90 protein-coding genes and 8 pseudogenes (2 of these 98 only partly in view) are annotated in these 115,343 nt (G+C 54.7%); 32 read left to right on the top strand and 66 right to left on the bottom strand.

Annotated features, from left to right (window positions below):
- Window positions 1-150 carry the start of a cell division protein ZipA gene (gene zipA / locus J1G48_RS06475; RefSeq protein WP_000983126.1) on the bottom strand. The gene continues 837 nt to the left of window position 1, outside the view, so only the first 150 of its 987 coding nucleotides appear in the window; the start codon lies at window positions 148-150; its stop codon lies off the left edge, out of view.
- 231 nt (window positions 151-381) lie between these two features.
- Here zipA and cysZ point away from each other — a divergent pair, with 231 nt between their 5' ends.
- From cysZ to crr, 5 genes are all read left to right on the top strand, one after another.
- A complete protein-coding gene (gene cysZ / locus J1G48_RS06470; protein ID WP_000255008.1) occupies window positions 382-1,143 on the top strand; it encodes a sulfate transporter CysZ in 762 nt (253 codons plus the stop codon).
- Window positions 1,144-1,306: 163 nt separating this feature from the next.
- Window positions 1,307-2,278: a cysteine synthase A gene (gene cysK, locus J1G48_RS06465; protein ID WP_000036902.1), complete on the top strand. Its 972-nt coding sequence runs from the start codon at window positions 1,307-1,309 to the stop codon at window positions 2,276-2,278.
- Between the two features lie 383 nt (window positions 2,279-2,661).
- A complete protein-coding gene (ptsH, locus tag J1G48_RS06460; protein ID WP_000487600.1) occupies window positions 2,662-2,919 on the top strand; it encodes a phosphocarrier protein Hpr in 258 nt (85 codons plus the stop codon).
- 48 nt (window positions 2,920-2,967) lie between these two features.
- Window positions 2,968-4,695 (top strand): phosphoenolpyruvate-protein phosphotransferase PtsI, encoded by a 1,728-nt coding sequence (gene ptsI / locus J1G48_RS06455; RefSeq protein ID WP_000623120.1) that lies wholly within the window; start codon window positions 2,968-2,970, stop codon window positions 4,693-4,695.
- 40 nt (window positions 4,696-4,735) lie between these two features.
- On the top strand, window positions 4,736-5,245 hold the full coding sequence (crr, locus tag J1G48_RS06450; protein ID WP_000522253.1) for a PTS glucose transporter subunit IIA: 510 nt from the start codon (window positions 4,736-4,738) through the stop codon (window positions 5,243-5,245).
- Between the two features lie 163 nt (window positions 5,246-5,408).
- Here the strand turns inward: crr and J1G48_RS06445 are convergent, their stop codons facing one another.
- Both J1G48_RS06445 and pdxK read right to left on the bottom strand, forming a co-directional pair.
- Window positions 5,409-5,648 carry a hypothetical protein gene (locus J1G48_RS06445; RefSeq protein ID WP_000844542.1) on the bottom strand — a complete coding sequence of 80 codons (240 nt, stop codon included), beginning with the start codon at window positions 5,646-5,648 and terminating at the stop codon, window positions 5,409-5,411.
- On the bottom strand, window positions 5,645-6,511 hold the full coding sequence (gene pdxK, locus J1G48_RS06440; protein ID WP_000529613.1) for a pyridoxine/pyridoxal/pyridoxamine kinase: 867 nt from the start codon (window positions 6,509-6,511) through the stop codon (window positions 5,645-5,647). Before pdxK ends, J1G48_RS06445 begins: the two co-directional genes overlap by 4 nt.
- Window positions 6,512-6,593: 82 nt before the next feature.
- On the opposite strand from pdxK, the gene ptsJ reads away from it, so the two are divergent.
- Genes ptsJ through J1G48_RS06425 form a run of 3 tightly spaced genes read left to right on the top strand, consistent with a single transcriptional unit; the run spans window position 6,594 to window position 9,062 of the window.
- Complete coding sequence (ptsJ, locus tag J1G48_RS06435; RefSeq protein ID WP_000565114.1) at window positions 6,594-7,886, top strand: transcriptional regulator PtsJ; 1,293 nt, start codon at window positions 6,594-6,596, stop codon at window positions 7,884-7,886.
- Window positions 7,887-7,900: 14 nt separating this feature from the next.
- Complete coding sequence (locus J1G48_RS06430) at window positions 7,901-8,620, top strand: GMP synthase (protein WP_001263753.1); 720 nt, start codon at window positions 7,901-7,903, stop codon at window positions 8,618-8,620.
- Window positions 8,621-8,678: 58 nt separating this feature from the next.
- Window positions 8,679-9,062: a YfeK family protein gene (locus J1G48_RS06425; protein ID WP_000710732.1), complete on the top strand. Its 384-nt coding sequence runs from the start codon at window positions 8,679-8,681 to the stop codon at window positions 9,060-9,062.
- Between the two features lie 99 nt (window positions 9,063-9,161).
- On the opposite strand, the gene J1G48_RS06420 is transcribed toward J1G48_RS06425, so the two are convergent.
- The 11 genes from J1G48_RS06420 to J1G48_RS06370 all read right to left on the bottom strand — a co-directional run bounded on the left by J1G48_RS06420 (window position 9,162) and on the right by J1G48_RS06370 (window position 18,491).
- Window positions 9,162-9,770 (bottom strand): tetratricopeptide repeat protein, encoded by a 609-nt coding sequence (locus J1G48_RS06420; RefSeq protein WP_000666525.1) that lies wholly within the window; start codon window positions 9,768-9,770, stop codon window positions 9,162-9,164.
- 251 nt (window positions 9,771-10,021) lie between these two features.
- Window positions 10,022-10,933, bottom strand: a complete 912-nt coding sequence (cysM, locus tag J1G48_RS06415) for a cysteine synthase CysM (protein WP_001093886.1) — start codon at window positions 10,931-10,933, stop codon at window positions 10,022-10,024.
- Between the two features lie 67 nt (window positions 10,934-11,000).
- Window positions 11,001-12,098: a sulfate/thiosulfate ABC transporter ATP-binding protein CysA gene (gene cysA / locus J1G48_RS06410; RefSeq protein ID WP_000021063.1), complete on the bottom strand. Its 1,098-nt coding sequence runs from the start codon at window positions 12,096-12,098 to the stop codon at window positions 11,001-11,003.
- Window positions 12,088-12,963 carry a sulfate/thiosulfate ABC transporter permease CysW gene (cysW, locus tag J1G48_RS06405; protein WP_000852705.1) on the bottom strand — a complete coding sequence of 292 codons (876 nt, stop codon included), beginning with the start codon at window positions 12,961-12,963 and terminating at the stop codon, window positions 12,088-12,090. The genes cysA and cysW overlap by 11 nt, the downstream gene beginning before the upstream one ends.
- Entirely contained in the window at window positions 12,963-13,796 is an 834-nt protein-coding gene (gene cysT / locus J1G48_RS06400; protein ID WP_000881744.1) for a sulfate/thiosulfate ABC transporter permease CysT, read from the bottom strand. Before cysT ends, cysW begins: the two co-directional genes overlap by 1 nt.
- Window positions 13,796-14,812 (bottom strand): thiosulfate/sulfate ABC transporter substrate-binding protein CysP, encoded by a 1,017-nt coding sequence (gene cysP, locus J1G48_RS06395; RefSeq protein WP_000290272.1) that lies wholly within the window; start codon window positions 14,810-14,812, stop codon window positions 13,796-13,798. Before cysP ends, cysT begins: the two co-directional genes overlap by 1 nt.
- 157 nt (window positions 14,813-14,969) lie before the next feature.
- Window positions 14,970-15,761, bottom strand: coding sequence for an SDR family oxidoreductase UcpA (ucpA, locus tag J1G48_RS06390; RefSeq protein ID WP_000517460.1), 792 nt, complete (start codon window positions 15,759-15,761; stop codon window positions 14,970-14,972).
- 237 nt (window positions 15,762-15,998) lie between these two features.
- Window positions 15,999-16,898 (bottom strand): porphyrinogen peroxidase, encoded by a 900-nt coding sequence (gene yfeX / locus J1G48_RS06385; RefSeq protein ID WP_000084583.1) that lies wholly within the window; start codon window positions 16,896-16,898, stop codon window positions 15,999-16,001.
- Window positions 16,899-16,992: 94 nt separating this feature from the next.
- On the bottom strand, window positions 16,993-17,568 hold the full coding sequence (locus J1G48_RS06380) for an RpoE-regulated lipoprotein (RefSeq protein ID WP_000838971.1): 576 nt from the start codon (window positions 17,566-17,568) through the stop codon (window positions 16,993-16,995).
- A gap of 61 nt (window positions 17,569-17,629) precedes the next feature.
- A complete protein-coding gene (locus tag J1G48_RS06375) occupies window positions 17,630-18,079 on the bottom strand; it encodes a DUF2919 domain-containing protein (protein WP_000842940.1) in 450 nt (149 codons plus the stop codon).
- Window positions 18,066-18,491, bottom strand: coding sequence for a GNAT family acetyltransferase (locus J1G48_RS06370; RefSeq protein ID WP_000406008.1), 426 nt, complete (start codon window positions 18,489-18,491; stop codon window positions 18,066-18,068). The genes J1G48_RS06375 and J1G48_RS06370 overlap by 14 nt, the downstream gene beginning before the upstream one ends.
- 212 nt (window positions 18,492-18,703) lie before the next feature.
- Between J1G48_RS06370 and amiA the strand changes: the two genes are divergently transcribed.
- From amiA to J1G48_RS06350, 4 genes and pseudogenes are all read left to right on the top strand, one after another.
- Entirely contained in the window at window positions 18,704-19,573 is an 870-nt protein-coding gene (gene amiA / locus J1G48_RS06365) for an N-acetylmuramoyl-L-alanine amidase AmiA (protein ID WP_000102880.1), read from the top strand.
- A 2-nt stretch (window positions 19,574-19,575) separates the two neighbouring features.
- Complete coding sequence (hemF, locus tag J1G48_RS06360) at window positions 19,576-20,475, top strand: oxygen-dependent coproporphyrinogen oxidase (RefSeq protein WP_000801333.1); 900 nt, start codon at window positions 19,576-19,578, stop codon at window positions 20,473-20,475.
- A gap of 20 nt (window positions 20,476-20,495) precedes the next feature.
- The gene (locus tag J1G48_RS06355) at window positions 20,496-20,825 is read left to right on the top strand and encodes a hypothetical protein (protein WP_001194343.1); all 330 of its coding nucleotides are present in this window, start codon (window positions 20,496-20,498) and stop codon (window positions 20,823-20,825) included.
- Window positions 20,826-20,879: 54 nt separating this feature from the next.
- Window positions 20,880-21,107: pseudogene (locus J1G48_RS06350) on the top strand (DUF1963 domain-containing protein); the annotation flags it as partial.
- Between the two features lie 166 nt (window positions 21,108-21,273).
- On the opposite strand, the gene eutR reads toward J1G48_RS06350, so the two are convergent.
- The 18 genes from eutR to maeB form a co-directional block, all read right to left on the bottom strand.
- Window positions 21,274-22,326, bottom strand: a complete 1,053-nt coding sequence (eutR, locus tag J1G48_RS06345) for an HTH-type transcriptional regulator EutR (RefSeq protein ID WP_000753665.1) — start codon at window positions 22,324-22,326, stop codon at window positions 21,274-21,276.
- Between the two features lie 47 nt (window positions 22,327-22,373).
- On the bottom strand, window positions 22,374-22,868 hold the full coding sequence (gene eutK, locus J1G48_RS06340; protein ID WP_000606265.1) for an ethanolamine utilization microcompartment protein EutK: 495 nt from the start codon (window positions 22,866-22,868) through the stop codon (window positions 22,374-22,376).
- Between the two features lie 12 nt (window positions 22,869-22,880).
- Window positions 22,881-23,540, bottom strand: a complete 660-nt coding sequence (eutL, locus tag J1G48_RS06335) for an ethanolamine utilization microcompartment protein EutL (RefSeq protein WP_001111056.1) — start codon at window positions 23,538-23,540, stop codon at window positions 22,881-22,883.
- Between the two features lie 9 nt (window positions 23,541-23,549).
- Entirely contained in the window at window positions 23,550-24,446 is an 897-nt protein-coding gene (eutC, locus tag J1G48_RS06330) for an ethanolamine ammonia-lyase subunit EutC (protein WP_000372354.1), read from the bottom strand.
- An 18-nt stretch (window positions 24,447-24,464) separates the two neighbouring features.
- A complete protein-coding gene (eutB, locus tag J1G48_RS06325; protein ID WP_000769990.1) occupies window positions 24,465-25,826 on the bottom strand; it encodes an ethanolamine ammonia-lyase subunit alpha in 1,362 nt (453 codons plus the stop codon).
- 11 nt (window positions 25,827-25,837) lie between these two features.
- Window positions 25,838-27,241, bottom strand: coding sequence for an ethanolamine ammonia-lyase reactivating factor EutA (gene eutA / locus J1G48_RS06320; RefSeq protein ID WP_001097530.1), 1,404 nt, complete (start codon window positions 27,239-27,241; stop codon window positions 25,838-25,840).
- Window positions 27,238-28,464, bottom strand: a complete 1,227-nt coding sequence (gene eutH / locus J1G48_RS06315; RefSeq protein ID WP_000512344.1) for an ethanolamine utilization protein EutH — start codon at window positions 28,462-28,464, stop codon at window positions 27,238-27,240. Before eutH ends, eutA begins: the two co-directional genes overlap by 4 nt.
- Before the next feature lie 119 nt (window positions 28,465-28,583).
- Entirely contained in the window at window positions 28,584-29,771 is a 1,188-nt protein-coding gene (gene eutG / locus J1G48_RS06310; protein WP_001147510.1) for an ethanolamine utilization ethanol dehydrogenase EutG, read from the bottom strand.
- Window positions 29,761-30,600, bottom strand: coding sequence for an ethanolamine utilization protein EutJ (gene eutJ, locus J1G48_RS06305; RefSeq protein ID WP_000929667.1), 840 nt, complete (start codon window positions 30,598-30,600; stop codon window positions 29,761-29,763). The genes eutG and eutJ overlap by 11 nt, the downstream gene beginning before the upstream one ends.
- A 10-nt stretch (window positions 30,601-30,610) precedes the next feature.
- Window positions 30,611-32,014 (bottom strand): aldehyde dehydrogenase family protein, encoded by a 1,404-nt coding sequence (locus J1G48_RS06300; protein ID WP_001075640.1) that lies wholly within the window; start codon window positions 32,012-32,014, stop codon window positions 30,611-30,613.
- An 11-nt stretch (window positions 32,015-32,025) separates the two neighbouring features.
- Window positions 32,026-32,313, bottom strand: a complete 288-nt coding sequence (gene eutN, locus J1G48_RS06295; protein WP_001522340.1) for an ethanolamine utilization microcompartment protein EutN — start codon at window positions 32,311-32,313, stop codon at window positions 32,026-32,028.
- A gap of 112 nt (window positions 32,314-32,425) precedes the next feature.
- Window positions 32,426-32,716 carry an ethanolamine utilization microcompartment protein EutM gene (gene eutM, locus J1G48_RS06290; RefSeq protein ID WP_000387716.1) on the bottom strand — a complete coding sequence of 97 codons (291 nt, stop codon included), beginning with the start codon at window positions 32,714-32,716 and terminating at the stop codon, window positions 32,426-32,428.
- 40 nt (window positions 32,717-32,756) lie between these two features.
- Window positions 32,757-33,773, bottom strand: coding sequence for a phosphate acetyltransferase (gene pta / locus J1G48_RS06285; RefSeq protein WP_000582935.1), 1,017 nt, complete (start codon window positions 33,771-33,773; stop codon window positions 32,757-32,759).
- Window positions 33,770-34,573, bottom strand: coding sequence for an ethanolamine utilization cob(I)yrinic acid a,c-diamide adenosyltransferase EutT (eutT, locus tag J1G48_RS06280; RefSeq protein WP_000997654.1), 804 nt, complete (start codon window positions 34,571-34,573; stop codon window positions 33,770-33,772). Before eutT ends, pta begins: the two co-directional genes overlap by 4 nt.
- Window positions 34,570-35,259, bottom strand: a complete 690-nt coding sequence (eutQ, locus tag J1G48_RS06275) for an ethanolamine utilization acetate kinase EutQ (RefSeq protein WP_000733864.1) — start codon at window positions 35,257-35,259, stop codon at window positions 34,570-34,572. The genes eutT and eutQ overlap by 4 nt, the downstream gene beginning before the upstream one ends.
- Window positions 35,237-35,716 carry an ethanolamine utilization acetate kinase EutP gene (eutP, locus tag J1G48_RS06270; protein WP_000820751.1) on the bottom strand — a complete coding sequence of 160 codons (480 nt, stop codon included), beginning with the start codon at window positions 35,714-35,716 and terminating at the stop codon, window positions 35,237-35,239. The genes eutQ and eutP overlap by 23 nt, the downstream gene beginning before the upstream one ends.
- 12 nt (window positions 35,717-35,728) lie before the next feature.
- On the bottom strand, window positions 35,729-36,064 hold the full coding sequence (gene eutS, locus J1G48_RS06265) for an ethanolamine utilization microcompartment protein EutS (RefSeq protein ID WP_001031445.1): 336 nt from the start codon (window positions 36,062-36,064) through the stop codon (window positions 35,729-35,731).
- A 416-nt stretch (window positions 36,065-36,480) separates the two neighbouring features.
- Window positions 36,481-38,760, bottom strand: a complete 2,280-nt coding sequence (maeB, locus tag J1G48_RS06260; RefSeq protein WP_000344299.1) for an NADP-dependent oxaloacetate-decarboxylating malate dehydrogenase — start codon at window positions 38,758-38,760, stop codon at window positions 36,481-36,483.
- 271 nt (window positions 38,761-39,031) lie between these two features.
- Between maeB and tal the strand changes: the two genes are divergently transcribed.
- Window positions 39,032-39,982, top strand: coding sequence for a transaldolase (gene tal / locus J1G48_RS06255; protein ID WP_001072447.1), 951 nt, complete (start codon window positions 39,032-39,034; stop codon window positions 39,980-39,982).
- A 19-nt stretch (window positions 39,983-40,001) separates the two neighbouring features.
- Entirely contained in the window at window positions 40,002-42,002 is a 2,001-nt protein-coding gene (gene tkt, locus J1G48_RS06250; RefSeq protein ID WP_000087335.1) for a transketolase, read from the top strand.
- Window positions 42,003-42,064: 62 nt separating this feature from the next.
- Here the strand turns inward: tkt and J1G48_RS06245 are convergent, their stop codons facing one another.
- The 3 genes from J1G48_RS06245 to nudK form a co-directional block, all read right to left on the bottom strand.
- A complete protein-coding gene (locus tag J1G48_RS06245; RefSeq protein WP_000700635.1) occupies window positions 42,065-42,295 on the bottom strand; it encodes a hypothetical protein in 231 nt (76 codons plus the stop codon).
- A gap of 127 nt (window positions 42,296-42,422) precedes the next feature.
- Entirely contained in the window at window positions 42,423-43,466 is a 1,044-nt protein-coding gene (locus J1G48_RS06240) for a DUF1176 domain-containing protein (protein ID WP_001270671.1), read from the bottom strand.
- 124 nt (window positions 43,467-43,590) lie between these two features.
- On the bottom strand, window positions 43,591-44,166 hold the full coding sequence (gene nudK, locus J1G48_RS06235; RefSeq protein WP_000084037.1) for a GDP-mannose pyrophosphatase NudK: 576 nt from the start codon (window positions 44,164-44,166) through the stop codon (window positions 43,591-43,593).
- 203 nt (window positions 44,167-44,369) lie between these two features.
- Between nudK and pbp4b the strand changes: the two genes are divergently transcribed.
- On the top strand, window positions 44,370-45,668 hold the full coding sequence (gene pbp4b, locus J1G48_RS06230; protein WP_000673284.1) for a penicillin binding protein PBP4B: 1,299 nt from the start codon (window positions 44,370-44,372) through the stop codon (window positions 45,666-45,668).
- A 448-nt stretch (window positions 45,669-46,116) separates the two neighbouring features.
- On the opposite strand, the gene aegA is transcribed toward pbp4b, so the two are convergent.
- On the bottom strand, window positions 46,117-48,078 hold the full coding sequence (aegA, locus tag J1G48_RS06225; protein ID WP_001078928.1) for a formate-dependent uric acid utilization protein AegA: 1,962 nt from the start codon (window positions 48,076-48,078) through the stop codon (window positions 46,117-46,119).
- A gap of 185 nt (window positions 48,079-48,263) precedes the next feature.
- On the opposite strand from aegA, the gene narQ reads away from it, so the two are divergent.
- Together narQ and acrD are read left to right on the top strand one after the other, a co-directional pair.
- Window positions 48,264-49,964 (top strand): nitrate/nitrite two-component system sensor histidine kinase NarQ, encoded by a 1,701-nt coding sequence (gene narQ, locus J1G48_RS06220; RefSeq protein ID WP_000216812.1) that lies wholly within the window; start codon window positions 48,264-48,266, stop codon window positions 49,962-49,964.
- A 184-nt stretch (window positions 49,965-50,148) separates the two neighbouring features.
- Window positions 50,149-53,262, top strand: coding sequence for a multidrug efflux RND transporter permease AcrD (gene acrD, locus J1G48_RS06215; RefSeq protein WP_001263083.1), 3,114 nt, complete (start codon window positions 50,149-50,151; stop codon window positions 53,260-53,262).
- Between the two features lie 101 nt (window positions 53,263-53,363).
- Here acrD and ypfM read toward each other — a convergent pair whose 3' ends face one another.
- Window positions 53,364-53,423 carry a protein YpfM gene (gene ypfM, locus J1G48_RS06210; RefSeq protein ID WP_001386977.1) on the bottom strand — a complete coding sequence of 20 codons (60 nt, stop codon included), beginning with the start codon at window positions 53,421-53,423 and terminating at the stop codon, window positions 53,364-53,366.
- A gap of 412 nt (window positions 53,424-53,835) precedes the next feature.
- Here ypfM and J1G48_RS06205 point away from each other — a divergent pair, with 412 nt between their 5' ends.
- Genes J1G48_RS06205 through J1G48_RS06195 form a run of 3 tightly spaced genes read left to right on the top strand, consistent with a single transcriptional unit; the run spans window position 53,836 to window position 55,551 of the window.
- On the top strand, window positions 53,836-54,192 hold the full coding sequence (locus J1G48_RS06205) for an ArsC family reductase (protein WP_000631923.1): 357 nt from the start codon (window positions 53,836-53,838) through the stop codon (window positions 54,190-54,192).
- Window positions 54,193-54,195: 3 nt separating this feature from the next.
- Window positions 54,196-55,323: a succinyl-diaminopimelate desuccinylase gene (gene dapE, locus J1G48_RS06200; RefSeq protein ID WP_001277825.1), complete on the top strand. Its 1,128-nt coding sequence runs from the start codon at window positions 54,196-54,198 to the stop codon at window positions 55,321-55,323.
- A gap of 27 nt (window positions 55,324-55,350) precedes the next feature.
- The gene (locus J1G48_RS06195; RefSeq protein WP_000383842.1) at window positions 55,351-55,551 is read left to right on the top strand and encodes a YpfN family protein; all 201 of its coding nucleotides are present in this window, start codon (window positions 55,351-55,353) and stop codon (window positions 55,549-55,551) included.
- Window positions 55,552-55,577: 26 nt separating this feature from the next.
- Here J1G48_RS06195 and tmcA read toward each other — a convergent pair whose 3' ends face one another.
- The 5 genes from tmcA to dapA form a co-directional block, all read right to left on the bottom strand.
- The gene (gene tmcA, locus J1G48_RS06190; protein WP_001279812.1) at window positions 55,578-57,596 is read right to left on the bottom strand and encodes a tRNA cytosine(34) acetyltransferase TmcA; all 2,019 of its coding nucleotides are present in this window, start codon (window positions 57,594-57,596) and stop codon (window positions 55,578-55,580) included.
- 15 nt (window positions 57,597-57,611) lie between these two features.
- Window positions 57,612-58,475, bottom strand: coding sequence for a neutral zinc metallopeptidase (locus tag J1G48_RS06185; protein WP_001267523.1), 864 nt, complete (start codon window positions 58,473-58,475; stop codon window positions 57,612-57,614).
- A 130-nt stretch (window positions 58,476-58,605) separates the two neighbouring features.
- Window positions 58,606-59,319, bottom strand: coding sequence for a phosphoribosylaminoimidazolesuccinocarboxamide synthase (gene purC / locus J1G48_RS06180; protein WP_001171630.1), 714 nt, complete (start codon window positions 59,317-59,319; stop codon window positions 58,606-58,608).
- Window positions 59,320-59,493: 174 nt separating this feature from the next.
- Window positions 59,494-60,528 (bottom strand): outer membrane protein assembly factor BamC, encoded by a 1,035-nt coding sequence (bamC, locus tag J1G48_RS06175; protein WP_000331869.1) that lies wholly within the window; start codon window positions 60,526-60,528, stop codon window positions 59,494-59,496.
- A gap of 16 nt (window positions 60,529-60,544) precedes the next feature.
- Complete coding sequence (gene dapA, locus J1G48_RS06170; protein ID WP_000494019.1) at window positions 60,545-61,423, bottom strand: 4-hydroxy-tetrahydrodipicolinate synthase; 879 nt, start codon at window positions 61,421-61,423, stop codon at window positions 60,545-60,547.
- A gap of 145 nt (window positions 61,424-61,568) precedes the next feature.
- Between dapA and J1G48_RS06165 the strand changes: the two genes are divergently transcribed.
- Window positions 61,569-62,141 (top strand): glycine cleavage system transcriptional repressor, encoded by a 573-nt coding sequence (locus tag J1G48_RS06165; protein WP_000189061.1) that lies wholly within the window; start codon window positions 61,569-61,571, stop codon window positions 62,139-62,141.
- Window positions 62,141-62,611 carry a thioredoxin-dependent thiol peroxidase gene (gene bcp / locus J1G48_RS06160; RefSeq protein WP_001068686.1) on the top strand — a complete coding sequence of 157 codons (471 nt, stop codon included), beginning with the start codon at window positions 62,141-62,143 and terminating at the stop codon, window positions 62,609-62,611. The genes J1G48_RS06165 and bcp overlap by 1 nt, the downstream gene beginning before the upstream one ends.
- Window positions 62,612-62,657: 46 nt before the next feature.
- Here bcp and J1G48_RS06155 read toward each other — a convergent pair whose 3' ends face one another.
- From J1G48_RS06155 to J1G48_RS06140, 4 genes are all read right to left on the bottom strand, one after another.
- Window positions 62,658-63,797 carry a glycerate kinase gene (locus J1G48_RS06155; RefSeq protein ID WP_000706370.1) on the bottom strand — a complete coding sequence of 380 codons (1,140 nt, stop codon included), beginning with the start codon at window positions 63,795-63,797 and terminating at the stop codon, window positions 62,658-62,660.
- Between the two features lie 5 nt (window positions 63,798-63,802).
- On the bottom strand, window positions 63,803-65,071 hold the full coding sequence (locus tag J1G48_RS06150) for an SLC13 family permease (RefSeq protein WP_000200854.1): 1,269 nt from the start codon (window positions 65,069-65,071) through the stop codon (window positions 63,803-63,805).
- Between the two features lie 67 nt (window positions 65,072-65,138).
- A complete protein-coding gene (locus tag J1G48_RS06145) occupies window positions 65,139-66,326 on the bottom strand; it encodes a sugar diacid recognition domain-containing protein (protein WP_001574769.1) in 1,188 nt (395 codons plus the stop codon).
- A 275-nt stretch (window positions 66,327-66,601) separates the two neighbouring features.
- Entirely contained in the window at window positions 66,602-67,669 is a 1,068-nt protein-coding gene (locus J1G48_RS06140) for an AI-2E family transporter (protein ID WP_000892056.1), read from the bottom strand.
- Window positions 67,670-67,876: 207 nt separating this feature from the next.
- Here J1G48_RS06140 and bepA point away from each other — a divergent pair, with 207 nt between their 5' ends.
- Together bepA and arsC are read left to right on the top strand one after the other, a co-directional pair.
- Window positions 67,877-69,340: a beta-barrel assembly-enhancing protease gene (gene bepA, locus J1G48_RS06135; RefSeq protein WP_000489630.1), complete on the top strand. Its 1,464-nt coding sequence runs from the start codon at window positions 67,877-67,879 to the stop codon at window positions 69,338-69,340.
- A 39-nt stretch (window positions 69,341-69,379) separates the two neighbouring features.
- A complete protein-coding gene (gene arsC, locus J1G48_RS06130; protein WP_000132650.1) occupies window positions 69,380-69,739 on the top strand; it encodes an arsenate reductase (glutaredoxin) in 360 nt (119 codons plus the stop codon).
- 26 nt (window positions 69,740-69,765) lie between these two features.
- Here arsC and J1G48_RS06125 read toward each other — a convergent pair whose 3' ends face one another.
- From J1G48_RS06125 to upp, 3 genes are all read right to left on the bottom strand, one after another.
- Window positions 69,766-70,467 (bottom strand): DnaA inactivator Hda, encoded by a 702-nt coding sequence (locus J1G48_RS06125; protein ID WP_061835882.1) that lies wholly within the window; start codon window positions 70,465-70,467, stop codon window positions 69,766-69,768.
- 94 nt (window positions 70,468-70,561) lie between these two features.
- A complete protein-coding gene (uraA, locus tag J1G48_RS06120) occupies window positions 70,562-71,851 on the bottom strand; it encodes a uracil permease (RefSeq protein ID WP_000198339.1) in 1,290 nt (429 codons plus the stop codon).
- Window positions 71,852-71,938: 87 nt separating this feature from the next.
- Window positions 71,939-72,565: a uracil phosphoribosyltransferase gene (gene upp / locus J1G48_RS06115; protein WP_000706208.1), complete on the bottom strand. Its 627-nt coding sequence runs from the start codon at window positions 72,563-72,565 to the stop codon at window positions 71,939-71,941.
- 412 nt (window positions 72,566-72,977) lie between these two features.
- On the opposite strand from upp, the gene purM reads away from it, so the two are divergent.
- The 4 genes from purM (at window position 72,978) to ppx (ending at window position 78,454) form a co-directional block, all read left to right on the top strand.
- Window positions 72,978-74,015, top strand: a complete 1,038-nt coding sequence (purM, locus tag J1G48_RS06110; protein ID WP_000130476.1) for a phosphoribosylformylglycinamidine cyclo-ligase — start codon at window positions 72,978-72,980, stop codon at window positions 74,013-74,015.
- A complete protein-coding gene (purN, locus tag J1G48_RS06105) occupies window positions 74,015-74,653 on the top strand; it encodes a phosphoribosylglycinamide formyltransferase (protein ID WP_001028590.1) in 639 nt (212 codons plus the stop codon). The genes purM and purN overlap by 1 nt, the downstream gene beginning before the upstream one ends.
- A gap of 188 nt (window positions 74,654-74,841) precedes the next feature.
- Window positions 74,842-76,908 (top strand): polyphosphate kinase 1, encoded by a 2,067-nt coding sequence (gene ppk1, locus J1G48_RS06100; RefSeq protein ID WP_000529555.1) that lies wholly within the window; start codon window positions 74,842-74,844, stop codon window positions 76,906-76,908.
- A gap of 4 nt (window positions 76,909-76,912) precedes the next feature.
- On the top strand, window positions 76,913-78,454 hold the full coding sequence (ppx, locus tag J1G48_RS06095; RefSeq protein ID WP_001123326.1) for an exopolyphosphatase: 1,542 nt from the start codon (window positions 76,913-76,915) through the stop codon (window positions 78,452-78,454).
- Window positions 78,455-78,489: 35 nt separating this feature from the next.
- Here ppx and J1G48_RS06090 read toward each other — a convergent pair whose 3' ends face one another.
- Together J1G48_RS06090 and J1G48_RS06085 are read right to left on the bottom strand one after the other, a co-directional pair.
- Window positions 78,490-80,703 (bottom strand): sensor domain-containing phosphodiesterase, encoded by a 2,214-nt coding sequence (locus tag J1G48_RS06090; protein WP_000773647.1) that lies wholly within the window; start codon window positions 80,701-80,703, stop codon window positions 78,490-78,492.
- A gap of 96 nt (window positions 80,704-80,799) precedes the next feature.
- Window positions 80,800-80,937, bottom strand: a complete 138-nt coding sequence (locus tag J1G48_RS06085; RefSeq protein WP_001540598.1) for a hypothetical protein — start codon at window positions 80,935-80,937, stop codon at window positions 80,800-80,802.
- 178 nt (window positions 80,938-81,115) lie between these two features.
- On the opposite strand from J1G48_RS06085, the gene J1G48_RS06080 reads away from it, so the two are divergent.
- Window positions 81,116-81,307 (top strand): YfgG family protein, encoded by a 192-nt coding sequence (locus tag J1G48_RS06080; RefSeq protein ID WP_000075924.1) that lies wholly within the window; start codon window positions 81,116-81,118, stop codon window positions 81,305-81,307.
- Between the two features lie 77 nt (window positions 81,308-81,384).
- Here the strand turns inward: J1G48_RS06080 and J1G48_RS23230 are convergent.
- Window positions 81,385-81,528: pseudogene (locus tag J1G48_RS23230) on the bottom strand (hypothetical protein); the annotation flags it as partial.
- Window positions 81,529-81,807: 279 nt separating this feature from the next.
- On the opposite strand from J1G48_RS23230, the pseudogene J1G48_RS23555 reads away from it, so the two are divergent.
- A pseudogene (locus J1G48_RS23555) lies at window positions 81,808-82,016 on the top strand (hypothetical protein); the annotation flags it as partial.
- On the top strand, window positions 82,001-82,330 hold the full coding sequence (locus J1G48_RS06070; protein WP_001576299.1) for a DUF1493 family protein: 330 nt from the start codon (window positions 82,001-82,003) through the stop codon (window positions 82,328-82,330). The pseudogene J1G48_RS23555 and the gene J1G48_RS06070, both read left to right, overlap by 16 nt.
- Window positions 82,331-82,409: 79 nt before the next feature.
- Here J1G48_RS06070 and J1G48_RS06065 read toward each other — a convergent pair.
- The 3 genes and pseudogenes from J1G48_RS06065 to guaB all read right to left on the bottom strand — a co-directional run.
- Window positions 82,410-82,718, bottom strand: a pseudogene (locus J1G48_RS06065) (DDE-type integrase/transposase/recombinase); the annotation flags it as partial.
- 141 nt (window positions 82,719-82,859) lie between these two features.
- Entirely contained in the window at window positions 82,860-84,437 is a 1,578-nt protein-coding gene (gene guaA, locus J1G48_RS06060; protein ID WP_000138293.1) for a glutamine-hydrolyzing GMP synthase, read from the bottom strand.
- Between the two features lie 69 nt (window positions 84,438-84,506).
- Window positions 84,507-85,973, bottom strand: coding sequence for an IMP dehydrogenase (gene guaB, locus J1G48_RS06055; RefSeq protein WP_000944174.1), 1,467 nt, complete (start codon window positions 85,971-85,973; stop codon window positions 84,507-84,509).
- A gap of 160 nt (window positions 85,974-86,133) precedes the next feature.
- Here guaB and xseA point away from each other — a divergent pair, with 160 nt between their 5' ends.
- On the top strand, window positions 86,134-87,483 hold the full coding sequence (gene xseA, locus J1G48_RS06050; RefSeq protein WP_000953167.1) for an exodeoxyribonuclease VII large subunit: 1,350 nt from the start codon (window positions 86,134-86,136) through the stop codon (window positions 87,481-87,483).
- A 161-nt stretch (window positions 87,484-87,644) separates the two neighbouring features.
- Here the strand turns inward: xseA and shdA are convergent.
- The 11 genes and pseudogenes from shdA to hisS all read right to left on the bottom strand — a co-directional run.
- Window positions 87,645-93,743: pseudogene (shdA, locus tag J1G48_RS06045) on the bottom strand (fibronectin-binding autotransporter adhesin ShdA).
- Window positions 93,744-94,302: 559 nt separating this feature from the next.
- A pseudogene (locus tag J1G48_RS06040) lies at window positions 94,303-94,389 on the bottom strand (IS1 family transposase); the annotation flags it as partial.
- 14 nt (window positions 94,390-94,403) lie between these two features.
- Window positions 94,404-101,711: pseudogene (ratB, locus tag J1G48_RS06035) on the bottom strand (DUF823/DUF824 repeat adhesin RatB).
- A 165-nt stretch (window positions 101,712-101,876) separates the two neighbouring features.
- Window positions 101,877-107,474 carry a DUF823/DUF824 repeat adhesin RatA gene (ratA, locus tag J1G48_RS06030; RefSeq protein WP_000375794.1) on the bottom strand — a complete coding sequence of 1,866 codons (5,598 nt, stop codon included), beginning with the start codon at window positions 107,472-107,474 and terminating at the stop codon, window positions 101,877-101,879.
- A 119-nt stretch (window positions 107,475-107,593) separates the two neighbouring features.
- Window positions 107,594-108,553: a SinI family autotransporter-associated protein gene (locus J1G48_RS06025; protein ID WP_001149064.1), complete on the bottom strand. Its 960-nt coding sequence runs from the start codon at window positions 108,551-108,553 to the stop codon at window positions 107,594-107,596.
- Window positions 108,554-108,610: 57 nt separating this feature from the next.
- Window positions 108,611-110,655 (bottom strand): annotated as a pseudogene (gene sinH, locus J1G48_RS06020) (intimin-like inverse autotransporter SinH).
- 345 nt (window positions 110,656-111,000) lie between these two features.
- Window positions 111,001-111,222 carry a zinc ribbon domain-containing protein gene (locus J1G48_RS06015; RefSeq protein ID WP_000406466.1) on the bottom strand — a complete coding sequence of 74 codons (222 nt, stop codon included), beginning with the start codon at window positions 111,220-111,222 and terminating at the stop codon, window positions 111,001-111,003.
- Window positions 111,223-111,310: 88 nt separating this feature from the next.
- Window positions 111,311-112,783, bottom strand: a complete 1,473-nt coding sequence (gene der / locus J1G48_RS06010) for a ribosome biogenesis GTPase Der (RefSeq protein ID WP_000249415.1) — start codon at window positions 112,781-112,783, stop codon at window positions 111,311-111,313.
- Between the two features lie 118 nt (window positions 112,784-112,901).
- Entirely contained in the window at window positions 112,902-114,080 is a 1,179-nt protein-coding gene (gene bamB / locus J1G48_RS06005; RefSeq protein WP_001177072.1) for an outer membrane protein assembly factor BamB, read from the bottom strand.
- 10 nt (window positions 114,081-114,090) lie between these two features.
- The gene (locus J1G48_RS06000; protein ID WP_000409190.1) at window positions 114,091-114,711 is read right to left on the bottom strand and encodes a YfgM family protein; all 621 of its coding nucleotides are present in this window, start codon (window positions 114,709-114,711) and stop codon (window positions 114,091-114,093) included.
- A 13-nt stretch (window positions 114,712-114,724) separates the two neighbouring features.
- Window positions 114,725-115,343: the 3' portion of a histidine--tRNA ligase gene (hisS, locus tag J1G48_RS05995; RefSeq protein ID WP_001107146.1), read on the bottom strand. Its footprint extends 656 nt past the window's final position; 619 of the gene's 1,275 nt are visible here — the last part of the coding sequence; its start codon lies beyond the right edge, outside the window — the gene reads right to left on this strand; the stop codon is at window positions 114,725-114,727.

The raw sequence follows: 115,343 nt of genomic DNA, 5'->3' as shown, positions 1-115,343 counted from the left end.
GTCGTCGCGTTTCGATTTCATGCGTTTTAGTGGACGATCGCGGAACATAGAAGATCGTTCTTTACGGCTGGTCCAGAAACCATGTACCAGTAAAGCGATTATGGCGATCGCGCCAACAATGATTAATATCAGACGCAAATCCTGCATCATTATATTCTCTGTTGTTCTAACACCTTGCCACCACGGCAAACATTTACTCACTAAGAGTATTTGCCGATTACGTCAAGTGCAAGTGTACTGTTGGCTTTCGCAGCATAAAGATGAAGGAAAATGTGCTTTTTGCTGTTTTTTCGAACATTTCCGAACTATCCACCGTCTGATAACCGGGTAAGATATCCCACGTTTACCCAGGGCTTTAAGAAAAAGGAGTATGTCCTGAATATGGTTTCATCATCCACAACCGTACCACGTAGCGGCGTCTATTATTTCTCGCAAGGATGGAAGTTAGTCACCCTACCGGGAATCCGCCGCTTTGTTATTTTACCTTTGCTGGTCAACATTGTGCTGATGGGCGGCGCATTTTGGTGGCTGTTTACCCAGCTTGACGCCTGGATACCTTCGTTGATGAGTCATGTGCCGGACTGGCTGCAATGGCTGAGCTATCTGCTGTGGCCGATTGCGGTTATCTCTGTTCTGCTGGTCTTTGGCTATTTTTTCTCTACCCTCGCCAACTGGATCGCCGCGCCGTTTAACGGCCTTTTAGCCGAACAGCTTGAGGCGCGGTTAACCGGCGCCACGCCGCCAGATACCGGCATACTCGGCATCATGAAAGATGTACCGCGCATTATGAAACGTGAATGGCAAAAGCTGGCGTGGTATCTGCCGCGCGCTATTGTGCTGCTGGTTCTCTATTTTATTCCTGGCATTGGCCAAACCATCGCGCCGGTGCTGTGGTTTTTGTTCAGCGCCTGGATGCTGGCGATCCAGTATTGCGACTACCCGTTTGATAACCACAAAGTGCCGTTTAAAACGATGCGCGCCGCGTTGCGCACGCAGAAGGTGGCGAATATGCAATTTGGCGCGCTCACCAGCCTCTTTACGATGATTCCGGTGCTTAACCTTTTCATTATGCCTGTCGCCGTCTGTGGCGCGACGGCAATGTGGGTTGATTGCTGGCGTGCTAAGCACGCGTTATGGAAATAACGTAAAAATGTATAAATAAGAGATGGCTTATGCTGTCTCTTATTCCATACTGATAACCATTATTTCCCATCAGCATATAGATATGCGAAATCCTTACTTCCCCATATCTGGCTGGAAGGTATGCTGGGAAGGTATCCCAATTTCATACAGTTAAGGACAGGCCATGAGTAAGATTTATGAAGATAACTCGCTGACTATCGGTCATACGCCGCTGGTTCGACTGAACCGTATCGGTAATGGACGCATTCTGGCGAAGGTGGAGTCGCGCAACCCGAGCTTCAGCGTCAAGTGCCGTATCGGCGCCAATATGATTTGGGATGCCGAAAAGCGTGGCGTACTGAAACCTGGCGTGGAACTGGTGGAGCCGACCAGCGGCAACACCGGTATTGCGCTGGCGTATGTCGCCGCCGCGCGCGGTTACAAACTCACCCTGGCCATGCCGGAAACCATGAGCATTGAACGCCGCAAGCTACTCAAAGCATTAGGCGCGAATCTGGTGCTGACCGAAGGGGCGAAAGGGATGAAAGGCGCTATTCAGAAAGCCGAAGAAATTGTCGCCAGCGATCCGCAAAAATATCTCCTGCTCCAGCAGTTCAGCAACCCTGCCAACCCGGAAATCCATGAAAAAACCACCGGCCCGGAAATCTGGGAAGACACCGATGGTCAGGTGGATGTGTTTATCTCCGGCGTCGGCACTGGCGGTACGTTAACCGGCGTCACGCGTTATATCAAAGGGACGAAGGGTAAAACCGATCTTATCACCGTTGCGGTAGAACCCACTGACTCCCCGGTTATTGCCCAGGCGCTGGCTGGTGAAGAGATCAAACCAGGCCCGCATAAAATTCAGGGCATCGGCGCAGGCTTCATCCCGGGCAACCTGGATCTGAAACTGATTGATAAAGTGGTTGGCATCACCAATGAAGAAGCCATTTCTACCGCGCGCCGTCTGATGGAAGAGGAAGGTATTCTGGCAGGAATTTCTTCCGGTGCCGCGGTTGCTGCAGCGCTTAAGCTGCAGGAAGATGAAAGCTTTACCAATAAGAATATTGTGGTTATCCTACCTTCATCAGGTGAGCGTTATCTGAGCACCGCGTTGTTCGCCGATCTCTTTACTGAGAAAGAACTGCAACAGTGATGCCAGCATGTTAAAAACGCGTAAAAAAGCACCTTTTTGGGTGCTTTTTTGTGGCCTGCTTCAAACTTTCACCTCACCTGGCATTGATTCACCCTGCCGGAACTGGTATTTAACCAGACTAATTATTTTGATGCGCGAAATTAATCGTTACAGGAAAAGCGTTAGCTGAATCGATTTTATGATTTGGTTCAAATCTTCCTTTCGCGGCATAATGTTTAATGACGAGCGAAACGTCAGCGGCCATAAGTTGCCAGCAACGGATTGCGTAGAACACCTTTTGTGTCGCGTCCCGTTTACGCCGGCGCTAACAATACAGGCTAAAGTTGAGCCGCCAGGCTAGACTTTAGTTCCACAACACTAAACCTATAAGTTGGGGAAATACAATGTTCCAGCAAGAAGTTACCATTACCGCTCCGAACGGTCTGCACACCCGCCCTGCTGCTCAGTTTGTTAAAGAAGCAAAAGGCTTCACTTCTGAGATTACTGTGACTTCCAACGGCAAAAGCGCCAGCGCGAAAAGCCTGTTTAAACTGCAGACTCTGGGCCTGACTCAAGGCACCGTCGTCACCATCTCCGCAGAAGGTGAAGATGAGCAGAAAGCGGTTGAACATCTGGTCAAACTGATGGCGGAACTCGAGTAAGTTTTTTTCCGGGTTCTTTTAAAAATCAGTCACAAGTAAGGTAGGGTTATGATTTCAGGCATTTTAGCATCCCCGGGTATCGCTTTCGGCAAAGCACTGCTGCTGAAAGAAGACGAAATCGTCATTGACCGGAAAAAAATTTCTGCCGACAAGGTTGATCAGGAAGTTGAACGTTTTCTGAGCGGTCGTGCCAAGGCATCTGCGCAACTGGAAGCGATCAAGACAAAAGCTGGTGAAACGTTCGGTGAAGAAAAAGAAGCCATCTTTGAAGGGCATATTATGCTGCTCGAAGATGAGGAGCTGGAGCAGGAAATCATAGCCCTGATTAAAGATAAGCACATGACGGCTGACGCAGCCGCACATGAAGTTATCGAAGGTCAGGCCACTGCCCTGGAAGAACTGGATGATGAATACCTGAAAGAGCGCGCGGCTGACGTACGTGATATCGGTAAGCGCCTGCTGCGCAACATCCTGGGTCTGGCCATTATCGATCTGAGCGCGATTCAGGAAGAAGTTATCCTGGTTGCCTCTGACTTGACGCCGTCAGAAACCGCGCAGCTGAACCTGCAGAAAGTGCTGGGCTTCATCACCGACGCGGGCGGACGCACGTCTCATACCTCCATCATGGCGCGTTCTCTGGAACTGCCAGCGATCGTAGGTACCGGTAGCGTCACCGCTCAGGTGAAAAACGGCGACTATCTGATTCTGGATGCCGTAAACAACCAGGTTTACGTCAACCCGACCAACGATGTTATTGAGCAACTGCGCGCCGTCCAGGAGCAGGTTGCGACCGAGAAAGCGGAACTCGCAAAACTGAAAGATCTGCCGGCAATCACGCTGGATGGACATCAGGTTGAAGTTTGCGCCAACATCGGTACCGTTCGTGACGTTGAAGGCGCTGAGCGTAACGGCGCGGAAGGCGTTGGTCTGTATCGTACTGAATTCCTGTTCATGGATCGCGACGCGCTGCCGACGGAAGAAGAGCAGTTTGCCGCCTATAAAGCGGTCGCTGAAGCGTGCGGCTCGCAGGCGGTTATCGTCCGTACCATGGACATTGGCGGCGACAAAGAGCTGCCGTACATGAACTTCCCGAAAGAAGAGAACCCGTTCCTGGGCTGGCGCGCCGTGCGTATCGCCATGGATCGCAAAGAGATCCTGCGTGACCAGGTTCGCGCGATTCTGCGTGCCTCCGCTTTCGGTAAATTGCGCATTATGTTCCCGATGATCATCTCTGTTGAAGAAGTTCGCGCGCTGCGCAAAGAGATTGAAATCTACAAACAGGAACTGCGTGACGAAGGTAAAGCATTTGACGAAAGCATTGAGATTGGCGTGATGGTGGAAACACCGGCTGCGGCGACAATTGCGCGTCATTTAGCCAAAGAAGTTGATTTCTTTAGTATCGGCACCAATGATTTAACGCAGTACACCCTGGCAGTTGACCGTGGTAATGATATGATTTCACACCTTTACCAGCCAATGTCACCGTCCGTACTGAACTTGATCAAGCAAGTTATTGATGCTTCTCATGCAGAAGGTAAATGGACTGGCATGTGTGGTGAGCTTGCAGGCGACGAACGTGCTACACTTCTGTTGCTGGGGATGGGTCTGGACGAATTCTCTATGAGCGCCATTTCTATCCCGCGCATTAAGAAGATTATCCGTAACACGAACTTCGAAGATGCGAAGGTGTTAGCAGAGCAGGCTCTTGCTCAACCGACAACGGACGAGTTAATGACGCTGGTTAACAAGTTCATTGAAGAAAAAACAATCTGCTAATCCACGAGATGCGGCCCAATTTACTGCTTAGGAGAAGATCATGGGTTTGTTCGATAAACTAAAATCTCTGGTTTCTGATGATAAGAAAGACACCGGAACTATTGAGATTGTTGCCCCGCTCTCTGGCGAGATCGTCAACATCGAAGACGTGCCGGATGTAGTTTTTGCTGAAAAAATCGTTGGTGATGGCATCGCTATCAAACCAACCGGTAACAAAATGGTCGCCCCTGTTGACGGTACCATCGGCAAAATCTTTGAAACCAACCATGCGTTCTCTATCGAATCCGATAGCGGCATTGAGCTGTTCGTTCACTTCGGTATCGACACCGTTGAGCTGAAAGGCGAAGGCTTCAAGCGTATTGCTGAAGAAGGTCAGCGCGTGAAAGTTGGCGATCCGGTCATCGAGTTCGATCTGCCGTTGCTGGAAGAAAAAGCCAAGTCTACCCTGACTCCGGTTGTTATCTCCAACATGGATGAAATCAAAGAACTGATCAAACTGTCCGGTAGCGTGACCGTGGGTGAAACTCCGGTTATCCGCATTAAGAAGTAATTCTTGCCGCAGTGAAGAATGGCGCCTTTGGGCGCCATTTTTTTTGCCTGTAGGCCGAATAAGGCGCTTGCGCCGCCATCCGGCGATGGTGTGGCGCACTGCCTGATGGCGCTACGCTTATCAGGCCTACAAGGTTGCGAACATTTCAGCGCCAATCCACGGGTTACAACTGCGAGGTCACCGGGCGAAAGCACTTCTCGCGCATCAGGATCTTCATCCCCTCCGGGCCACTCTCCAGCATCCTGCGTTCGGAATCGGACACTTGCAACTCGCACTGATAGCCGCCAGTGATGCCAAACATCGCCCGCGCCACGCAGATATCTTCCAGCGCGTCCAGCCCGCTCGTTTCAAAATGCCCCACGATACGTCCCTGCTGGCGAACCACCAGCCGATAACTCTTCATCGCGCCTCCCCTGCCGGCGGCAGAATTAACTCATCACAGCCACACTGCTGTGTCCAGGTCATCACCTCCAGCACGCGCTGCGCCGCATCTTTTGCCGCGGTCGTCAGTTTTTTCCCCTGCACAATACCGCTGACCAGCTCGGCGCAGAAGAGATCTCCCGTCCCTTTTAACTCCGTCGCCACCCGCGGATGGGCAAAGACCTCCACGACCTGCGCAGTAACGACCGCAACCGTTATGGTCTCCAGAGACTCGCCCGGCGCGCTGGTGATAACCACCCATTTCAACGTATCGGAAAGCAGCGATTGCGCCGCCGCCACCGCCTCTTCCAGCGTGCGGCACGGTTTACCACTCAGCATCTCCAGCTCAAATACGTTCGGCGTTAGCCCCTGCGCCTGCGGCAACAAATGCGTGCGATAAGCCTGCGGAATTTCCGCCTGCACATACATTCCACTGTCGGTATCGCCAATGACCGGATCAACAAGAATACACACCTCCGGATGCGAAGCCCGGATCGCCATTAGCCACTTCGAAAGCAAGACAATTTGGTCTGCGCTGCCCATGTAACCGGTGGTAATCGCTTTTAATTCACGTAGCGCATCGCGCTCATTCAACGCCGTAAGGTAGCCTGCAAACCACTCGGCGGGAATAATGCCGCCATAAAAGGTTTTATAGTGCGGCGTATTGCTGAATAGCACCGTCGGGACCGCCGTCACGCGTAGTCCCTGCGCTTTAATGGCCGGAACAGCGATACTGTTGCCTACGCTGCCGTACACGACCTGTGACTGGACGGCGACGATATCGGTCTGTAATGCCCGATGGTTGTCGTCGAAGAGCACTGACTGAATATCACTCTCTTGTCCCATAGAATTTTCCTCTCGCTGGACAGCAGGCTACCGCCTCATTATCATTGTCATATGCTAAAATTCATTTTGTCATAGGTCAATAATGATCGACGGAAAAACCGCTAACGAAATTTTTGACAGTATCCGTCAACACATTATCGCCGGCACGTTACGGGCGGAGGATTCGCTCCCGCCGGTACGGGAGCTGGCAAGCGAATTAAAGGTGAACCGCAATACCGTCGCAGCGGCGTATAAACGGCTGATAACGGCGGGACTGGCGCAAAGTTTAGGCCGCAATGGGACGGTGATTAAAGGCAGTCCGTCTCCCGTAGCGCTGGAAGGCGGCGATCCGCATACGCCTCTGCACGACCTTTCCGGCGGCAATCCCGATCCGCAGCGTCTGCCTGACCTTAGCCGTTATTTTGCCCGTCTCAGCCGCACGCCGCATCTCTACGGCGATGCGCCCGTTTCCCCTGAACTACACGCCTGGGCGGCGCGCTGGCTACGGGATGCCACCCCCGTCGCAGGCGAAATTGATATCACCAGCGGAGCTATCGACGCCATTGAAAGACTGCTTTGCGCGCATCTGCTGCCGGGCGACAGCGTCGCGGTGGAAGATCCCTGTTTTTTAAGCAGTATCAATATGCTGCGCTATGCCGGTTTTAGCGCCAGCCCGGTCAGTGTGGATAGCGAAGGAATGCAGCCTGAAAAGCTGGAACAGGCGCTAAACCAGGGCGCGCGGGCAGTGATCTTAACGCCGCGCGCGCACAACCCTACCGGCTGTAGCCTGAGCGCTCGCCGTGCCGCTGCGCTGCAAAATATACTGGCGCGTTACCCTCAGGTAGTGGTCATTATCGACGATCACTTCGCCCTGCTTTCTTCGTCGCCCTGGCAGCCGGTTATTGCGCAGACAACGCAACACTGGGCGGTGATACGCTCCGTTTCCAAAACCCTCGGCCCCGATTTACGTCTTGCTATTGTCGCCAGCGACAGCGCGACCTCGGCAAAACTTCGGCTGCGGCTAAATGCCGGTAGTCAGTGGGTCAGCCATCTGTTACAGGATCTGGTCTACGCCTGCCTGACCGACCCTGAGTATCAGCACAGGCTGGCGCAAACGCGGCTGTTTTACGCCACCCGGCAACAAAAACTGGCCCGCGCCCTACAGCAATATGGCATCGCCATTTCTCCCGGCGACGGCGTGAATGCCTGGCTCCCGCTGGACACCCATAGCCAGGCTACCGCGTTTACGCTGGCAAAATCCGGCTGGCTGGTACGTGAGGGAGAAGCCTTTGGCGTAAGCGCGCCGTCTCACGGTCTACGTATCACGCTGTCGACATTAAATGACAGCGAGATCAACACGCTGGCGGCTGATATCCATCAGGCGCTAAATCGCTAACAGGAGAAAATAACGTGCGAGTTCATTTTGTTGTCCATGAGTCGTTTGAATCCGCTGGCGCTTATCTGAAATGGGCTGAAGATCGCGGTTATACCATTTCATGGTCGCGCGTCTATGCCGGAGAAGCGCTACCGCCCAATGCCGATGAGTTCGATATGCTCGTGGTATTTGGCGGTCCGCAGTCGCCGCGCACCACCCGCGAAGAGTGCCCGTACTTTGACTCTCGCGCCGAACAGCACTTAATTAATCAGGCGATTACGGCCCGGCGAATGGTTATCGGCATTTGTCTTGGTTCGCAGCTCATTGGCGAGGCGCTGGGCGCCGCGGTGTGCCAAAGTCCGGAAAAAGAGATTGGCCACTACCCTATTACGCTCACTGAAGCCGGTCTGCGGCATCCGCTTATCGCCCACTTTGGCTCACCGTTAACCGTCGGCCACTGGCACAACGATATGCCAGGACTCACCGATCAGGCGACCGTGCTGGCCGAAAGCGAAGGCTGTCCACGTCAGATAGTGCAGTACGGTAATTTTGTCTACGGTTTCCAGTGCCATATGGAATTTACCGTCGAGGCGGTTGAAGGATTAATCCAACATTCGCAGCAGGAGCTGGCCGACGCGCAAGGGAAGCGTTTTATCCGCTCGGTTGCCGAAATGCGCGCATGGAATTACCAGCAAATGAATGAAAAGCTGTGGCGTTTTCTGGATGAACTCACGCTGGCGCACTCACAAAAATAACCCCACCAGGAGTGCAACTTATTACCCGGCTAACGGTCTGAGGTGCAGTGATTATCGCATGAAAAAGGATTTTACCATGAAGAAAATTGTCTGCGCCGTCGTTGCGCTCCTGCTGACCCTACCCGCCTGGGCGAAGCTAAACGCCCACGAAGAAGCGCGCATTAACGCCATGCTGAATGCGCTGGCGCAGAAAAAGGATCTGACCTTCGTTCGTAACGGTGATGCGCATAACTGCGAGGAAGCCGTATCGCACCTGCGCTTAAAACTGGGTAACACGCGCAATCGTATCGACACCGCCGAACAGTTTATCGATAAAGTCGCGTCGTCGTCGTCCATCACCGGAAAGCCCTATATCGTTAAAATTCCCGGTAAAAGCGATGAAAACGCGCAGCCTTATTTACATGCGCTTATTGCGGAAACGGATAAAACGGTTGCGCCGTAAGGGAAGTAAACCGCAGCAATGAAGCTGGCGGTGCGCAATGGGTTATTCTCATGCAACAGACCTGCCAGGCAGATCTGTTGCTTAAAAAGTAGAGCAGGATTAACGCTTATAAGTACTCAAATCAATTGTCTGCTCGTTACACCGCCCTTCTTTCGTGTCGTATTTTTGCAGGTATTCCTTCGCCAGTTTCTCCGCCTGTTTTCGTTCATCGGAACTCATACTGTTCTCAAAACGTCCCCTGTCTATCAATCCCCATTTAGAACCTCGCGTCGCTGCTACCGTGAGCCATGCCCACGCCTGAACATATTCGTGTCGATAAGCATAAGTCGCACCAATATTTTGCTGGGCGGTACACTGACCCTTTTTAGCGGCATCCGTAAAATAGGCAAATGATTTTTCCATTATCCACTCTACTGAACGGTGCTCATCCTCGGGGGCAACATGTCCATGCTCATATAACACGCCCAGATTATTTGTCGCTTTTGCGCTCCCTTGAGCTGCAGCTTTTTGATACCAAAAAACGGCTTTCTCCACATCACGCTCCACACCATCGCCAATATGATATTTACGGCCCAGTTGAAACTGCGCATTCATATCCCCTCGATCTGCCTGTTGCTGTAACTCATCCAACGAGGTTTCTGCATAGGCAAGAGGGGCAATGGCGTAAAACAAACCGACAAAAATCAGTGTCCGGAAAGCAAATTTCATGAAATTAATTCCTTTAATTACGTAGCGTCATCATCCTTTTTGACGTGTTTTTATACCTAAAGATAGCTTTCTGTGTGTCTGATTCCGCACCATCGACAATGTGATATTTCCGGCCCAGTTGAAATTGTGCGGTCATATCCCTTTTGCAGTCACTTATCCAATGAGTTTCAGTTTGAACAGAGGAGACATGGTGCAACTAGCAGGAAAAACTGCGCTATTCCTGGTCAATTTCATAGCATTGGCGATCATATCTAAATCCCTGCCCCCTGGCTGAAATGCTCTTCACCAAACACGCCGGTCGAAAGGTAACGGTCGCCGCGATCGCAGATGATCGCCACCACTATCGCGCCGGGCGTGGCTCGTGCGACGCGTAACGCGCCCGCTACCGCGCCGCCGGAACTCACGCCGCAGAAAATGCCTTCACGAACGGCCAGTTCACGCATGGTGTTTTCGGCATCATTCTGATGAATATCCAGCACCTCATCTACCAGCGAGGCGTTAAAAATGCCCGGCATATATTCCGCAGGCCAGCGGCGAATGCCCGGAATACTGCTGCCCTCTTCCGGCTGTAGGCCAACGATGGTGACCGGTTTTTCCTGCTCGCGCAGAAAACGCGACACGCCGGTAATGGTGCCGGTCGTGCCCATGCTGGAGACAAAATGGGTGATGCGACCTGACGTTTGCCGCCAGATTTCCGGGCCGGTGGTCGTGTAGTGGGCGTAGGGATTATCAGGATTATTAAACTGATCGAGCAGTTTGCCCTCGCCTCGCTCAGACATAGCGAGCGCTAAATCGCGCGCCCCTTCCATTCCCTGCTCTTTAGTGACCAGAATCAGTTCCGCGCCATAGGCCCGCATTGCCGCCCGACGCTCCTGGCTCATGTTGTCTGGCATCAACAGCTTCATGCGATAACCTTTCAGCGCGGCGATCATCGCCAGCGCAATGCCAGTGTTGCCGCTGGTCGCTTCAATCAGGACATCGCCCGGTTTAATTTCCCCGCGCTTTTCCGCCTCGACAATCATCGATAGCGCCGCGCGATCTTTCACCGATCCTGCCGGATTATTGCCTTCCAGCTTGACCCAGATTTCACTGCCGTTATCCGGCCCCAGACGTTGTAATTTGACCAGCGGCGTATTGCCGATGGTTTGTTCTAATGTATTCACGTTTTCAGCTCGTAAAAAAGCCCGGTATGCGTAGCGCCACCGGGCGATAACTATACAAATTAACCTATCAGGCCGATTGCGCCAGAGCAAGTTCCTCTTCACGCGTTTCAATACGCTGGTCGCCGTTATACAGACGCGCTTTTTGCAGTCCAACAAACAAACGCTCGCCGCGAACCGGAACATCCTCACCCGCCATCACCACCGTCAGCGGATCGTGATACCACCCCAGCGGCTGCACCACTAGCTGTGTATAGTGACCTTTCGGGCTGGCCTCAATGACCTGTACTGGTAGCGGAGAATCCAGGCTGGTGCGGCGGCTAATATCCACCTCCCACGGACGCAGGAACAGATCGACCGGCCCCTGGTACGCGGGCGTATAACCCAGCGGCCAGCGATGCGCGCCAACGTGAAACTGCCCGCCGCGGACGGTGCCTGTCAGGCGGTTCACCTCGCCCATAAACTCCAGTACGAAGCGGGTTGCCGGTTCACGCCACACCCGATCCGGCGCATCAGCCTGTTCGATATTGCCCTGACTCATCACCACCACCCGATCCGCCACTTCCGTCGCTTCTTCCTGATCGTGGGTGACAAAGACGCTGGTGAATTTCAGTTCTTCATGTAGCTGGCGCAACCAGCGACGTAACTCTTTACGTACCTGGGCATCCAGCGCGCCAAAGGGTTCATCCAGCAGTAGAATTTGCGGTTCTACGGCAAGCGCGCGCGCCAGCGCCACACGCTGTTTTTGTCCGCCGGAAAGCTGGGCGGGGAAGCGATCCGCGAGGTGCGCCAGTTGCACCATCTCCAGTAATTGCATCACTTTCGTTTTAATCGCCGCCGCAGTTGGACGGTCGCGTCGCGGCAGCACCGTCAGGCCAAAAGCAATGTTGTCAAACACCGTCATATGGCGAAACAGCGCATAGTGCTGAAACACAAAACCGACTTTACGCTCACGCGCGTGCAGGCGGCTAACGTCCGTACCGTGGAAACGAATATGGCCGCTGGACTGATGCTCCAGCCCGGCAATAATGCGCAGCAGCGTCGTTTTGCCGGAACCTGACGGCCCCAACAAGGCAACCATCTGGCCGGAAGGAATATCCAGCGAGATATCATTTAGTACCTGAGTACGACCAAACGATTTCTTAATTCTGGCGATCTCAATGCTCATGATTTTCCTCCTGTTGCGCGCGTTTTTCCTGATTCTCCAGACGCCATTGCAACATGCTCTTCAAAAACAGGGTAATAATCGCCATTAGCGTCAACAATGCGGCGGCGGTAAAGGAGCCGACGGTGTTGTAGTCCTGCTCCAGTAATTCAATCTGTAACGGTAGCGATAACGTTTCGCCGCGAATCGAGCCGGACACCACCGACACCGCGCCAAACTCGCCAATCGCGCGGGCGTTGGTTAATACCACGCCGTAGAGTAGCGCCCAGCGAATATTCGGCAACGTCACGCGGCGAAACATTTGCCAGCCGGATGCGCCCAGCAAAATAGCCGCCTCATCTTCCTGACTGCCCTGGCTGAGCATTACTGGCACCAGTTCGCGCACCACAAACGGACAAGTGACAAAAATAGTGACCAGTACCATCCCCGGCCAGGAGAACATCATTTGTAAATTATGCTCATCCAGCCAGCCGCCCAACGGGCCGTTGGAACCATAAAACAGCAGATAAACCAGACCGGCCACCACCGGCGAGACGGCAAAGGGAATATCCAGCAGGGTCAGCAGTAGCTGACGTCCGGGGAAGTTAAAGCGCGTCACCAGCCACGCCAGCAGAATGCCGAACACCAGATTCACCGGCACTGCGATCAAGGCAATCAACACCGTCAGCCAGATGGCGTGCAGCATGTCCGGATCGGCCAGATTTTGCAGTACCGGCATTAACCCTTTGCTGAACGCCTGCACGAAGATGTAAATCATCGGCACCAGCAGGATAAACGCCGAAACCAGCATCCCGACGCCAATCAAAAACCATTTTCCCCAGTTAATGCGGGGGACGTCGTATCGCTTCAATTGAGTCACTTCCGCCATTAATGACCTACCACACGTCGACCAAAGCGACTTTGCAGAGTGTTAATTGAGAACAGCAGCAGCAAGGATGCCGCAAGGATCACCGAGGCAATGGCGCTGGCGGCGGGGTAATCAAACTCCTGCAAACGCACAAAAATCATCAGCGAGGTCACTTCTGTTTTCCAGGCGATATTTCCGGCGATAAAAATCACCGCGCCAAACTCGCCCAGGCTACGGGTAAAAGAGAGCGCCACGCCGGCAATCAGCGCAGGCGACAGCTCAGGCAGCACGACTTTGCGAAAACTTTGCAGCCGGGTGGCCCCCAGCGTTTGTGCCGCTTCTTCATATTCCGGCCCCAACTCTTCCAGTACCGGCTGGACGGTGCGCACCACAAATGGAATGCTGGTAAAGGCCATCGCCACCGCAATACCGAGCCAGGTATAGGTCATTTTGATATCAAACTGCGCAAGAAACTGACCGTAGAAACCGTTCACTGAGAACAGCGAGGCCAGCGTTAACCCCGCCACCGCTGTCGGCAGCGCAAACGGCAGATCCATCAGCGCATCCAGCAACGTGCGCCCTGGAAAACGGTAGCGGGTTAAAATCCACGCCATCAGCAGGCCAAACACGCCGTTAAAAATCGACGCTACAAATGCCGCCAGTAGCGTCACTTTATAGGCAGCCACCACCTGTGGGTTGGTCACGACATCCCAGTATTGCGCCCAGCTCATCTGTGAGAGCTGCATCACCAGCGCGCTCAACGGCAACAGTAGGATCAGGCAGACAAACAGCAAACTGGTGCCGAGGCTTAACGTAAAGCCGGGCAGCACGCGTCGGGAAGAAACGGCAAGCATTACTTACGCCCCGCCGCCAATAGTTTGTCCAGCTCGCCGCCGCTGGCAAAGTGCGTTTTCATCACTTCCGGCCAGGAACCAAACTTGTCTTCCACGCGGAACAGTTCGGTCTGCGGGAATTTATCTGCTTGCTTGCCCATGATTTCCGGGTTATTCACGCGGTAGTAGAAATCGGTAATGATGGTCTGCGCCTGCGGGCTATACAGCCAGTTCAGGTAAGCTTTGGCGGCTTTTTCTGTGCCGTTGGCCTGCACGTTTTTATCCACCCAGGCGACCGGGAATTCAGCAAGAATGTTCGTTTTCGGGATCACCACTTCAAATCCCTGGGCTTCATATTGTTTGCGGATGTTGTTCACTTCCGATTCAAAACTAATCAGCACATCGCCCAGACCACGCTCGGCAAAGGTAGTCGTAGCGCCGCGGCCGCCGGTATCAAACACTTCGACGTTTTTCAGGAACTGGGTCATAAACTGTTCGGTTTTGGCTTTATCGCCGCCGTCCGCGTTATCCGCCGCGCCCCATGCCGCCAGATACGTGTAACGGGCGTTGCCGGAGGTTTTCGGGTTAGGGAAAATCAGCTTCACGTCGGAACGTACAAGATCGCTCCAGTCGTGAATATTTTTCGGGTTCCCCTTGCGCACCAGGAAGCCCATCGTGGAATAGAATGGCGAACTGTTGTTCGGCAGACGGCTTTGCCAGTCGGCAGGGATCAGTTTGCCTTTATCATGGAGAATCTGTACGTCGGTCACCTGATTGTAGGTGACGACGTCTGCCTTCAGTCCCTGCAAAATCGCCAGCGCCTGTTTTGATGACCCGGCATGAGACTGCTTAATCGTCAGCTTATCGCCGCCGTTATCCTTCGCCCATTGTTGCTCAAACGGCGGGTTAAGGGCGGCAAACAGCTCGCGGGAGACATCGTATGAGCTGTTCAGCAGCTCCGTTGCCTGCGCCTGCCCTGCCAGTAACAGCATTGCTGCCAGCGTCAGGGGTCTCTTTTTCAGTAAATTAACGGCCATTGCGCACCCTTATAAATTTAATGACTTTCTTATGGTCATCATATTTATAACCAGCGCTAAAGGAGTAACGGTTTTATATACCGTTTGATGATTTGAAAGTTGAAAAGGGAATAAGAGAATCCCTCCCCACGCGGCGTGAGGAGGAGACCGGCATCAATCAGACGCCTACGCTTACGCTTTCAGGCAGGGTACTGCCGCCATCAATGACGTTTTGCGTTCCGGTAAGATAGCTGGACTCATCGGAAGCCAGAAATGCCGCCAGTTCCCCTACTTCCAGTGGATCGGCAAGGCGGCGTAGCGGAATGGCTTTTGCCATTTCCGTTAATACCGACTCCGGATCGTCAGGATTAGACTGACGGGCAATGCTTTCCGCCATCGGCGTTCTTACATAACCGGGGCAAATGGCATTCACGCGAATACCGGACTGCGCATACTCTACCGCCAGCGATTTGGTTAAACCGACAATGGCGGCTTTTGACAGCGCATAGGCCGTTTCACCCGGGTCCGCCACCATATCTCCCGTGACGGAAGACATCATCACAATGCGGCCATCTTTACGTTTAATCATCTCCGGCAGGACGGCTTTGGTGACGTTCCAGACACCTTTAATATTAATATCAATGTGGAAATCGCGATCTTCTTCACTCATATCGAGGAAGTTGCCCAGACGGCACACGCCAGCGTTATTCACCAAAATATCAATTCTACCTTCAGTCTCTTTGGCGCGCGCAACCGCCGCCTGCACCGAAGCAAAATCTCTGACGTCAGCCTTAACGGCAGTACAGCGATGCCCGCGCCCGCCCAGCTCATCCGCCAGTTTTTCAATCTCATCGGAGATATCCAGCAAGATTAAGTTCGCGCCGTGGCGTGCGAATACGCGAGCGATCCCTTCGCCAATGCCCTGCGATGCGCCCGTAATCAATGCTGTCTTGCCCGTGAGTTTACCCATTTTCAATGTCTCCTTTTGAATATGGAGTCTTACACTCCATTAACACTGAAAATACAGTAATAACAAATAAGTGCTGAGGAATAGCTCACTAATTCAGGTAAATATTAGGTAAAAAAATCCCCGCGGAGGCGGGGATGGGCATTTTTATGCTGTTCTGCCTGATGACGCTGCGCTTATCAGGCCTACCAATCGTAGGTCGAATAAAGCGTTTGCGCTGCCATCCGACAGGGTTTTACCTTATAGCGCTAACAGGCGATCCAGCGACGGCGCAAAATAGTAGCCGCCAGTCACCGGTTTGGTGAAGCGCAGCATTGCGTCGCGTTTACCGTCGGTATCGCCGAACATACTCAGAAGCTGCTGTTCGATATTGTGCAGGCGTGCGCAGTAAGCGCAGAAATAGAGACCATGAGTACCGCTGGCGGTGCCGTATGGCAGGCTCTGACGCACAATCTTCAGCCCTTTGCCATCTTCTTTCAGATCGACGCGGCTCAGGTGAGATGTTGCCGGACGCGCATCGCCGTCAATCTCTTCATTGGCTTCTTTGGTACGCCCGATCATCATCTCCTGATCGTGAATACTCATCCGGTTAAGTTGCTTGAGATTGTGTTCCCAACGCTGCACGAACACATAACTGCCGCCGGCATCCACGCCATCTTTGATCACCGCCACTTCACGACGCGTCTCTTCGCCTGCCGGGTTCTCTGTCCCGTCGACAAAGCCGCTCAGATCGCGTTCTTCCACCCAACGGAAGCCGTGAACTTCTTCTTTCACGTCGATACAGTCGCCGAAGGCTTCCATCGCCGCCTGAGCAACAGAAAAATTCACATCGTGGCGCAGGGAAAGGATATGGATCAGCACGTCATACTGCGTGGCCGGCGCCAGCCCTTTACCATAAGGAATAAAATCTTTCAGTTCTTCCGCCCCGACGCCGCCACTCAGGGCACGCCAGGTATTGTTGCCAAACGCCACAACGGCCCCAAGATGGGCGTCCGGAAATTTGACTTCGAAGGTCGCCAGTTTATCGGCAAATGTTCTGCTGGCCGCGCGCAGGGCGTCCAGGTCGCCTTTTACATTGGCTTCAATCCAAATTGCCGCACGGCAATGTTCCGGCAAAATGCCACTTTGAACCTGAGACATGATTCCTCCTGAAAATGAGAATGCCACGCAGTCGTGGCATTAATGGAGGCTATTTTACCTTGTTTTTAAGCGAAGCGGTTTGTTCAGGCGCAAATTAACGACGCCAGATAATTTTGCGCACGTCCCAGTTTTTTAAGACGTCATCAGGAGGCATTAAGCCTTCCGGTCCGCTCCACTCGCCGGAGAAAACATAGCTAATATGCTGACTTCCCTCGGCTTTACACTCGACGCTGGTATGGCTATCGCTGGAAACCGGCTCGCAGTGACCAAACGCTTTGCTGTAAAGGTCGCTAAACGGCGTACCGATTTTGCCCCCCGCGGCGGTTGGGATATCGCTGTCCAGCACATCAATACGGCTCACGGTTCCCTGCTCGCCGTTGATCACCATCGCGACGCTGTCGCCCTTCATCGCTTCGAAAAAGCGCACCACGTTGCCGTTATCGGTTTTCATACCGCTACGCAGGCGATAATCGCCATCTAATGCCTCTGCAATAGCCGGCTCTTCCAGCGGCGTGGCGGCGGTCAGCGCTCCCACGCCTTGCTCAGTGACTTCTGTCGAGGAACCAAACCAGTTCCATGGATTTGCGGCAGACCAGTTGACCGAGGAGAGCGTTGAGCAGCCGGTCAGCGCCAGCGGCAGTGCGAGTAAAGTCAAACGCAGCGATTTCATCTCACTTCCTTTCTTTTATTAATTAACGTTGGTTGGAGTGCGGGTTCGCCAAAAAGTGCCGTTATTCTTTCTCAAGGGAAAAACAGGCACGCAAACGTTGATTGGTTAACAGCCAGATCAGCGCGACGATGTCCGCCAGCAGCAGCGCCAGCCCGACGCCGTTGACCGGGTCGCCACCCAGCCACATCACCGGCAGCCAGCACAACGACACCAGTTGAGCAAGGATCAGGAGTCCGCGCAGCCAGCGCCACACACCAGGAACCGCTTCACGCCGCCCGCTGAGTAAAAATGCCACTACCGCCGGAACGCCGGGCAACAGCCCCAGCCAAAAATTGTCATGGTCGGGATAAAAAAAGTTTAACAAAGTATTACCCTGTCCACGGGATGAACCGGCAATGACAAAGAGTACCCAGGCGCGCGCCTGAAGTAACAGTACGCACCAGAACAGAAACGGCAGGCGTAAACGTCCGTGTACATCATAATCGGCTGGATGAAACTCAGTACTCTTCATCTTCAATCAGGCGTTTACCCAAACTTAGGGCGTCAGAATGCTCATACCCCAGACGTTCATACATGCCCAGCACAACGTCGTTATCATCGCGCACCATAATTTGGATTTTCGGACACCCGCGGGCGATGAGTTTTTTTTCCAGCCGGTTAAGCAACGCATTCGCAATGCCGCGCCCGCGGAACTCCGGGTGAACGCCCAGGTAATACGCCGAGCCGCGATGCCCGTCATAACCGCCCATTACCGTACCGACGACTTCGCCGCTAACTTCCGCAACGAGGAACAAGCTGACATCGTGATTCACCTTGCGTTCAATATCCATTTCAGGATCGTTCCATGGACGCAGCAGGTCGCAACGCTCCCAGAGGGTAATCACCTCTTCGAAATCTTCCTGGCGAAAAACGCGTATTTCCATGGTATTCGTTGCCTTTTCGGGTGGAAAAACCAAGATTATGGCGCAAACATCTGATTCAGCCAATATCTGACGCGATGTAGCGGAAAAAATGGCATAATGGCGATGTGTCACGTATTGAAATGAAAAGTAAAACAATTCTCATCACCAACCGTCGTAACGGATTACGCGATACGATATAACATCTTGAACTTAATTTTCACAACTCAGGCCGTATGAGCACTTTTAAACTCCTAAAAACTCTCACATCGCGCCGCCAGGTACTCAAAACAGGTCTGGCGGCCCTGACGCTGTCAGGTATGTCGCACGCAATAGCCAAAGAAGAAACGCTAAAAACCAGTAATGGTCACAGCAAACCCAAAACCAAAAAAACCGGCAGTAAACGGCTGGTGATGCTCGACCCCGGACACGGCGGCATCGATACCGGCGCGATTGGCCGCAACGGTTCTCAGGAAAAACACGTCGTACTGGCAATTGCCAAAAACGTGCGCGCTATTTTGCGAAATCACGGAATCGATGCGCGTTTAACCCGGACAGGGGATACCTTTATTCCGCTGTACGATCGGGTGGAAATCGCCCATAAGCACGGTGCGGATCTGTTTATGTCTATTCATGCCGATGGTTTTACTAACCCGAAAGCAGCGGGCGCTTCCGTTTTTGCGCTTTCCAACCGCGGGGCCAGTAGCGCCATGGCGAAGTATCTCTCCGAGCGTGAAAACCGCGCGGACGAAGTGGCGGGTAAAAAAGCCACTGACCGGGATCATCTATTACAACAAGTTTTGTTTGATCTGGTGCAAACCGATACGATTAAAAACAGTCTGACGCTGGGTTCGCATATTCTCAAGAAAATCAAACCTATACATAAATTACACAGCCGCACTACCGAACAAGCGGCTTTCGTGGTGCTAAAATCACCGTCAATTCCGTCGGTGCTGGTCGAAACCTCGTTTATTACCAATCCGGAAGAAGAACGCCTGCTGGGCACGACGGCGTTTCGCCAGAAAATCGCTACGGCGATCGCCAACGGCATCATCAGTTATTTTCACTGGTTTGATAATCAGAAAGCACACACGAAGAAACGGTAATCATGAAACCCGATGCACATCACGTAAAACAGTTTCTGCTACGCCTGCAGGATGATATTTGCCAAAAGTTATCCGCTGTGGATGGCGCAAACTTTGTCGAAGATAGCTGGCGACGCGAAGCGGGCGGCGGCGGACGCAGCCGGGTATTACGCAACGGCGGGATTTTCGAACAGGCGGGCGTTAATTTCTCTCACGTTCACGGCGATGCAATGCCCGCGTCCGCCACCGCGCATCGGCCAGAACTCGCCGGGCGTAGCTTTGAAGCGATGGGCGTATCGCTGGTGGTGCATCCGCACAATCCGTATATTCCCACCAGCCATGCTAACGTGCGCTTTTTTATTGCCGAAAAACCGGGCGCCGATCCGGTATGGTGGTTTGGCGGCGGGCTCGATTTAACGCCCTACTACGGCTTTGAAGAGGATGCCGTTCACTGGCACCGCACCGCCCGCGACCTGTGCCAGCCGTTTGGTGACAATGTGTATCCGCGTTATAAAAAGTGGTGCGATGACTACTTTTTCCTCAAGCATCGTAACGAGCAGCGCGGTATCGGCGGCCTGTTTTTTGACGATTTGAATACGCCGGATTTCGACCACTGTTTTGCTTTTATGCAGGCGGTCGGTAACGGCTACACCGAGGCGTATTTACCGATTGTCGAACGACGCAAAGCGATGGTCTGGGGAGAGCGGGAGCGTAATTTTCAACTTTATCGCCGCGGTCGCTACGTGGAGTTCAATCTGGTATGGGACAGAGGCACCCTGTTTGGTCTGCAAACCGGCGGGCGCACTGAATCTATCCTGATGTCGATGCCGCCGCTGGTGCGCTGGGAGTACGACTGGCAGCCGGAAGCGGGTAGCCCGGAAGCGGCGCTGAGCGAGTTTATTCAGGTACGCGACTGGATTTAACTTATTTATAAAGTAAAACAATGCAAACAAATACACGGAAAGTAGTAACCAGTGACGCCAAATGGCATCCCCATCTGGGTATAAGTTTTATTGGCTGCCTGCTTGCCATTACGCTAGAAATATATTTTGAAGAAAGAATATTCATCCCTCATAGCGGAGGGGTGAGCTTCGGTCTGATCGTGCTTCTGGTTATCAATATGGTGACCATCCCTGTGGTCATGGCCCTGATAGCATTACTCTGCTTTATTATTCATATTCCGCGTAAAAGCGTTAACTGTATCTTGCTATGCCTACTGGCATGTATTTTGACGATAGCCGGTTTGTTTATCGCCTATCCGGTTGGTCGTTGAATAAAAGCAGGCTCGTAGAAATAAACGAGTTCATTGTAGATAAAGAATTCGGTAATTCGCATTCTGACCTGGTAGTGTTGTACGGCATATAACACCGTTTTCGCCACGGCCGTTCCTAATTCACCCACGACCTTCTCACAGCTCGGCGGCCACCCGGCCTGGGTTCAGGATGCGGAATATCCAACGTGCCCAACGTGCGCGCAAACGATGATGTTCCTCGCACAAATAAGTTATGAAGATATTGAGAAATATGCCGATGGGATGCTTTACGGGTTTATCTGCGGAGACAAAATTGCGCGCGCTTCCCCGGAGGCGGCGCTGGCGCGCCTTGTCCGGGCTACCAACCACAGACAGCAGCGTATCCGTAGGCCCGGTAAGGCGCCAGCCGCCACCGGGCAATTCCCGACACGCGCACGTTATCAGCAACCGGAGAGCCTACCCATCAATATCAAGCCCATTGCCGCATCCGTTGATGCAGCGTCAACGACGGTTTTTCGGCAAATAATTGCTGATAATCGGTGGCAAATTGCCCCAAATGCCAGAATCCCCACTGCATCGCGGCATCTTTCACCGTGGCGCTCTGCGACCACGGGCTAATCAGTTCCCGGCGTACCGCGTTTAAGCGAATACGTTTCAGCCACGCATTGGGGCCAATGCCCAAAATGGCGTGAAACGCATTTTGCAGCGTGCGACGGCTTACGTGTAGCTGGTTACATAAGTCGAGCACCGTCAGCGGCTCCGACATATTTTCCAGCACATATTCCCGCGCCCGCGACAGTAGCCTACGATATCCCTGATGGCTGATGCTTTCGGCGCTATGAATCGGCTTCGCCTCTTCCAGCATCGTGCCCATCGCCAGCAACAAATTATCACTCAAGACCTTACGCACCGCAGGTTGATGCAGGGTTTCAGGACTCTCGCTAAAGGTGGCCAGCGCCTGCTGCACAAAGCCCCACAGCGCCGCTTTATGCTGCTCTTTTACCTCCAGCGCTAACTGGTTACGTAGCATATGCAGCACCCTTTCCGGGTTATGCAAAAACGTGGCCTGACGGGAAATAACATCTTCCGAGATAACGACGCCCAGAATGGTGTAATCATCCGGCGTACTCAGTTCAAACTCGGTGCCTCCCGGTCGGGTGGCAATCTCGGCGCTGCCGAGCCCCTGCGCGCCGATAAATCCCTGTTCGCCGCGCGTCGCCGGAATACCAAACCAGAAAGAGTTTGGCCAAACCAGACACGACTGACGCAGCGCCAGGCCGGTGTATTCACGGAACACCTGAATCTCATCAAGCAGGATTTCCGTGAACTCGCCATGAAATTTACCCGGGTGTAACTGATCGTAGATCTGCTGCCAGGCGGTGATAGTCAGAGCATGTTCATAGACATCCGTCGTCCGTCGCTGATGAACATTGTCCACCTCGACTCTGGGCGTAAGTTTAACGTCTTCGGGTAACGCTTCATGATAAAGATGGTGCAAATTCGCTGTACGGGTCTTTTTCATGATCTTCTATGCCGGACGCCCGCCAGGACGCCCGGCCCTCCGACAGATTAATTTTTGATGCGATAGCGACTACTGCGTTTACGCAACGCTCCGTCAGAAAAGAGTTGTTCCAGCACGTTTCTGGCCTGCTCCAGCGGCCAGCCAAAATGCGCGGCAACCTCTCCCGCCGTCATTCCCTGGCGTACTGATGCCAGCAGCGCCAGTAACGCCTCAGCGAACTCAGGCGTTGCGGGTGCCTGGGGCGCTTTCTCAGTCGGCGTTGTCGCACGCGCAAACCCGCCAATCAGCCACTGGGTGTCCTCTTCCGGACGACCAATTTCTTTGCGACTAATCACACGGCCTGTGCGCTGCGCGGCGGCGCTTCCGGCATCCAGCGCCGCACGACACGCCGCCAGATCGCCCTCCACCACCAGCGTGAGCCTGCCAGGGTCGAGCACTTGATGACTGAGCAAACGCACGTTGGCCGCTTTCAGCATGGCATCCGCCGCATCGACGGCGGCGACCATTCCGTCCACTTCCAGTAATCCCAGGGCATTGATCATTGGCAGCCTCCGTTACGCACGCTGGACAGGGTTACGGGCAATATCCAGCACGGCGTCGGTAAAGGCGTTGCAGGCGGCTTTACACGCGGCCTGGCTTCCCGTTAAGAACGCGGCCGAATAGTTGGTTTCCGACGGCGGCGGCACGTAAGTCACCAGTTGAACGTCAGCGGATTTCATCGCCGCGTCAATGCCGAATGTCGCTTCCAGCGGCGGCGCCACCAGATAGGCCATCGGATCGCCCAGCGCGATACCTGCGGTAGACGAGAGGTACGAGCCGGTACGCGAAACCACATGCGCCAGGAATGCGGTATTTTCCGCATCGTTCGCCCACTGGAACGCCGCGCCGTTTTCAATGCTGGCGACCATTGCATCCAGACCGGCGCGCACTTCCGCCGGGTTCGGTCCGCCCAGCATAATCAACACCTCACCAGCGGTAGGCGACGGCCCGTGAGCCGCCCCGGCATAGAGGGAGCGGCCATAGACTACTTCCACCATCGCCTGTTTGGTCGCTTCGTCAGCGGCAATATAGGTCACATCATCAGAATCTGCCGTGATGAGTCCGAGGCTACGTATATGTGGCGGTAATTTAAGTTCCCGCGCAAAGCCGTCATTCACGGAGGCAATCACGCGCATGGCAGTCACTGAAGGTCGAATCAAATCTAATGCAGGCATGATGTCTCCTTAACGGGTCATGTTGATGCCGGACGCTTTCTGCTCCAGCATCCGTTTGGCCAAATCCACAATCACGGCGGCGGCTTCTACTGGCGGCGTCCCCCCCTGATGAATGTTTGAAATACAGGTTCTGTCGGCCTCGACGGTGGTCGCCACGCGCGGGGAATAGACCGCGTAGCAGGAGAGGCTTTCCGACTGCCCCAGCCCCGGACGTTCGCCCACCAGCAGGATGACGACCTTCGCGCCGAGAATTTCGCCAATCTGATCTTCAATCTTCACACGGCCATAGCGCACAAAGAACGGCGTGCCGACGTTCAGCCCGGCCTGCTTCAGACCAGCAAGCAGCGGCGGCAGGATCTCTTCATAGTTGGCGGTGATCGCATCCGTAGAGAGGCCATCGGAGACCACTACCTGCACATCCGGGTTCATCACGCACTGCGACTTCAGCGCGTCAATGGCTTCCGGGCTCAGACGACGCCCCATATCCGGGCGCGTCAGGTACAGGTTTTTGTCGCTGATCTCCGAACGCACTTCCAGCAGCCCTTGCGCTTTTACCCACTCTTCCGGCACTTCTTTGAGCACGGTATCTTTCGAACGGGAGTGATCCGCCAGGAAGCGCAACAGCGCCTGGGTGCGCGGACGCGGCCCGGCACGCCCCGTACAGACGCGTGCCGCAGTACTGCGACGCAGTTCGGTCAGCACGTCCGCACGATGCGGATTCTCGACGCCAATCCAGGCTTTTGCCTCTGCGGAACCTAAATCCAGCGCGCAGCTTTCGGTCACCGTCGGCGCGGCGCACTGCGGCTTTGCGCCTTCCTGCGTTGACGGCGCGACGGGCTGCGGTACGTCCTGTCCCATTGACGCCATCACGCTACGTACAATTTCTTCAATCTGTTTTTGATCCATGGTGTTATCCCCGCGTCATCAGAAGAACAGTGACGGATCGCCCGCCCGTTTGGTCAGACGACCGTTTGCCATAATGCCCATCGTTTCCAGCCAGCGTTCAAACTCCGGCGACGGCCGTAAATTCAGCAACTGACGGACGGTGGCGGTATCGTGGAAAGCGGTGGTCTGGTAGTTGAGCATGATGTCGTCGCCGAGCGGCATCCCCATGATGTAGTTACAGCCGGCAGTGGCGAGCAGAATCATCAGGTTTTCGTTAAGGTTCTGGTCGGCGTCGGCATGGTTGGTATAGCAGCAGTCGCAGCCCATCGAGATGCCGCTCAGCTTGCCCATAAAGTGATCTTCGAGACCGGCGCGGATAATCTGCCTGTCGTTGTAGAGATATTCCGGCCCGATAAAGCCCACCACGGTGTTCACCAGGAACGGATCGTAGTGGCGCGCCAGCCCGTAGTTACGCGCTTCCATTGTCACCTGGTCGGCACCAAAGTTCGCGCCAGCCGACAGCGCCGAGCCCTGTCCGGTTTCAAAGTACAGGCAGTTTTCCCCGGCGATGCGGTTGAACTCCGCCCCCACGGCCCGCGCTTCATCGAGCATAGCCAGCTCGACGCCGAACTCTTTTAAGCCCTTCTCGCTGCCGCAAATGCTCTGGAAAATCAGTCCGCCCGGCGCGCCGCGGCGAATCGCTTCAATCTGGGTGGTGACATGCGCCAGCACGCAGCCCTGGGTCGGAATATTGAATTTATCGATAACGCCGTAAACGGTGTCGAGCACGCGGGTCAGGTTCTCCACGTCATCGGTCACCGGGTTAACGCCGATCACCGCATCGCCTGCGCCGAAAGAAAGCCCTTCGTAGATTTGCGCGGCGATACTCTGTACATCGTCACGGGTATCGTTCGGCTGCAAACGGCAGCTAAAGGTGCCCGGAATACCGATGGTGGTATTGGCTTTTTTGATCACCGGCATTTTCTTGCCGCCGTAGATCAGGTCAGCGTTGGAGCAGATTTTCGCTACTGCCGCCACCACTTCGGAGGTCAGCCCTTTGCGGGTAAACGCGATGTCGTCCACGGAGGTTTCATCGCTCAGTACGTATTCGCGCAGTTCGCTGATGCTCCAGTTTTTAATCCGGTTATAGGCCGTTTCGTTGACGTCATCCTGAATCAGGCGCGTCACGCAGTCCTCTTCATAGGCAATCACCGGATTGTTGCGGATATCCGCCACCGTCATTTCCGACAGTACCTGTTTTGCCGCTACGCGCTCCTGCGAACTTGCCGCGGCAACCCCGGCCAGCACATCCCCCGAACGCAGTTCGTTGGCTTTAGCCAGTACCTCTTTTACATCCTTAAACTGATAAACATTGCCGAACAATGTGGTCTTTAGTTTCATAAGTCGTTCCCTCAGGAAGGAAATGCGAGTGATTTCACCGTCACCGGCACAACCGATCCGCCAAAAAGAGGCGTACCAATGTCGATATAGTCTCCCGCCCGCACGACCACCTCATCGATGACCGCCAGCGGAAGTTGCGGTAACTGTGGGCGCAATAACATGCCCAGCGCTTTACCAAAATCCTGCTCGGCCACCACCAGCAGGGGATGTGGATTGGGATAACGCGCGACAAAAGCCGTCAGCGCGTTGATGACCGTGAGTAATGCGGCGTAACGCACCGGAAGCGTGGCGGGAAGCGCCAGCACGTAAGCGTCGGTTTGCGGGTCGAGATCAAGCTGGAGAAGCGCCTGCCGCCAGGCGTTCACCAGATCGGCGTCATCCTGCGGGATCGCCACCGGCAGGTTGCGCAGCGGCAGTTGGACGTCTTCCAGCCAGATAGTACTGCCGGAAAGCGACAGCGTATGGGCCCCCGCGCCAATCACCGTGGCGCGCACGGTTTGCGCCGGAAACTGCACGTTCATCTCGCGCAGACGCGGGTGCTCATGCAGCGCGGTCGCCAGCAGCGGCCCGATATCAGAAAAGCAGAACGGATCGGCAGGTTGGTTGCGGTAGCATTCACCTACCCCACCGGAAAGGGTGATCACCTCTGGCGTAATATCGGCGGGCAGCAGCCCGGTTTGCATCAGCGATTGCGCCAGCGGCGAGAGCGCGCCAGTGATAACCTCGACGATGAGATCCGCCATCCGCCGCGCCACCTGTCCCAACTGTGCGGCAGCTAAGGCGCGAGCATCAGTACCCGAACCGAACACCTCATCGATAATCATCTGCCCCGGCTGATGGGCATAAACCACGCGCCCCTGAGCATCGGTTTCCAGCAGGCGACCACCGACGTTAAGGCAGGCGGTGCCGCTGACTTTTCCCGCGTCAAACAGCGCGTAGTTAGACGTGCCGCCGCCGATATCAATATTCAGCACCCGGCACATCCGCTGCTCAGACAAGCTTTGCGCTCCGGCGCCGTAACCGGCAATGACCGATTCCAGATGCGGCCCGGCGCTGGCGACCACAAAGTCGCCCAGCGACTGCGAGAGCGTCATGACCGCCGGACGGGCGTTGCGGGTTTTGGCGCTTTCGCCGGTGATAATGATAGCCCCTGAGTCCACCGATTCAGGCGCGATGCCTGCGGCCTGATACTGGGCCAGAATCAGCGCTTTAAGTTCGGCCTCTTTCAGACCGCCCTGCTTATCCACGGGCGTAAAGAAGACCGGGCTTTGCCAGCTAATGTCGCGTTTGATGAATTCGTAGCGCGGCACCTGCGACACCGCCGCACGGTTAACCAACTCCAGGCGCGAGAAGATCACCTGCGTGGTGGTGGTGCCGATATCGATACCGACGCTCAGTAGCTGGCGAGTGTTCACGATTGCGCCTCCGCTTCGGTTTTCACCTGGGCGGCGTCATCTTTCGGCACCAGCATCATCGCCACGCCAATCGCCGTCACGCCGCCGATCAGCTTGCCGACAATCATCGGGAAGATCATGGCGTTCATGTTGGCAGCGGCGAAGCCTAAATGGTCGCCCAGCGCGAATGCCGCAGAGACGGCAAATGCGCAGTTAATCACTTTGCCGCGGGTATCCATCTGCTTCATCATGCCGAACATCGGGATATTGTTCGCCAGGGTCGCCACCATGCCTGCCGCCGCAATATTATTTACGTTCAGCAGCTTACCGACATTCATCAACGGTTTTTCAAACCAGCGGGTCAGTAACAGCACCATCGGATACGCGCCGAGCAGCACGCAGGAGATAGAGCCGATCACTTCAATGGCGCGCATCACTTCGCCAGGTTTGTCGCCTGGCGCCATAAAGATCGGGTCGAGCCCCGGAATCAACTCCCAGCCCAACAGGAATTTAATCACCGCAGCCGCCAGACCGATGGTGATCAGCGCCACCAGAAATTTGGCGAAAATCTGGAAACCGTTGATCATTTTTTCCGGGATGAACTTCAGCCCCAGCGCTACCAGCACCGCGACAATCAATACCGGGATCATGTTCATCAGGATCAGCGCGAAGGTAAACTCCACTGGCTGACCATTGATCTGCACGCCTGAGTACATGGCGATCAATCCCCCCGCAATGCAGCCAATGGGAATGGTGACGATACCCGCCAGTACGCCAAGCGCCAGGTAGCGGCGGTCAGACGGTTCGATAATGCCGAGCGCCACCGGAATGGAGAACACAATGGTCGGCCCCATCATCGACCCAAGTATTAACCCTGAGTATAGCCACGCCGCGACATCACCGCCGGCCAGCTCTTTGGCGAGGAAGAATCCGCCCATATCACAGGCCAGCAGCGTACCCGCGAACATGGATGGGTTCGCGCCCAGCATTTCGTATACCGGGATAATAACCGGCCCCAGTACATGCGCCAGCACCGGCGCCAGCGCGGTCATACCGACCATCGCCAGTCCCAGCGCGCCCATCGCCATAAAGCCCTCTTCAAACTGGCCGCCAGCCCCCTCGATACTCTTGCCAAATTTACCGAGGAAGCGCGCCGACCCGCCGAACTGCGACAGGATCCTGTCCACGGCGGCAATCAGCATAAAGAACATCATGATGTACATGATGATTTCGTTAATTCCCATAGCCCCTACTCCCTGTCATTTTTGATTTGTAAGCCGGATAAGACGTTTACGTCGCCTCCGGCATTAACGCCGTGTTATTGCCGGATGGCGGTGCGAGCACCTTATCCGGCCTACAGGCATTACCCGGCAGCCGCGTACAGGTCGATAATCTGTGCCTGTGTGGCGGTGCGTGGGTTACTGCGCAGACAAATATCCTCCAGCGCGGCTTGCGCCCACGCGCTGTAGTGTTCGGGTTTGGCGCCAGCGTCAGCCAGCCGTTTGCTCTGGCCCACTTCGGCAATCAGCTCGCTCACCGCCGCAATCGCATCGCGATCGTCCGATTTCTTATTGGTTAACGCCCGACCGATTTGACTGAAGCGTTCGCGGCAAACCATCCGGTTAAAGCCCATGACCGTCGGTAGCAGCATGGCGTTGGCCTGGCCGTGCGGAATATGCAGCGCCGCCCCTGGCTGGTGCGCCATCGCGTGACACAGCCCCAGACCGGCGCTGGAAAAGGCCATTCCCGCCATACAGGAGGCCAACAACATATTTTCACGCGCCGCCAGATCGTGGCCGTAACCCACGGCTTTCGGCAGCGATTTGCCAATCATCGCTATCGCGCCAATCGCCAGGCTGTCGGTAAACGGCGTGGCGCTGAGCGCGCTGTAGGCCTCAATCGCATGCGTCAACGCATCGATACCGGTCATCGCCGTCACGTTTGGCGGAACGCCTTCGGTCACGGCAGCATCAAGAATCGCCACGTCCGGCATTAGTGACGCGTGTGCCAGCACCTGCTTGCGCCCGCTGACCGCGTCGATAATCACCGTCACGTTGGTGGTTTCAGAACCGGTTCCGGCGGTGGTCGGCACCGCAATCAGCGGCAGACGCGGGCGTAATGTACTGCGCTCGGTCATGGCGCTCAGCGTCTGGTCAGGGTTAGTCACCAGCAGGGCGACCGCTTTCGCCGCGTCCAGCACCGAACCGCCGCCAAAGGCCACTACGCCGTCGCACGCCGCCTCACGCAGTTGCGCCACCGCCGCGCAAACGTCGGTGATGCACGGCTCGCCTGGCGGACACGGCCAGACTGTCATCGCCACGCCTTTCATCGCCAGGCTGCGTGCCAGCGGCGCGGTCATTCCCGCCTGATGCAGGAAGCTGTCGACCATCACAAACAGATGGCTTACGCCTCGCGCTTGCGCTTCCTGGCCGCAGGCGCCGAGCGCCCCAAGTCCGCACAGCGTGACCGGCGGTACGCTGAACGTTTTCACCCGTTGCAGATTCAGGGTGTCGAATGCCTGAAACAGCGCCGTCTGTAGTTCAGCTTGCATAGAGTCCCTCCGCTTTCGCTCTCCCGCTGTTGGCTATCGCCAGCGGGGTCATAAACAGGCTGTGCTGCGGTAAATGCACCTGTAACTCCGGGAAACGCTGGCGAAATAACGCCTCCACGCCCGGCTGCATACAGGAACCGCCCGCCAGCCATAAATCTGTCACTCCCTGCCCGGCAATATGGCAAGCGACGATTTCCGCCATCTTTTCGTACACCGGCTTCACTACCGGCCAAATCTCCTGCGCGTTGCTGCGCTTGTACTGTTCCGCCTCTTCCAGGGGAATACGTCGGTTGCCCGCCAGCGTCAGGGAGATATGGTGCCCGCCAGTGGCTTCATCGGCGGAGTAAGTCACCTTGCCCTGTTTGACGATGGCAATGCCGGTAGTGCCGCCGCCAATATCCACCACGCCTGCATTATCAAGCGCCAGCAGATCCGCCACCGCCGTCGGTTCATCCAGTACGTGGCTGACTTCTAACCCAGCAGACTCCAGCACGTTGATCGAAATACGCGGGTCAGTACCCGGTGGGAACGAGGTCGCCGCGTGGGTGAAGCGGCAGCCGAGCTGCTGTTCAAGGGTGTCGAGATGGCGGCGCACGAGGGTGACGGCACCGAAGAAATCCCAGACGATGCCGTCACGCACAACGTCGGCCCAGTCAAGGCACACCGCCACCGGCTGGGCGTTGCCGTCGACCACCATCGACACCACGTCGCAGGTGCCCAAATCGACGCCCAGCCACAGCGGCGCGTCGCTGGCGGCGGGCGTCTGGTTACACAGGGCCGCCGCTTTTTGCAGTCTTGGGGTGAGCCAGAGTTGTTCGTCGTGCGCCATGAGTCATCCCTTATACAATGCGAAACGCATCCACCAGCACGCATCGACGCAGCCGCACAAAGGTACGTGCGCTGGTCACGCCTTCGCCGGTTGGCGTAGTGATAGTCATGGTGGTCCAGCCTTCTCCGCCCAATCCAAGCCCGGCAATGCACGGCCCGTTTTTGACGAAAATGCTGGTGTCGATGGCGTTCGCCATCTGGTTCATGTTGTCGATATTGCGCGAGTGCATCGCCGCCGTATGGTGGCAACCGCCTTCAAGCTGAACCGCCAGGGCGATGGCTTCTTCGACGTTGGCGACCCGCACCACCGGCAGTACCGGCATCATCATTTCAGTGACGGCAAACGGATGGTTAGCTGGCGTTTCCACAAACAGCAGGCGCGTTTGATCCGGGACGTTCAGGCCGATGGCTGCGGCAATCTTGCCCGCGTCACGACCGACCCAGTCACGGCTGACGGTACCTTTGCCGCGTTCATCGATATTCTTCAGCAGCACCGGCTGGAGCTGTTCGGCCTGAGCGGCGGTCAGTTTCACCGCGTGCTGACCTTCCATCAGACGCATCAGCTCGTCGGCGACACTATCCACCACAATCAGCACTTTTTCGTCGGCGCAGATGATGTTGTTATCAAACGATGCGCCTTTGACGATGGATTGTGCGGCGCGCGGCAGGTCGGCGGTCTCATCCACCACCACCGGGGGATTGCCGGCACCGGCGGCAATCAGGCGTTTATTAGTATGTTTGCGCGCCGCGTCCACCACCGCTTCGCCGCCAGTCACCACCAGCAGGCCAATACCGGGATATTTGAACAACCGCTGGGCGGTTTCGATATCCGGGTTCGCCACGGTGACCAGCAAATTTTCCGGGCCACCGGCGGCGACCACCGCCTGATTGAGGAGAGTGATTGCCCGCTGAGAGACCTTTTTCGCCGCCGGATGCGGGGCAAACACGACGCTGTTGCCTGCGGCAATCAGGCTGATGGCGTTATTAATCACCGTCGCCGCCGGATTGGTGGACGGCGTGACCGAGGCCACCACGCCCCACGGCGCATTTTCAATCAGCGTCAGGCCGTTATCGCCGGTCAGCACCTGCGGAGATAAACACTCGACGCCCGGCGTGCCGCGCGCCTGCGCCACGTTTTTGGCAAATTTATCGTCAACGCGTCCCATGCCGGTTTCGCTGACGGCAAGTTCCGCTAATTCTCGGGCGTGTTTTTCGCCCGCTTCGCGAATGGCATGAATGGCAAGCTGGCGCATCGCCACGCTCTTCAGCCCCTGCTGGGCCCGTTTTGCTGCCGCCACTGCGTCATCCAGGGAGGCAAAAACGCCCATCTCATGAACAGTACTGGCCGGCTGGCTGCTGTCTTTCATTTTCAGCAGCACCGCTTTCACCACCTGTTCAATATCCTGTTGATTCATGATGTTCAGTCCTATTTATGGAAAACCACTTTCCCGCCAGCCACCACTTCATCGACGATGCCAATGACGCACAGATCGACCGGTGATAATTCGCTGCGATGCGCCTGGCGCGCGGAACTGCCGCTGACCAGCAGTACCCACTCTCCGGTTCCCGCCCCGATACTGTCGATAGCGACGGCACACTGCCCGTCGGGGTTGCCCTGGGCATCGATCATTTCCACCATCAGCAATTTGTCATGCGCCAGTCCCTGATGGCGGACGGTACATACGATTTGTCCTGTGACGACTGCCAGTTTCATATCCGCCTCCATGGATTGCCCATTGGGTCGTAGGCCTTGAATCTGCGCACCATCAGGCAATGGCGCGCATTCATGCCGGATGGCGACGCTGCGCGTCTTATCCGGCCTACCATCAAATGTTGCTGTCGCCTTTGAAGCTGATCGGGAACACTTCTTCCAGATCGCCGTGCGGGCGTGGAATCACGTGTACGGAGACCAGCTCGCCAATGCGCTGCGCCGCAGCGGCGCCAGCATCGGTTGCGGCTTTGCACGCCGCCACGTCGCCACGCACCATGGCCGTACACAGGCCACCGCCAATCTGCTTCACGCCGACCAGCTTCACGCGCGCGGCTTTTACCATCGCATCGGAGGCCTCAATCAGCGCAACCAGGCCCCGGGTTTCAATCATTCCTAATGCTTCCATCGTGTTTTCCTCTCATTAAAGGGGTCCAGAACGGGACCGTTCATTCAACCAGTGTGTGTAAGCTGCGTTCGCGGCTCACGTCAGCCTGGCGCGGCACGGCTGCCACCAACGCCAGTTCGATAATTTCCTGCACGCTACAGCCTCGGGAGAGGTCGTGAAGCGGCGCGGCAAGCCCCTGAATTAGCGGCCCAACAGCGCGATAGCCTCCCAGACGCTGAGCGATTTTGTAGCCAATATTGCCCGCCTCCAGCGACGGGAAAATCATCACGTTGGCGCGGCCTTGCAGCGGGCTGTCAGGCGCTTTTTGCGCGGCGACCTCCGGGACGAAAGCGGCGTCAAACTGCAATTCACCGTCCACAAGCAGTTGCGGCGCACGTTCGCGAACGAGCTCTGTCGCCTGCTGCACGTTGGCGACATTGGGGTGACGGGCGCTGCCGTTGCTTGAAAATGACAGCATCGCCACGCGCGGCTCTTCGCCGGTAATGGCCCGCCAGGTGTCGGCGCTGGCGATAGCGATATCCGCCAGCTGCGCCGCCGTCGGCTGCGGTACTACGCTGCAATCGGCGAACCCTAATGCCGGACCGGCATACTGCGGCAGCATCAGGAAAATAGACGACAATGTTTTGCACCCAGGTTGCAGGCCAATCACCCGCAGCCCTGCGCGCAGCACATTCGCCGTTGACGACAGGTTGCCTGCGATACACACATCAGCCTCACCGGCGCTCACCATGGCGGCAGCGAACATCAGCGGGTCGCTAAGCTTTTCCACTGCGTCCGGCGGCATTTTTTCTCCGGCGCGGGCAAGCCAGCGTTGCGCAAAACGCTGGCGCATACTCAGGTTGCTGTGTGGGTCGATGACCTGAATGCCATCCATCGGCATACGATGACTCAGGGCAAACTGACGCAGCGCAAACGGGCTGGCGACCAGAACGGGGCGAGCCAGACCGTACTGTTGCAGGTAATGCGCCGCTTTCAGCACGCGTTCGTCCAGCGCATCAGGAAAGACGACTCTGGCGGGGGCGCGTACCGCCAGTTCGCGGGCGCGTTCAATGATCATGGCTTCTCTCCCAACCGTTGTTGAATTTGGGCGACCGTCAGCGGATGTTTCGCCACGCTCAAAATCATCATCACGTAAACCGTGCTGGAGAGACGGTTCAGCGCCTGTAAAATGTCCGGGCGCAAGACCTCAAAACTACGGGTAATAAACACTTGTGCGGCGAGGGTTTCCGTTTCGCGGACTTTGGTTCGCAGCAGATTAAGCAGCGCCGCATCGCGACCGTGGCTGGCCTCCGGCACCAGGTGATCGTGGTCGAGGTAGCGCAGCGGCTGGTGGGAAAGCCGATGCAGCTCATCCTCGTTGAGCCCGACGATCGCCTGCGCCGCCAGCGGTTCATCTATAGCGTCGGCGCGCATAATGTTGCCCAGCCGCGAGCGGATATCGAAAAGCCACGGCTGCCAGGGTTCCGCCAGTTCGATTTGTAGCCACACGGTCAGCGCGATGGCGCTGTCGAGCGCGGCGCGAAAGCCGAGGCGCGGGTCGCTTTTGGCGACCATTTTGTCCGCCGTCAGATGGGTCAGCGTATCGGGCTTTTTCACCACCGGCTGGCGGCACAGTTCACAGCAGGCCTGTGGGTGCGTATCGCTACTGGTTAAGCCATGTACCGGCTGCGGCTGCTGTTCGTCATCATCGACAAACAGCCTGCCTTGCGGATCCAGAAACTTAATGCGCAGGCGGCGACTTTCCAGCAGTTCCCGGGCCGAGGGCGTCAGTCGTGCATCAGCGGGCAGATGGATCTCCGATCCTTCGCTGAGCGTATGATTCGCTCTGAGCCACGTTTCGGTGATGAAATCGTTCATACGGATTGCCAGTTCGCAGGCCAGGCGACGTACAGAAAGCGCACGGACGTTGGCGTGCCAAATTCAATGCTGGAGCCTTTAGGGATGAACATGACATCTCCGGCTTTGGCAATCATGGTTTCGCCTTCATGGCGTACGTGCAGTTCGCCCTCCAGCACCATGTCGATTTCGTCGTAGTTCAGCGTCCACGGAAAAAAGGCGTTGTCCCACTGCATAAACCCGGCGGCCATGCTGCTGCCGTCCTGCTCTGTAACCAGATCGGTTAAGCCGACGCAGTGCGGTTCGGCGCCGTCGAAGCGGCCAAATTTCACGCTGCTGCCGTCAATGACTTTCACGCCGCCTTTACCCGTGACGGAGGTAAAGCTCGGCTGCATCGTCCCCAGTTCCAACGACTGCTTTTCCTTCAGCACTTTTTCCATCAACTGCGCCACCAGGCTTTCAGTAAACTGCCCTTCCGGGAGCTGCGCGATGATGGCTTCCCGAATGCGCTGGCTTTCGTTTTTACACGCCTGCGCCGATGTGGATGCCGGAACGGACTCGTCGCATTCGGTAATCGTGAAGCCCAGTAGTTCCGCCACTTCGCGAGCCTCCGGGGTAATAATGCTGGCGCGCAGCACTACCGACATCGCCTGTTCGCCGCGGGCGTGGGCCGCACGAATATCGTTAGCTGTGATAAGTTTTTTCACCTGCCTCTTCCTCCTGTTCACTGAGAGCCGCCAGATAATCCACCAACTGCCGCACGCTTTGCGGGTCGTGGCCGTTGAGCTCGAAAATCGGCTCCCGGAATCCAATCTCGCAAAGCAACTGCCGCGTAGCGGCGACGTCGGCATCCGGCATGTCCGTTTTGCTGATAACGGCGATATGTCGTTTACGGGTTCCAACATCCAATAACCCGGCAGGTAAGCGACTTTCTTTATCGTTTGCCGCGTGGACATAAATCAGCGTGTCCACATCCTGCAACGTGGTAATTAAGGCGTGATACCAACGGGGATGGCTAAAATATTCACCCGGCGTATCGATATCGCCATGATCATTAAATTCCACGGCCTGCGTTTTTCTGGCGAGGGAATAATTTCCCCGTAACGCGTTAAAAAGCGTTGTTTTTCCGGCACCGACCGCGCCGACAAAAGCAATACGTTTCATTACCGCCACCAATTAACTTTTTGTTAACTCACACAGGGTAAAGTTTAATAATCGCCCCAGCCCGCTGACCGTCTGTAATAGCGCTTCTTCTACTGCGCCGACGGTGCCATAAATCACCAGCGCGCCGCTAAATCTGTCGAGAAAACCGATGTGTACATCCGCAGCCTTCATCGCTAAATCGCCAGCGATCATCGCCGTTTCCCCCGGCGTTAAGGTCATAATGCCAATCGCGCCAGCATCGGGAACGCCGATCTTTTTCGCCAGTTCTTCACCAGGGTGCGCAATGAGATGCGCCAGAGTGACCTGTTTGCCCGGCACAAATTCCTGAATAATGCGTTCTTTATTCATTGCTCACCGTCTCCACTGAAACTGCCGTCATCGTGGCAATTTTTTGTCGGAGTAAATAACAAAATTCGGCAAGGTGATGTAAAAGGTGAGGTAGATCACTAAGAGAAAGAAAATAAAAGGGACTTCTGTCGAAGGTGTTAACGATAAATATCGTGGTGCATCACATTTTCAGGCGTCATTCTGAATTTAAGCCTGTTCCGCAATAAATACCCACCGACTATTCTTTATATTACTATTATTGATAAAAATAATGCGTATCACTCGATTTGTGCATAGTACAGATTCAGTGAAATAAGTAGGGGTAACGCAATAGGTTCCAGAATATCCCCACTCGAGCCTTTCATGCCATGGCGAAGCCCAGCGGCGCATAAAAAAAGCGCAGGAGAACCTGCGCCAGAAGAGAGAGTAATACGTTATTAAAGCGGCGTGGTTTGCGCTTCAACTACCGCTAACGCCACCATATTCACGATACGGCGTACAGAGGCGATCGGCGTTAATACATGTACCGGTTTAGACACGCCCATCAGGACCGGGCCGACCGTGACGCCTTCGGAACTGGAGACGCGTAGTAAGTTGTAACTAATGCGGGCGGCTTCCATATTCGGCATCACCAGAATATTGGCGGCTCCCTTCAGCGGGCTATCCGGCATCCGGTCATTACGAATACTTTCCACCAACGCCGCATCACCGTGCATCTCACCGTCAATCATCAGATCGGGCGCTCGTTCGCGTACCCGCTCAAGGGTTTCGCGCATTTTGCTGGCGGACAGCGAATTTGAGGAACCAAAGTTAGAGTGCGACAACAGCGCGACTTTCGGCTCAATACCAAAGCGGCGAACGGTTTCCGCCGCCATTACGGCGATCTCCGCCAACTGTTCCGGCGTGGGATCTTCGTTAACATAAGTATCGGCGATAAAAGTGTTGCCGCTTGGCAGCAGTAAGGCGTTCATCGCCCCTGCCGTATGCACGCCGTCACGGTAGCCAAAGACGGCTTTCACGACGCTGAAATGCTCATGGTAGTCGCCGATGGTGCCGCAGATCATCGCATCCGCTTCCCCACGCTGCACCATGATCGCGCCAATGGCCGTATGGTTGCCGATCATCGCACGCTGCGCCTGTTCCTGAGTTACCCCGCGACGCTTCATGATCTGGTAATACTCGCTCCAGTACTCTTTGAAGCGCGGATCGGATTCATTATTCACGATCTCGAAATCAACGCCCGCTTTGATCTGTAGCCCCAGTTTCTGGATACGCATTTCGATCACGCTCGGACGTCCGATCAGGATGGGCTTCGCCAGTCCCAGGGTTATCAACTCCTGGGTTGCGTGCAGCACGCGCGCCTCTTCCCCTTCCGGCAGCACTACGCGCTTCGGATCTTTGCGTGCCTGCGAGAAGATCGGCTTCATGAACAGGTTGGTTTTGTAGACAAACTCGGTCAGTTTATCGATATAGGCATCAAAGTCAGCAATCGGGCGCGTCGCCACGCCGGAATCCATTGCCGCTTTCGCGACCGCCGGAGCGATTTTGACAATCAGACGCGGGTCAAACGGTTTCGGAATAATGTATTCCGGCCCAAAGCTCAGGTCCTGATCGCCATAGGCCGAGGCCACCACTTCGCTCTGTTCGGCGTGCGCCAGCTCGGCAATCGCACGGACCGCCGCCAGTTTCATCTCTTCGTTGATCGCCGTCGCGCCGACGTCCAGTGCGCCGCGGAAGATAAACGGGAAGCACAATACGTTGTTCACCTGGTTCGGATAGTCGGAACGACCGGTACAGATGATGGCGTCCGGACGCACTTCTTTCGCCAGCGGCGGCAGAATTTCCGGTTCCGGGTTAGCCAGCGCCAGAATCATTGGCGCGCGGGCCATTTTCTTCACCATCTCCTGAGTCAGCACTTTCGGGCCTGAACAGCCGAGGAAAATATCCGCGCCGTCAATGACCTCATCCAGCGTGCGCTTGCCGCTGTCGTCTACCGCATAGGCCGCTTTGGTCTCCGCCATATTCGGCTCACGGCCTTTGTAAATAACGCCCTTAGAGTCGCACACCACGATGTTGTGCTTTTGCATCCCCAACGCGACCAGCAGGTTCATACAAGCGATTGCCGCCGCCCCTGCGCCGGAGACGACCATCCGTACGTCGGAAATATTTTTCTCTACGACTCGCAGACCATTAAGAATGGCGGCCGTACTAATGATCGCCGTTCCGTGCTGATCGTCATGGAAAACCGGGATGTTCATGCGCTCGCGCAGTTTCTGTTCAATATAGAAACATTCCGGCGCTTTAATGTCTTCGAGGTTAATGCCGCCAAAAGTCGGCTCCAGCGCTGCGACCACATTGATAAATTTGTCCGGGTCAAGCTCATCGACTTCAATGTCAAACACATCAATGCCGGCGAATTTTTTAAACAGAACGCCTTTGCCTTCCATGACCGGCTTGCCGGCCAGCGCGCCAATGTTGCCTAACCCCAGCACCGCTGTACCGTTGGAAATGACCGCGACAAGGTTGCCGCGCGCGGTGTATTTGTAGGCTGCCAGCGGATCTTTTTCGATTTCCAGGCAGGGCGCCGCCACGCCTGGCGAGTAAGCCAACGCCAGATCGCGTTGGGTGGCAAGGGGCTTAGTCGGAGAAACCTGAATTTTACCGGGTACCGGAAATTCGTGGAAATCAAGGGCGCTTTGTTTTAACTGCTCATCCATTTTGTTGTTCCTTTCACGTATCGTTCAAAAAGTGACGCGGCCTGGTGCGCCGCACATTATCACCGTACTGCGCAACACAAACTTTGAAGGTCTGCAAACTATCACGACGCGGCGCAAGAGTTTGTTATCAACTTATAACGGCCATGTTACCTGCTTATACCAGCAATACCATGCCTGTCTGCTATGCTTTTTGGTTATGTAGTGTATCAATCTTTCAGAAGTGTGAATCAACACACTCATCTAACACTTTACTTTTCAAGGAGTATTTCCTATGAACCAGCTAGACGGCATCAAACAATTCACTACCGTCGTCGCCGATAGCGGCGACATCGAGTCCATCCGCCACTACCAGCCGCAGGATGCCACGACAAATCCCTCTTTACTGTTAAAAGCCGCCGGGCTTGAGCAGTATGGTCATTTGATTGAGGATGCGATTGCCTGGGGGAAAAAACACGGCGGTACGCAGGAACAGCAGGTTGCGGCAGCCAGCGATAAACTGGCGGTTAATTTTGGCGCGGAAATACTGAAAAGTATTCCCGGTCGCGTCTCCACTGAAGTCGACGCGCGGTTATCGTTCGATAAAGAAAAAAGTATCGAGAAAGCGCGCCATCTGGTGGATCTCTACCAGCAGCAGGGTGTTGATAAATCACGCATTCTGATCAAGCTCGCCGCGACCTGGGAAGGTATCCGCGCCGCCGGGCAGCTCGAAAAAGAGGGTATTAATTGCAACCTGACGTTGTTGTTCTCTTTTGCCCAGGCGCGCGCCTGCGCCGAAGCGGGCGTCTATTTGATCTCTCCGTTCGTGGGCCGAATTTACGACTGGTATCAGGCGCGTAGTCCGCTGGAGCCGTATGTCGTGGAGGAAGATCCCGGCGTGAAATCGGTACGCAATATCTACGATTACTTTAAACAGCATCGCTATGAAACCATCGTGATGGGGGCAAGTTTCCGCCGTACTGAGCAAATCCTCGCGCTAACCGGCTGCGATCGACTGACTATCTCCCCTAACCTGCTTAAAGAGCTGAAAGAAAAAGAAGAACCGGTGATCCGTAAACTGGTGCCTTCCTCGCAGATGTTCCACCGTCCTACGCCAATGACGGAAGCGGAGTTCCGCTGGGAACATAATCAGGACGCGATGGCCGTAGAGAAGCTGTCGGAAGGTATCCGTCTTTTTGCCATTGACCAGCGCAAACTGGAAGACCTGCTTGCCGCCAAACTATAAACCTTGCATGGAGTGATTTATGTCCCGTAAAGACCTTGCCAATGCGATTCGTGCGCTGAGCATGGATGCCGTTCAAAAAGCCAATTCCGGGCACCCCGGCGCGCCGATGGGGATGGCGGATATCGCTGAAGTGCTATGGAACGATTTTCTTAAACATAACCCCACCGATCCAACCTGGTATGACCGTGACCGTTTTATCCTTTCCAACGGTCACGCCTCCATGCTGCTCTATAGTCTGCTGCATTTAACCGGTTATGACCTGCCGCTGGAGGAGTTAAAAAACTTCCGTCAACTGCACTCTAAAACGCCAGGTCACCCGGAGATTGGCTATACGCCCGGCGTTGAAACCACCACCGGACCGCTGGGCCAGGGGCTGGCGAATGCCGTCGGGCTGGCGATTGCCGAGCGTACGTTAGGCGCACAGTTCAACCGGCCGGACCATGAGATTGTCGACCACTACACCTATGTCTTTATGGGCGACGGCTGTCTGATGGAGGGGATCTCGCATGAGGTGTGTTCGCTGGCTGGTACGCTGGGACTGGGCAAACTGATCGGCTTTTACGATCACAACGGCATCTCCATTGATGGCGAAACCGAAGGCTGGTTTACCGACGATACCGCCAAACGTTTTGAAGCCTACCACTGGCATGTCGTATATGACATTGACGGGCACGATCCGGAGGCGGTGAAAAAAGCCATTCTCGAAGCCCAGAGCGTAAAAGATAAACCTTCGCTAATTATCTGTCGGACGGTGATAGGTTTTGGCTCGCCGAATAAAGCCGGGAAGGAGGAGTCGCACGGCGCGGCGCTGGGCGAAGAAGAGGTGGCGCTGACTCGCCAGAAGCTGGGATGGCATCATCCGGCGTTTGAGATCCCAAAAGAAATTTACCGCGCGTGGGATGGCCGTGAAAAAGGCGAGAAAGCGCAGCAGCAGTGGCAGGAAAAGTTTGCTGCTTATGAGAAGGCTTATCCTGAGCTGGCCGCGGAGTTTACCCGCCGGATGAGCGGCGGACTGCCGGAGGCATGGGAATCCGCCACGCAAAAATTTATTAACGACTTGCAGGCTAATCCGGCCAAAATCGCCACCCGTAAAGCATCGCAAAATACGCTCAATGCCTACGGTCCCCTGTTGCCGGAACTGTTGGGCGGATCGGCGGATCTGGCGCCGAGCAACCTGACTATCTGGAAAGGTTCGACCTCGTTGAAAGAGGATCCGGCAGGTAATTATATTCACTATGGCGTGCGCGAATTCGGCATGACCGCCATTGCCAACGGCATCGCCCATCACGGCGGCTTTGTACCGTATACCGCCACGTTTCTGATGTTTGTCGAATATGCGCGTAACGCGGCGCGTATGGCGGCCTTAATGAAAGCCCGGCAGATTATGGTCTATACCCACGACTCCATCGGTTTAGGCGAAGATGGCCCGACGCACCAGGCCGTGGAACAACTGGCGAGCCTGCGCTTAACGCCAAACTTCAGCACCTGGCGTCCCTGCGATCAGGTTGAGGCGGCGGTCGGCTGGAAGCTGGCCATTGAACGTCAGCACGGGCCGACGGCGTTGATTCTCTCGCGGCAAAATCTGGCGCAGGTGGAACGCACGCCGGAACAGGTGAAAGCAATTGCCCGCGGCGGTTATATTCTGAAAGATAGCGGCGGCAAGCCGGATATCATTCTGATCGCTACCGGATCGGAAATGGAAATTACCCTCCAGGCGGCGGAAAAATTGACTGGCGAGGGGCATAACGTTCGCGTGGTGTCGTTGCCTTCAACGGATATTTTCGATGCGCAGGACGAGGCATATCGCGAATCTGTGCTACCGGCGCACGTGACCGCCCGCGTCGCGGTGGAAGCCGGTATAGCCGACTACTGGTATAAATATGTTGGCCTAAAAGGCGCAATTATCGGCATGACGGGATACGGTGAATCCGCCCCGGCTGACAAACTGTTCCCGTATTTTGGCTTTACCGTGGAAAATATTGTAGAAAAAGCCCGCCGGGTGCTGAACATCAAAGGCTAAGGCGAGCGTTAGCAACACAGACTTTGCACAGTCTGCAGACCTGTTCTGTAGGCTGTGCAAAATTACTTCGTAGACTCAGGCGCATCTGACTGCCCGATGACGACCTCATCAATGGATTTATGGCACATCAGGCAAAAGGCCTTTTTTTTATGCGCCTGCAATGTTGAATCCCACGCCGCTGATCCACCTTCTTTATTCACTTTTTCTCTTATCGCCGCCAGCCGATCTATTTCATAATAAGCGCTCAGGCAGCCACAATGGGGGCATAATACGGGGCCATTATTTATTTTCATACTATTTCCTGCTGTGGTGAGGCTATCGGGTAAAGTAACAATCCTACCGTAACGTAGCAATCTCTATACCATAAATGAAACCTCAATAGGTGTATCCCTATTCTGAAAAGGGGATAACAACCAGGATTCAACGCGTGATCCACAGCGTAGGCCAGGCATCCGGCCCGTGCCAGCTATCGCAGCTCGGTTCTTCGGCATAACGCACCAGACGAAAACGATCGCCATCATAACGCCAGCGCGTCTGGATACCGCAGTCGGTTAACCCCCGCCCTTTCGCCAACGTCACCAGTTCACGCGTTTTCTCGTCAAAGAAGGCGTTCATCAACTCCATGTCATTACTTTCGACGCCGCGATTAAACGGCAGCCGCAAACGTACGGCGCGCGAGACGAGCGTTTTTTTGCGTGAAACTACCCAGGCGAGATCAATAGTGTTATAGGCGCCGGCTTCGCAGTTAACAATCAATAACGCTTTATCATCCGTCAACGCGCTGACCTGCGTCTCGCGACGCAGCGGGTCAAGCGAACAACGAATGCCGTTTACCCGCCATGCTGCGTAGTCCAGCAGATCGTCGCGTTCTTCCTCACTCAGCGGTACGGGCGTTGGATTAATCACGGCGATCCCCTTTAATGCCGGTGCCGGGGGCACGCTGAGAGGCGGTTCGTTTCCTTTTTCAATCCAGGCGGTTTCGCTGCCCACACGTTTTTGTTGCGCGTCGATAAACAGTAATGCCGCTTTTAATCCCGCCAGCGAAAGCGTCTGAACGCCGTTTTTTAAGGTGATGGCCTGCGCATCCTGAATCGTCTGTAAAAATGCGGTGATGGTGGCAGGATCGCCGGTCATGAGATGCCAGGGCGACACGCGCCAGTGTGGACTGTTGAACGAAAGCGGTTTGCCATCCAGCAATAAGCGAGGCGCAATTGCGGCTTCTTTAGCGTCGGGCGGCGCCAAACCGCCACGATCGATACGCAGTACCGCATCGGTACGCGCCCCGGCGCTGCGGCTTAATGTCATCACCAGCCCATGATGTTCGCCAGTATTGCGCGCTACGCAAAAATTTTGGTTATTGCAGGTGACCTGCCAGTCGGAAAAAGTCCGTTGCGCTGGCGCAGCCCACAGTAGCTGGACCGGCAACAGGCCAAACAGACAAAAAAGAATAACGCGGTAGCGCATGAACGGAACAACCCCAGATTCAGAACAACACAGCTAAGGCGGTATCTTCCTTGCGCGCCTCAGGGTTCTCAATCAGATTTATCGGATTGGTCTTTTTTGTGTAAAGAAATATATTTCTTTTTTTTCAGTCCATTAGATGAGACGTCTGTAAATAGTTAAGCAATAACACGGTCTTACCGTCCCGAATCTCGCCTGAGCGCACCATTTCCAGCGCCCGGGAAAACGGCAGTTCAAGCACCTCAATCTCTTCGTCCTCCACGCCGCCGCCGATGCTGGCACGCTCGCTATCATGATATTCGGCAATGAAGAAATGAATCAGCTCCGTGACGCCGCCTGGCGACATATACAGCTCAAATATCTTGCGTACCTCACCAACGTCATACCCTGTCTCTTCAATGGCCTCTTTACGGATACAGACCTCCGGCTCGTCGTTATCAAGCAGGCCAGCGCAGGTTTCAATTAACATACCGTCTTGATTACCATTGACCCATGTCGCCACGCGAAACTGGCGAACCAGAACCACGGTTTTTTTAGTTGAGTTGTAAAGCAGAATGGTTGCGCCATTCCCGCGATCGTAAACCTCACGCTTGTGACGGATAACCTCGCCATTACGACGGGTCAGGTCATAGGTAATGTTGCGCAGAGTAAAATAATTATCAGAAAGAATTTTATCCTTAATAAGCGTAATGGTTTGCGACATGCTGGCTCCAGGGTGTAAAAAGAGCATTAATATTACGCCGTGAGGTCGGTTTTGTCTGCTGAAGGGTTAATCCTTAATGCCGACTGAACGGATGTACAGCCATATTTTTCTGTCACTGCCATGACCATATTCTGCTTCTCCGGGCCGCAGAGTCCATGCTCGCGATATGATTTGACGGCCGGAGTGAGACTGAGGGAATCATCATGAAATTTACTCTCGTTGCGACGGTTCTACTGACGTTTTCCCTTTCAGCTTTTGCCGTTGAGTATCCGGTATTGACCATCGCGAGCCCTGATCAGGTGGGGTTTGATAGCCAAAAACTTCACCGACTTGATGGCTGGATTCAAAATCAAATTGATGCCGGATATCCCAGCATCAATCTTCTGGTGATAAAAGATAATCATATTGTTCTACAAAAAGCCTGGGGCTATGCCAAAAAATATGACGGTTCCACGCTGTTAGCCCATCCCATTCGGGCGACCACTAACACGATGTATGATCTGGCTTCAAACACAAAAATGTATGCCACTAATTTCGCATTGCAAAAACTAGTGTATGAAGGAAAAATAGATGTCAATGATTTGGTATCAAAATATATCCCCGGCTTTAAGGATATGCCTGGGGATAAAATAAAAGGCAAAGATAAACTCCGCATTATTGATATTCTTCATCACGTCGCGGGCTTTCCTGCCGACCCACAATATCCCAATAAAAACGTCGCCGGTAAATTATTTTCACAGAGTAAAAGCACTACTCTGGAGATGATTAAAAAGACACCGCTGGAATATCAACCTGGGTCGAAGCATATCTACAGCGACGTGGATTATATGATTCTTGGTTTTATCATTGAATCGATAACGGCAATGCCATTAGATCGCTACGTCGAAACCACCATTTATAAACCGCTCGGATTAAAACATACCGTCTTTAACCCGCTGATGAAAGGCTTCACGCCGCCGCAAATCGCCGCAACGGAACTACACGGCAATACGCGTGACGGCGTGATTCATTTCCCCAATATTCGCACCAATACACTATGGGGCCAGGTGCATGACGAAAAAGCCTGGTACTCAATGGGCGGCGTTTCAGGACACGCCGGACTGTTTTCTGACACCCATGATATGGCTGTGTTAATGCAAGTCATGCTCAATGGGGGCGGCTACGGTAACCTGAAGCTATTCGACGACAAAACGGTTGCGCAGTTTACTCGCCACTCGCCAGAAGATGCTACCTTTGGTCTGGGGTGGCGCGTTAACGGCAACGCCTCAATGACCCCAACGTTCGGGGTATTAGCCAGTCCGCAAACGTATGGACATACCGGATGGACCGGAACGCTGACGTCTATCGATCCGGTTAATCATATGGCGATTGTTATTTTAGGTAACAGGCCGCACTCGCCGGTAGCAAATCCTAAAGTGAACCCGAATGTTTTTGTCAGTGGATTATTACCTGCGGCGACGTATGGCTGGATTGTTGACCAGATATATGGTTCCTTAAAATAAAAATTAAGAGCCTATCTCTGTAGGCGTTATTGGCGCAGCCAGTTTGGACACGGACAGCGCGCAAAAACCGGAGCGTACACGTAGTACGTGAGGTTTGACTCGCTACGCTCGCCCTTCGGGCCGCCGCAAGCGGCGTTCAAAACGCTAATGCGTTTTGGCGAGCACTGCCCAGGTCCAAAATGGCAAGTAAAATAGCCCTAATGGGATAGGCTCTAAGAAGGGATTCTGATAGCGTCCCTTCCTTCAATTTACACTCTATTTTCAATACTAAGATTGGCCTCATCAGGCCTGTTAAACGTCGACCCGACGGGAAAATGTTTATCGCAGGGCGTTCAGCCCTGCGAGCGTCAACATTTCTGCAAACGGAGTAAGGTTAGCCAATAAGTTTAAGATTTTTTATCACTCAATCATTTAACCGTTCCAGGCCTTAACCGGCCTACAAATACGCTTATTTAGCTAACCAGTCGAGTATCCCCTGCGCAGCATGTCGGCCTTCTGCCATCGCCGTCACCACCAGATCGGCGCCGCGCACCGCATCGCCGCCGGCGAAAATTTTCGGGTTGGACGTCTGGTAACGAAACTCGCTCTCGACGCTGGCGGCAATACGTCCCCAGTTATCCACCTTCACGCCATGCGATTCGAGCCACGACATACCATGCGGATGAAAACCAAACGCCATAATGACCGCATCCGCCGGCATCACGAACTCGCTGTCCGGTACAGGTACCGGGCGGCGTCGCCCCTGACCATCCGGTTCGCCAAGCCGCGTACGCAAAAAGCGAATACCGCTGGCGCGCCCGTGCGTATCCAGCACCAACTCAACCGGCTGAACGTTAAATTCAAAGTTCGCGCCCTCTTCCCGCGCGTTTTTCACCTCTTTTTTCGACCCCGGCATATTGGCCTCATCGCGGCGATAAGCGCAGGTGACGTTAGCAGCGCCATGACGCAGCGCCGTACGTACGCAGTCCATTGCGGTGTCACCGCCGCCCAGCACAACCACGTTAAGGCCCGCAGTATCAATAAACGGCTCGTCAGGCAACGCCGGAAGCCCCATCACCTGTTTGGTATTGGCGATGAGGAATGGCAACGCATCATATACCCCCGGCGCATCTTCATTCGGTAAATCAGCCTTCATGGAACGATAGGTTCCAACCCCAACAAAGACGGCGTCATAACTCTCCAGCAGCGTCTCCAGAGAAATATCTTTCCCTACTTCGCAGTTAAGCTCGAAACGAATCCCCATCGCGCTGAAGATTTCCCGACGGCGCGCCAGCAGAGATTTATCCAGTTTGAAAGCCGGAATACCAAAGGTGAGTAAACCGCCGATTTCCGGATGGCGATCGTAGACGGTGGCGCTTACGCCATGGCGCGCCAGCACGTCAGCGCAGGCAAGACCTGCCGGCCCCGCGCCGATAATCGCCACGCGCTTATCGCTCTTCTGTACGTCCGACAGGTCGGGACGCCAGCCTTTGCTCAGAGCGCGATCGGAGATATAGCGCTCAATGTTGCCGATGGTAACCGCGCCATACTCATCGCGGAGTGTACACGCGCCTTCGCATAGCCGGTCCTGCGGACAGACGCGCCCGGTAATTTCCGGCAGACAGTTGGTCTGGTGGGAAAGCTCTACCGCCGCATCAATATCGCCGGCTTTCACCAGTTCGATCCACTGGGGAATATGGTTATGCAGCGGACAGGTCCATTCGCAGATACTGTGTTCCCCGCATGTGAGGCAGCGGGCCGCTTCACGCTCCGCCTGCGCGGCGCGAAACGGCAGATAAATTTCCTCAAAGGTGGTTTTACGCGCTTCAATCGCCAGTTTATCCGGTTCGCCGCGCGGCGGCGTCGCCTGCATACGCTCGACTTTGCTGCTTGCTGTCCCACTGTGTTGTGTATCCACGGTATGCCAGGGGCGAATCTCCTGCCGGGCGGTACGCAGCCGTCGCGTTTTAGCCAGACGGGTCAACGAGTCTTCGGTGACCAGTTGCAGCGCATCCGCCGGGCAATTTTCCACACAGGCCGGACCCTGTTCACGTCCCTGACACAGATCGCATTTATGCGCGCTGGCTTTGAACTGGTTTGGCGCGACGGGCGTCAATACCATCTGCATGGTGCCGAATGGGCAGGCGACGACGCAGGATTTACAGCCGATACACTTCTGCGCATTGACCTGCACGCTGTCGTTAATATGCGCGATTGCGCCGTTCGGACAGCTACGGGCGCAGGGCGCATCTTCGCAATGGTGACATGTAACCGCGCTGCGCTGGCGCTGATGTTTGATGACAGTAATTCGGGGCTGATAGCGCTGTGGCGTCAGGACATGTCGCTCATCATTGTGAGCCATTACGCAGGCGACCTCGCAGGCATGGCAGCCCAGACACTGCTGGCTATTGGCCATAATAAAACGATTCATGGCATCCTTCTGTTTTGGTTGTAAAAACCTTATTCTTTATATGAGCATTGTTATTAACTGACGAAGGCGGGGTCGGCAATGTTCATCTGCCCAGGAAGCACAACTATCTGTCCAGAACCTGTGGCAGATCAATTTATTTCAAAGCAAATGCAATTGCGATTCAGCTAAATGCGGGGAGTGCCAGCGTGACGGTTAAACGCCCGGTCTCAGCCAGTCTGGCTAAGGCTTTTTTCTATATTGTGCTGTTGTCTATTCTGTCCACCGGCAGCGCATTACTGACGCTGACCAGCAGTTTACGGGATGCCGAAGCGATCAATATCGCCGGTTCGCTACGAATGCAGAGCTATCGGCTGGGTTACGATCTGCAAAGCCGTAGCCCGCAGATTAATGCGCATCGTCAACTTTTCCAGCACGCGCTCAACTCGCCGGTACTGCAAAATCTCAACGCCTGGTATGTGCCGCAGGCGGTGAAAACTCGCTACGCGCGCCTGCACGCCAACTGGCTGGAGATGAATAGCCGCCTACAGGACGGCGACATTGCCTGGTATCAGACCAATATCAACAATTACGTCGATCAAATTGATCTCTTCGTTCTGGCATTACAGCATTACGCCGAGCGTAAAGTCATGCTGGTCGTCGCCATATCGCTGGCGGGCGGTATCGGCATATTTACGCTGGTCTTTTTTACCCTACGACGTATTCGCCAGCAGGTCGTTCGCCCGCTGAATCAACTGGTCACCGCCAGTCAGCGAATTGAACATGGTCAGTTCGCCCCGCTGCCGCTGGATACCAGCTTACCCAATGAGCTGGGATTGTTGGCGAAAACGTTTAGTCAGATGTCGAGCGAGCTGCATAAACTTTATCGTTCGCTGGAAGCCTCGGTGGAAGAAAAAACGCACGATCTGCACGAAGCGCACCGCCGCCTGGAGGTGTTATACCAGTGCTCCCAGGCGCTGAATACCAGCCAAATCGACGTCCACTGTTTTCGCCATATTTTGCAAATTGTCCGTGAACATGACGCCGCCTGGTATCTGGAGTTAACCGTGGGCGATAACTGGCGGATTAGCGAAGGCATGCAAAGCCCCGACCTGCCGATGCAAATGCTGCCAGTGACGATGCAGGACACGGTCTATGGCGAACTCCACTGGCAAAGCCCCAACGTTAATGCCTCTACGCCGCTGCTGAACAGCGTCTCCACGATGCTGGGGCGTGGTTTGTACTTTAATCAGGCGCAAAAACACTTCCAGCAACTTTTGTTAATGGAAGAGCGCGCGACGATTGCCCGTGAGCTACACGATTCGCTGGCGCAGGTACTTTCTTATTTACGTATTCAGTTAACGCTTTTGAAGCGCGCTATTCCTGAGGATAACGCCGGCGCGCAAAGCATCATGGCGGATTTTTCCAGAGCGCTGAACGACGCCTACCGTCAGCTTCGCGAGCTACTCACCACGTTCCGTCTGACGTTACAGCAGGCCGATTTACCCTCCGCATTGCATGAGATGCTGGAAGATTTACAGAGTCAGACTCCGGCCAAACTCACGTTGGATTGCCGTTTACCCACGCTGGCGCTGGATGCGCAAATGCAGGTGCATTTATTGCAAATTGTGCGTGAAGCGGTCCTGAACGCCATTAAACACGCCAACGCGAGCGAAATCGCCGTGAGCTGCGTCACCGCGCCTGACGGCGATCATACCGTTTATATTCGCGATAATGGCATTGGTATCGGCGAACCGCATGAGCCTGCCGGACACTATGGTCTGAATATAATGCGTGAGCGCGCGGAGCGCCTTGGCGGCACGCTGAATTTTTCGCAACCCTCCGGCGGCGGCACACTGGTCAGTATCAGTTTTCGCTCCTCCAACAAGGAAGAGAGTCAGTTAACGTAAAGAACGGCAAATCGCCGGAAGGCCAGATGTCAGGCTTTCCGGCGTTGGCACAAAAAGTATGCTGTAAAAGCGCATGATAATTTACATTATCTCCTTTATTTCTCCACGTTTGGCTCGTAGCTTGCCGCTACAGTGAAGCAGTTCAAATCTATAACGATATGTAGAAACACGAGGTTCCCCTTTAATGGCGAATTTTTTTATCGATCGCCCCATTTTTGCCTGGGTGCTGGCTATCCTGTTGTGTCTGACAGGGGCGTTAGCCATTTTTTCTTTACCTGTTGAACAATATCCCGATCTGGCACCGCCCAACGTACGTATTACCGCGAATTATCCGGGAGCGTCGGCGCAAACGCTGGAAAATACCGTAACCCAGGTTATTGAGCAGAATATGACGGGCCTCGATAATCTGATGTACATGTCATCACAAAGTAGCGGCACCGGACAGGCGACCATCACCCTGAGCTTTATTGCGGGAACCGATCCTGATGAGGCGGTTCAGCAGGTGCAAAACCAGTTACAGTCCGCGATGCGTAAACTGCCGCAGGCGGTACAGGATCAAGGCGTCACGGTACGCAAAACGGGCGATACCAATATTTTGACCATCGCTTTCGTCTCTACCGACGGTTCTATGGACAAGCAGGATATCGCCGACTACGTCGCCAGTAATATTCAGGACCCGCTCAGCCGCGTCAACGGCGTCGGCGATATTGACGCTTATGGTTCACAGTACTCTATGCGTATCTGGCTCGATCCGGCCAAATTGAATAGTTTTCAGATGACCACGAAAGACGTGACCGATGCGATTGAGTCGCAGAATGCGCAAATCGCCGTCGGGCAGCTTGGCGGTACGCCTTCGGTCGACAAGCAGGCGCTGAACGCCACCATTAATGCGCAGTCACTGCTGCAAACGCCGCAACAATTTCGCGATATCACCCTGCGCGTTAATCAGGACGGTTCCGAGGTCAAACTGGGCGATGTCGCCACCGTGGAGCTGGGGGCGGAAAAGTATGACTACCTCAGCCGTTTTAACGGCAATCCGGCTTCCGGTCTTGGCGTTAAGCTGGCTTCCGGCGCGAACGAAATGGCGACCGCGAAGCTGGTGCTGGATCGCCTCAACGAGCTGGCGCAGTACTTCCCTCACGGCCTGGAATACAAGATCGCGTATGAAACCACCTCCTTTGTCAAAGCCTCGATTATCGATGTGGTCAAAACGTTGCTGGAGGCTATCGCGCTGGTTTTCCTGGTGATGTACCTGTTCCTGCAAAACTTTCGCGCCACGCTGATTCCGACGATCGCCGTGCCGGTAGTATTAATGGGCACCTTCTCCGTGCTTTACGCGTTCGGCTACAGTATTAACACATTAACCATGTTCGCGATGGTGCTGGCAATCGGGCTCCTGGTCGACGATGCCATCGTGGTGGTGGAAAACGTCGAACGTATCATGAGCGAAGAAGGGCTCACGCCGCGTGAAGCGACGCGCAAATCCATGGGACAAATCCAGGGGGCGCTGGTCGGTATCGCGATGGTGCTGTCTGCGGTATTCGTGCCGATGGCGTTCTTTGGCGGTACCACCGGGGCAATTTATCGTCAGTTTTCTATTACCATTGTCTCGGCAATGGTGCTGTCGGTGCTGGTCGCCATGATCCTGACACCGGCGCTGTGCGCAACGTTATTAAAACCGCTGCACAAAGGCGAGCAGCACGGGCAACGCGGATTTTTCGGCTGGTTTAACCGTACCTTCAATCGTAATGCCGAACGTTATGAGAAAGGCGTAGCGAAAATTTTGCATCGCAGCCTGCGCTGGATTCTGATTTATGTTCTGTTGCTTGGCGGAATGGTGTTCCTGTTTTTGCGCCTCCCCACCTCCTTTCTGCCGCAAGAAGATCGGGGCATGTTCACTACGTCTATCCAGCTACCGAGCGGCTCTACGCAACAGCAGACCCTGAAAGTTGTTGAAAAGGTTGAAAACTATTACTTCACCCATGAGAAAAACAACATTATGTCGGTCTTCTCGACGGTCGGTTCCGGCCCTGGCGGGAACGGGCAAAACGTCGCGCGCATGTTTGTTCGCTTGAAAGACTGGGACGCGCGCGATCCCACCACCGGCTCCTCGTTCGCCATTATTGAGCGGGCGACAAAAGCATTTAACCAGATTAAAGAAGCTCGCGTCTTCGCCAGCAGCCCGCCGGCAATTAGCGGTCTGGGCAGCTCCGCCGGTTTTGATATGGAATTACAGGATCACGCCGGAGCAGGCCATGACGCGCTGATGGCCGCACGAGATCAACTCATTGAGCTGGCCGGGAAAAACAGTTCCTTGACCCGCGTGCGCCACAACGGCCTGGACGACAGCCCGCAACTGCAAATTGATATTGACCAACGAAAAGCGCAGGCGCTGGGCGTATCGATTGACGATATCAACGACACCCTGCAAACAGCCTGGGGATCGAGCTACGTCAACGACTTTATGGACCGGGGCCGCGTGAAGAAGGTCTATGTTCAGGCCGCAGCGAAATATCGTATGTTGCCGGATGATATTAATCTTTGGTATGTCCGTAACAAAGATGGCGGCATGGTCCCCTTCTCCGCCTTCGCCACCTCGCGCTGGGAAACCGGCTCGCCGCGTCTGGAACGCTATAACGGCTATTCGGCGGTAGAAATTGTCGGAGAGGCCGCGCCGGGAGTCAGTACCGGGACTGCGATGGATGTCATGGAGTCGTTGGTGCATCAGCTACCGGGCGGTTTTGGCCTGGAATGGACAGCCATGTCTTACCAGGAACGGCTCTCCGGCGCGCAGGCGCCCGCGCTGTACGCTATTTCGCTATTAGTCGTCTTCCTGTGTCTGGCGGCATTGTATGAAAGCTGGTCGGTGCCCTTCTCGGTGATGCTGGTTGTGCCGCTCGGCGTCATTGGCGCGCTACTCGCTACCTGGATGCGCGGGCTGGAAAACGATGTTTACTTCCAGGTGGGGCTGTTGACCGTTATCGGCCTCTCGGCGAAAAACGCGATTCTGATTGTGGAATTCGCCAACGAAATGAATCAGAAGGGACACGCGCTGTTAGACGCCACGCTGTACGCCAGCCGCCAGCGCCTGCGACCGATACTGATGACTTCGCTGGCGTTTATCTTTGGCGTATTGCCGATGGCCACCAGCACCGGGGCAGGCTCGGGTAGCCAACATGCTGTCGGAACCGGCGTGATGGGGGGAATGATCTCAGCAACCATTCTGGCTATCTTCTTTGTACCCCTGTTTTTCGTGCTGATACGCCGCCGCTTCCCGCTGAAGCCGCGCCCGGAATAAGCTCCCGGCCAGCCTGATACGAGGTGTCGGGCACAAAAAAGGCGACTTTCGTTGAGTCGCCTTTTCTTATCCCCTATGGGAGCGCGGTGCCTTCCAGGCATTTATTTACGAAGCATGACTTCGATAAAATCTTTCCAGTTCCCCAGTTCACGTTCAATCATAATAGCCTCTCTTATTATTATGGGTATTCTACGTAGTTAGCGGTATAGAGAGAAGTTCATTTAACCGATTGTTGCGATATCCTCTGGTTATGCTGTCTATGATATTACTATGGCGCTGTAGCCGTAAATTTTATGTGACTTACTGCAATATTTAGCAACATTAATACCTTTTCTACTACTTTATCAAATCGGGTTAAAAAACAATCAATTGCATGTGCGCAAAATAGGATTTTCCTCGCGAATTATAAACAAGCCACATCTGGAACGTTTTGGAATCATTATTCACATTCACTCAACAATGTTATATTGATTGCCGATCAGCGCTGGATAAATAACCATTAACAGCCACACTTATTATCCCGCAGACGATACTATTGATTATTTATTCGAATTTCGCGTTAAAGGATTCAATATGATTACCCTCTATGGCATTAAGAATTGCGACACGATCAAAAAAGCGCGCCGTTGGCTGGAGGAGCATGGCATTGATTATCGTTTTCACGATTACCGTGTGGATGGCATAGACCTCCCTCTTCTTAATACCTTTATTGCCGAACTCGGCTGGCAGCCGTTACTGAATACGCGCGGCACAACATGGCGCAAACTGGATGAAGGCGACCGCAGCGGGATTACCGATGCCGACTCCGCCGCTGCTCTCATGGTTGAACAGCCGGCAATCATCAAACGCCCATTGCTCTGCGCGCCCGGGAAGCCTATGCTGCTTGGTTTCAGTGAATCCCGTTATCAGCAGTTTTTTGATGAGGTGTAGTCTATGTCGTGCCCGGTTATTGAGCTGACACAGCAACTTATTCGTCGCCCCTCCCTGAGTCCGGATGACGCAGGCTGTCAGGCATTAATGATTGAACGCCTGCGTAAAATCGGTTTTACCATTGAGCATATGGATTTTGGCGACACGCAAAATTTTTGGGCATGGCGTGGGCGTGGCGAAACGCTGGCGTTCGCCGGGCATACTGACGTCGTACCGGCTGGCGATGTCGATCGCTGGATCAATCCGCCGTTTGAACCTACGATTCGCGACGGAATGTTGTTCGGTCGCGGCGCGGCGGATATGAAAGGTTCACTGGCGGCCATGGTGGTGGCTGCTGAACGTTTTGTTGCGCAGCATCCTCATCACCGGGGCCGCCTCGCATTTTTGATTACCTCTGATGAAGAAGCCAGCGCAAAAAATGGCACCGTAAAGGTGGTTGAAGCGCTGATGGCCCGTAACGAGCGGCTGGATTACTGTCTGGTCGGCGAACCTTCCAGTACTGAAATTGTGGGCGATGTCGTCAAAAACGGGCGTCGCGGTTCTCTCACCTGTAACCTCACTATCCATGGCGTTCAGGGGCACGTTGCCTATCCGCATCTGGCGGATAACCCTGTTCATCGCGCCGCGCCTTTTCTTAATGAACTGGTCGCTATCGAGTGGGATCGGGGCAATGACTTTTTCCCGGCCACCAGCATGCAGGTAGCTAATATCCAGGCAGGCACCGGCAGCAATAATGTCATTCCCGGTGAACTGTTCGTGCAGTTTAACTTCCGTTTCAGCACGGAACTGACCGATGAGATGATCAAAGAGCGGGTACATGCGCTGCTTGAGAAGCATCAGCTACGCTATACCGTAGACTGGTGGCTTTCCGGCCAGCCGTTCCTGACCGCACGCGGCAAGCTGGTGGACGCGGTGGTAAACGCCATTGAGCACTATAATGAAATTAAACCGCAATTACTGACGACGGGCGGTACGTCCGACGGACGTTTTATCGCCCGTATGGGAGCGCAGGTGGTAGAACTGGGGCCGGTGAACGCCACCATTCATAAAATTAATGAATGTGTGAATGCCGCCGATCTCCAGCTACTGGCCCGTATGTATCAACGCATTATGGAACAGCTCGTCGCCTGATGAGCGTTCCGGTAAGAGGAAATAAGCATGGACTGGCTGGCAAAATATTGGTGGATTCTGGTATTGGTGTTTCTGGTAGGCGTACTGCTGAATGTGATCAAAGATCTCAAACGCATCGACCATAAGAAATTCCTTGCCAATAAACCTGAGCTGCCCCCGCATCGCGATTTTAACGATAAGTGGGACGATGAAGAAGACTGGCCGAAGAAAGATCAGCCGAAAAAGTAACCGGATATAATGCCGGACAGGTATCGCTATCCGGCATGCTCCCCACCGCCGGGCATTACGTCGCGTAAACGCTGCGTTCGTCCGGCATCCAACGCAATCAGCGCCTGCGCCGCCTGCGCACGTTGCAACGCCAGCAGAGCTTTACGGCCTGAAATGCGTAGCCGGGCGCACAGTTCGGCATCGCTGGCTTTTTCCTCCAGCCGCCCTCTCAGCGCCGGTAATGGCAATGCGCTGTATTGCAGTAAACGATGCAGGCAACCTAACGATGTCAGTAGCGGACGGTGCGCGAACGCAAAACCGACCAGCTCACGCCAGTCTTCATCATTAAGCGCCTGTTCATCTAACGCCGCCAGCGGTATCGCCTCGCCGTTCCACTGCGTCAGGATATCCGCATCGCGGCGCAAACGTTGGTGTTCCTGCTGCGCCAGCCGTTTTCCCGCGTCGCTCAGCGGCAATAACGCCATCGCCGTATAGCAACCGCTGCTCGCCTCCCGATGGTTGCCCATCCGTACCAGTACAAAGCCGCAGCGTTGCCAGAAACGCCACAGCTCCGGCGTATAGCCGAAGCTGACGGAAAGATAATCACACTGCGCCGCCTGCATGCACGCGCAGGCAATCAACTGCTGACCGATGCCTTCACGCTGGCGAGCGGGGTGCACTGCGATACGGCTTACGCGACGCCCAACCAGCGTCGCGGCTAAAGGGTCGCTACCGTGCGCCGCCAGCGACTGCGCCACCAGATTCCCACGCGGCCGCCGGAAACCGCACCATACAGCCTGACTGAGTTCTGCGGATAACCCGCCCTCTTCGACCAGCCAGAGGGCGCCCGCCACACGGTTATTCGCCGTAGCCTGCAAGAAATGCTGTCCTGGCGCATCCATCATTCGGCGCAGATCCAGCGGCGAAGTACGATAGTGCGCCCCCGACAGTAACTGATACACAGCCCTCGGCAACGCGGGCGTATTCACCCAGGCCTGTTGGTAAAACGCCGAGATTGCTATCGCGCCATGTGGCGCCTGCGCAAACGCTTCATCGTCGAATATCAGCGCCTCGCTGACGATATTTTCCAGCGGGCATTCTGGCGCCCAGCGGACAGGCTGACGAAGCGTGAAGCGGTGAAGCTGCGGAAAACGGGCGCAAAACTTAAGTAAAAAACCGCGTCCGGTGCCTTCGTAGCCCTGAACGGTGGTGGTGAGTAGTATGCGGGGAAAGCGCGAAACCAGTTGCAGCAGCAGCGGCGCGGGGATTGCCGCCGCCTCGTCAACTACCAGCCAGTCGGCTCTTGCCCCGCTCGCCAGCAACGCATCCGGCGCCATAAAGCAGAACCGCTCACCGGCAAACGCTGCCAGGATATCCGTTGCCGTTTTCGCCGGTGCGGTCACGATAGCCGTGCCCGCCATCCGGGAGATGAATTGCCCGGCCAGCGCCGATTTGCCGCGCCCACGGGGGGCAATCACCGTCGCCACGCCGGGCGGCATTTCACGTAAACGCGATAAGATAGCCGCCTGCTCCGGCTGCGGCTCGCCGGTGGCGGGTCGCCAGCGTCCACGGAAAGGATAAGATGGCCAGCAAAACGGCTGGTGCTGTCGCCAAAGCAGCGTTTGCGGATCGCGGGAGAGAGTCCGTTTAAGATGCTGTGCAAACTGCGGTGTGGGGATAGGCTGCGCGCAGTCGCTCCAGCGCAGTGAATCGGTATCAGGCCGGCTTTCCCACGTCTCGTACGGCGGCATCAGCAGAAGCAGCCAGCTTCCGGCCTGCAAGGTCCCGCTCAGGGCGGCAAACGCTGCGGCGTCAAAGCCCTGCCAGGCATCAAATATCGCATGACGGAATTCACGGCCCAGCAGCGTTTGTAACGCCTGTGGCGTACAGCACGGCTGGGCGGGCGCGTCAGGCGCGACCCACAGCCAGTCACCGGGCAATGCAGCGCGTATCGCCTCGGCCCGCTCCCGGCACCACGCCGCATCGCCGCTGATGACCAGTAAACGGCGAATGCCTTCCTGTGTCATTTGCGACGTTAACGCCTGTAGCGCATCGATATCAGACATCCCTGCCCCGGTTTATCAAAAGTTTTTGCCAAACGTATTACATTGCGCCGGGTCACCGCTGTCAAATCCACGCTTAAACCAGCTGTAGCGCTGTTCTGAGGTGCCGTGGGTAAAACTATCCGGCACGACGCGCCCCTGCCCCTGTTGCTGTAAGCGATCGTCGCCGATAGCCTGTGCGGCATTGAGCGCCTCTTCCAGATCGCCCGCCTCCAGTACACCTTGCTGCTGCATACTGTGTCCCCACACGCCGGCAAAGCAATCCGCCTGTAGCTCCATGCGCACCGAAAGGCGATTCACCTCCGTTTGCGACGCGTTTTGCTGTAACTGGCGTACTTTAGGCTCAATACCTAACAGTTTTTGTACGTGGTGGCCGACTTCGTGGGCGATGACATAACCCTGAGCAAAATCACCGTCCGCGCCCAGCTTATTTTTCATATCATCGTAAAATGAGAGATCGATATAGACGGTGCCGTCCGCCGGGCAGTAAAACGGCCCCATCACGGACTGACCCGCACCACAGCCGGTGCGCGTCATACCACGGTACATCACCAGTTTTGGCTGCTGATAGCCGCGCCCCATTTTTTGAAAGAGTTGCCCCCAGGTATCTTCGGTCGTCGCCAGAATCACCGAGGTAAATTTTGCCGCTTCATCATCATTGGGGCTTATCGAACGCGTCGACTGCTGCTGCGAAACCGGCTGACCGGTCAACAGACCGGTTAAATCCACCCCATAGTACCCTGCGACCAACACCACCACCAACAGAATGATGCCGCCTTTTCCGCGCGGAAGACGAAAGCCAGGACCACCCAGCGAGGGGCCGCCTGGCCGATTACGTCTGTCCTCTACATTGTTACTTTCACGACGCCCTTGCCAGCGCATAATCACCTCATTCTCTCTTTGTTATACAGATGATCGTAGGCGGTCAGGCGCAGGATTACCACAGGTAAACGCTATCAGAATGAGGAAAGGATGATACCGGAGAGCGGTTGCCCCCCGGTCAGAAGCGGAATTAATCTAATTTCACGCCCAGGCGATGCGCGACGGCTTCATAGGCTTCAATCAGACCGCCCAGACTCTGGCGGAAGCGGTCTTTGTCCATTTTGTCCAGCGTCTCTTTATCCCACAGGCGGCTGCCGTCCGGCGAAAACTCATCGCCCAGCACCACTTCGCCTTTATACAGGCCAAACTCCAGTTTGAAATCCACCAGGATAAGACCCGCGTCATCAAACAGTTTTTTCAGTACGTCGTTGGCTTTGTAGGTTAGCTCTTTCATACGCGCCAGATTTTCCTGACTTACCCAACCGAACGTTTCACAGTAGGAACTATTCACCATCGGGTCGTGCAGCGCGTCGTTTTTCAGGAACAGATCGAAGATCGGCGGGTTAAGCTCCATGCCTTCTTCCACGCCCAGACGCTTGACCAGCGACCCTGCCGCACGGTTGCGCACCACACATTCAACCGGCACCATCTCCAGCTTCTTCACCAGACACTCGGTATCAGACAGCAAACGTTCCATCTGGGTCGGGATGCCCGCCTCGGCCAGTTTGGTCATAATGAAATGGTTGAATTTGTTATTTACCATGCCCTTGCGATCAAACTGTTCAATGCGCGCGCCATCCCCTGCTGACGTATCATTGCGGAATTCGAGCACCAACAGGTCCGGGTTTTCCGTGCTGTATACGGTTTTCGCTTTACCACGATACAACTCAGCTTGCTTTTGCATCTTTAACACTCCTGGGTGTGAATTAACGATAAGTATTCATTTCCTGCTACGCCTGCCGGAGACGTCGGCCTGTAATTGTGGTGCGAAATAGCGGTTAAATCGCGTTTTTGTACCGACGCACACGTTTGCGTATCTTATCAGAAAAAAGGGCCGGATTACTCCAGCCCTGTTAAATTACTTGTTGAACGCTGCCTGGAAGACGGCAACCAGCGCGTCGTTCTGGCTTTGCGTCAGAGTATGCCCCTTAGGATCGATAAACTGCAAGCTGCTGCGGTTATCTAAATCGCCGACCTGCAATTTATAGTCTCCGGATGCCAGGCCCGGGTCGCTAGCGCCCAGATCCCGCCAGTCGCTGTCAGACAACGGTTTGTACGTTACCGCCATGCTGCCCTGAGAGCGAGTGCTGTCGGTGACTTTCATGCCCACTTTTTCCAGCGCGGCCGGGAGGCGTTGCCACACGAGGTTGAACGGACCGCGAACGACCAGCATAGGTAAACCGGTATCATCAGCGGCGCTCTGCACATCCATCGTTGCGGCGGAACGGTTCTGCGCGGCATTTGCCGCATCCGTAGCGGTCTTATCCAGACCGGCGGAAATGACGTTCATCATTTCCGTGCTATAGCGCTGCAGCGACGCCGCGTCAGCGACCGGCTTGCCAGCCTGTTCCAGATTAACCAGTTTTACCGTTACCGCCTGCTGATAGCCCTGCGGCTTCACCGAGATTTGATAACGTCCACGATACTGTTCGTCTTCATCCAGGCGGTTCCAGTTCACCCAATCGGTCGTCAGGGTCTGGCTGGCATCGTCACGTTTTTCAATCGGATAATTTTTCGCCTGAATCACGCTGACGACTTGCGGCCACAGCGTGCTGCTACGACCATTTTCCACCAATAGCGTAGCGGTATCGCCAGAGAACTGGGTACGCGCGCCGCTCACTAACGCTAACGGCTGCGCTGGCGGACGGATATCCAACGCCTTACCAACCGCGCCGCTCCCCTTCGTGACCGGAATAACGTAGTCGCCGGTCATTATCGGCAGGATCATTCCTGCCGGGGCGTGAAGTTCAGCAAGCGGCGCGGCATCCAGATAGGATTCATCGCCGCTTACCTGGCGCTTGTAGCGCGAATCGGAACTACAGGCAGCGAGCAGCAAAACAAGCGAAACACCCGCAACCTTCGCCAGGCGCGACTTTTGTACTGAGTAAGCCATCAAATCTCCCTAAACTTTACAGCAGGCCAGCATGCTGAAGCGCTGCTTTGACGATGTCACGACCATGGTCTGTGATAGGCGTCATTGGCAGGCGCAGCGTGTCGGTCGCCACAAGACCCAATGCCTTACATGCCCATTTCACCGGGATAGGATTGGGTTCGACAAATAGTTTGTTGTGTAACGGCATCAGACGCTGGTTGATAGCGCGCGCCTCGGCAAATTGCCCTTCCGCCGCCAGTTTGCACATGTCAGCCATATCGCGCGCCGCTACGTTAGCCGTAACGGAAATCACGCCATGACCACCCAGTTGCATAAAGTCCAGCGCAGACGCGTCATCACCGCTAAGCAGAATAAAATCGTCTGAAACCAGCTCTTTGATCTGGTGAACGCGGGTTAAGTTCCCTGTCGCCTCTTTGATAGCGATAATATTTTTTATTTCCGCCAGACGACCCACGGTTTCCGGCAACATGTCGCAACCGGTACGGGACGGCACATTATACAGAATTTGCGGCAAGTCAGTGTGTTCCGCGATGGCTTTGAAATGCTGGAACAAACCTTCCTGCGTGGGGCGATTGTAGTACGGCGTTACCGTCAGGCAGCCAACAATGCCGCTATCGTTAAAACGCTGCGTCAGGCTAATCGCTTCCGCGGTCGCGTTTGCGCCCGTGCCGGCGATAACCGGAATACGTCCGTCAGCCAGTTCCAGCGTCATCATCACGACATCGCCATGTTCATCATGGCTTAGCGTGGCAGACTCGCCGGTAGTGCCAACCGAAACAATCGCCGAGGTACCGTTGGCGACATGATAATCAATGAGTTTTTTCAGGCAAGACCTACTGACGTTACCTTTCTCATCCATCGGCGTAACAAGCGCGACAATACTTCCCGTGAACATGGGCCATCCTCTGTGCAAACAAGTCCCTCAATGGTACGTTTGGTATGGCAATAAAAGCAAGCGACCAAAGCCGTTCTGATTGTTGTATGCAGGTTTTTTTTATGGTTTCCTTAAGATTACCTCACCGCTCAAAGGAATAACTGGTTTGACACCGTCATCACAACACTATTTGGTTATCACTGCGCTGGGCGCCGACAGGCCCGGTATTGTGAATACCATTACTCGCCATGTCAGCAGTTGCGGCTGTAATATCGAAGACAGCCGACTGGCGATGCTGGGCGATGAATTCACGTTTATTATGCTGTTGTCCGGCACGTGGAACGCGATTACCTTGATTGAATCGACATTGCCGTTAAAAGGCGCGGAGCTGGATCTGCTGATTGTGATGAAACGGACGTCCGACCGCCCCCGCCCGGCAATGCCCGCGACGGTATGGGTTCAGGTTGAGGTCGCCGACTCCCCGCATTTAATTGAGCGATTCACCGCGCTGTTTAATAGTCATGAAATGAATATTGCGGAGCTGGTCTCCCGCACGCAGCCGGCTGAAGGTGATAAAGCTGCGCAATTATTTATTCAAATCACCGCACATAGCCCGGCGTCGCAAAATTCCGCAAATATTGAGCAAGCCTTTAAAGCACTATGTACAGAACTCAATGCGCAAGGCAGTATAAACGTCGTCAATTACTCACAACATGATGAACAGGATGGAGTTAAGTAATGAATCCACTGAAAGCCGGTGATATCGCACCGAAATTTAGCTTGCCGGATCAAGACGGGGAACAAGTAAATTTGACCGACTTCCAGGGACAGCGCGTTCTGGTTTATTTCTACCCAAAAGCCATGACACCCGGCTGTACCGTGCAGGCCTGCGGCTTACGCGATAACATGGACGAGCTCAAAAAAGCAGGCGTGGACGTGCTGGGCATCAGCACCGATAAACCTGAAAAACTCTCCCGTTTCGCTGAAAAAGAGCTGCTGAACTTTACCCTTTTGTCCGATGAAAACCATCAGGTGTGTGAACAGTTCGGCGTCTGGGGCGAAAAGTCGTTTATGGGCAAAACGTATGACGGCATTCACCGCATCAGCTTTTTGATTGACGCTGATGGTAAGATTGAACACGTCTTTAATGATTTTAAAACCAGCAATCACCATGATGTGGTGCTGAACTGGCTGAAAGAAAACGCGTAAAAGCCTCAGGCCGCGCTGATGTGCGGCCTGGAAAGGGAATGCGCCGTCAGGCTTGCCGCGCCAGACGCCATATCGCCGCCACATTGCGCGCCGACAGGCTCAGGTTATATTCCGCCTCGTGTAAGGCTTCCGGCAGCGTAACGATATGCGACAAAATCGACAGCGCTGCATCGATACCCTGTTGATACACAACGTGATGATCGTGTTGCAGCCCACCGGCGAGCGCGATAACCGGTTTATGATACCGCTTCGCCACTCTGGCGACGCCAATCGGCGTCTTGCCGCAAATACTTTGGCTGTCCAGCCGCCCTTCTCCGGTAATCACCAGATCGGCATCTTTAACCGCCTGCTCAAGCTGTAGCGTTTCCACGACAATCTCTACGCCGGCGCGTAATTCCGCATTGAGCAATCCTAAAAGCGCGGCGCCCATTCCACCTGCCGCGCCCGCGCCGGGAGCATTAATCACCTCACGCCCCGTAGCCTGATAAATATGTCGGCCCCAGTTTTCCAGCGCCGCGTCCAGGGTGTTCACCATTTCCGCTGTCGCCCCTTTTTGTGGGCCAAAAATGGCCGATGCGCCCTGGGGACCACACAGAGGATTGTTGACATCGCACGCCACGGTTATCGATACCTTACGCAGCAATGGGTGACAACCGGACAGATCGATAGAGGCCAGCGCCGCCAGCGCCTCGCCGCCCGGAGAAAGCGAGCGCCCCTGTTTATCGCGCAATATAACGCCAAGCGCCTGCATCATCCCCGCGCCGCCGTCATTCGTCGCGCTGCCGCCAATTCCCAGAATAATACGCTTTACGCCACGCTCCAGCGCCGCGACGATTAACTCGCCGGTGCCGTAGCTGGTGGTATTAAGCGGGTTGCGCAATTCAGGCGAAACGTGATGCAGCCCGGATGCCGCCGCCATTTCAATCACGGCGGTATCGCTATCGCCCAGCATTCCCCAGCGCGCGGCCACCGGTTGCCCTAGCGGGCCTTGTACCCACTGGTCAATATAACGCCCGCCGCTGGCCTCCACCATTGATTGTACGGTTCCTTCCCCGCCATCCGCCATGGGCACTTTAACGTAGTCGGCGTCAGGATAAATTTCGCGGAACCCCTTTTCTATCGCCTCAGCGACCGCCATTGCGGACAAACTTTCTTTAAATGAATCAGGAGCAATAACAATTTTCATAGGGATTATCCTGCAAAACCAAAGAAACCGAACATCAGAGTAGAAATAAAGGTAATGGCTAACCCCACCAGCGTTTCATACGGCATTAGCTTTAAACGTTCATGAATTTGCATATTGACGCTGCCGCCCGTCGCGTGGAAAAAGCTGCCGTGCGGCAGATGGTCCAGCACCGTGGCGCCCGCATGGATCATAGCGGCTCCCGCCAGGGCGGAAACGCCAAGTTCAAGTAACGTGGGAGAGAAAACGCCAGACGCCACCGCCGTTCCCGCCGTGGTTGAGGCCGTCGCCATTGACATCATGGCGCCAGACACGGGCGCCAGCAGCCAGGATGGCAATCCCGAAGCGGTGAGGCCATGAATCAGGACATCTTTAAGTTCGGAATTAGCGATAATGCCGGCCAGCGTACCGGTTCCCAGCAACATAATAGCGACAGGCGCCATACGCATCAGACCAGCGACCATGTACTGGTTACAGTGGCGCGCGCGTCCCATCAACAGCAGACCGACCAATCCCCCTACGGGCAGGGCAATTAACGGGTCAATGGAAATGCCGGCAAACGGACGGAGAGAAAGCAGGAAAATAGCGACCAGCGGCGCGCTAATCGCCACCAGAAAACCGGGTCTGGCGACGGAGTCATCATGGTGAGTCACTTCATGATCGGCGACGCCCGCGCCTTTATTATTCAGCCGTTTCGCTAACAGATAGGCGATAATAAGCCCAACGATGTCCGGAACCACGCCCGCCAGCATAATAGAGGTAAGAGGAACATGAAACGCATCGGAGGCGGCAATAGCGTTCGGGTTGGGTGACATCACGTTACCCGCTTTGCCGCCGCCGACCATCGCCAGCAGAATAGCGCTTTTTGACAGGCCTGCATTACGCGCAATCGACAGCGCAATCGGCGCGACGGTAATCACCGCCACATCAATAAATACGCCGACGGCGGTCAGACATAGTGTGGCAATGGCTAATGCCAATAACGCCCGGGTTTCCCCCACTTTGCGGACAATCGTCTCAGCAATCGTATTCGCCGCCCCGGACTCAATTAATACGCCCGCCAGTACGCCTGCGGCCAGAATACGCAATACGGCATTAACGATGCCCTGCGCGCCTGACACCATCAGCGACACGGTTTGCAGAAGATCGGCGCCGCCAATCAAACCGCCGACCAGCGCGCCCGCCATCATGCCGTAGGCTGGCGACACTTTTCTTAAAATTAATACGATGGCCACAACCAATGCGGCAATGGCTCCCAGGGTGGATATCGACGTCATATACTGCGCCTCCTTTAACATGGAGCGCGCAGTATGGAAAAAACCGCCTAAAAATCCGCTGGAGCTTTCAACAAATTTCGATTCGACCAGGCAGCGGTAACTTGTCGGACGGTACAGATTCGGCCTGAAGCTCCATACCGATATAAAGCCAAAGCGTACTTTTTAACTCGTTGATTTTTATGTGCGTAATATCCTCACAGCGCTGTAAGCGATAGCGCAATGTATTCACATGAATATGCAATGCTTTGGCCGTTTGCGTCAGGTCACAATTATGTTCAAACCAAGTCCGCAGCGTCTGTTGCAATACGCCTTTCGCGTCATGTTGCGCCAGTTGCAGCCACAGACGCGATAACTCCTGCACTTGCCAACTTTCAGACAGCCCGCTTAGCAGCGCGGGAAGCGCGTGGTCATGATAAAAAATGTACTGGCTGCGCAGCTTTTGTCTTTTCGCCATCGCCTGCGTGGCTCTCGCTGTGAGCAAAGATCGGTGCAATCCCGTCTCGCCGGCAAAATAGCCCCCAACCAAAATACGGCTAAAGCCCGATGATGCAGCCCATGATTTAAAAATCTGCAATTCGCCCATTTCCTGGCGGGTATTCCACTTTCCCTCTTTTAACGTGATAGGCTTAATAATGATTAATTCATTAAATTCGGTAAACGTCACCAAATGGTTACGCGCGTGATTCTCGAAATAATCCATTACATTGCGCAGCGCTTCGCGATCCGGCTGGGAAAGTTCAATAATCAGCACCACTCTGGGAACCGCCAGATCAATACCCAGATAGGCCGCCATGGAGCGCAACGACTCTGTTGAATTTTCTCGCAAAATCAATTGGTTGATCAGCTCTTCGCGATAGCGTTTATCCCATTGTCGCTGTTCGATCAGCACCATATGCTCGATCACCAGCTCCGCCGCCATTTTAACCAGCTCGGCATACGCGCGAACCTCCTCCGGCTCGCCGGTAATGCCGACCACGCCGATAAGCTGTTCATGAAAAGAGATGGGAAGATTAATGCCGGATCGCACGCCTTTAAGCTGATTGGCGGTAGCGGAATCAATTTCTACAAAACGATTTTCCTTCAGCGCCAGAATGGCCCCTTCGTGACGCTGGCGAAGCCGCGAAGGTTCGCCAGACGCGATAATGACGCCATGCTCATCCATGACGTTTACCGAGTAAGGAATAATTTTCATGGCTCGCTGTACAATTTGCCGCGCGGTATACCCTTTCAAGTAATGTTTTCTCAACACACTCATTCCCTGTTTCGTTATCGCTTCACATTAAAAAAACAATCTCGCATCAATGATGTCACTTATTAACGAATTTCTCAGAAGAATGCTTAGGCTAAGTCACCAAATTTTGGCGGCTTTACAGCGAGAATTTTGTAGGTTCCGACAATAAAAATGCCGCAACACGGTGCGGCATTAAAAAAAAGAGCGGCTTTCTAAGCGCTTGTCCCTCATCAGGCGTGCGCAAAATGGCGGCAGGGCATATGATGTCGTTCACGCTTTACAACTTTTGTACTGACCGCTCAGGATGAGGCATCCGTCACCTGACCATCCGGCCAGGCATGGACAACGGCTTTAATCAGCGTCGCCAATGGAATGGCGAAAAACACCCCCCAGAATCCCCACAGACCGCCGAAAATCACCACTGACAGAATAATCACCAGCGGATGCAAATTCACCGCTTCGGAGAAAAGTACCGGTACCAGCAAATTGCCATCCAGCGCCTGAATAATCAGATAAACGGCAAAACAGCTCCAGAATTCCGTCCCCAGGCCAAACTGAAACAGCGCGACGCCCACCACCGGAATTGTCACCACAAAGGCGCCGATATAGGGGATCAGGACCGAAAAGCCCACCAGTACCGCCAACAGTAGCGAATAGTTGAGGCCAAACAGCAAAAAGCCCAGCCAGGTCGCCACGCCCACCACTACCATCTCCAGCACTTTTCCGCGGATATAGTTGGTGATCTGCTGATTCATCTCATTCCACACCTGCCCCGCCAGCCCGCGATTACGCGGCAGCACGCGGCGCACGGCATTCAGCATCTGCTCTTTATCTTTTACCAGGAAAAAGACCATCAGCGGCACCAGCACCAGATATACCGCCAGCGTCAGTAGCCCGACTAACGACGCCAGCGAATACTTCACCACCGAATCGCCCATGTTAAGCATCCGGGTACGCATGTTTTCCGCCATAGCATCAATAATGCCCGCATCCATCAGCGCCGGATAGCGTCGCGGCAAGGTCGCGGCGAAATCGGACAGTTTATTCAGCATACCGGGCATATCACGAATCAGGTAAATACCCTGCTGCCAGGCAATCGGCATCACCACAAACGCCATTAATAACAGAATGCCGACAAAGAGGATAAGGACAATGGAGGCTGCCCAGCGCCGGGAACAGCCAATCGCCTGCAGGCGCGCCGTCGGCCACTCCAGCAGGTAGGCCAGTACGATTGCGACCAGCAGCGGCGCTAACAGGCCGCTAAAGAAAAAGAGGATGCTAAAACCAGCCACCAGAATGACCAGCAAGGCAATCGCCTCCGGGTCGCTGAAGCGACGGCGATACCATTGCATTAACATTTCGAGCATAAAACCCTTCCCAGAACTCAACTGCGGGATTGTGATGCCGAATTGTATCGAAATGTCACAAAAAAGACTTCGCTTTTTATCGTTGATTCAGGAAACTAAAATAGTGAGTCTGTGCTCATCACAGTTACACTTATGAAGTGTCGGAGCGTGGAACGATATTTCACGACGTTGGTCAAAGGGCTATCTCAAAACAACAGGATAGAGGTTATGTTCAGGCAGTTGAAAAAAAACCTGGTGGCAACCCTCATTGCAGCATTGGCTCTCGGTCAGGTCGCGCCCGCATTTGCCGACCCTGCCGACACGCTGCCCGATATGGGAACCTCGGCAGGAAGCACGCTTTCTATCGGACAAGAGATGCAAATGGGCGACTTTTATGTGCGCCAGCTACGCGGCAGCGCGCCGTTAATCAACGATCCGCTGCTGGTGCAATACATTAACGCGCTGGGTATGCGTCTGGTCTCGCACGCCGACTCCGTCAAAACGCCCTTCCATTTTTTCTTGATCAATAATGACGAAATCAACGCCTTCGCGTTCTTTGGCGGCAATGTGGTGCTGCACTCGGCGCTTTTTCGCTACGCGGATAACGAAAGCCAGCTAGCTTCAGTCATGGCGCATGAAATCTCCCACGTGACGCAGCGCCACCTGGCGCGCGCGATGGAAGATCAAAAGCGCAGCGCGCCGCTTACCTGGGTGGGCGCGCTGGGTTCCATTTTGCTGGCCATGGCCAGCCCACAGGCCGGTATGGCGGCGCTAACCGGTACTCTGGCGGGAACGCGCCAGGGAATGATAAGTTTCACCCAGCAAAATGAGCAAGAAGCCGACCGTATTGGTATTCAGGTACTGCAACGCGCCGGATTTGACCCACAGGCGATGCCCTCTTTCCTCGAAAAACTGCTCGACCAGGCGCGTTACTCCACGCGTCCGCCTGAAATTTTGCTCACTCACCCCTTACCGGAAAGCCGCCTTGCGGATGCCCGCAACCGTGCCAACCAGATGCGCCCGGTCGTGGTGCAATCTTCCGCCGACTTTTATTTCGCCAAAGCGCGCGCCCTGGGAATGTACAATTCCGGACGTAACCAGCTCACCAGCGACCTGCTGGATCAGTGGTCTAAAGGCAACGTGCGTCAGCAACATGCGGCGCAATATGGCCGGGCGTTGCAGGCGATGGAAGCGAGCAAGTACGATGAAGCGCGCAAAACGTTGCAGCCGCTGTTAAGCGCAGAACCGAACAATGCCTGGTATCTTGACCTCGCCACCGATATTGACCTCGGGCAGAAAAGAGCCAACGACGCGATTAATCGCCTGAAAAATGCCCGCGATCTGCGCGTTAATCCTGTGCTGCAGTTAAACCTCGCCAATGCGTACCTCCAGGGAGGCCAGCCAAAAGCGGCGGAAACCATTCTGAATCGCTACACCTTTAGCCATAAAGATGACGGTAACGGCTGGGATCTGCTTGCTCAGGCCGAAGCCGCGCTGAACAACCGCGATCAGGAGCTGGCGGCGCGCGCTGAAAGTTATGCGCTGGCGGGACGACTGGATCAGGCAATTTCACTGCTCAGTAGCGCCAGCGCCCAGGCAAAACTGGGTAGCCAGCAACAGGCGCGTTACGATGCGCGTATCGACCAGCTGCGCCAGTTACAGGAACGCTTCAAGCCATACACGAAAATGTAATCGCCGTTTATTAGCCGGATGGCGTCACAAGGAGAACTCATGACCGACACGATTAAAATCTACCATAACCCGCGCTGCTCGAAGAGCCGCGACACGCTGAACCTACTGAAATCTAACGGCGTGGAACCGGAAGTGGTGCTTTATCTGGATACGCCCGCCGACGCCGCCACCGTGCGGGAACTGCTGCGTATGTTGGGCATGTCCAGCGCGCGCGAACTGATGCGCCAGAAAGAAGATCTCTATAAAACGCTTCACCTGGCGGATAGCCAGCTGAGTGAAGAGGCGTTAATCCAGGCGCTGGTTGAACACCCTAAACTGATGGAGCGCCCCATTGTGGTGGCAAATGGTCAGGCGCGCATTGGCCGACCGCCTGAGCAGGTGCTGGACATCCTCGGTTAACCGTTGAACGCCGCCGTCGCGGCGTATTACAGTTTCAGAATCTCTTTGACAAACGGGATCGTCAGTTTTCGCTGGGCAGTGATCGACGCATGATCGAGCTGATCCAGCGTCATAAACAGCGTGCGCATTTCGCGATCAAGACGTTTGAGTAAAAACCGCCCAACATCTTCCGGCAGTTCAAACCCCCGTAACCGGGCACGCAACTGTAGCGCCTGAAGTTTGTCTTCATCGGAAAGAGGCTGGAGTTTATAGATTTGCCCCCAATCCAGACGGGAAGCGAGATCGGGCAAGCCCAGATTTAACTGTCTTGGCGGACGATCGCCGGTGATCAATAACCGCGTCTTACCGGACTCCAGAATGCGGTTATAGAGATCAAAGATCGCCATCTCCCACAGTTCATCGCCAGCGACACACTCAATGTTATCAATACACACCAGCGAGAGGTGTTCCATACCGTCGAGCACTTCCGGCACGAACCAGGTACGTTTATCGAGCGGGACGTAGCCTACCGCATCTCCACGCTGCGACAATTCAGCGCAGGCGGCGTGCAGCAAATGGCTGCGGCCCGCGCCTTCACGCGCCCAAAGGTAGATATATCCACTATGTTCCTGGCGCAACACGTTTTGTAACGCGGCCAGTAGAGAGGCGTTATCCCCCGGCCAGAAACTTGCGAAAGTTTCGTCGTCAGGAAGATAAAGTGGCAAAGAGAGCTGTGCCGGTGTGTTCAGAGATACCTCAACCCAGGATGACATAAAATCGCGCTGAGTTTACCACATAATTCCCGTGAGATAGAACCGGGCAGCATCGCTGCCCGGCAACCCGTTACTGATGCGGAGGCTCCGCATCATTTGCCTCCAGTACCACTTCTTCCGGACGCAACAGGCTAATCAGTTTAAAAATCAGGCTCAGGCCAATCCCGACGATGGTCGCCAGCGCCATCCCTTTCAATTCTGCCGCGCCGATATGCACTTTCGCGCCGCTCACGCCGATGATCAAAATCACCGAGGTGAGGATCAGGTTTTGCGCTTTGTTGTAGTCGACTTTCGATTCGATCAAGACGCGAATCCCCGACGCGCCGATAACGCCGTACAACAGCAGCGAGACGCCGCCCATCACGGGTAACGGGATAATCTGAATCGCCGCCGCCAGTTTGCCAACGCAGGAAAGCAGAATGGCGAAAATCGCCGCGCCGCCGATAACCCAGGTACTGTAAACGCGGGTGATCGCCATGACGCCAATATTTTCCCCATAGGTGGTATTCGGCGTGGAGCCGAAGAAACCGGAAATGATCGTCGACAATCCGTTAGCGAACATCGAGCGGTGCAAACCGGGATCGCGCACTAAATCTTTTTTGACGATATTCGCCGTCACCACCAGATGACCGACATGCTCGGCAATCACGACCAACGCCGCGGGCAGAATCGTCAGGATAGCGAACCATTCAAAACGCGGCGTATAGAAGGTCGGCAGCGCAAACCAGTGCGCCTGGGCAATCGGCGTGGTATCGACCACCCCCAGCGCGAATGACAGCGCATAGCCCGCCAGCACGCCGATCAAAATCGGAATGATCGCCAGGAAACCGCGAAACAGTACGGAGCCGAACACCGTCACCGCCAGCGTGACCATGGAGATAATAATTGTTTTCGTGTCCGGCGACTGCCCTTGCGCAGGGAGCAATCCGGCCATCCCCGCCGCGACGCCAGCCAGCTCCAGACCGATGACGGCAACGATTGCGCCCATTGCCGCAGGCGGGAACATCACATCCAGCCAGCCGGTGCCCGCTTTTTTAACGATGAAAGAGACCAGACAGAACAACACGCCGCACATAATAAAACCGCCCAGCGCCACTTCATAACCCAGCGGCAACAACAGTAGTACCGGGGAAATAAAGGCAAAGCTCGATCCGAGGTAGGCAGGAATTTTACCTTTGCAGATAAAGAGATACAGCAACGTTCCGATACCGTTAAACAGCAGCACCGTCGCGGGATTGATATGAAACAGAACTGGCACCAGCACGGTCGCGCCAAACATGGCGAAAAGGTGCTGTAAACTAAGCGGGATTGTCTGTAAAAGCGGCGGTCTTTCACTCACCCCGATAGCACGGCGCGTCATAGTGTTTTCCTCTAAGTGTGTTTGTTATGAGTGGTTTTATTCAAAAAAAAGCCGACTCTTAAAGTCGGCTTTTAATTATTTATTCACTTATTTGGTACCAAAAATCTTATCGCCGGCATCGCCAAGCCCCGGAATAATGTATCCGTGCTCGTTAAGCCCCTGATCGATAGAGGCGGTGTACAGTTCAACGTCCGGGTGCGCTTTTTCCAGCGCCGCAATGCCTTCCGGCGCGGCGACCAGCACCAGCACCTTAATGCTGCTACAGCCTGCTTTTTTCAGCAGGTCGATGGTCGCGATGACAGAACCGCCGGTCGCCAGCATCGGGTCGACGATCAGCGCCATGCGCTCATCAATGTTCGATACCAGTTTCTGGAAATAAGGTACTGGCTCAAGCGTCTCTTCGTTACGGTACATCCCGACTACGCTGATACGCGCGCTCGGTACATTTTCCAGAACGCCTTCCATCATGCCCAGACCCGCGCGCAGAATCGGCACAACGGTAATTTTTTTACCTTTGATCTGGTCGATTTCCACCGGGCCATTCCAGCCTTCGATGGTGACTTTTTCCGTTTCCAGGTCGGCTGTCGCTTCATACGTCAGCAGGCTGCCTACTTCTGAGGCGAGTTCACGAAAGCGTTTAGTGCTAATGTCGTTTTCACGCATCAGACCCAGCTTGTGTTTGACGAGTGGGTGTTTGACTTCCACGATCTTCATACTCTTCTCCTATCCTCAGATGACTGGCAACCACAAAAAAAATCGCCGGATTATACCGCTTTTCCTCTCTGACGCAACACAATGTATGCTTGACCTGGATCAACCAAAAGCGCTGATAGCGGAAAAGTGAGTATAAATCACTCACGTTGAAACAGGCGATAAAGGCTAACAACCGTTTGAATATTAGCAATTTTAAGGGTGAATGACCTGTCCCGACCGCCTGTCGTAAACCAAGTGCTGGATATCCTTTTCTTTTTTACCAACAGGGAAATTTTCAAGCAGCGACCGAAACCATGCAAAAAAAATCGCCCGGATAATCAGGGCGCAGACCACGCTCGCAAACGTTTGCTTTCCCTGTTAGAATTGCGCCGAATTTAACTTTTACCGCAAAAAAAACGTGGGGAACCAGGCAGTGACCGATAAGACCTCTCTTAGCTATAAAGATGCCGGCGTCGATATTGATGCGGGTAACGCTCTGGTTGATCGAATCAAAGGCGTAGTGAAGAAAACTCGCCGCCCGGAGGTTATGGGCGGTCTGGGCGGTTTCGGTGCGCTGTGCGCGTTGCCGCAAAAATATCGTGAACCGGTACTGGTTTCCGGCACTGACGGCGTAGGCACCAAACTTCGCCTGGCGATGGACTTAAAGCGCCACGACGCTATCGGTATTGATCTGGTGGCAATGTGCGTAAACGATCTGGTCGTTCAGGGCGCGGAACCGCTGTTTTTCCTCGATTACTATGCCACGGGTAAACTGGATGTCGATACCGCCGCCAGCGTGATCAACGGTATTGCCGAAGGCTGCCTGCAATCCGGCTGCGCGCTGGTCGGCGGCGAGACGGCGGAAATGCCGGGCATGTATCACGGCGAAGATTACGATGTGGCGGGTTTCTGCGTCGGCGTAGTCGAAAAATCAGAAATCATCGACGGCTCCCGGGTTGCCGAAGGCGACGTGCTGATTGCGCTCGGCTCCAGCGGCCCGCACTCGAATGGATATTCGCTGGTGCGGAAAATTATTGACGTTAGCGGCTGCGACCCACAAACCACTCTGCTGGAAGGGAAGCCGCTGGCCGATCATCTGCTTGAACCGACCCGTATCTACGTAAAATCGGTTCTGGAACTGATTGAAAACGTCGATGTGCACGCTATCGCCCACCTCACCGGCGGCGGCTTTTGGGAAAATATTCCGCGCGTTCTGCCGGAGAATACCCAGGCGGTAATTAATGAGTCGTCATGGCAGTGGCCCGCCATCTTTACCTGGCTGCAAACCGCCGGTAATGTCAGCCGACATGAAATGTACCGTACCTTTAACTGCGGCGTCGGCATGGTGATTGCGCTCTCCGCTCCGGAAGCGGACAAAGCGCTTGCTCTGCTAAACGAGAAAGGTGAAAACGCATGGAAAATCGGTATCATCAAAGCCTTTGATTCCGAACAGCGTGTGGTTATTGAATAATGAATATTGTGGTGCTGATTTCCGGCAATGGAAGCAATTTACAGGCGATTATCGATGCCTGCGAAGCGAAGAAAATTAAAGGCACCCTCAGGGCAGTATTCAGCAATAAGGCCGACGCGTTCGGCCTTGAACGCGCCAGAGAAGCCGGCATTCCGGCGCAAGCGCTGACTGCCGATCGGTTTGACAGCCGCGACGCCTTCGATCGCGAGTTGATTCGCAAGATAGACGCGTATGCGCCCGATGTGGTCGTGCTGGCCGGTTTTATGCGTATTCTGAGTCCGATGTTTGTCGCGCATTACTACGGGCGTCTGCTGAACATTCACCCTTCCCTGCTGCCAAAATATCCGGGGTTGCATACCCATCGCCAGGCGCTGGAAAACGGCGATGAGGAGCACGGTACCTCGGTACATTTCGTGACAGACGAACTCGACGGCGGCCCGGTCATTCTCCAGGCGAAGGTGCCGGTTTTTGCCGGCGACAGCGAAGATGATATCACCGCACGCGTACAGACTCAGGAACATGCGATTTATCCGCTGGTGATTAGCTGGTTTGCGCAGGGGCGTCTAAAGATGCGCGATAACGCCGCCTGGCTGGACGGGCGTCGTCTGCCGCCGCAAGGTTATGCGTCTGACGAATAATACGTCATCGAACAGGACTGCGTCTGCTTGCCGGATGGCGGCATAAATGCCTATCCGGCCTACTCTTTTCCCTTCCTTTATGCTATCAGTTTATTGTCATATTTTTCTGGCGCAGTTGGACATTAACGCGTAATGCTCGCCATAATCATCAGGCAGTGTCCCGTGAATAAAACGGAGTATAGGTAGTAATGGGTCAGGAAAAGCTATATATCGAGAAAGAACTAAGCTGGTTAGCATTTAACGAACGCGTGTTACAGGAAGCGGCGGACAAATCCAACCCGTTGATTGAGCGGATGCGGTTCCTGGGAATCTATTCTAATAACCTCGACGAGTTCTACAAAGTGCGTTTCGCTGAACTGAAACGACGCATTATTATCAGCGAAGAACAGGGTTCAAATTCTCATTCACGCCATTTGTTAGGCAAAATTCAGTCCCGCGTGTTGAAAGCAGACCAGGAGTTCGACGGCCTGTACAACGAATTACTGCTGGAAATGGCGCGTAATCAAATCTTTCTGATCAACGAGCGTCAGCTCTCGGTGAACCAACAAAGCTGGTTGCGCCACTATTTTAAGCACTATTTGCGCCAGCATATTACCCCGATTCTTATTAACCGGGAGACGGATCTTGTTCAGTTTTTAAAAGATGATTACACCTATCTGGCGGTGGAGATTATCCGCGGCGACACCATCAACTATGCGCTGCTGGAGATACCGTCCGACAAAGTCCCACGCTTCGTTAATCTGCCGCCGGAGACACCGCGCAGACGCAAGCCGATGATCCTGCTGGATAATATTCTGCGCTACTGCCTGGATGACATTTTTAAAGGGTTCTTCGACTATGACGCGCTTAATGCCTATTCGATGAAAATGACCCGCGATGCCGAATATGACCTGGTGCATGAGATGGAATCCAGTCTGATGGAGCTGATGTCTTCCAGCCTGAAGCAGCGCCTGACCGCTGAGCCTGTGCGCTTTGTCTATCAACGCGATATGCCCGCCGCGCTGGTCGACGTACTGCGGGAAAAACTGACGATCTCCCGGTATGACTCAATCGTACCCGGCGGGCGCTACCACAATTTTAAAGACTTTATTAATTTTCCGAATGTCGGTAAAGCCAACCTGGTCAATAAACCGTTACCGCGGTTACGCCATCTTTGGTTTGATAAAGAGAAGTTTCGTAACGGTTTCGACGCGATTCGTGAACGTGATGTGCTGCTCTATTATCCTTATCACACCTTTGAACATGTGCTGGAACTGCTGCGTCAGGCGTCGTTTGACCCAAGCGTGCTGGCGATCAAAATCAATATTTATCGCGTAGCGAAAGACTCGCGCATTATTGACTCGATGATCCATGCCGCCCATAACGGCAAAAAAGTTACCGTGGTGGTGGAGTTGCAGGCGCGCTTCGATGAAGAGGCGAATATTCACTGGGCCAAGCGGTTAACCGAAGCGGGCGTCCATGTTATTTTCTCTGCGCCCGGGCTGAAAATTCACGCCAAACTCTTTCTCATCTCACGAAAAGAGGGTGATGACGTGGTGCGTTATGCGCATATCGGCACCGGTAACTTCAACGAAAAAACAGCGCGGCTGTATACCGATTATTCGCTGCTGACCGCCGATGCGCGCATTACCAATGAAGTGCGTCGGGTCTTTAATTTTATTGAAAACCCCTATCGCCCGGTCACTTTCGATTATTTGATGGTTTCTCCACAAAACTCACGGCGTCTGCTGTATGAGATGATCGATCGTGAAATCGCCAATGCCCAGCAAGGCTTACCGTCAGGGATTACCTTAAAGCTTAACAACCTGGTTGATAAAGGGTTGGTCGACAGGCTATACGCCGCGTCGGGTTCGGGCGTCCAGGTCAATCTGCTGGTACGCGGTATGTGTTCTCTTATTCCGCAACTGGAAGGCATTAGCGATAATATTCGCGCGATTAGCATCGTGGATCGCTATCTGGAACACGATCGAGTTTATATTTTCGAAAACGGCGGTGATAAGCAAGTTTGGCTCTCTTCAGCTGACTGGATGACGCGTAATATTGACTACCGTATCGAAGTCGCTACGCCTATCCTCGACCCGCGGCTTAAACAGCGCGTCCTGGATATCATTGACATTCTGTTTAGCGACACGGTAAAAGCGCGTTTTATCGATAAAGAACTCAGCAACCGCTACGTACCGCGCGGCAATCGCCGTAAAGTCCAGGCGCAGCTGGCAATTTATGACTACATCAAATCACTCGAGCAACCAGACTAACGCTATGCCAATTTACGATAAATCCCCTCGTCCGCAGGAGTTCGCTGCGGTCGATCTCGGCTCAAACAGCTTTCATATGGTCATTGCCCGCGTGGTTGACGGCGCAATGCAGATTATCGGGCGTTTAAAACAGCGCGTCCATCTGGCGGACGGGCTGGGCGCAGATAATAAACTCAGCGAAGAAGCCATGGAACGGGGGCTTAGCTGTCTGTCGCTGTTTGCTGAACGCTTACAAGGTTTCTCCCCTTCCAGCGTCTGTATCGTAGGCACCCATACGTTACGTCAGGCGCAAAATGCCGCTGATTTTCTCAAACGCGCGGAAAAGGTTATTCCCTACCCGATAGAGATTATTTCCGGTAACGAAGAAGCGCGCCTGATTTTTATGGGCGTAGAACATACGCAGCCGGAAAAAGGCCGCAAGCTGGTGATCGATATCGGCGGCGGGTCAACAGAGCTGGTCATTGGCGAAAACTTCGAACCCAGGCTGGTTGAAAGCCGTCGTATGGGCTGCGTGAGCTTCGCGCAGCTCTACTTTCCCGGCGGCGTTATCAATAAAGAAAACTTCCAGCGCGCCCGAATGGCGGCGGCGCAAAAACTGGAAACCTTAACCTGGCAGTATCGTATTCAGGGTTGGAACGTAGCGATGGGCGCTTCCGGTACGATTAAGGCCGCTCATGAAGTTCTCCTGGCGCTGGGTGAGAAAGATGGCTTCATTACGCCGGATCGCCTCGATAAACTGAAGTCAGAAGTGTTGAAGCACCGCTCCTTTAATGCGCTCAGCCTGCCGGGTCTGTCTGAAGAACGAAAAGCGGTCTTTGTGCCGGGCCTGGCGATTCTGTGCGGCGTTTTTGATGCTCTGGCTATCCGCGAGCTTCGCCTTTCCGACGGCGCGTTGCGCGAAGGCGTGCTGTATGAAATGGAAGGCCGCTTCCGCCATCAGGATGTTCGCAGCCGTACCGCAAAAAGTCTGGCCAATCAATACAACATTGACAGAGAACAGGCCAGACGCGTGCTGGAAACCACCATGCAGATGTACGAGCAGTGGCAGGCCCAGCAGCCAAAACTGGCGCATCCGCAGCTTGAAGCGTTGCTCCGCTGGGCGGCAATGCTGCATGAGGTTGGACTGAATATTAATCACAGCGGTTTACATCGCCATTCGGCTTATATTCTGCAACACAGCGATTTGCCCGGCTTTAATCAGGAGCAGCAAATGATGATGGCGACGCTGGTGCGTTACCATCGTAAAGCCATAAAACTGGATGATATGCCCCGCTTTACGCTGTTTAAGAAAAAACAGTATCTGCCGTTAATTCAGCTACTTCGGCTGGGCGTATTACTGAACAACCAGCGGCAGGCGACCACTACGCCGCCGACGCTGCGACTAACGACCGATGACAGCCACTGGACGTTATGTTTTCCGCATGACTGGTTCAGCCAGAATGCGCTGGTACTGCTTGATCTGGAAAAAGAACAGCAGTACTGGGAAGCTGTAACTGGCTGGCGTCTCAATATTGAGGAAGAAAGCTCGCCGGAGATCGCCGCGTAAATTGTGAGCCAGACGCCGCGCCGCGGCGTCTGCCTTTACTGAATCTCAGATAATAGCTGCGGCTCGCCAATTAAATATCCCTGAAGATAGTCGATCCCCAACGAGAGCACGACGCTTCGTATTTCTTCGCTCTCGACATACTCCGCGACGACCTGCATATTTTTCATTCGCGCTAAATGACAAATAGAAGCCACAATCTGATAATCGAGACTGTTTGACACTATATTGCGAATAAAACTGCCATCAATTTTAAGAATATCGGCGTCAACGTTTTTCAGCCGCGCATAGCTGGCGTAGCCAGTACCGAAATCATCAATCGCTATCTGACAGCCAAACTGCTGTAGCTGTCCCAGCGTCAACTGCGCCTGCTCAGCATTGGTGAGAGAGTTGCTTTCCGTTACCTCAAAAACCAGTTGCCAGGGTTCAACCTGATATTGCGTAAGCAACTGCTTAACTTCTGCAGGGAAACGAGCGCGGCATACCGATGTTGGCGACAGATTAATGGCAAAACGATGCGCGGGCATATATTCCCGGCTGGCCGCCATAAACCGCAGCGTGTTTTCAATCACCCAGAGATCGATAGCGGAAGACAAACCAAACTCATGCGCCACGGGTAAAAAATTGTCCGGGTTGATAACGTCGCCGTTGTCATCCCTGAGTCGCAGTAAAATTTCATGGTAAACGTCCCCACGAACACCGAAAATAGGCTGCGCCATCAGGAAAAAATGATCGTGCTCCAACGCCTGTTGCAGGCGATTCATCATCGCAATTCTGCCCTTCAAATCGCGCTGCAGGTGCATTGCGCCGCGCCGCTGTAAATCCTCCGGCGCGTTAGTCGTCAACGAAAGATCGGAACTGGTGCTTAATTCGCCCAGCAGAAGATAAAGGTGGCTAACCGGAGAACGCACGCAGCAGTAGCTCACGCCGACAGGCGGCTGTAGCGGCAGTCCATCCCAGATAAACCGAAACTGCTTAATATGTTTATCCAGCGCTTCAATACGCTGCTGATGCGCCTCTGTATTAAGACGCAGCACCAGGTCGTGCCCTGACATCTGGTAGACGCACTCATTTGAGGCCAGCATCGGCGTAATCCAGTGAGAGAGCTTTTGCTTATACTGGATGCGTAGCATGACGCCATAATTTTTACCCAATAGCTCCAGGCCCGGCACGTGTAAAAAACAGATCGTAGACCAGGGCGCATTTTGGAGCGCGCGGTTTAACGCACGTAAATTGGGAAGATGTACAACCGGGTCAAGATAGGCCAGCCGCCGTGCGCGACCACTCACTACGCGCTGACGCGTGGCCAGTACAGACATATAATTAACAATAAAAGAAAAAACCAGATAGCTCGAAGAGGTAATCGCTAATTGCGTATCATAACCTGAATACCAGGGCATATAACGCTGATAATAATGAATCGACGTAATTAGCACGACGGCCCAGATAATTGAAATAAACTTATAGCCATAGCGCATCGCACCCCACAGCATGACCGGCAATAATAACGAAAGCGTATAGTTGGTACTAAATATTGAACTATTATCAGTCAATGGCATACACAGTATAAACATTAGTGTAGTCAATACGGCCAGCCAAATAACGATCTCTTTTTTAGTGGCCTTGCTATCAATCTGTAGCTTTAATTGCTGATAATACCCCCGCAGGTGCAGCGGATTACGGAGAGTACGAATAATAAAATAGCACAATGGCACGCCGACAAGGTTACCGACCAGTAACGCCTGGTAATTAATCAGCGTGTTGATATTAAAGGGCATTACCCCCATCAGGCTGGCTTTACTTTCGTACATGCCAACAAAAGCGGCAAACTGGTAGATGACCAGAAATAATGTTGCTGAACAAAATACCTGCCAGAATATTCGTTGAAACAGCAGGTGGGCGTCGCCGTGGGAAACATTGTTTCGCCGGGGGGAAAAGACACGATAGCCGCCCCAGCTTAGCACGATAGTAATGATAAAGTGCATCGTCACAGAAAGGGTTTCATACAGCCCTGTCTGCGGGTATCTGCGCCAGAAGATAGCAAGCACAATGCCCGGCAGTGCTGCCCAGCCGAAAAAGAGCATCAGGCTAAGCATAAAAGCTAACGGCAGGTAAAAAAGAACCACATTTCCAGTGCTGGTAAGCGCATAAGTATTTGCGCTACTTAAAACAGGCAGTAAAATCGAAGGGAGAATGAGCGGTAGTCCCCACCATTTATCTCTGATATTTATATAAGTTTTATTTAGTTTCATAGATGCTCAGCAGAACCCCCCAATCCCAAAGGGGCGTTAACAGACAGGCATCCCACCTGACTTTAAATTGATGATGCGATATACATCACACGATAGTCATCGATTGTAATTATTAAACAAAAGTAACATTTGATTTAAGTCAATTATTACCTTTCTCCTGCAGCCTTTATTCGCCTTTTTATTCTTTGTTATCATTAATTTATTATTAATGTAAATACTAAAATTATCTTCCATAACAATATAAGATAAATCAACTGACGCAATTTTACATTAAGAGGAATTGACCATCGGTTCGCAGTATGCCTTAATGTAGAGTGAACGCAGGCTTGTTACGTTCTTCGCCTTGATAATACCCTTGAAGAACCCAGCCTGATCCCGCCCATATCGCTGGGCCAACGTTAAGGAACCCTTTGTGAGTCAGGCCAACAGTATGCGAAAACGACATCGATTTAACACTCGCATGACCCGTATCGTACTGCTTATCAGTTTTCTCTTCTTCTTTGGACGTTTCGTCTACTCTTCTATCGGCGCCTGGCAGCACCATCAGGATAAAAAAGAAGCGCAACAGTCATCGCTTTCTGTCACCACGCCGGGACAACGTTAAGCTGTTATCCGTTAAAAAGCCCGCGCAAGAAAAAGAAGCTTTAGCGTTAACGCAAAAAGACAACCCACTCAATGGGTTCAGGCCATGATCAGACGCTTAAAGAGCAACCGCGGGATATCCTGCCTGGGTGATAAGATCACATGCGCGGTTACTAAGATTCCCTCGACCGAATACAAAACCCGATAGCCTTCAGCGTGGTTAAACTCCCGGTAGCTGGCACAAGTTCAGGGCAAATCTGGAATCCCAGCGGGCACTGACGTACGGTACTCTCAAACTGTGTGAGTATCTCTGCGATAACCGGATGCGGCTCAACCTCAACGCACTTCAGGAAACCCGCTATTGTGTCGATGCAGTGCTTTACCGTAAACGTATACTCAAAGGTCACCTGCGGCTCCGACCTATCCGCCAGAGTCAATGCGAAATCAGGAAGATAACCATCGTGGGAGGAGAATAAGGTGACCAGTCCTATACGTCAGAATTTGTTTTGTAAAGAGCCACCTGGGATCAGATTACCAACGTTGACAGGCAAAACCATCAACTCATTACAGCTAAGCTCAACGAATAATTTAGGTCGTTTCGTTGGTCGTAATGTACCCTGGCTCGGTTGGGTTATGACATTCACTACGATTTATGATATCCAGCGTGAATTAAAAATACATTTAATCGTGTGGCGGTTCCTAAAGATCGCATTCAGTGGACGTACTTCTAATGAGAGATATTGAGAAAGAAATTATCGATTTTATCGATCAGGAATATAACACTAAAAAGTACTTTCTCTGTGGGCCAAAGCGAACCATCACGCTTGATATCAGTATTAGGGATGATCTAAAACTCGTTTTTGAAGATAGTGAAGAACTTCTACAAGAGTACTTCAAGCGTTGGAATGTAGATTCAGAAGGATTTGACATACTCAACTATCTGAATCCAGAGTACTTTGGAAGTAAAGAGCCTGATCCGCGTAAGCCACTAACAGTTGGTATGCTCGTTGAAAGTGCTAAAACTGGACGTTGGTTATATAGTTGAAGAATAAAGTTATTATATTTTAAATACCCCTTATTTGGGCTGAATCGCCACGGATAACCTGGACACTTCTGAGTCGTTGGTAGATCTTTTTCTTTATCCGCTCACGCTTCAGTAGCTGGAAAAAGCTTTCTGCAACCGCATTATGACAGTTGCCACGACGGCTCATACTGCCCTCCAGTCCGTGCGATTTCAGCCATTCATAGCGGGTGTACTGACTACCCTGATCAGACTGAACCAGCACCTGTTTTTGGGGATGACGTCGCCACACGGCCATCAGAAGCGCATTCAGGACAATGTCTTTTGTCATTCGTGGTTGCATTGACCAACCGATAACTTTGCGCGAGAACAAATCAACGACCACGGCAAGATACAGCCAACCTTCGTGGGTTCATGATTACGTCAAATTTGCCGCCAGAAGCTGTGCACTACACAGAAAACTCATCTATGCACATAAATAAAAACCCTCTGCAAAAACAGAGGGTTAAATTCACTTTTACCTGTTCATGAAAACACAGGAAGGATTATCGGCTTATTCCCACTCAATGGTAGCTGGTGGTTTACCGCTGATGTCATACACCACACGGGAAATCCCGTTGACTTCATTGATGATGCGGTTGGAAACACGACCCAGGAAATCATACGGCAGATGTGCCCAGTGTGCGGTCATAAAGTCGATGGTTTCGACAGCACGCAGAGAGACAACCCAATCGTACTTACGACCATCGCCCATCACGCCTACGGAACGGACCGGCAGGAAGACGGTAAACGCCTGACTGACTTTGTCGTACAGATCCGCTTTGCGCAGCTCTTCAATGAAGATAGCGTCCGCGCGACGCAGCAGGTCGCAGTACTCTTTCTTCACTTCGCCCAGTACGCGCACGCCGAGGCCCGGCCCCGGGAACGGATGGCGATACAGCATGTCGTACGGCAGGCCCAGCTCCAGACCAATCTTACGCACTTCGTCTTTGAACAGCTCTTTCAGCGGTTCAACCAGCCCCATCTTCATCTCTTTCGGCAGGCCGCCGACATTGTGGTGAGATTTGATGACGTGCGCTTTACCGGTTGCAGACGCCGCAGATTCGATAACGTCAGGGTAGATGGTGCCCTGCGCCAGCCATTTCACGTCTTCCAGTTTCAGCGCTTCTTCGTCGAACACTTCAACGAAAACGCGGCCGATGATCTTACGCTTGGCTTCCGGATCGTTCTCACCAGCCAGCGCGGACAGGAAGCGATCTTCTGCCGGTACGTGAACAATGTTCAGACCAAAATGGTCGCCAAACATGTCCATCACCTGCTCGGCTTCGTTCAGGCGCAACAGGCCGTTGTCGACGAAAACACAGGTCAGATTTTTACCGATCGCGCGGTGCAGCAGCATGGCGGTGACGGAAGAATCCACGCCGCCGGAGAGACCGAGGATCACTTTATCGTCGCCTACCTGCTCGCGAATGCGCGCCACGGCGTCATCGATGATCTTCGCCGGCGTCCACAACGCTTCACACTGGCAGATATCGCGTACAAAACGCTCCAGCATGCGCATACCCTGGCGGGTGTGAGTCACTTCCGGGTGGAACTGTACGCCGTAGAAGCGTTTTTCTTCGTTGGCCATAATGGCGAACGGGCAGCTCTCGGTGCTGGCGACGGTCACGAAGTCGGACGGAATCGCCGTCACTTTATCGCCGTGGCTCATCCACACGTCCAGCAGCGGTTTGCCGTCTGCGGTCAGGGAATCTTCAATACCGCGAACCAGCGCGCTGTCGGTCAACACTTCGACCTGCGCATAACCAAATTCACGCTCATTAGAACCTTCTACATGACCGCCAAGCTGCATCGCCATGGTCTGCATACCATAGCAAACGCCAAATACCGGCACGCCTGCTTCAAAGACATACTGCGGCGCGCGCGGGCTGTTTTCTTCGGTGGTGCTTTCCGGGCCGCCGGAAAGAATAATGCCGCTTGGGTTGAAGTCACGAATTTGTGCTTCTGTCACATCCCACGCCCACAGTTCACAGTAAACACCCAGCTCACGCACGCGGCGCGCAACCAGTTGAGTGTACTGAGAACCGAAGTCCAGAATGAGGATGCGATGCTTATGAATGTTTTCCGTCATTGACGCTTATTCCGAGGCAAGTGAAACAGATTAAATAAATCGCCCGACGCGAAGGTCGGGCGAAGAAAATCAGGAGCCCAGACGGTAGTTCGGGGACTCTTTGGTGATGGTCACGTCGTGAACGTGGCTTTCCTGGATACCCGCACCGCTGATACGCACAAACTCCGCTTTAGTACGCAGTTCGTCGATGGTAGCACAACCGGTCAGCCCCATACAGGAGCGCAGGCCGCCCATCTGCTGGTGAATGATCTCTTTCAGGCGACCTTTATAGGCTACGCGGCCTTCGATACCTTCCGGCACCAGTTTGTCGGCGGCGTTGTCGCTCTGGAAGTAACGGTCGGAGGAACCTTTGGACATCGCGCCCAGAGAACCCATACCGCGATAAGATTTGTAAGAACGGCCCTGGTAGAGTTCGATTTCGCCCGGGGATTCTTCGGTACCGGCCAGCATAGAACCCACCATTACCGCGCTCGCGCCTGCGGCGATGGCTTTGGCGATGTCGCCGGAGAAACGGATACCGCCGTCAGCGATAACCGGAATCCCGGTGCCTTCCAGCGCTTCCACCGCGTCAGAAACAGCGGTGATCTGCGGAACGCCCACACCAGTCACGATACGAGTCGTACAGATGGAACCCGGGCCGATACCCACTTTCACCGCGCTGCAACCGGCTTCCGCCAGTGCGCGAGCGCCTGCGCCCGTCGCAACGTTGCCGCCGATGATTTGCAGGTCAGGATATTTAGCACGCGTCTCACGGATACGTTGCAACACGCCTTCAGAGTGACCGTGAGAGGAGTCGATCAGCAGTACGTCAACGCCTGCCGCCACCAGCGCGTCAACGCGCTCTTCGTTGCCCGCGCCTGCGCCGACCGCCGCGCCGACACGTAAACGGCCCTGCTCATCTTTACAGGAGTTTGGTTTACGTTCCGCTTTCTGGAAATCTTTTACGGTAATCATGCCAAGCAGATGGAAGTTATCATCAACGACCAGCGCTTTTTCTACGCGTTTTTCGTGCATTTTTGCCAGCACGACTTCACGGGCTTCGCCTTCACGAACGGTCACCAGACGCTCTTTCGGTGTCATGTAGACACTCACCGGCTGGTTCAGGTCAGTCACAAAACGCACGTCACGACCGGTGATGATACCCACCAGCTCGTTATCTTCAGTCACCACCGGATAGCCCGCAAAACCGTTACGCTCGGTCAGGGCTTTCACTTCATGCAACGTGGTGGTTGGCAGGACGGTCTGCGGGTCGGTCACTACGCCGGACTCGTGTTTCTTCACGCGGCGAACTTCTTCCGCCTGGCGCTCAATAGACATGTTTTTGTGGATAAAACCAATGCCGCCTTCCTGGGCCAGGGCAATTGCCAGGCGCGCTTCCGTCACGGTGTCCATCGCCGCAGAAAGCATAGGAATATTCAGACGAATAGTTTTCGTCAACTGCGTGCTGAGATCGGCAGTATTCGGCAAAACGGTGGAGTGAGCGGGAACAAGGAGGACGTCGTCAAACGTCAGAGCTTCTTTAGCGATACGTAGCATGGGCAATATCTCACCTGGGAGGTTAATAAATATTGCCGCGGCATTATACAGAACGTAATCGGTTGCATCTACATTTTTTTGCAAATAGTGCTTGCGATCCCCCGTGAGCAGGTTACTATCGATTGAATAACCTGCTGATTTAGAATTTGATCCCGCTCACATGTTATCCTCTCAAACTTCCTCAATTTTTACCGTAAGCCGCCTTAACCAGACGGTTCGTCTGCTGTTAGAACAGGAGATGGGACAGGTATGGATCAGCGGCGAGATTTCTAATTTCACGCAGCCTGCGTCGGGCCACTGGTACTTTACGCTCAAAGACGATACCGCTCAGGTGCGCTGTGCGATGTTCCGTAACAGCAATCGCCGGGTGACGTTCCGCCCGCAGCACGGGCAGCAGGTGCTGGTACGCGCCAACATTACGCTGTACGAGCCGCGCGGCGATTATCAAATCATCGCCGAAAGTATGCAGCCCGCGGGCGAAGGCTTGTTGCAGCAGAAATATGAGCAGCTAAAAGCCAAACTGCAGGCCGAAGGCTTGTTCGATCAGCAGCATAAACAGCCGTTGCCCTCCCCGGCCCACTGCGTTGGGGTGATCACTTCGAAAACCGGCGCGGCGCTGCACGATATTCTCCACGTGCTAAAGCGTCGTGACCCATCCCTGCCCGTTATTATCTATCCAACCGCAGTCCAGGGCGACGACGCGCCGGGGCAGATCGTTCGTGCTATCGAACTGGCGAACGCGCGCGGCGAATGTGATGTACTGATCGTCGGACGCGGCGGCGGTTCGCTGGAAGATTTGTGGAGTTTTAACGACGAACGCGTGGCGCGGGCGATTTTTGCCAGCCGCATTCCGGTGGTCAGCGCCGTCGGTCACGAAACGGACGTCACGATAGCTGATTTTGTCGCCGACCTGCGCGCGCCTACGCCATCAGCAGCGGCAGAAATTGTCAGCCGTAACCAGCAGGAGTTGTTGCGTCAGATCCAGTCCGCCCAGCAGCGTCTGGGCATGGCGATGGACTACTACCTCGCCAATCGCAGCCGCCGTTTCACGCAGATTTTTCACCGTCTGCAACAGCAACATCCGCAACTGCGTCTGGCCCGTCAGCAAACCGCGCTGGAACGTCTACGCCAACGGATGGGATTTGCGCTTGAGGCCAGGATTAAGCAGGCCAATCAACGCCAACAGCGCGTAAGTCAACGCCTGAGCCAGCAAAATCCGCAGCCGCGCATTCACCGCGCGCAGTCGCGCATCCAACAGCTGGAATATCGTCTGACGGAGAATATCCGCTCACGGTTAAGCGAACAGCGCGAGCGTTTTGGCAACGCGGTCACGCATCTGGAAGCGGTCAGCCCGTTAGCCACGCTGGCGCGCGGCTATACGGTTTCGACGACAACGGACGGCAAGGTGCTGAAAAAGATCAAACAGGTCAAAGCAGGCGATATCATGACCACGAGACTGGAGGACGGCTGGCTTGAAAGTGAAGTCAAATCCGTCACGCCGGGCACGTAATCCAACACTCCCCCACCCTTTGCAGCGCGATGTTGGGTTTCGACTTCGCCTCAGCCAACCTACGCGCCACGTCGGATAAGGTGTAGCCATAATCTGACGATCAACCGGTTTGTCATTCGCCTCAAAACCGGGCAGGGAACACCCGCCCGGTTTTGTCTAACTTACCAGTTATAGCGCAGATTGAGGCTACCGTTCAGATCGCCAAAGTCATTGCTGCCAGTCTGCCCGGCAACCTGAGCGCGAACGCTCCACTGCTTATCGATATCTGCCTGCAGACCCACTTTCAGCTCCGCACGGTTAGCCGGAAGATCCTGTTTCACCGTAGCATCATCAAACGATACCGACACATCATCGCTGGTGTGCAGCCAGTTAGCTTCAGCAAACGGCTGGATAACCGTACGGCTGCCTTTGTACAGCTTGCCGTCAACACGCAGACCCAGACGCGTTGTCCAACTGTCGCCATCCTGACCATCGATCCGGGTGCCGTAGTTATCCTTCACGCTATCCGCTGAGTAATTCTGCCAGACAACCTGCGCCTGCGGCGTCAGACTGACAGTATTACCGTTGCTAAGCGCAATATCGTAGCGATAACCAGTTTCCAGCGAGACGGCGTTAGCGGTTGAATCATAAGATTCAGATCCCGCATCACCGCTCTCTACGCTGTTGTTGTAGAAACCATATTGGTACCAGCTGTCGACATACGCGCCGCTATGCGTTTGGGCATCGGCAAACCAGGTGGCATAGACGCCAAGGTTATAGCCGTCTACGTTGCCGCTACTGGTGAACTGGCTACCGTCCGCGCCACGGTTACCGGTGCTGTCGGTATCGGCGTTGATGTAGCTCGCCATGACGCCAACGGTAACGCTCTGCTGGCCGTTGCCCCAGGCCAGAATGTCGCCGCCTAACTGGAACTGGGAGTAGTTGCTGTCCATATCGATATTGCCGCTGACAGCCTCTGATTCTGCTTTACCCGCTTTGAAGCGCGCCCATACGCTGCCATCGGCATTACGATACTGGCTGCCCTCGCGGTCATAGAGGGTCTGCATTTGCAGGTTGCGCGCCATCCACTGGTTGCCCATGTACGCGCCGATATCCGCACGGTACTGTGGTGCGACATCGCCGCCATCGCCGCCGTCGTCCGGAGGCGTGACATTACCGCCATCGTCACCGCCATCCGAAGGCGTGACATCACTGTCATCACCACCGCTGTCGTCATCATCAGACTGTGCTTTTGACGCCAGATACCAGTCGTTGTCACTTTCATTCCAGTACAGACGGTAGGTATACAGACTGGCGTTAACCTCATTTTTTAGCTCAAACGCATCGCTGGTCGATACGCCGCCAACATCCACCACTTCAATACCGTTAGTGGTCTGTGCTCCATCGCCGATGCCGTTGATGTACAGATCGGTGGTGCCGGAGGCATCGCCGGTAATCACCAGCTTATCGGTCGCCGAATCATCGTCGCCCAGGACGGTATTCAGATAAAGCGAGCCGCCGTTGCCGGTGTAATTGCCATCAACATAAAGCGTATTGCCCGGCGTGCTGGAGGTGCTGCCGCTGGCGATCGTCCCCATGTTGATCAGATCGCCATTGAGGGTGAAGATAGCGCCTGTCTCCTCGCTGTCGCCGAAGACCAGCGTCCCTTCGTTGGTCACCTTACCGTTAACGGTCGTACCATTGCTGCCGCCGAAGGTCGCCCCGGAGGCGACGTTCACCGCCTGCTGGCTGCCCATCTCGCCAATCGAGCCGTCTCCGGACAGCCATAGCGTGCCTTCCTGTACGTTAGTATCGCCGGTGTAGGTGTTCGCGCCGCTCAGCGTCAGTTTACCCGCGCCCAGTTTGGTCAGCGATTTACCGTCCCAGTCGCCGTTGCCGGTTTTATCGCCCAGTACGCTGGTGACTTCAAAACTGTCGCCTGCGCCCAGGGTAAACGTGCCGTGTGCTGGCGTCGCTGACGTGGCGGTCGCATTCCAGCTCAGCCCTTCGGTAAGCAAATATTCTGACGCATCTGCAGGATTGATTGTCCCGGTTACGGTCAGATAGTCCGGCTGGTCGGTGAGGTTCATCGTCAGGCTGGTAAAGTCGCCGCTGATATCGCTGTCCATATCCATCAGTTTAAAGGACTGGAACTCCGCGTCGGAGGCGCGCGCTTGCAGGCTGGCGTCGCTGACGACCAAATCGCCGCCAAGCGTGGCGCTGCCGCCGGTGATCAGCGGTTGCACTGAGTCACTATTCAGCTCAACGTTCAGCGTACTGCCATCTTGCTGAATTAACGCGCTGTCGCCGAGATCCAACGAGGTGCCGAGCGCCAGTTGGGTCGTCGCGCCGCTATGAGTGGTGATGCCGCCCACCGCGCTGACTTCACCGTCTACGTCCAGCACCAGCGTGGCGTTATTGTCTACCAGACCGGTGCCCAGCGCCGTCGTACTGGCGGCGACCAGCGTACCTTCATTGATGGTGGTGCCGCCGCTGTAGTCGTTGTCGCCGGAGAGGATCAGAGTGCCTGCGCCTTCTTTGGTCAGCGATTTACCGTCCCATCTGCTACCCGGATCCAGCGTGTCATCAACGTCTGTCAGTGTAGCCGCAACGTTAAAGCTGCCGTCAGGGTCGCTCAGGGTAAAGGTGCCGTGGGCGTCGGTAGTGGCGTTGTCTCTGTCCGCATACCAGGAGAGGGAGGCCGTCAGATCATAGTGGGTGTTGTCTGCTTCATCGACTTTTCCGTCGATAGTCAGGAAGTCAACATCTTCGCGGTTCATCCCTGCAATGGTCAGATCGTCGAAATCGCTCGTAATGGCGCTGTCGCTGTCAATCAGCGTATAGGTGTATGCCTCAGGCGTCCAGCTGTCTGTAACGCTGCCGATGCCGGTAACATTCAGAGTGCCGCCCAGCGTGACGCTGTCGGCGGTAATCACGGCGTCGTCGGTGGCCGCGCCGAGGTCAATACTTAGCGTACTGCCGTCTTCCTGGGTGAGCTGGCCCGCGTCAAGGGTGCTGCCCGCCGCCAGCGCGGTCGTGGCGCCGGTATGGGTGGTGATGTTCGCAAGCTCAAATGCGCCGTTGGCATCCAGCATCAGCGTACCGCTGTTGTCGATATTGCCGCTGCCCAGCGCGTTGACGTTGGCGGCAATCAGCGTGCCGTCGGCGATGGTGGTATCGCCGGAGTAACTGTTATCGCCGCTTAACGTCAGCTCGCCCGTACCGGTTTTCACCAGCGAACCGCTGCCGGAAAGCGTATTTTCCAGCTCGCCCTCGCCGACCTGAAGCACACCGCTGTTGGCAACAGCTCCGGTACCCAGCGAATCCGCATGGTCAGCCGTCAGCGTACCGCCGATAATGGTGGTGCCGCCGGAGTAACTGTTATCGCCGCTTAACGTCAGTTCGCCCGTACCGGTTTTGACCAGCGAACCGCTGCCGGAAAGCGTATTTTCCAGCTCGCCCTCGCCGACCTGAAGCACACCGCTGTTGGCAACAGCTCCGGTACCCAGCAAATCCGCATGGTCAGCCGTCAGCGTACCGCCGATAATGGTGGTGCCGCCGGAGTAACTGTTATCGCCGCTTAACGTCAGTTCGCCCGTACCGGTTTTGACCAGCGAACCGCTGCCGGAAAGCGTATTTTCCAGCTCGCCCTCGCCGACCTGAAGCACGCCGCTGTTGGCAACAGCTCCGGTACCCAGCGAATCCGCATGGTCAGCCGTCAGCGTACCGCCGATAATGGTGGTGCCGCCGGAGTAATCGTTGCCGCCGCTTAACGTCAGCTCGCCGGTACCGGTTTTCACCAGCGAACCGCTGCCGGAAAGCGTATTTTCCAGATCGCCTTCGCCCACCTTAAGCACGCCGCTGTTATCGATATCGCCGCTGCCCAGCGAATCCGCATGGTCAGCCGTCAGCGTACCGCCGGTAATGGTGGTGCCGCCGGAGTAAGTGTTGTCGCCGCTTAGCGTCAGCTCGCCTGTGCCGGTTTTCACCAGCGAGCCGCTGCCGGAAAGCGTATTTTCCAGCTCGCCTTCGCCGACCTGAAGCACGCCGCTGTTAGCAACAGCCCCGGTACCCAGCGAATCCGCATGGTCAGCCGTCAGCGTACCGCCGGAAATAGTGGTGCCGCCGCTGTAAGTGTTATCGCCGGTCACGATCAGCTCATCGCTACCGCTTTTGACAATTTGGCCCTCGCCGGTCACGTTGTTATCCAGCGTGCCCTGGCTCAGCGCAAGCGTTGCGCTTTCTGCAATCGTCACATCGCCAGTGCCGAGCGCGGCGGCGTCTTTGGCGGCCAGAATGCCGCCGTCAATTTCAGTATCGCCGTAGTCGTTGCCGGTGTTGCTGAGGATCAGCGTGCCGTCGCCTTGTTTGGTTAGCTTGCTGCCGTTCCAGTTGGAGGTCGCCGTGGTTTCGTCCAGTTCGCTGGTGACGGTAAAGGTACTGCCTGCATCAACGGTAAAAGTGCCATGCGCAGCGCGCGCAGAATTTGCGCCCGCGTACCAACTCAAGCCCGTAGACAACTCGTAGTTGGTATTATCATTCGCATCAACGCCCGCGTTGATCGTCAGATAATCCGGCATAGCGGAGGTGTCAGCATCCAGTGTTACGCTGTCAAAATCGGTAGTGATTGCGCTTTGTGAATCAATCAGCGTGATCGATCCAAAGTGTTCGTCGGTTTCGGGCGCGACAAAGGTGGCCGTTGAGCTAAGGTTCAGCGTCCCGTCCAGCGTGACGTTGGCGGCTTTGATAATTGGCGCGCTGTTGGCGGTATCCAGCGTCGCGTTTATCTGGCTGTTATCCTGTAAGGTCAGGGTATTGTCCACCGTCAGCAGCGTACCTGTCGAACCGCTCGCGTTGCCCAGCGTAATATCGCCGTCGTTGGTCAGATTGCCGACGGTTGACGGGTCGGTCATGTTCCACTGGCTGGTGTCGTCGAGCGACAGCGTAGTAAACATCGCATCTACACTACCGGTTAACGTGGCCCCCTGGCTTAAAGAGAGCGATGACGATGACATGTCACTCTGAGCAACGTCACCGATCAATGTCGTATTGTTGGCCTAAATGACCGCCTTGCTGCCAAGCTTGATCACTTCCGGCGCTTCAAATGTGCTGTCGGTCAGCACGATAGGAGCGTTAATCGTCGTGCCAGTGTCCACATGCAGCGCAATCGTGTCTGAATTAACCTGTGCTTTGTTGACCGTCAGCGCGTTGAGATCTTCATACCCGTCGAGTTTTCTTTTGCTGGTTATAAAGATACCGTCGCCGTCGGCGTTGATGGTGGCGCCGTCGATCCTGGCGTCCGACGCCAGAATATACACGCCCGTACCGGCAGAGGTAATGTTGCCGCCTGTAATATCCAGGGTAGTGGCGTTATTGGCCTGTACCGCCGCGCCGCTGGCATTGGTATGTGTTATGGTCGCGTTGGTGAGATTAAGAGCGGCCTTATTGGTACCCTGGATGGTGCTCATCGTACCTGCAGAGCTGACCGAGCTATCAGACAGGTTCAGGGTGGAACCCTCGTCTGTCGCGGTGTTTCCGGCAACAACGTTTATCTGGCCTTGCGCCAGGGTGATTGTGCTACCGTCCAGCACGTTCAGCGTACTGCCTTGTTGCACCTGCGCGCTGCTGCTGTTAGCTGCCTCAACGATGGTACCGTCCAGCGTTGCTTCTGAACCCGTATACAACGTCATTACGCCGAAATTGCCGTCAATCGTTAGCGTACTGTCTGTTAACGTCAGTGTGCTGCCATCCGCTGCGGAAATACCCTGGGTATAAATGCCCGTAGTGGTTATCTTCGCGTCGGTAAGCTCAAGGATAGCGTAATGATCCAGCGAAATTGCGTTGGAAACATACTTACCGCCATCCGGATCATCAGCTCCGCCTCCGCTTGTTTCAATGACGAGCCCCGTCCCTGTGACCGTGGTGGGCTGCCAGCCGACGGTGGCGACACCCGAGACATATAGCGCCGCGCCTTCATCGGTGCCCGAATAGCTCATCGGCGGCGTTGACGCATCCAGAACGTGGGTCTGCGCATCAGCATATGATACCTGATTGTCGGCCATGGCCAGCGGGCTGAAAAATCCGAGCGCTGCAGCCACGGCGCAAGCCAGCGCCGCGCGCGTTGCTTTTATTATTTGTCCATATTCGGACTTTTGGTTTGGAGAATGGATTTCACTCGCGCATACTTGCGCTTTAACTTTGCTGTGGCCTCGCGCCAGTTCTGAAGCCACGACATACATATTTCGCACGGCGCTCCAGACAATACTGTAAGTCCTGTTCAATTTTTAAATTTCCCTTTAATAACGTTCACGAAGCAAACTGGATTTTGATTGGGCTGCAAATAGCCTTTAAATGCTACATTATCAATGAGTTAAATAATAAATAACAAAAATACAGCTCTATGAATGGTTGCAATCACCTGAAACAATATATTATCCAAGCCAAATTATTAACTAATTTCAAGGCTTATTTCAATGCCAGGTCAATTTCTGGTTGATTTATAATTGATATAAATACATTCATCCATTTAATAAATATTTATGTCGTGAATAACATTTAATAACTTCATATATTAAAATAAATAAATGCGTGAAACAAAAAGGTGTGATTATCATGCGACACCTGGCGTTATTTTAAATACACTCGTCATACTTCAAGTTGCATGTGCTGCGGCTGCGTTCCCTCACTCCAGTCACTTACTTTAGTAAGCTCCTGGGGATTCGCTCGCTTGCCGCCTTCCTGCAACTCGAATTATTTAGAGTATATACGTAGCGCCAGATGCCGGGTTGCAGAAGGGAGACGGCGCTTTTACACACGCGCGGCAAACGGTGGTGGCGCCAATTAGCAGAACATATACTTTTCAATGAATGCTACTTTCACTTTTTCATGAAGCTCAATTGAACGTGAAAAGCAGATTATTTTCGTGCCAGACGCATAATACGTTACTCCACGCACGTCGCATAACCCGCTGTGCCTGCCGGCTTAATGGCGCAGTTTTGACTCTTGGTATTCTCATCTACGCCGCAATACATGCCGCTGCTCGAGGTTGATTTAGATAAATAGGGATAGCCCAGCGTCGGCCAGCCTAACGAGCTAATTGAATGATACAGCGTCAACAGGTCGTTATTATCCGGTGCTTTGCTAAGGCTACCGCACTGTTTGGCAATATCCCATTTCGTGTTGTCCACCGTATGCGCCATCGCCCAGTACTCGTTATTTGCATGCACTCCGTTGGTAAATACTGGCGTCACGCCTGACAGCATCTCAGCCTGAAGCCACGGACGATGCAGCGTTTTTCCGTTGACGGATGTCGTATCCGACATATTTCCCCAGAACAACGCTTTATCCGTATCCGGGCTGGTAAGTACCATAAAAATCACATCCAGCGATGCGTGAAGAGTCGTATTGTCCGTCACTTTCACCGTGAGTGGCGTTTTCAACCCCAGGCTTTTATCCTGATTAAGCGTAAACGTTGCCGTACCGTCGCTGCCGGTAGTGCCGGTAAAGACAATCCCGGTGGTGGTCATACTTTGGCTGGCGCTTGCGGGAGTCAGCTCTTTAAGCATGAGATCGTCTGCTCCGGCATCCGCTGCCACGTCGCCATCCGTTATCACCATACCTGCCCGATTTTTCGAATCGCCACGTGACAACGTAAAACCAACGTTGGCGACCGGGTTACCGCTGCTATCTTTTACCGTCACCGTTAACGGCATCGCGCTTCCCTTCGGCACTACCGCCGCATTTTTCGCGCTGTCCATCGCCGTCGAGGTCAGCGTAATACTGGCAGGAGTAGAAGTACGCGGCTCGACCAGACACACCTGAGCACCGGTGGCAGTCGATGAACTGGCGGTGCCCTTACCGCCGCTATTCAGGTTTATAAATTGGTAATATCCGGTATTCGGCGCACGATCCGCCGCCCACCAGGATTTGTTCCCCGCCACCGGCCAGCCGTAATTTGTACCGATTGCGCCGTTAGGATTGTCGCTATACAACGTTTGCAGATCGCCCGACAACGGCTGGTATTCCGCATCACAGCCGGTTGCGCCAGCTTTTTCAGTGTTCGCTGCGGTGACTAAGGGCCATGTTTCATTGTTAACCAGGTAAGTACCGCTATTCGACGTCATCTCCGCCGCCAGCAGCGGACGCCGGAACTTCACGCCCGCGCTGTTGGTCACGGTTTCCGGCATGTGTCCCCAGTATTTGGCTTTATCGCTGTCCGGGCTGGTAATGACGGTGAAAATGACGTCCATATCGCTAACTGTCAGCGGATCGTCGACAAGCATCGCCTGCAGCGGTGTTCTCAGGCCACGGGAATCATCCTGCGTCACTTCGAGTTGCGCTTTACCATCCTCATCCGTAATGCCATACCAATAACTTGTGCACGAAGATACCGTGCAGTTAAACGTCATTGAGCCCGTAGACGGCGCAACCGATGTGAGTACCATGCCTCCGCCGGAACTGCCATCAACGACACCCGCCCGGTCTATCGAAAGCGTTCGTCCCAAACGGATAGTGGTATTGGGCTGCGGCGTGCCGGAACCATCCCTCACAGTGACGGTCAACGGCAGGCTCTCGCCCTTCTTCGCCACTGGAGCGCCTTTATCCGCATCCATGGCGCTGGAGGTGAGTTCTATCGACAAGTCCCGGCGCTTTGCCAGACAAAGCTGCGCCGTGGCGGTATTGGCTTTGGTTGTCAGCGTATTATTATCGCTGAGTCTGACATACTGGAACTGACTGTCTGAGTGCGTGGCATCCGGTACTGAGTTACCCGCCCCCCAATATTTTCCTGATGCCACCGGTAGGCCAAGCGTTGTCGTGAGTGCGCCATTGGGATAATCGGTATATAGCGTCTGTAAATCATTTACCGTCGGCAACCCCAGCCGATCGCACGGGCTGGCGGTGTCCTGATACATATTCGGATAACGGCTCCAGGTATACCAGGTCTCGTTATTTTCCGTATAACCCGACGTGTCCGCCGTTGAAGAAAGTTCAGCGCGCAGCAGCGGTCGCTTAAATTAAACCCCCTTACTGTTGGTAAAGGTTTCCGGCATATGGCCCCAGTATTTGGCCTTATCGCTGTCCGGGCTGGTCACTACGGTAAAGATTGCGTCTTTGCTGTCTGTCAGGTTGCTGCCGTCCATCGTGGCGGCGCTGATAGTGGTTTTTAAACCGGCGGTACTGTCCTGCGCAAGGGTAAATGTCACCTGTCCCTGGGCATCAGTTTGCGCATACAGATATTTCGCCGAGGTATCCAGCAGGTATGTCGCCAGGCCGGACGGCATCACATTACGCAGCGTAATATCGTCTGTGACGCTTGAGGACGATGTGGCGCTGTTGGCGCGATTGTACGAAGATCCGCGGCTGATTTTCACCATCACGTTTTTCATCGGCTGACCTGCGGCGTCTTTCACGTCGATGGTGGCGGCCATCTGCTCGCCCTTCTTCGCCTTTGCGCTTCCGGTGGTTTCATCCTGGCCTGCCAGCGTCAGCGTCAGGCTGGCGGCGGCGCTGCGCGGCGAGGCAAGACAGGTCTGCATGTAGTACATCGAGGTGCTGGTCGTCGTTTTGACATCATTGCCGTCGTTAAACAGGTTGACCGCCGCGTAGAGCGACTTCGTGCCGTCTGACGATATCACGTAATCCCCCGCCCACCAGTAGCGGCTGACGTTGTTGTTGCCTGAACTGGTCATCGGCCAGCCGTTACGGCTGCGCATGGCGTTATCCGGGTATGTCCCGTACAGCGTCTGGAGGTTGGCTACGGTCGGTAGCGTGTCGCGCCCACAGCCGCCACCGGTGCCGTTCCAGGCTTTATCGACGGTTATCATGCCCCAGGTTTCGCCTTTGTCGTAGTAGCCGTTGGCGATGGTCAGCGTTTTGCCGGGCGTAGCGCTAAACTCGCTGGCCAGCAGCGGACGCCTGTACGCCACGCCGCTGCTGTCGGTCAGCGTTTCCGCCATATGGCCCCAGTAGTTGGCCTTCGGCGTGTCCGGACTGGTGACCACGGTAAAGATGACCGGCAGCGGCGCGCTCGTTACGCCGTTGTGCTCTATTGCCGCCGTCAGCGGCGTTTTAAAGCCCGCGCCGCTGTCCTGGCTGATATTCAGCGTCAGCGTGCCGTCGGCGCCCGTGGCGGTGTAATAGTTAGCGCCGCTGCTACGCCCGTCGCTGTGGTTTATCTGTATATCCGCCGCCGCCGAGCTATTCACCTCCTGATTCGCGCGCCCGACGCTGTCGCCGCGCGTAAAGATAACCGGCGTGTCGGCGGCCGGGTTGCCCTGGGCATCCCGCGTGGTGATGATGACCGGGATGGTCTCGCCGACTTTCGCTTTGGCGAATCCGTCGCTGTCGTTATACACAGGCGAAGTGAGCGTTATCTGCGTCGCCGCCGGATGGGCGTTTTGCAGGCAGACAAAATAGAGTTGTTCATTCCACAATAGCGAACCGACGCCGCCGTCGCGCAGATTAATCGACTTAACGTAGCGGTTTTGCGTACTCCGGCTCAAATCGGCGGTGCTGTCCTGGTAGTTTTTACCATCCAGCGGCCAGCCCTGCTGGGTATTCATGGCGCCGCCGGGCCTGGCGTCGTACAGCGATTGCATATCGGCAAGGGTCGGCACGTATCCCGCGCCGCAGGCGTCGTTCGCCATTTCAAAATCGACGATTCCCCACGCTTCGTTGTTTTCCGTATTGTCGCCGTGGGTAACGCCGCTGGCGATTTCAGCCGATAACAGCGGGCGCTTAAACACCTCGCCGTTGGCCGCCGTCGTCGTTTCCGGCATATGGCCCCACATTTTGGCTTTGTCGCTGTCCGGGCTGGTGACCACGGTAAAAATAGTATCAATGCTGGCCGTCGCGCTGGCGTTATTGTACAGCGCCGCCGTAATCGCGACTTTCGTCCCGTGGGCATCCGGGCGGGTGACGTTGATGATTTTGCTGCCGTTTTCACCGGTCATACCGCCGATTTGGGTGGCGCTGTCGTTGAGCGAATCGCCGTCAATCACCACCGCCGAGACGATGCCGTCGCCGCTACCGGCGATATGTTTCTCCCCCTGGCGGGTATAGCCGTCGCCGCGGCTTAACACGAACGGCGCCTGCGGCAGCGGATTGCCGCTGGCGTCTTTTACCGTCACTTTAAGCTGGAGCGTATCGCCCTTTTTCACCTTCACCGCGTGTTCGCTGTTTGCGTTATACCACAATGCCGCATCCACCGGCTCAATGGTGATAGACGCCGCCGTCGGATTTTTGCTGACCAGACAGCTCACGTAGTCCGACGCATCGCCGGAAGCGGTATAGCCGCCCGCAGCCAGTGATACCGCCTGCCATGTAGCGGCGCTGGCGAAGGTGGAAGACCAGTAGTCATACGTCGTCGGCCAGCCGGATACTGTGTGGATTTTATTGCCGTCGCTGGAGGCATACAGTGCGGCAAGCTGATCGGCGCGCGGCAGATGGCCGGCCTCGCAGCCCCCGGCGTTGGGGTTATTCAGCGCGTCGGCGTGGCTGACACGCGCCCAGGTTTCGTTATCCTGCTCCTGGGTACGGGTGGCGGCAGTCGCTTCCGCCGCCAGCTTTGGCCGCTGGAATTCCATATCACCCACGGTGAGCGTGTCCGCCATATGACCCCACATCTGCGCCTCCGGCGTATCGGGACTGGTGGGAACGGTAAATTTCACGCTGCGGTTGACGGGCGTGGTAATCAGTGAGTTGACCGGCAGTACGCTCAGCGGCGTCAGCAAGCCCACGCCCTGCGGCTGTTCAATCACCAGCGTGGCGTTGCCCTCATTGTCGGTCATGCCCTGATACGTCATCGACGCCTGGGAAGAGCCGAAAGGCGTTCCGCCCATCACCAGCGTTCCGTCGCTGGAGTCGGTAAAGCCCGTCGTGGCGTTGTCGCGATTTTTGCCGTGCGCCATGGTGACGATAAAGCTGGCGTTGGGCACGCTTAACCCATTCAGCGCATTGACGGAATGGACGTTCATCGTGATTTGTTCGCCGACTTTGGCTACCGCATTGCGTAACGACTCATCGCCATTAAAGTAAACGTCCAGACTGGTCACCAACTCATTGCCGGAGCAGGAGAGATAGTTCGGTTCGGTGCCGCTGAACGTGCTGTCCGCACCGGTCGCCAGGTTGACGTGCGCGGTGGTGGAACCATCAGTATCCGCCGCGATATAGCTGTGTTTCTGCGTCGGCCAGCCGTAGGTCGTTTCCATCGCGTTGCCGGAATGGGCCTGATACAGCGTATCCAGCAACAGTTGCCCCGGCACCTGGCCGGTACCGCACTGGTTCGTCGCCGCCGTTACCGAGTTAAACGTCGCCCAGTATTCGTTATTCTCAAATTCGGAACCGGTATCCTGCGCGGCTTCGTCCGCTAGCAGCGGGCGTTTGTAGATATTGCCCGCTTCCACCACGCCCTGCATATGGCCCCACATGCGCGCCTGCGCCACGTCCGGGCTGGTGACGACGGTAAAAATCACGTTCTGCGTCGCTTCCGTGCCGTCGAACAGCACCACGCGCACCGGGGTTAATACGCCCGCCCCCTTGTCCTGAGTCAACACCAGCGAGAACTGACCGTTGGCGTCGGTGACGCCGTGATAGTGACCGTCGCTGCCTTCCAGATTGGTGATAATTACCGGATCATCCGTCCACTGATGCCCGCTATCAATATCGGCATTCTTTTGATTCTGGCGATTTTGCTCGTCGCCCAGGTAGACGTTAAGGTAGCGATAAGGCAGCGGTTTATTGGTGGCGCTGTCGGTGACGGTGATCTTCATGTTGATCTCTTCGCCCACCTTTACTTTCGCCGCGTTGACCGTTGAATCAAAATTGTCGGCGCTAATCACTAATTTCGGCGTGACCGCAGGCGGGGCTTTATCCACGCAGCTAACCAGCGATTGCGTGGCGTCCGGCATCTGCGTGAGGCTGCGGCTGCGCATATCAATGCTGATATGGTCAGTGGCAGTCGATCCCTGGGAGGAGGACCAGTACTCTTCATCACCGGATGTCAGCCCTACCGGCCAGCCGAGGGTGGTGGCCAGATCGCCGCGCGCAATTTTTAACCCTTCCAGTTGGCGTGCATCCGGCAGAATATCGCAGTGCGCGTCGGCGTGGCCCCAGTTGAACTGCGCCCAGGTTTCATTGTTGATGCTGGCGGTGCGGTCTTCACCGTCGGTTTCCGCCGCCAGTTTGGGGCGGTAAAAGGTGTAGCTTGCGCCGTCCACCGTGGCGGTGGACGTCTCTGCCATATGACCGTACATGTTGGCGCTGCTGCTGTCCGGGCTGGTGAGGGTGGTAAAAATCACGTCCACGCTGGCTTTCAGCGCTGGCGCGCTCGACGGGTGCGCTATCAGCGGCGTTTTAACGCCCGGGCCGTTCGCCTGGGTGACGACCACGGTCGCCACGCCCTCGGCGTTGGTCGTACCGTGATATTCCGTGGCGGTGGTGGTCAGTTCGGTGTTGCCGACGCGCACCGGCGCGGCATTGTTTACCACGCCCTGGCGGTTTTGCGCGTCGCCGCGGGTAATCACGAAATCAACGTTGCCCTCCGGTTCGCCGCCGCAGTCTTTGGTCGTTACCGTCAGCGTGATGCTTTCGCCCGCTTTGACCTTCGCGGCGTTGAGCGACTCGTCCAGATGATCGGCGGCGAGCGTTACCGGGTCGCCCACGGCGGGCGCGATATCCACGGCAAACTTTTGATCAAGCACTTCGACCGCCGTGTTATAAGGCACGCCGGTGCGGGTAAGCAACCACAGCGGCGGTATGGCGGTTGAGGTATCCAGTTGCGACCAGACCACCAGATGGCGGCCCGCCAGATTCTGCGCGCAGAAACTTATATTGCTGACGGGTTGTGGATCAAGCGGCGTGTCCGGCGTGGCGGCGTCGGCCCACACCAGCGTGACGGTGGGCGCGCGTTCAGCCTGCCAGACCAGCGGCGGCACGGCGAAGATATCGCCTTCGGTGTCGTGCGGATTGGTTAAGGTCAGCGCGCTGCCAGCATCACTGGTGCTGAACTGGCTGGGCTTCGCGGAGTAGTCAACAGGATTCGCCGCATCAGAGCGCAACTGCACGCTGCCCTGATATACCGGGATCGTTACACTGTCGGCCTGAGGCGGAGTGCCATTAATAGCCGCAGTTTGCTCAGTGAGTTCCTGCCATGCGCCGCTGCTTCGCACGGCCTGCGCGAAGAAAGGCGTTAAACTGAGGGCGCATAGCAGCAGCCAGGGTAAAAAACCGACACACTTTTTCGATTTCACTGACGTACCTGAGAAAAGTCCATTTCGTTGCAGTTCATTCCATGAATACAAAAACGTAAAAATACATCGCTACCGGAACAGCGCCAGCTACAAGGGATACCCAGGTTGGGCGCCGCAAAGCGTCACCCAACATTCAAACGCGCTCCCGGCCCCATTCCCCATTCACTACGGCACCCGGCACGAGCCTAAGCCTGAGGTCGTCGCTTTTTCACGAGTACAGGTTGTCTGGCCGGTCGTTTCGTTAAATGAACAGTAGTACTTATTGCTTTGACCTTCATCTTGCGACACATAGTCCCAGGATGATGTCGTCGGCCATTGCAACGTGCCGATAACGCTCTGCAACGCTTTCAGATCGTCCAGCGAGGCTATATTTTCCTGCGATCCGCAAAGATGCGTCAACGACGTTTCCACGTGTTCGGACTGATAATAATAGTTCGTCCCCCAGATTTCATTATTAAACGGCCAGGTATCCCGGGGCGCGGCAGAGAGCTCGGCTTTCAGGTACGGGCGGCGCAGCGTAACGCCGTTCACCTGCACGGTATCCGGCATATGACCCCAGTATGACGCATACGGCGTGTCCGGGCTGGTTTGTACCGTAAAGATTGCATCTACGCTCGCCGCCTCATCAAATTGATTCGCAAGCGCCGCCGTGACAGACGTTTTTAACCCCAGCGATTTATCCTGAGTTAACGTAAACCGCAACTTACCGTCATCGCCGGTGAAGCCAGACCATTTTGTGCTGAGGCCATTCTGGTTATTAAACGCCACTGCCGTACCCGCAGGTGCAACCGGCGTCAGCATCATATTCGCAGGCGAAGTTGTAAACGGAACCGGCTCGCCAATCACGCCTGGTTCAATGTATTGCTTATCCACCGCACCGCGCGAATAAGCGTAATCACGCGTCAACAGTACGGCCACCCCGGCCTGCGGCTGCCCGGCGTCGTTAGTCACCGTTACCGTCATCGGTATCGTTTCGCCTTTTTTCGCCACGGCCGCCGATTTATCGGCGTTCCATGCGTCGGAAGAGAGCGCGATATTCAGCCCGCTGCGCGATGTTGTCAGGCAGAGTTGTAAGTAGTAGTTACCCGGGTTTTCCGACATGCTGTAGTTTTTCCCCGTCTTGAGATCTTTATACTGCCAGTAAAGGGTTGAGCCTTTCAGCAGGCTATCCCCCGCCCACCACCGCTTCCCGACGGGCAATCCAATATCGGTCGCCACCTTGCCGCTTGGGTGATCGTTGTACAGCGCAGTGAAATCATCTATCGCAGCCATCTGGTTCATCGGACACCCGCCGTAATTGCCGGTATTAAAACTATTCACCATGATCCAGTTTTCATTGGTTTCGAAATATGTATCCGTGTGCGCCTCCGATGAGGGCTCGCCTGCCACCAGCGGGCGCTTAAACTCCGCACCGTTGCTGGCGGTGAAGGTCTCCGGCATATGGCCGTACATGTTGGCCTTGTCGCTGTCCGGGCTGGTGAGGACGGTGAACACCACCGGCAGCGATGAGGTCGCCGTCGGCGTATCGTTCAGATTCGCGGTCAGCTGGTTTTTCAACCCTATGCCGCCGGGTTCGGCAAGCGTCAGGGCCAGCGTACCATCCGCGCCGGTGGCGCCGGTCAGAACCGATGTGGCATAGTAAAACTGTTGCTGCGCACCGGTGAGCGGCGTCACCGTCATGTTGGTGCCGTTAGTGGCTACAAATTTATTATAGTCGGTGTTGCGCGCCTTCCCGGCGTCGCGTTTAAGCGAAAAAGTCGCATAAGGCACCGGGTTGCCCATCGCATCGGTAGTGGTGATGAGTAGCGGGATCGACTCGCTGTTTTTCGCCTTCACCGCCTGAATAGCGTCATCCATCGCCTGCGGGGAGGTGAGGGTAATCTGCGTGGCCTGCGGCAGCGGCGTCGTGGCGCAAATTTGATACTGCCAGGCAGTGCTGGTCGCGCTGTTTTCTGACCGACGCGAACCATCAGCCAGATCGACTGCGTAATAGAAGTCAAGTTTTGCCCCGCTGGAAAATGACGTCGAGTTCGATCCGCTCCAGTAAGAATAGTAGACCGGCCAGCCCTGGGCGGTATTTATCGTTCGGCTCGGGTATTTGCTGTAGAGCGAATCCAGCGCCTCAACGGCAGGGTAATAGCCCGCCGCGCAACGGGCCGGATTGGCCCCTTCACTGGCTGGCCCATGAAAAACCGCCCAGGTTTCGTTGGTTTCTTGCTTAGACGCAGTATTGTCCGTACTGGACAGCTCAGCGTACAGCAGCGGGCGCTGGTACACCGCGCCATCCGCCGCCGTCAGCGATGGCGCCATATGCCCCCACATGCGGGCGACGCTGACATCCGGGCTGGTGACGACGGTAAAGATAGTGTCGATGCTGGCACTCACGGCGGCATTTTCATACAGCGTCGCGTTAATCGCGGTGCGGGTGCCGTGGGTGTCCGGGCGGGTGACGCTGATGATACGGGTGCCGTCAGTGCCGGTCTGCGACCCCATTTTGGTGGTGGTCCATGCCAGCGATTCGCCGTCGATCACCACGGGCGTCACGATGCCTTGCAGATCGTCACCGTCCTGAGCGGTATACTTTTCGCCCCGGCGATCGTAACCGTCGCCGCGGGTGAGCACAAACGGCGCTTCCGGGATCGGGTTGCCGCTGGCGTCCTTCACCGTCACCTTGAGCTGCATCGTCTCGCCCTTTTTCACTTTGACCGCGTGGACGTCGCTGCCGTCGTACCACTGCGACGGATTGACCGGTTCAATGGTGATGGACGCCGCCACCGGGTTATCGCTGGCCAGGCAGCTGGCGTAAATCGAGACGTTGCTGTTGGCAAATTCACTGCCGTTCGTCAGCGCGATCAGTTTCCAGGTGGTGGCGCTCTGGTAGGTGGACGACCAGTAGTTAAGATAGGTCGGCCAGCCCTGAATGCTGTGAATCTTGCCGCCGCTGTTGGCGTTATACAGCGCCTCAAGCTGGTCGATGCGCGGCAGGCGGTTCGCCGCGCAGCCGCCCGCATCCGGGTTGCCCACCGCGTCGCTATGGGCCACGCGCGCCCAGGTCTCATTGCTCTCGTCCTGGGTACGCAGCGGGTTGCTCACTTCACCCGCCAGTTTGGGCCGCTCAAAAGTCCAGTCGCCCACGGTAATCGTGTCGGCCATATGGCCCCACATTTTGGCTTTTGCCGTATCCGGGCTGGTCGCGACGGTAAACTTCACGCTGCGGGAAACCGGCGTATTGATGTATGAATTGACGGGCACGATGCTTAACGGCGTCAGCAGCCCCACGCCCTTTTTCTGGGTGAGGATAATGGTCGCATCGCCGTTAGCGTCGGTGATCCCGTGATAAACCTGCCCGGCAACGTAGCCCACGTCGTCAAACTGCATCTCGCCGTTGCTGGTATCGGTAAAGCCGGTCGTCAGCCCGTCACGCCGCCTGCCGTTCGCCATGGTGATGGTGAAGTCGGTATTGCCGATCGCTATGCCGTTAAGGGCGTTGCGCGAATGGATGTTCATCTTAACCTGTTCACCCACTTTGGCGTCGGCGTTTTTGATCACCGGGTCGTCGTTGAAGTAGACGTCCAGCACCGCCACCATTTCATTGGCCGAGCAGGTCAGGTAGTTGGGCGTATCGGTAAATTTGCCGCTATCGCCGTTTTCGAGGTTGACGTGTACCGTCCCGGAGGCGTCGCTGTCGGCGGCGATGAAATAATCTTCAGTCGGCCAGCCGTGCTCGCTTTCCATCTGTCCGCCCGCATGTTCGCTGTACAAATGCGCCAGCGACGACTGATCCGGCACCTGGCCGACACCGCACTGCGCGGTGGCCGACGCCACGGAGTTAAACGTCGCCCACTCTTCGTTATTTTCGCTGAATTGGCCGTCTTTATGGCTGGCCTCCACCGCCAGCAGCGGACGTTTGTACAGGTTGCCCGCGTCCACCACGCCGCGCATATGGCCCCACATGTTGGCGCCGTCCACGTCCGGGCTGGTGACCACGGTGAAAATTACGCTAAAGGACAGCTCGACGTTGCCGCCTTCGTCGTCCGGCATCACGATGCGGATGGGCGTTTCGACGCCCAGGCCGCTGTTATGTTTTAACGTCAGGTGCGCCTGGCCGTTGACGTCAGTCACGCCGGTATAGTGCTCCGGCGACGAGGCGCTCATACCTTCGGAATCAACGGTGACCCGCAGGTTATCCCATGCGTCCTGATGTTCCCCTTTGCGGTTTTTCGCCGGGTCGATAAACAGCTCCATGTAGCGGTAAGGCAGCGGTTTTTGCGTGTCCCGGTCAACTACGGTCATCGTCAGATCAATCGACTCCCCCACCTGCGCTTTATACGGTCCTTGTGGGGAGAGAGTAATCTGCGGGTGCGCCGCAGGCTGGGCTTTATCCACACAACTGACCAGCAGCGTGTCGCTGTCGGCGGCCCTGACGACCGATGCGCTGTTCATATGTACGGCAGCGTGGTAGCCGCTCATCTGATCTTTGGTCGACGACCAGTATTCGGCATCGTCCGTCGCCGGCCAGCCGGTGTACGTTGCCAGCGTGCTGTGCTCATGTCGCATCTGCACCAGTTGTTCGGCATCCGGCAGAATATTGCAATGGTTATCGGCGCCGTTCCAGTCGAACAGCGCCCAGGTTTCGTTGGTATCGACGACGCTTTTGTCAGCGCCGCTCGCTTCCGCCGCCAGCTTCGGGCGGGTGAAGGTGTAGGTTATACCGTTCAGCGTCGCGGTAGCGCTCTCTATCATGTGGCCGTACATACTGGCCTTATCGCTGTCTGGACTGGTGATGGTGGTGAAAATGACGTCGACATTGTCGGTCAGCGTGGGATAGTTTTGCGAAGAGACGATAAGTCGCGTTTTTACCCCCGGACCGTTCTCTTGCGTTACCACCACCGTGGCGTTGCCCTGCCCGTCCGTTACACCATGATATTCTGTTTGCGCAGTCGTTAACTCGGTATTGCCAACGCGCACCGGGTTAGCGTTATTGACCACACCCTGGCGATTTATTGCATCCTCGCGACGGATCACAAACGGCGCATTGATCGCAGGTTCGCCATCACACGCTTTGGTGGTGACAGTAAGAGTAATACTTTCTCCGACCTTAACTTTCGATGCTTCAAAACTGGCATCGACATGATCGCCGCTCACAGAAACAGGGTCGCTCACCGCTGGTTTGATATTCAGCGCCACTTTCGGGCTTAACAGCGGAATGGTCGCATAATTCGGCACCCCGGTACGCGTAAAGAGCCACAGCGCGGGAACGTTGGTTTCATCTTCCACCTGCGCCCAGGCCACCAGCTGTCGCCCGGCGAGGTTTTGGGCGCAAAAGGTCAGGTTCGGAACCGGCTGCGGCGAGAGCGGCGTGTCGGGCGTGGCGGCATCGGCCCATACCAGGCCCATGGCGGGCGGCTGGCGGTTTTCCCAGGCGATGGTGGGCGGATCGCTAAAGAGATCGCCTTCGGTATCGGTGGAATTGACCGCCCGCATCGAGGTTGAGGTAGCATCCGCGCTAAAATCGCGCGGCATGGCGCTGAATTCAATATCGTGGGTTTTGCTCGGGTCAAGCAGCGTACTTCCCTGGTAAAGGGGGATAATAGCGCCGTCGGCCAGCGGCGCGGTGCCGTTAACCGCACCGGTGACTGAGTTCAGCTCTTGCCAGGTTCCGCCCTTCAATAGCGCCTGCGCAGGTGCGATCGACACTGCAAACATGATCAGTAATGTCAGTAAGAAATGTACAACTTTATTCACTTGCCGATTCCTGTCCATGAGCGATAGCCACCCGTTTTCATTCTCTGTCGTAATTCAACCCACTTTGCTTAGCGCGCGGCTAAGCAAAGTGCGCGGAAAATACCACTCCCCGCGGGGAGTGGTATGTTGAGGACAACTTATTTGCGTTTGTAGTCGATGGACAGACCAAAGCCCTGGACACCGTCGCTACCCACGGTAACGCCGCCTTCCGCACCCTCGAACGCCTCTTTCGCTTCGGCGTTGGTAAGCGGGATGACAAGGTCTTTATCGTTCCAGTTTTCGTTGACGATACCACCAGTACCGGTACCTGCAATTTTACTGGTGCCGACGAATTTCCAGCGGTAGTCATACTGGTCGGTAACGTTTTCACCGGCATCATAGGTGCCGTTGCCGTTTTTATCGCTCCACAGCAATACCTGATAGGTAGTATTCGTTTTGAGTGTCGTCCCTGAATTCTTCAACAGGTTGGTATTCGAATCTTTCTCATGAATAACCACATGGACGTTTTCATCCACCACCGGACCTTCCGGAATTTCGTCATCATCCGAACCACCGCCCGCATCGGTCGACAAGTCTTTCAACAGCAGTTCGGTTGCCACGGCAGGGTCACCGGTGGTAGTGGTTGGCGTGATTTTGATACCGATATAACGATCCGCATCAGCGGCCTGGATTTCATAACTGTCACCAGTACCAAGATCTTTGGGGTCGCTGCCATTCTGATCGCTAAAGCTCACCCATTTCACGGTGGCTTTAGTTGCCGTGTTGTCGGTGTCCAGGTCGCCTTCCGTATCGCCAATCGCCCAGTTCACCGTGACCTTATCGCCAACGTGGAACTGCTTATCGCCTTCGGTCACAATTTTACGATCGCCGCGATCGATAGTTACCGTTACGTGATCTTTGTCGGTATCCGCAGTTTTATCCGCCGCACGGGTAATCCACGGCACCGTACCCTGAATGGTGCCCGTCTGTTCAGAGACAATCTGCCATTGCCCCGATTTCAGATTACCGTTTGCCGCCACCGCTGGCGCGGCGCAATACCCGGCAACTACTAATGCTAAAGCGACCTTCGTCAGCCGCCGTTTTACTGTTGCTTGCATTCAGACTCTCCTTTTTCTCAAAATTCAGCGGCTGGCTGGTCAGCCACAACGCTGACGCTATTTCTGACTATACGTAACGCGTATGCCGTAACCCTGAACGCCATCTTCCACATTGGCGGCAAACTTCTGCGCCGCCTCTTTATTGGTTACTGGCAGGACAAGATCTTCATTCATGGTGTTGGCCAGCGCGCCGGTATGTCCGTTTGTACTCTGCCCGGTAAACTCCCACTGGTAGTCGTACAGCGCCATCTCTTCTTCCGTGAGCTGCTCGGACATCTGGAATACGCCGTCTTTATTTTTGTCGCGCCACAGCAGGAAACGGTAAGCATTATTGACCGTAGGGTGCTTATCTTCTTTGCCGATAAGGTTGACAGGGTTGGCGGCTTTGACCTGATAAATCACCGCATTCAGCGCGCTCAGGTTGTCGCCGATAAAAGTGACATCAACGTAGTTACTGTCGCCATAGGCGTCTGCTTTCGCCTTCCAGCGGAAAGTCCCCGGCAGGGTGCTGGAAAGCGTCACCGTCCCCGCTTCTTTGTCACGACTGGCAATAAACACGCAGGGGGTTTCCGTGGTGCAGGGCGTCTGGGCCAGGGTGACTTTTTTATCATTGCTGTCGTACAACACGGGCGTCATGGCATCGTCCACCAGTTCGTTACCATTGCGATCCGTGGAGTCGCCAAAGGAATCGGTGATCAGCAGATCCATCACCACGCCGTCTTCGCCATCGGCCAGCGCGCTGGCTTCATGGCTGTGATCGCTGCGATCGGTATCGGCAATGTTGTCGACGATCAGCTCAATTTTGCGATCCTGCTGGACGGTGATTTCCACCACGCCGGAGTTCTGCTTATTGCCCTTTTCATCTTCCAGCGTCATGCGTACTTTCCAGGTGTTCAGGGCGGTGCGCTGCTCTTCGGTATCGGCATTAACCCAGGCAGGAAGCACCAGATTCCAGCTGTTATTGTTGCCTTCGGTTAACGCATTAGCTTTTACCACCGGCATCACCAGCGTACGGGCGGCGTTGTTTTTCGCCTGCCAGGAGGCAGAAATAATTTTGTAATGGTGGTTAATCAGCGCGTTGACCGTCCACTTACATTTCTCCAGCCCCACCGCGGCCTCAGGCGTATCTTCAATCACGCATTCCGGGTGTTCGTTGGTGGCGTCAGCCTTCAGCCACAACGTGACGTCCAGCGGATCTTTCTCACGATATTCGAGAATGATGAAATTGTTACGATCGACAAAATCGGTGCGGCTGCCCATTAAGGAGTGCTGAATTTTAACGTTTTCCGGATCGAGCTGCGCCGCCAGCGGCGTGCCTATCTGGTAGTTCACGGTCGCGTTAACGCTAAAGTCGTTACTATCGCCAGTACCGGCTTTGTAATCCGTACCAACCGTGACCAGCGGTACCGGCGTATATTCCAGCCCCAAAGTGACGGCATGAGGATCTTTTTGCAGATTATCGGTGCCAAACAGCGCTACTTCATCGCCGTAGTACTGTTCGTAAACTAATTTAGCGCCAAGCTGCGGATAAAACGGCAGCCAGCTTTCCATGCGGATATCCCAGCCGCGCGCGGGTCGTTCTTCATAAAAGTCGAAATCTTCGGAGTCTTTCCAGTCAGAAAGAGGATGGTAATAGTTGCCGGAGAATTTCAGGTAATCCGTCCAGGCTTCGGTTCCCAGACCTAATCGACGGTGACCGCGCGTAAAATCGTAGTCATAGAATGCGTTGCCGCCAAGCAGCCAGTTGCCGACGTTCTGGCGAACGCCAAGCCCAAAGTTACCAATGGTGCGGTCTTCCTTACGCTGAGCCGAAATCTGGCTAAAGAAAAGCGTGCTCTGGTTGTCATACCAGGGAATAAAATAATCCAGCGAACTGCCGTCCAGATCGCCGCCTTCGCCCACGGACAGGCTGGTACGGATCTTGCCATAAGGTGACATTACACCTTCAAGATATGACTGTGCTGAGGAAGTGATTTGGTTTTGCAAATAGGCAGGGAGGAGTGGCTTTCATCATTTGCAGATGCAGAGTTATCTGCGCCAGAAGCCGCAACTGAGACTCCAGACACTAATAGCAAAACCAGAATGCGAATCCTTCGCACCATATGATATCCCTGTCGTTAAATAAACACGCCTCTATGAAAAGATATTATATGGATGATTCAGATGGAATCATAACTAACAGGCCTAAATATATTCCTAAAAAGAAAAGTTTAATATGAAACAGATTTATAATATTGATATAATAAATAAAAAGAAAGCTGTTATTTATTTCTAATATTAATTTTCGGGAATAATATTCCCTATAAATAGTTGAATCAATAAAAAGAATAAAATAACCGCCGGGCAGGATACTATGCTGATATTACGGGAGTATCGAATAACGCTTTTGCCCTTAGCCGGATAAGACGTCGGCGCCTCTGCTCTGCGGCGCAACGTCGACAGCGGTTTTATTGATCGGAAATGACGAAATTAACCCGTTTTTTTGAAATTAAACCATGACCGTTCTGGCAAAAATAGTCCACTGCGCCGCAGGCTTTCAAAACCTGTAACGGCTGGCGGCAGTCAGGACAAAGTGCCTGTAACGAGAAATCTTTAGCGCATGTCTCGCAATGCGCAGTATCGCCATTGCGCTCCAGCGCGTGATGGCAAACGGGGCAGGTTATTTCCATAACATTCTCCTCAGGCGCATGACTCACTTTTACTTGAAAGGCCTGATAGCGCAGCGCTTGTCAGGCCTGGAATATTACTGAAAAAGCATTACTTGCTTTTCTTGATATGTTTCATCAGACGCTTACGTTTGCGCATTTGCGTTGGCGTCAGTGTGTTACGCTTGTTCGCATACGGGTTCTCCCCTTCTTTAAACTGAATGCGAATCGGCGTCCCCATCACTTCCAACGACTTGCGGAAGTAGTTCATCAGATAGCGCTTATAGGAGTCTGGCAGATCTTTTACCTGGTTGCCGTGAATAACCACAATCGGCGGGTTATAGCCGCCAGCGTGGGCATATTTCAGTTTCACACGGCGACCGCGCACCAGCGGCGGCTGATGATCTTCCACCGCCATCGTCATGATACGGGTCAGCATCGCAGTGCTCACCCGGCGAGTGGAACTGTCGTAAGCCTCGCGTACGGACTCAAACAGGTTGCCGACACCGCTGCCGTGTAGCGCAGAGATAAAATGAACGCGGGCAAAATCAATAAAGCCCAGACGGAAATCCAGCGTCTCTTTCACCTGCTCTTTGACTTCCTGGCTCAGGCCATCCCATTTGTTGACTACGATAACGAGTGAGCGCCCACTATTGAGGATAAAGCCCAGCAGAGACAAATCCTGGTCGGAGATCCCCTCGCGCGCATCGATAACCAACAGTACGACGTTAGCGTCTTCAATCGCCTGCAACGTTTTAATCACCGAGAACTTTTCTACCGCATCGGTGATTTTTCCGCGCTTACGCACCCCTGCCGTGTCAATCAGCACATATTCCCGTTCGTCGCGTTCCATCGGGATATAAATGCTGTCGCGAGTGGTGCCCGGCATGTCGTATACCACCACGCGCTCTTCGCCGAGAATACGGTTAGTGAGTGTGGACTTACCTACGTTCGGGCGACCGACAATCGCCAGCTTTATCGGCAGGCTTTGCGGGTCAAAATCATCTTCCGGCGCTTCTTCACCATTTTGTTCCACCTCGAACTGCGCCCAGTATTCCGCGTCTTCATCCACCTCTTCCTGCGGCGCGACATCATCCATCCACGGCAGAAGCACATGTTCCAGCAGGCTCAATACGCCGCGACCATGTGAGGCGGCGATAGGGTAAATTTCGCCTAATCCCAGCGAGTAAAAATCGACAACCGCCTGATCGGGATCGAGACCATCCGTTTTATTCGCCACCAGGAAGGTCGGTTTTTCACGGGAACGCAGATGTTTGGCAATCGCTTCATCCGCCGGCATCAGGCCAGCGCGCGCATCTACCATGAATAACACCACATCCGCTTCTTCAATCGCCAGCAGCGACTGTTCCGCCATCCGCGTTTCGACGCCGTCTTCGGTGCCGTCAATACCGCCAGTGTCGATACAGATAAACTCGCGGCCTTCAACCTCCGCACGACCGTACTTACGGTCACGAGTCAGACCCGGGAAATCCGCAACCAGCGCATCTCGGGTGCGGGTCAGACGGTTAAATAGCGTGGATTTTCCGACGTTAGGGCGCCCGACAAGCGCGACCACAGGTACCATGTTTAAAGCCTCATTTAAAAAATCATCAGACAACGCGCGTCATTTTTACGCCGTTGTTAAAAACAGGAAAACGGCCCCTACACCAGGAGCCGTTTTTTAAAACACACAACCGTGACGATTAACGCGTAATCGCGTAGACCGTACCGTCTTTGGCCTGGATGAGCAGTTTACCATCCGCCACCGTCGGTTCGGTCAGAAAACCGGAACTGTCTACTTTTTGTTGGGCCACAAAACGCCCGTCATCAACATTAATCCAGTGCAGATAACCTTCGCTATCGCCGACGACTAAATCACCATTATACAGCACCGGGGAGGTCAGCAAACGGTGCAGCAAATCGCTTTGCGTCCACAGCGTTACGCCGCCGTCAGTGGTCAGCGCCAGCACGCGATCGTTCTGATCGACCAGGTAGATACGGTCTCCGTCGACGATAAAGTCATTGACCGAACCCAGCTCGCGTTTCCACATAATCTGACCACTGCGCAGATCCAGCGCCGTTAAGTTACCATTATACGCCAACGCGTAAACGACGCCGTTTACCACAACCGGCGTGGTATCGACGTCGCTCAGACGGTCAATTTCCGTTGGGCCAGTGGCCTGGGAGATACGCTGCTGCCAAATCATCTGCCCTTGTTGCATCAGCACGGCGCTGACGCGGCCATTATCACCACCAACGATAGCCGCGCCGAACGCGGTTGCCGGCGCAGATTCGCCGCGCAGCGACAGCGAAGGCATATCCAGGTTCACCGTCCATTTAATTGCGCCATCCGCCTGATTTAGCGCCTGCAACTGACCGTTGCTGGTATGGATAAGAACGATTCCATCACTGACAACCGGACGAGACAACGCTTCGCCTGCGACCTTCGTCTGCCATGCTGTGGTACCGTCGCTGGTATTCAGCGCATAAACCTCGGCCTTTTCACTGCCGATATAGACGTGACCGCCCGCGACAGTGACGCCGCCGGACAACAACGCGGACGAACGAGAGAACCAGCCGTCTTTCTCGCCCAGATTCACAGACCAGATCTCTTTGCCATCATCCGCATTGAGCGCTTTTACCACGCCCGCGCGATCGGCTGCATAGACCACGTTATCTGCCATTACCGGATGAAGGTTAGAATAAAATTCGCCAATTCCGTTACCGACAGAGGTGCTCCAGACAGTGGTCGGGGTAAACTGGTTTTCAACCTGCGGTAATGGAGACATCTTGACGACATCTTCTTCGCCGCTAAACAGTGAACAGCCGCTGAGCAGGGTAACGGAAAGCAACCCTGGCAGAAGTAATTTACGCAATTGCATCGGGTCCCTCTCAGATGGACAAATTATTGATTTTCATCTGCATCATTTCGCTCAACGCCGGAGAAGCATCGCTATTGACGCCCGCTTCCCATGCGCTGCGCGCGCCTTTTTTATCACCCTTACTCAGCAACGCTTCGCCGCGCAAATCAGCGACAATGGCTGTCCATCCTTCGCCTTTAACGGCATCCAGAGTTTTCAGCGCGGCGTCGGCTTGCTTAAGCTGCAACTGAACGCGAGCGAGACGCAGATTAATCACCGCTTTGAGATTTTCATCGCTGGTGGCCGCCAACCCCTGCTGCAACTGGGCTTCGGCTTTTTTAAGTTCATTCTTATCCACAAACTGCTGCGCCAGTTCCATAGACGCCAGCGCACCATAGGTGTTTTTATTCTCAGCCGCGAATTTTTCAGCGGCGGGAATGCTATCCGGCTTATCGGCGCTTACCGCCGTCACCGCATTTTGATACGCCAGAGAAGCAGCACGCGCGGACTCCGTCTGATGGCTGCTCCAGTAACGCCAGCCAACCAGCGCGCCAACCCCTAAAATCACTCCGACAGCCAGCGCTTTGCCGTTTTCGGCAAAGAAGCGTTTAATCGCATCCACCTGGTCGTGTTCGTTCTCGTAAATTTCCACGCTGTCCTTCTCCTTAGCCCAATAAAGTGCGCAAATGCGCGGCGACGCTGTCCTGCGCCACTGCCGTTTGCTCACCGGAGCGCAAATCCTTCACTACAACAGTCCCATCGGCGACTTCAGATTCGCCAAGAACCAGTGCAATACGGGCGCCCCACTTATCGGCGCGGGCAAACTGTTTCTTAAAGTTGCCGCCGCCGTGGTTTGTCATTAGCTTCACGCCTGGCATTTCATCGCGCAGCCGCTCCGCCAGCGTCATTGCCGCAGACTGCGTTTGTGCGCCGGCAGCTACCAGGTATATATCGACAACAGGAGAGGCAATAAATTCCGGATTAACTGCCTGAACTAACAAAACAAGTCGTTCCAGGCCCATCGCAAAGCCCACTGCCGGGGTAGCGCGACCGCCCAGTTGTTCCACCAGACCGTCATAACGACCACCCGCACAGACGGTGCCTTGTGACCCCAGACTGTTTGTTACCCATTCAAATACGGTGCGGTTGTAGTAATCCAGACCGCGTACCAGACGCTGGTTGACGGTGTAGGCAATCCCCGCCGCGTCCAGCAATTTACACAGGCCGGCAAAGTGCTCGCGTGAATCGTCATCGAGATAGTCGCCGAGAGCGGGCGCGTCGTTG

The sequence above is a fragment of the Salmonella sp. SAL-020 genome (genome assembly GCF_017372215.1).
Classification (GTDB): domain Bacteria; phylum Pseudomonadota; class Gammaproteobacteria; order Enterobacterales; family Enterobacteriaceae; genus Salmonella; species Salmonella enterica.
This window is presented reverse-complemented; position numbering and strand designations above follow the sequence as displayed.

Coding starts and splice junctions, on each gene's coding strand:
- cysZ (WP_000255008.1), top strand. CDS start 382: ATGGTTTCATCATCCACAACCGTACCACGTAGCGGCGTCTATTATTTC.
- cysK (WP_000036902.1), top strand. CDS start 1,307: ATGAGTAAGATTTATGAAGATAACTCGCTGACTATCGGTCATACGCCG.
- ptsH (WP_000487600.1), top strand. CDS start 2,662: ATGTTCCAGCAAGAAGTTACCATTACCGCTCCGAACGGTCTGCACACC.
- ptsI (WP_000623120.1), top strand. CDS start 2,968: ATGATTTCAGGCATTTTAGCATCCCCGGGTATCGCTTTCGGCAAAGCA.
- crr (WP_000522253.1), top strand. CDS start 4,736: ATGGGTTTGTTCGATAAACTAAAATCTCTGGTTTCTGATGATAAGAAA.
- J1G48_RS06445 (WP_000844542.1), bottom strand. CDS start 5,648: ATGAAGAGTTATCGGCTGGTGGTTCGCCAGCAGGGACGTATCGTGGGG.
- pdxK (WP_000529613.1), bottom strand. CDS start 6,511: ATGGGACAAGAGAGTGATATTCAGTCAGTGCTCTTCGACGACAACCAT.
- ptsJ (WP_000565114.1), top strand. CDS start 6,594: ATGATCGACGGAAAAACCGCTAACGAAATTTTTGACAGTATCCGTCAA.
- J1G48_RS06425 (WP_000710732.1), top strand. CDS start 8,679: ATGAAAAAGGATTTTACCATGAAGAAAATTGTCTGCGCCGTCGTTGCG.
- J1G48_RS06420 (WP_000666525.1), bottom strand. CDS start 9,770: ATGAAATTTGCTTTCCGGACACTGATTTTTGTCGGTTTGTTTTACGCC.
- cysA (WP_000021063.1), bottom strand. CDS start 12,098: ATGAGCATTGAGATCGCCAGAATTAAGAAATCGTTTGGTCGTACTCAG.
- cysW (WP_000852705.1), bottom strand. CDS start 12,963: ATGGCGGAAGTGACTCAATTGAAGCGATACGACGTCCCCCGCATTAAC.
- cysT (WP_000881744.1), bottom strand. CDS start 13,796: ATGCTTGCCGTTTCTTCCCGACGCGTGCTGCCCGGCTTTACGTTAAGC.
- cysP (WP_000290272.1), bottom strand. CDS start 14,812: ATGGCCGTTAATTTACTGAAAAAGAGACCCCTGACGCTGGCAGCAATG.
- ucpA (WP_000517460.1), bottom strand. CDS start 15,761: ATGGGTAAACTCACGGGCAAGACAGCATTGATTACGGGCGCATCGCAG.
- yfeX (WP_000084583.1), bottom strand. CDS start 16,898: ATGTCTCAGGTTCAAAGTGGCATTTTGCCGGAACATTGCCGTGCGGCA.
- J1G48_RS06380 (WP_000838971.1), bottom strand. CDS start 17,568: ATGAAATCGCTGCGTTTGACTTTACTCGCACTGCCGCTGGCGCTGACC.
- J1G48_RS06375 (WP_000842940.1), bottom strand. CDS start 18,079: ATGAAGAGTACTGAGTTTCATCCAGCCGATTATGATGTACACGGACGT.
- J1G48_RS06370 (WP_000406008.1), bottom strand. CDS start 18,491: ATGGAAATACGCGTTTTTCGCCAGGAAGATTTCGAAGAGGTGATTACC.
- amiA (WP_000102880.1), top strand. CDS start 18,704: ATGAGCACTTTTAAACTCCTAAAAACTCTCACATCGCGCCGCCAGGTA.
- hemF (WP_000801333.1), top strand. CDS start 19,576: ATGAAACCCGATGCACATCACGTAAAACAGTTTCTGCTACGCCTGCAG.
- J1G48_RS06355 (WP_001194343.1), top strand. CDS start 20,496: ATGCAAACAAATACACGGAAAGTAGTAACCAGTGACGCCAAATGGCAT.
- eutR (WP_000753665.1), bottom strand. CDS start 22,326: ATGAAAAAGACCCGTACAGCGAATTTGCACCATCTTTATCATGAAGCG.
- eutK (WP_000606265.1), bottom strand. CDS start 22,868: ATGATCAATGCCCTGGGATTACTGGAAGTGGACGGAATGGTCGCCGCC.
- eutL (WP_001111056.1), bottom strand. CDS start 23,540: ATGCCTGCATTAGATTTGATTCGACCTTCAGTGACTGCCATGCGCGTG.
- eutC (WP_000372354.1), bottom strand. CDS start 24,446: ATGGATCAAAAACAGATTGAAGAAATTGTACGTAGCGTGATGGCGTCA.
- eutB (WP_000769990.1), bottom strand. CDS start 25,826: ATGAAACTAAAGACCACATTGTTCGGCAATGTTTATCAGTTTAAGGAT.
- eutH (WP_000512344.1), bottom strand. CDS start 28,464: ATGGGAATTAACGAAATCATCATGTACATCATGATGTTCTTTATGCTG.
- eutG (WP_001147510.1), bottom strand. CDS start 29,771: ATGCAAGCTGAACTACAGACGGCGCTGTTTCAGGCATTCGACACCCTG.
- eutJ (WP_000929667.1), bottom strand. CDS start 30,600: ATGGCGCACGACGAACAACTCTGGCTCACCCCAAGACTGCAAAAAGCG.
- J1G48_RS06300 (WP_001075640.1), bottom strand. CDS start 32,014: ATGAATCAACAGGATATTGAACAGGTGGTGAAAGCGGTGCTGCTGAAA.
- eutN (WP_001522340.1), bottom strand. CDS start 32,313: ATGAAACTGGCAGTCGTCACAGGACAAATCGTATGTACCGTCCGCCAT.
- eutM (WP_000387716.1), bottom strand. CDS start 32,716: ATGGAAGCATTAGGAATGATTGAAACCCGGGGCCTGGTTGCGCTGATT.
- pta (WP_000582935.1), bottom strand. CDS start 33,773: ATGATCATTGAACGCGCCCGCGAACTGGCGGTACGCGCCCCCGCCAGA.
- eutT (WP_000997654.1), bottom strand. CDS start 34,573: ATGAACGATTTCATCACCGAAACGTGGCTCAGAGCGAATCATACGCTC.
- eutP (WP_000820751.1), bottom strand. CDS start 35,716: ATGAAACGTATTGCTTTTGTCGGCGCGGTCGGTGCCGGAAAAACAACG.
- eutS (WP_001031445.1), bottom strand. CDS start 36,064: ATGAATAAAGAACGCATTATTCAGGAATTTGTGCCGGGCAAACAGGTC.
- maeB (WP_000344299.1), bottom strand. CDS start 38,760: ATGGATGAGCAGTTAAAACAAAGCGCCCTTGATTTCCACGAATTTCCG.
- tal (WP_001072447.1), top strand. CDS start 39,032: ATGAACCAGCTAGACGGCATCAAACAATTCACTACCGTCGTCGCCGAT.
- tkt (WP_000087335.1), top strand. CDS start 40,002: ATGTCCCGTAAAGACCTTGCCAATGCGATTCGTGCGCTGAGCATGGAT.
- J1G48_RS06245 (WP_000700635.1), bottom strand. CDS start 42,295: ATGAAAATAAATAATGGCCCCGTATTATGCCCCCATTGTGGCTGCCTG.
- J1G48_RS06240 (WP_001270671.1), bottom strand. CDS start 43,466: ATGCGCTACCGCGTTATTCTTTTTTGTCTGTTTGGCCTGTTGCCGGTC.
- nudK (WP_000084037.1), bottom strand. CDS start 44,166: ATGTCGCAAACCATTACGCTTATTAAGGATAAAATTCTTTCTGATAAT.
- pbp4b (WP_000673284.1), top strand. CDS start 44,370: ATGAAATTTACTCTCGTTGCGACGGTTCTACTGACGTTTTCCCTTTCA.
- aegA (WP_001078928.1), bottom strand. CDS start 48,078: ATGAATCGTTTTATTATGGCCAATAGCCAGCAGTGTCTGGGCTGCCAT.
- acrD (WP_001263083.1), top strand. CDS start 50,149: ATGGCGAATTTTTTTATCGATCGCCCCATTTTTGCCTGGGTGCTGGCT.
- J1G48_RS06205 (WP_000631923.1), top strand. CDS start 53,836: ATGATTACCCTCTATGGCATTAAGAATTGCGACACGATCAAAAAAGCG.
- dapE (WP_001277825.1), top strand. CDS start 54,196: ATGTCGTGCCCGGTTATTGAGCTGACACAGCAACTTATTCGTCGCCCC.
- J1G48_RS06195 (WP_000383842.1), top strand. CDS start 55,351: ATGGACTGGCTGGCAAAATATTGGTGGATTCTGGTATTGGTGTTTCTG.
- tmcA (WP_001279812.1), bottom strand. CDS start 57,596: ATGTCTGATATCGATGCGCTACAGGCGTTAACGTCGCAAATGACACAG.
- J1G48_RS06185 (WP_001267523.1), bottom strand. CDS start 58,475: ATGCGCTGGCAAGGGCGTCGTGAAAGTAACAATGTAGAGGACAGACGT.
- purC (WP_001171630.1), bottom strand. CDS start 59,319: ATGCAAAAGCAAGCTGAGTTGTATCGTGGTAAAGCGAAAACCGTATAC.
- bamC (WP_000331869.1), bottom strand. CDS start 60,528: ATGGCTTACTCAGTACAAAAGTCGCGCCTGGCGAAGGTTGCGGGTGTT.
- dapA (WP_000494019.1), bottom strand. CDS start 61,423: ATGTTCACGGGAAGTATTGTCGCGCTTGTTACGCCGATGGATGAGAAA.
- bcp (WP_001068686.1), top strand. CDS start 62,141: ATGAATCCACTGAAAGCCGGTGATATCGCACCGAAATTTAGCTTGCCG.
- J1G48_RS06155 (WP_000706370.1), bottom strand. CDS start 63,797: ATGAAAATTGTTATTGCTCCTGATTCATTTAAAGAAAGTTTGTCCGCA.
- J1G48_RS06150 (WP_000200854.1), bottom strand. CDS start 65,071: ATGACGTCGATATCCACCCTGGGAGCCATTGCCGCATTGGTTGTGGCC.
- J1G48_RS06145 (WP_001574769.1), bottom strand. CDS start 66,326: ATGAGTGTGTTGAGAAAACATTACTTGAAAGGGTATACCGCGCGGCAA.
- J1G48_RS06140 (WP_000892056.1), bottom strand. CDS start 67,669: ATGCTCGAAATGTTAATGCAATGGTATCGCCGTCGCTTCAGCGACCCG.
- bepA (WP_000489630.1), top strand. CDS start 67,877: ATGTTCAGGCAGTTGAAAAAAAACCTGGTGGCAACCCTCATTGCAGCA.
- arsC (WP_000132650.1), top strand. CDS start 69,380: ATGACCGACACGATTAAAATCTACCATAACCCGCGCTGCTCGAAGAGC.
- uraA (WP_000198339.1), bottom strand. CDS start 71,851: ATGACGCGCCGTGCTATCGGGGTGAGTGAAAGACCGCCGCTTTTACAG.
- upp (WP_000706208.1), bottom strand. CDS start 72,565: ATGAAGATCGTGGAAGTCAAACACCCACTCGTCAAACACAAGCTGGGT.
- purN (WP_001028590.1), top strand. CDS start 74,015: ATGAATATTGTGGTGCTGATTTCCGGCAATGGAAGCAATTTACAGGCG.
- ppk1 (WP_000529555.1), top strand. CDS start 74,842: ATGGGTCAGGAAAAGCTATATATCGAGAAAGAACTAAGCTGGTTAGCA.
- ppx (WP_001123326.1), top strand. CDS start 76,913: ATGCCAATTTACGATAAATCCCCTCGTCCGCAGGAGTTCGCTGCGGTC.
- J1G48_RS06090 (WP_000773647.1), bottom strand. CDS start 80,703: ATGAAACTAAATAAAACTTATATAAATATCAGAGATAAATGGTGGGGA.
- J1G48_RS06085 (WP_001540598.1), bottom strand. CDS start 80,937: ATGGAAGATAATTTTAGTATTTACATTAATAATAAATTAATGATAACA.
- guaA (WP_000138293.1), bottom strand. CDS start 84,437: ATGACGGAAAACATTCATAAGCATCGCATCCTCATTCTGGACTTCGGT.
- guaB (WP_000944174.1), bottom strand. CDS start 85,973: ATGCTACGTATCGCTAAAGAAGCTCTGACGTTTGACGACGTCCTCCTT.
- xseA (WP_000953167.1), top strand. CDS start 86,134: ATGTTATCCTCTCAAACTTCCTCAATTTTTACCGTAAGCCGCCTTAAC.
- ratA (WP_000375794.1), bottom strand. CDS start 107,474: ATGGACAGGAATCGGCAAGTGAATAAAGTTGTACATTTCTTACTGACA.
- J1G48_RS06025 (WP_001149064.1), bottom strand. CDS start 108,553: ATGCAAGCAACAGTAAAACGGCGGCTGACGAAGGTCGCTTTAGCATTA.
- J1G48_RS06015 (WP_000406466.1), bottom strand. CDS start 111,222: ATGGAAATAACCTGCCCCGTTTGCCATCACGCGCTGGAGCGCAATGGC.
- der (WP_000249415.1), bottom strand. CDS start 112,783: ATGGTACCTGTGGTCGCGCTTGTCGGGCGCCCTAACGTCGGAAAATCC.
- bamB (WP_001177072.1), bottom strand. CDS start 114,080: ATGCAATTGCGTAAATTACTTCTGCCAGGGTTGCTTTCCGTTACCCTG.